Here is a 113,798-nt window from a genome sequence, read left to right as displayed (position 1 = left end):
CAGCGCCGCGCCCGCGCCGCCGGCCCGGTAGATCGTGATGGTCTGGCGGTAGTTGCCGGACGGCACCTCGTCGGCCGGGGCCCCGGCCCGGCGGTACGGCACCGACCGGGCCCGCTGCGCCACCACCCGCTCGTCGCCGGGGCTCGCGCCGCAGAGCGCCGGCAGCACCGGTCCCTCGCCGAAGTAGTTGCCGGTACCCGCGTCGTTCGCGGCCGGCAGGACGAAGAACGCCCGGTCCGGGATGGTGGTCGGGGTGACCGCGGCCGGAGGCGTGGTGGTCACCGCCGGGCTCCGCGAGCCGGGGGTACGGCCGACGGACGGCGATGGCGGGGCCGGCGACGACGGCGCGACCGAGGGCGCGACGGTGGACGGCTGCGGGCTCGGCGTACCCGCGGGCGGCGGAGCCGGGTTCGGAGCCGGCCCGGCGGCGAGCACCAGCTGGCTGCCGGCCACCGTGCCGCCGACCAGCCCGGCCACCGCCAGGACGGTCAGCGCGGCGCGGCGCCGGGTCCAGCGGTCGGCGCTGCGGCGCAGCCGGTCCGGCGCGGGCAGCACCCGCTCGTCGGTGTCGGCGGCGAGGGACCGGTAGTAGCGGTGCAGTTCAGGCGACATCGTTGACCTCCAGCTCCTCGGCGGCGACGCCGGGCAACAGCTCGGCCAGCCGGGCCCGGCCCCGGGACAGCCAGGACTTCACAGTGCCGACGGGGACCCCGGCCTCCCGGGCGATCTCCTCCACCGGCAGGTCGAACAGGTAGTGCAGGGCGAGCGCCTGCCGGTGCCGGGGCGGGAGCTGCCGCAGCGCCCCGACCAGCAGCACGGTGTCCTCGCCCGGCGGTCCGACGTCGGGCGGCGGCCCGGTGCGGCTGGCCGCGAGACGCCACCCGCGCAGCCGCCGGAACCGGTCGGTCGCCAGCCGGCTGATCACCAGCCGCAGCCACGCCTCCGGGGCGGGATGGGCGGCGAGCTTCGCCCACTGCCGCCAGGCCCGCGCGTACGCCTCCTGTACGAGGTCCTGGGCCTCGGCCGGGTCGCCGGCCACCGCGTAGCCGTACCGGATGGCCCGCCCCGACGTGCTGCGGTAGAAGTCGTCGAAGCTGTTCGCGTCACGCATGTGCCATCCCGCCCCCCACACGTCCATCTGCACTGTTGACGGCGCAGTGGGGTGCGGGGTTGCGGGTGGGGAGTCCGGAAGACGACACGAGCCCGGGGTCCGGGTGACCGTTGCGGTCCCGGACCACGGGCTCGTGGTGTCGGCTCGGCGTCAGCCGCTCGGCGTGGGCGCGGGCGACGTGGGCGCCGGCGGTGAGACGCTGCCCGACGGCGCCGGGTTGCCCGAGCCGCCGGCCGCCGCCTGGGCCTGCTGGAACGCGCTCATCGCCTCGTCCAGCGCCTTCAGCGCGCGCCCGTACCGTTCGAAGTCGCCGGACGTCTGCGCGGCCTTGACCTCGGTGATCGCGGTCTGCACCCGGGCGGCCGCCTGGGCCAGCTCCCCGGTCGCCGGCGGCGGCGTGTTGTTGTTGTCGCCGGTCGGCGGCGGCGTCGTCGTGTCGTTGTCGTCGGTGCTGGGCGGCGGGTTGTTGTTCGGCGCCCGCTTGCCCTGCTCGACGAGCTGCTTGATGCCGTCGTTGAGGTTGTTGGCGAGCACCACGTACGAGCCGCCGTCACCGTAGGAGAGCAGCACCTTCTGCAGCAGCGGGTACGCGTCCTGGTTGCTGCTCTTCACGTAGACCGGCTCGACGTAGAGCATGCCGTCGGCGAACGGCAGCGACAGCAGGTTGCCGTACTGCACCTGGGCCTGGTTGGAGGAGAGCAGGTTCAGCTGCTGCCGGATGTCGCCGTTGTTCGTCATCTGCTGGTGCACCTGCGTCGGCCCGGAGATCCGGGTCTGGTCCGGCAGCTCCAGCACCTCCAGCTGGGGCTTGCCGTCGACGTACGAGCCGGAGACCAGCGCGGCGAGGTTCTGCCGCCCGTTCGGAGTGACCGCGGAGGTCAGCTGGAAGCGTGGCCCCTGCTGCCCGGGGAACTGGGTGAAGAGGTAGTACGGCGGCTGCTTCTGCCCGCTGTCCGGCGCGTCCGGCACGTTCGGCACCTGCCAGAAGTCCTGGCCGGAGTAGAAGTCGCCGGGGTCGGTGACGTGGAACTTGGTGAGCAGGTTGCGCTGCACCTTGAACATGTCCGCCGGGTAGCGGAAGTGCTCGGCCAGCTCGGCCGGGATGTCGCCCTTGGGCAGCACCACGTCACCGCCGAACGCCTTGTTCCACGCCTTGAGCACCGGGTCGGTGTCGTCGTACGAGTAGAGCTTGACCGTGCCGTCGTAGGCGTCGACAGTCGCCTTCACCGAGTTGCGGATGTAGTTGACGTTCTCCCGGGCGAGCTGGAACGTGCCCCGGCCGGTCAGCTCGTCGGCGGTCTCCGCCTGGAGGTTGACCCGCTCGGCGTACGGGTAGGTCGCCGCGGTGGTGTAGCCGTCGATGATCCACAGGACCCGGCCGTTGACGACCGCCGGGTACGGGTCGCCGTCGAGCGTGAGGAACGGCGCGACCTTCTCCACCCGGTCACGCGGGTTACGCACGTAGAGCAGCTTCGAGTTCTCGTTGACCGCCTCGGAGAGCAGGAAGTTCGGCTCCTGCTCCTTGATCGAGTAGAGCAGGCGACGGGGGAACGAACCGATCTTGACGCCACCCTCGCCGGTGTAGGTGTAGTACTGCTCGCCACCGGTCGAGGTGGGCCGGTCGAACTCGACGTTGCGGTCGCCGTCCTGCCCGACGATCGCGTAGTCGCCCGGCTCCATCCGCTCGCCGTAGTAGATCCGCGGCTGCTGGGCCGGGATGTCCTCGGCCGGCGAGGAACACGCCTCCTGCGCCTTCTCGCCGAGGAAGCCGGAGACGAAGTACGGCTGACCGCCGCAGACCACCTGGTTCGCCGGGGCGGCCACCAGGCCGTACCCGTGGGTGTAGACGGTGTGGCGGTTGATCCAGTTGCTCTGCTGGTCGGTCAGCTCGCCGTAGTTGATCTCACGGACGCCGACCACGTAGTCGGAGGTCTTGTCCTTGACCGAGTACCTGTCGATGTCCAGCTTCGGGCCGAAGTCGTAGAAGCCGCGGACCTGCTGGAGCTGGGTGTACGTCTCGGAGACCAGCTGCGGGTCGAGCAGCCGGACGTTCTGCACCACCGAGGTGTCGGTGGCCAGGCTGGCGGGTGGAACGAGGTTGCTCGCCGCGTACGGTGTGGTCTTCGTGCCGTCGAGACCGAACGCGGACCGGGTGGCCTTGATGCTGCGTTCGATGTACGGCGCTTCCTTGTCGCGGGCGCTCGGCTTGACCTCGAAGGTCTGCACGGCCCACGGGTAGATGCCGCCGATCGCCACCGCGGAGACGCCGAGCAGGGCGAGCGAGATGCCCGGCCAGACCAGGTTCCGCATGACCGCGTTGGAGAACACGATGATCGCCAGCGCCACCAGGACGGAGATCCAGGCGAGGATCTCCTTCGCCGGCAGCAGCGCGTTCACGTCGGCGTAGCCGGCGCCGTAGAGCTTGGCGCCCTCGTTGTACTCAAGCAGCATGGCCCGCCGGTCCAGCACGTACGCGACGGCCTTGAGCAGCACGAAGACCGCAACCAGCGAGCTGAGGTGGGCGCGGGCGGCGTTCGTCATCCGGTCGCCGATGCCCTGGAGCCGCACCCCGCCGAAGATGTAGTGCACGGCGAGCGCGCCGAGCAGGGCCAGCACGACAGCGGTGAAGCCGACACCGAGCAGGTAGCGCCAGAACGGGAGCTGGAAGACGTAGAAGCCGACGTCGATGCCGAACTCGGGGTCCTTCACGCCGAAGTCGCCGCCGTTGCGGAACAGCAGCCACTGGCTCCACCGGCTCTGCGCGGACAGGCCGGCGAACAGCCCGACGACGGCGGCGGCGAGCGCGATCCAGGTGCCGAGCCGGGGGCTCAGGAGCATCCGGTAGCGCTCCAGGGTGGCCTGCTCGGCCGAGTGCGGGCGCATCCGGGGCCGCAGCCGGTAGGCCAGCCAGAGGTTGCCGGCGACGATCAGCGCCATGCCGACACCGATCACCAGGAACAGCAGCAGCCGGGTGGCGAGGACACCGGTGAAGACCTGGGTGTAGCGGACCTCGTTGAACCAGAGCCAGTCCGTCCACGCGTTGACGCCCCAGCCGAGCAGGGTGAACAAGACGAACACCCCGATCAGGACACCGATGGTGACGCGTCCGCGTCGGCTCATCCTCGGCAAGGGACTGCTACGCATGACCACTGTTGGCTCCGCACGCTCGATGTGATCGGCTCCGACCAGGCACCAAGAGTACGGGGTCTTCCTGAGCACGTCGGGTCAAGGTCACGTCACGATCGGCGCGGTGGACCTGGCCCGGGCCGCTTCAGCAGCGCGTCGGCTGCCCCCCGGCCCGCAGCGCCTCGAGCGCCGTCAATGCGTCGTCCAGCGTGGCGACCTTCAGCATGGGCAGGCCCGGCTGCGGGTTGCGGACGGCCTCGGCGCAGTTGTCGGCGGGCACCAGGAAGGCGCTCGCGCCGGCCTCCTTGGCGCCGACGAGCTTCTGCGCGATGCCGCCGATCGGGCCGACGCGGCCCTCGTCGTCGATGGTGCCGGTACCGGCGATGACCTTGCCGCCGGTCAGGTCGGCCGGCTCCAGCTTGTCGATGATGCCGAGCGAGAACATCAGCCCGGCGCTCGGCCCGCCGATGTCCCCCAGGTCGATCTTGAGGGTGAACGGGTGCGGCTGCTGCTGATCGATCTCCACGCCGATCCGCGGGCGGCCGTCCTGCTCCTGACTGGTCACCGTGGCCGTGCCGGGAGTCTCGCCGCGGGTGTAGCCGATCTTCAGCGCGGTGCCGGCCGGCTTCGACCGGATCAGCTCGGTCAGCTTGGCCGCGCTCGTCACCGGCGTCCCGTCGACCGAGGTCAGCACGTCGTCGGGCCGGAGCACGTCGACCGACGGGCCGCCCGGCGTGACCGCCTTGACCAGCACCTTGATCGGGTAGCCCAGCTCACGCAGGGCAGCCGTCTCGGCGCTGGTCTGCGAGTTCTGGAAGTCCTCCGCGTTGCGCTTCTCGACCTCCTCCTGCGACTGCCCCGGCGGATACACCAGCTCGCGCGGCACCACCGCCTCGTCCGAGGAGAACCACCCGGCCAGCGCCGACCGGAGCCGCACTGTCGGCTGCACACCGACAGTGGTGAGACGGAGCTGACCGGCGGACGTCGACGTCGCGCGGCCGGTCACCTGGATGACCTCCTTGCCGTCCTCGGTGCCCAGCGTGTTCACCGTCGGACCGGGGCCGAGCACCACGTACGGCAGCGGCACGCTCAGCACGCCGACGCTGAGCAGAGCGGTGAGCAGGGCACCGAGAAGGACGGTCACGCCGCGACGTCTCATGCGCCAGAGCGTACCGATCCGCACCCCGCCGCCCGGCGAGGTGACCCGAGGACTTCGCCCTCAGCGCAACGCCGAGTGGCACGACCTGCGGCGGCGCGCGCGTACCGTAGAGGTCGTGCCTGATATTCCGTTCGGTTTCGCGCTCCCGGGTGGTCAACCACCGGACCCCAACGATCCCGCGGCGATGCAGCAGTTCATGTCGCAGTTGCAGCACCTGCTCTCGGCGCCGGGCAGCGGGCCGGTCAACTGGGACCTCGCCCGGCAGGTAGCCGCCAGCCAGCTCGCCGCCGCCGGCGACCCGGCGGTCTCGCCGTTCGAACGCAACGCGGTCGAGGAGGCGCTGCGCATCGCCGACCTCTGGCTGGAGCCGGCGACCTCGTGGCCCTCCGGCATCCGCACCTCGGTCGCCTGGAACCGCAACGAGTGGATCTTCAAGACGCTCGACGTGTGGCGCAAGCTCTGCGACCCGGTCGCCAGCCGGATGGTCGGCGCGATGGGCGACCTGGTGCCGCCGGAGGCCCGCGCCCAGCTCGGCCCGATGCAGTCGATGGTCGCCACCCTCGGCGGCGCGCTCTTCGGCGGCCAGCTCGGCCAGGCGCTCGGCTCACTCGCCGCCGAGGTGCTCTCCGCCGGTGACATCGGCCTGCCGCTCGGCCCCGCCGGCACCGCCGCGCTCGTCCCCGCCAACATCAAGGCGTACGGCCAGGGCCTGGAGCTGCCCGAGGACGAGGTACGCCTCTACGTGGCCCTGCGCGAGGCCGCCCACCAGCGGCTGTTCCAGCACGTGCCGTGGCTGCGCGGGCACGTGCTGACGGCGGTGGAGAACTACGCCGCGGGCATCCGGGTCAACCGGGAGGCGATCGAGGAGGCGATGGGCCGGGTCGACCCGACCGACCCGGAGTCGATGCAGGCGATCGCGCTGGAGGGCATCTTCACGCCCGAGGACACCCCCGCGCAGAAGGCGTCGCTGGCCCGGCTGGAAACCGTCCTCGCCCTGGTCGAGGGCTGGGTCTGCCACGTCGTCGACAGCGCCGCCGGTGACCGCCTCCCCAACGTCGTACGCCTCGGCGAGGCGTTCCGCCGCCGCCGCGCCGCGGGCGGCCCGGCCGAGCAGACGTTCGCCGCGCTCGTCGGTCTCGAACTGCGGCCGCGCCGGCTGCGCGAGGCGACCGTGCTGTGGGCGGCGCTGACCGAGCACCGCGGGATCGCCGGCCGGGACGCGGTCTGGGGCCACCCGGACCTGCTGCCCTCCGACGACGACTTCGCCGCGCCGGAGGCGTTCGCCGCGACCAGCACCGATCTCGACGACGAGCTGGCGAACTTCGACTTCTCCGCGCCGGGCGCGCCCGAGGAGAAGCCCCCCGGCGAGGACGACGACAAGCGCTGACGCGGTACGGCCCGGGCCCGCACGGTTCCACCGTGCGGGCCCGCCCACGTCCCGCCCTCACAGTCCCGGCCCGACCCCGCCTCGTCGATCTTGGAGTTGTGGCGCCCAGGATGCCCGAGTGGCGGCTTTTATGAGGCACCACAACTCCAAGATCGACGGAGTGGCGGGCGGGGTGCACGCCGCGGGCGGGGGTGGGTGGGGGGGCGCGGCAGGGGTCAGGCGGGGCGGCCGGACAGCAGGGCCCGGGTGGCCTCCCAGCCCTCGACGGCCTGGTCGAGCGCGGCCAGGTCGGCGGGGCCGCGCATCCGGCGCCAGCCGGCAGTGACCGCCACGTCCCCCGGGTTCGGGGCGGCCCGGCGCACCTCGGCCGGTTCGGTCGTGTTCAGGTCCAGCGCCGGCAACCACGCCGGTACGGGCAGTCGCGCCGCCACTCCCAGCAGCCCGGTTCCGCTTCCCTCCACCGGGGCCACCGCCACCAGTCGGGTGGTCAGCGGCCGCAGCAGCTTGCCGAGCGTCAGGCCCGGCACGTCCGGCGCGTCGGCCGCCACCACCGCGACCTGGTCATAGACCGCCGCCGGGCCGTCAACCGCCGTCGCACCGGCAACGGCAGCCGAGCCGTCAACCGCCTCCCGGCCATTCGGGCCAGCGAGACCGTCAACCGCCGCCGGGCCGACAGAGGTAGCCGAGCCGTCGGAGGCTTCGACCGTCGCTCTCCCCCGGCCGCGTGCCGGATCCGCCTCCGCCGCCTGCCAAGCGGCGGCGAGCACCGCGAACACGGCGTTCGGCGTCGGTTCCGGCACCTCGTACACGGGAGTGCCGGGCCAGACCACGGCGTCGGCCAGCCATCGGTCCTGCGCGGTGACCGCGACGGCGGTCTCCACCTCGTTCAGCGTGGCCAGCAGGTCCACCACGTCCTCGGCGAGGGCGGTACGCCATCGCGCCGGCTCGATTCCGGGCGGCGTCCAGGTCACCGGGCCGAGCAACGCCACCACCACACGTCGGGACACCCGCCGACCCTAACCCCGGCGCCCCGCCGTCGCGCCGGCCGCCGCCCCCGTCCGCGCGGCACTCCGATCCCCGCACCCGTCGTCGATCATGAGGTTGGCGGTGACGAAACGGACGGATCACCAGGTCAACTTCATGATCAACCGCACAGGGCCCGGTCAGGGGATGGCGGCGGTGGCGGCCACGCCCTCCAGGTAGCCGCGGGCGCGTTCCGACCTCGGGTACCGGGCGACCAGCGCCCAGAACTCGGCGTTGTGACTGGGCACGATGAGGTGCGTCAGCTCGTGCAGGAGGACGTAGTCGATCACCCAGTCGGGCATGTCCTGGATCCGGTGCGAGATCCGGATGGTGCGGTCGGCGGGGGTGCAGGAGCCCCAGCGGCCGTTCTGGTTGGTCACCCAGCGCACGCTCGCGGGCGCGGCGGCCGAGCCGTACTCGGAGAGGTAGCTGTCGATCAGGCGCCCGGCACGGGCGAGCAGTTCGGCGTCCGAGCGGGCGAGCCGGCCCTCGCGGGCGGCGAGCCGGGCCAGCATCCGGTCGACCCACTCGCTCTCCTCGGCCCGGGAGAACTGGTCGGGGATCAGCACGACGACGCGCTCGCCGTCCCGGTACGCGGACACCGTGCGCCGCCGGCGCTGGCTGCGCCGTACCTCGACGACGGGCTTCCGCGTCACGGCCATTACCGGCCCGCGCAGCCTCGGTTGACTGTCACGATGGAAAGCTAATGCGTACTGACCAGGACTCCGCAAGAGTCAACACGACGACACGCGCCCGGAAAATGGCGGTTGGTTGTCAGGAGTCCAGAAAAAATTCTTTGCGATGGTAGATGACCATCACCTAGCACCCCTCCGCAACGTTAAGTGATCTACGGTGAGTGACCGCCGTCAGGGGCGCACGAAGGGGAGTTGGGCTCTTTTACCCGGCGTGTCCGCGCGAAACTGACTTATCCGACGTAACTCGGCATGCACACTCTCGACGTCGACTTGCTCACAGAGTCGGCGTACAGCTGACATGGAACCGCCCAGACCTGGGTAGGGTCCGCCAACCACGGTCAGGTGACTGACCGCGGAGAACCCCCCGGCGCCGACGTCACGTTCGGCAGCAGGGAGACCCGCCGGGACACCTCCGGCGGACGAGACGAGGAGGCTACCGTGGCCGACCAGGCCCAGACCTACAACGGTTACTGCGTCAAGTGCAAGGAGAAGCGGGACTTCGAGGGGCACGTTGAGGTCTCGAAGACCGGCATGAACATGGCCAAGGGCAAGTGCCCGGTGTGCGGCACAACAGTGAACCGCATCCTGGGCAAGGCCAAGGTCTGACCCGTACCGCGCACACGGGGAGGGTGGCCGAGAGCCACCCTCCCCGTCGTGTAACCGACACAGTTACCGGCTAGTTGTGGAAAACCGGCGAGATCCTGTGGACAACGCTGGCCACGGCTCGCCGCACCTGTGGACAACGAGCGACGGAGCGCGTGGAGACGGTCACGATCAGTGGCGTGACCGACCCGACACCGCTCGTCCGTCCGACCCTGCTGCCCGGCCTGACCCGGCTCTGGCGCGACCGCCACACGCTCCAGCTCGGTGAGCCGCCCGGCCGGGCGGTGCTGCTGGAGATGTCCTCGCCGGGGACGGCCCGCCTGCTCGACCTGCTCGACGGCACCCGCAGCGAACGCGCCGTGCTGGCCGAGGCCGGCGCCGCCCGGGTGCCGCCCGACGAGGCACGCGCGCTGCTCGACACGCTCCGGGACGCCGGCCTGGTGGTCCCCGCGCAGGCCCTGTTCCCCCGCGACCTCGCCGGCGCGGCCCGGGCCCGGCTGGCTGCCGAGGCCGCCGCGCTGGCGCTGACGTCCCCCGATCTGCCCGGCACACCGGCCCGGCTGCTGCGCCGCCGCCGTTCCGCCCGGGTGCTGGTCACCGGCACGGGACGACTCGGCGCGGCGGTCGCCGTCGCGCTGGCCCAGGCCGGCGTCGGGCACGTCGTACCCGATCTGGCCGGCCCGGTTGGCCCCGGCGACCTGGTCGGGACCGGCCTGACCGCCGCTGAGCTGGGCCGGCCCCTGGGCCCGGCGGTACGCGCGGCGCTCGACCGGTGCGCGCCCGGCACTGCCACGACCCCGACGCGGGCCGCCCGGCCCGACCTGGTGGTGCAGCTCGGCGTCGACCGGCCGGCCGAGCTGCTGGCCAGCGGGTACGCTCGCCGGCGCCAGCCTCACCTGCTGCTCGACCTGCGCGGCGGCGTACCCGTGATCGGCCCGCTGGTCCGCCCGCCGGTCGGTCCCTGCCTGCGCTGCCTCGACCTGCACCGCGGCGACCGCGACCCGGACTGGCCGGCGCTCGCCGCCCAGCTCGCCGCCGACCGGGGCGAGCGGGCGTGCGCCGCCACCACCCGGCTGGCCGCCGCCGCCTTCGCCACCGCCGAGGCGCTGACCCAGCTCGACGGCGGTCATCCGGAGACGCTCGGCGGTGCCGTGGAGATCGCCGGCCCGGGCCGGGTTCGTCACCGACGGTGGCCGCCGCACCCCTCCTGCGGCTGCTGCCGGCGTCGCCCGATCCGGTCGGCCCCGGCCGCTCCCGGCCGCACGGCAGCAGTGAGGGCCCTGAGTCGGTAACAATGGCCGGGTGACCGACATCCCGCGCCGGGCCGTGTCCCGCACCGCCAAACTCGCCGCCCTGCCGCTCGGATTCGCCGGTCGAACCGTCCTCGGCATGGGCAAGCGGGTGACCGGCCTCGCGTCCGACGTCATTTCCGCCGAGATCCAGCAGCGCACCGCCGAGCAGCTGTTCAGCGTGCTCGGGCAGCTCAAGGGCGGGGCGATGAAGTTCGGCCAGGCCCTGTCGGTGTTCGAGGCGGCGCTGCCCGAGGAGGTGGCCGCGCCGTACCGGCAGGCGCTCACCAAGCTCCAGGAGGCCGCGCCGCCGCTTCCGGCGGCCACCGTGCACAAGGTGCTCGCCGAGCAGCTCGGCCCGGACTGGCGCGACCGGTTCGTCGAGTTCAACGACACCCCGGCTGCCGCGGCCAGCATCGGCCAGGTGCACCGCGCGGTGTGGCGCGACCCCGGGTACGGGCCGAACGGCGGTCCGCTGCACCGGGACGTGGCCGTGAAGATCCAGTACCCGGGGGCCGGTGACGCCCTGCTCGCCGACCTCAAGCAGCTCTCCCGGCTCGGCGGCATGTTCCGGGCCATCCAGCCGGGGCTGGACGTGAAGCCGCTCCTGGCCGAGCTGCGCGAACGCATCACCGAGGAGCTGGACTACGAGCTGGAGGCGGAGTCGCAGCGGGCGTTCGCCGCCGCGTACGCCGACGACCCGGACATCTTCATCCCGGAGGTGCTCGACGCCGCGCCCCGGGTGCTGATCACCGAGTGGGTCGAGGGCATCCCGCTGTCCCAGATCATCCGGGAGGGCACCGAGGAGCAGCGGGACGAGGCCGGCCGGCTGATGGCCGAGCTGCACCTCTCCGCGCCGGAGCGGGCCGGGTTGCTGCACGCCGACCCGCACCCGGGCAACTTCCGGCTGCTGCCGGACGGGCGGCTCGGTGTGATCGACTTCGGTGCGGTGGCCCGGATGCCGCAGGGCACGCCGGAGCCGATCGGCCGCATCGCCGCGCTCGCGCTGCGCGGAGACGCCGACGCCGTGGTGGAAGGGCTGCGCGACGAGGGCTTCGTGAGCCGTACCGAATCGATCGACGCCCCGGCGGTGCTCGACTTCCTCCGCCCCATGCTGGAGCCGATCGCTGCCGACGAGTTCCGCTTCACCCGGGCCTGGCTGCGCGGCGAGGCGACCCGGCTGGCCAGTCCCCGCTCCCCCGCCTACCAGCTCAGCCGGCAGCTCAACCTGCCCCCCTCGTACCTGATGATCCACCGGGTCACGCTGGGTTCGATCGGGGTGCTCTGCCAGTTGGAGGCGAAGGCGTCCTACCGGTCCATCCTGGAACGCTGGCTGCCCGGCTTCGCGCCGGTGCCCTGAGCACCGGCTGCTCACGGGACAGGCGAAGGGGCGGTGACCAGCAGGTCACCGCCCCTTCTTCATGTGATCGTTCTACAGGACGCCCAGGTCGCGCGCCGACTGGCTGCGACTCCGCATGGCGACGGTACGGGCGGAACGGGTTGCCTCAGTGCTCGTGGTGGTGCGACCGGCCTGAGGCCGGCGCATTCGAGCCCGGGACAACGCTTCGTGGAGTAGTTGCATCTCAAATCCGTTCGGCAGGTTCAGCATCGGGTTTCTCTCTCAGCTCGGCCGGTGGAGGGACACCGGCATCGGTCGGTTTCGGAACGTAGGTTTGTCAGGCTGCCAGCCGGACGGCGCTACGCGACTCGGACAGCCCGCTGGCCGCCAGTCGCGCCTCCGCCTCGACCCGGAGCTGGGCGTCACGGGCGAGGTCCTCCTTGCGCGGACGGCCACGGGGCCGCTTGCGCGGGACGACCGCGCCACGCTCGAAGATCTCGCCGCCCCAGACGCCCCAGGGCTCGGCTCGCTCGACTGCCCCGGCCAGGCACTCGACGCGCAGCGGGCAGTCCCCGCAGAGCGACTTGGCCAGCTCGAGCTCGGCGGGCGAGTCGGAGAACCACAGGTCGGGGTCGAACTTCCGGCAGGGCAGGTTCGCCTCCACCTCGACGCTCACGTCGAGTGGGGCCAACGCCAGACTCATCCTCCGGTCACCTCTCTCTCACTTCGATCTCGTGGATCGCATTCCGACGTACTTCGGCGGGGCAAAAAACTGAGGCCGCGGATCCCGGTAGCGGGTTCCGCGGCCTCGAGGTGAGCCGGTGTCTGATGGATCAGACCGGTCTACCTCGAGGTGGAACGCCGCGGACATCCGTGCGCTTCTTGGCGCCATCGATGCCCATGCCCGCGAAGCCACTGGTCCCCTCGACTCCGGCGATCGGCGCAACGGTCAGGTTCAGCTCGGCCTGAACCTGGACCTGGTGCACCTGCGGAGCCGACGGTCGAGCAGCGAGGGCCACCCGGACGGCCGACAGCGGAGCGACGGCAGACGGCATCGCCGCGAGACGCTCATAGTTGAAGATCTTCACTGGTGCCACCTCCCTACTCTCCTCGTGCCGACCACGGACTCATCCCCCTTGAGCAGCCAGAACGGCGCCGCTCGCGAGGTGTGTCCTGAGGCTATTCCTCGTCCTCGGGCGAGGGCAAACGATTTACGGCTAGATTTCGAAAGTTTTCTGCGGGCAGACTTCGTCCACGGTGGCGCCGGCCACCAGGGCCAGCACCGTATCGCCGTAAAGCCCCACTTTTCGGGGCCCGATCCCGGCGATCGCCACCAGTTCCTCGGTGCGCCCCGGCTTCCGCTCGGCCAGCGCGGTGAGCGTGGCGTCGGTGAAGACCACGTACGCCGGCACCTTCTGCGCGCCGGCCACCCGCTGCCGCCACTCGCGCAGTCGCTCGTACAGCTCCTCGTCGATGTCCGACGGGCAGGTCGGGCAGCGGCCCAGCTTGCGGTCCGCGCCCGCGAGCAGCGTGGCGCCGCAGATGCGGCAGGAGACCACCTGCGGCCGGCGCCGCTCGGCCCGCCGCGCCGGGCCGGCGCCGCCGGCCCGCTCACCGCCGCCGGACCTGTCGAGCTGCGGCAGGAAGCGGGAGGGACGGCGGGCCCGCCCACCCGGCGAGCGCGCCGTGGCGTACGACAGCCAGAGCCACTCGCGGGCCCGGGTGATCCCGACGTAGAGCAGCCGCCGTTCCTCCTCGACCTGCTCCATGGTCTTCGCGTACGTGGTGGGCAGCGTGCCCTCGGCCAGCCCGACCAGGAACACCGCGTCCCACTCCAGCCCCTTGGCCGAGTGCAGCGAGGCGAGCGTGACGCCCTCGACGGTGGGCACGTGCTGCTGGGCCGCCCGCCGGGCGAGCTCCTCGGTGAACCCGGTCAGGCCGGGCGCCTCCTCGGCCTGCGCCGCGTACTCGTCGGCGAGCTGGACCAGCGCGGCGAGCGCCTCCCACCGCTCGCGCGCGGCGCCGCCCGGTGGGGGCGCGTCGGGCGCCCAGCCGACAGCGGTGAGCCCGTCGACCACGGCGGCGCGCAGCGGCGTGTCAGCGGGCGCGGACCGGGTGGCGGCGCGCAGCGCGATCATCGCCTGGCGCACCTCGGGCCGTTCGAAGAACCGCTCCGCGCCCTGGAGCACGTACGGCACCCCGGCCTCGGAGAGCGCCTTCTCGTACGCCTCGGACTGCGCGTTCGTGCGGAACAGCACCGCGATCTCCCGCGCCGGCGTGCCGCCCGCCACGAGCGCCCGGCAGCGGGCGGCTACCGCGTTCGCCTCGGCCGGCTCGTCGGTGAAGATCCGCAGTTCCGGCTCCGGACCGGGCCGGCGCTGGCCGTGCAGTTCCAGCCGCAGCCGCGCCTCGGCGCCCCGGGCCTGGGAGATCACCGCGTTGGCGAGCCCGACCACCTGCGGGGTGGAGCGGTAGTCGCGGACCAGCCGGACCACTGTCGCGCCCCGGTGCTGGCGCGGGAAGTCGACCAGGTACGACGAGGTCGCGCCGGTGAACGAGTAGATCGTCTGGCTGGCGTCGCCGACCACCGTGAGGTCGTCCCGGCCGCCCAGCCACGCCTCCAGCAGCCGCTGCTGGAGCGGGTTGACGTCCTGGTACTCGTCGACCACGAAGTGCCGGTACTGGCTGCGCACCTGCTCGGCCACGTCCGGGTGCTCCTCGATGCCCCACACCGCGGCGCGCAGCATGTCCTCGAAGTCGATCACCCCGTTGCCGCGTTTGAGCCGCTCGTACGCGTCGAACACCTCGGCCACCCGGGCCGGCTCGTACGGCGTCTCGCGCAGCGCCTTGGCCGCGGCGACCACGTACTCCCCCGGCTCGACCAGCGACGACTTGGCCCATTCGATCTCGCTGGAGAGGTCACGCGCGGCGGCCCGGTCGGCGCGCAGCCCGACCTTGGCGGCGGCGAGCGTGACCACCCGCACCTTGCTGTCCAGCAGCTCCGGCATGGCGCGCCCGGCCAGCAGCCGGGGCGCGAAGTAGCGGACCTGCCGCAGCGCCGCGGCGTGGAACGTGCGCGCCTGCACACCCTGCACCCCGAGCACGGTGAGGCGGCTGCGCATCTCGGCCGCGGCGCGGGCGGTGAACGTGACCGCCAGCACGTGCCGGCCGGCGATGTCGCCGGTCAGCGCCCGGTACGCGATCCGCGAGGTCACCGCCCGGGTCTTGCCGGTGCCGGCGCCGGCCAGGATGCAGACCGGCCCGGCCGGGGCGGTCACCGCGGACCGCTGCTCCGGATCCAGCCCGGCCAGCACCTGTTCCGCACCTGAGTGAACGCCCACAGCAGGGAATCATCCCAGCATCGTGTGACGTTGCAGCGGTTAGCCTGGCCTGATCGGACCGGGCGCGAGGCCACCCCTTGGAGGACCAGACCATGTTGACGATGTATTCCACCCCGTGGTGCGGCTACTGCCACCGGCTGAAGTCGCAGCTCGACCGGGAGGGCATCGCGTACGAGGTGGTCGACATCGAGCAGGACCCCGCGGCCGCGGACTTCGTGATGAGCGTCAACGGCGGCAACCAGACCGTCCCGACGCTGCGCTTCGCCGACGGCAGCGCCCTGACCAACCCCTCGATCGTCCAGGTCAAGCAGCACCTGGCCGCGCTGCCCGGCTGATCTCCCGCGACGCCACGAGCGGCCGTACCCGATCCGGGTGCGGCCGCTCGTCGCCGTTCAGGAGCCGCTCGCCGTTCAGGAGCCGCCGCGACTGAGCACGCCGTCGTCGGCCGGCTTGCGGGGCCTCGGGATCCGCACCGGTCCGGCGACCGGCGCGCTCAGCCCGCGGCCCCGCCACAGGTAGAGGCCGGCCGCCGTGGTGACCGCCCCGACCACCGCGAACAGCAGCCGATAGTCGAACACGCCGACGAGCAGCGCGCCGGTGCCGATGGAGAGCGCCTGCGGCCCGCTGACCAGGGCTTCCGACGCCGCGGTGACCCGGCCCAGCAGCCTCGGCGGCGTCCGCCGCTGGATCAGCGTGTTCAACCCCACCATGGTCAGCGGCAGCGAGAGGCCGGCCAGCAGCAGCGCCACCACCCCGAGCCAGAGCCGGGGGTACGCCAGCGCCAGCGCGGCCGGTCCGAAGAACGTCACGCCGGCGGCCAGCGCGCCCACCTCGCCGTACCGGCGGACCACTGCGGCCGAGAACAGGCCGCCGACCAGGCCGCCGACGCCCTGCACCATGACGAGCACGCCGACGAACGCGGCCTCGCGGCGCAGGCCCAGATCCACGTACGCGAAGATCAGCGACTCGGTGAAGCCCATCACCAGCGAGCCCAGCCCGTACCCGAGCAGCGCCCGGCGCAGCGCCGGCTCGCCGGTCAGGTGGCGCAGCCCGGCGCCCAGCTCGGACGGCCCTCGGCGGGACCGCGACGGTTCCCGCTCCTGCACCCGCAGCCGGCCGACCACCACCGCGGCCACCAGGAATCCGGTCATGGCCAGGACGGCGAGCAGCCAGCCACCGACGGCGGCGTAGACGCCCGCCCCGGCGAGCGGCCCGATCAGCCGAAGGCCCTGCCGGACCGTCTGCAGCAGACCGTTCGCGTCGGCCAGCGACTCGGCCGGAACCAGATGCCGGATCAGGCCGTTGAGCACGGCGGCGAGGGTGATGTACGACAGGCCGTAGAACGCCGCGACCACGTAGATCACCCAGACGTCGGACCGGTCCCGGACCGTGAGCAGCGGGCTGAGCAGCGCCGCCGCGACCAGGTTGGCGGCGATGAAGAAGGGTTTGCGGCGGTAGCGGTCGACCACCCAGCCGACGAGCGGGGCGAGCGCCATCGGGGCGATGACCGCGAAGATGGTCGCCCCCGCCATGCTGTCCGACCCGGTCAGGTCCTTGACCCAGACGGCCAGGGCGAGCAGCAGCACCGACTCCGCCGCCATGCTCGCCACCAGCGCGGCGAAGAGGAGACGGAAGTCGGGGCGGCGCAGGACGGTGCGCATCGGGTTGCCTCCGGCAGGGGTGCGCCACCAGGGGCGCGTCGGGGGTGGGCGCTGGTGAAGACACCCTCCACAGTCCTCTTTTTGTCTCGTGACACGCCCGTGCCGGAACCTCCGACGCCGGTCGCGCCGTCCATACTGACCGTGGGGGGCGAATTTCATACAGTTACCGTCGCGTCCTGCGACGGTCGACGGGAAAGAGGACACCGTGCCTCCTGCCGTACCAGGCCCGATTCTCCGCCGCCGTCGACTCGGCATCGAGCTGCGTCGGCTCCGCGAACAGGCCGGTCTGACCGGTGACCAGGTCATCGAGCGGATCGGCTGGGCCTCCGCATCCAAGTTGTCCCGCCTGGAGAACGGCCGCAGCCGGCCCGACCCGGACGACGTGGACGTGTTGCTGACGCTCTACGGCGCCGACGAGGAGCAGCGCGCGGAACTGACCGGCATCACCCACGAGGCCGGCGACATGCGCGGGTGGCTGCGCAACTTCCCGGTGATGACGCAGCAGCAGCGCGCCTTCGCCGAGCTGGAGGCCGGCTGCGCGGAGATCTCCGAGTACAACCCGGTGCTGGTCCCGGGGCTGTTGCAGACGCCCGGGTACGCCCGGCACCGGATCATGTCGGCCGCGCAGGTCGCCGCCGAGGCCGGCGACCAGGAGCACGAGGACCCGGAGACCGAGGTACGCGCGCGGCAGGCCCGCCAGTCGCTGCTGACGCGCTCCCCCGACGTCCCCCGGTACACGGCCGTGCTGGAGGAGGCCGCCCTCGGCCGGCGCGCCGGTCCGCCGGAGGTGCTGCACGACCAGCTCGTCCACCTGTGCGAGATGGCCCTGCTCCCGAACGTGACGCTGCTGCTGCTGTTGCGGGACACCCGGGTGGGCGACTGGTACCTTCCGCCGACCGCGTTCTCGGTCTACCGGTTCGCCGATCCGCTCGATCCGGAGACATTGGCCATCGAAGGTGGGTTCACCGACGTCATGTCGACCGAGGTGAACACCCTAAATCGCTATAAAGTGGTGTTCGAGTGGCTATGCTCGTCGGCACTCTCCGCATCGGACACCCTCTCCTGGTTGATCGAGGCGACAGGACGGCTGACCGGCACGGCAGTCGAGTCCACGGCGGTGTACGGGCCGGCAACGGCGCCGACCCAGCGCCGCCGGGACTCGGGGCGCCTCACCACGGAGCGGTGATCCGGTAGGGACACCGTCCGCGCTCCGGCGTCGCTCGGTCCCATCGGAGCACCTCACCAGGAGCAAGCACCATGAACGAGATCCGTACCAGCACGACCGCCCTCTCGGGAGAACTCGCCGGCGCCGCCTGGCGCAAGAGCACCCGCAGCCAGACCTCCAACTGCGTGGAGGTCGCGCCGCTCGGCAACGGGCCGGCGACCGTGGCGCTGCGGGACAGCAAGGATCCGAGCGGACCGGCCCTGCTGTTCAACCGGGCCGGTTGGCTCGGCTTCCTCGCCGGGGCGAAGAACGGTCAGTTCGATCTGGACTGATCCGGCGAACGTACGGGGCCGTCGGCGTCACGCCGGCGGCCCCCTCGCGTGTCCGGCCCCGACAACGGTGCTGACCTGGCATCCCCCGATCGGTCGAGCTGGCGCGTTCCACTTGTCGGGAGTACACATCGGCGTAACATGACGCGGGAGTGACGTGGAAGTTCCAGCGTGTAACCGCCGATTGTCCGGGGGACACCATGCGGTTCCTGATCGTCCGCACCGAGATCCGTACCGCCGCCGACGCCGACATCGCCGCCGCCTGGGCCGGCGGGGGCCGCCTGCGGGACGAGACGAGCACGCCGGAACCCCGCCGCCAGGTCGTCCACGCCGAGGACCGGGACGCCGCGCTCCTGCTCGCCCGGGCGCTGTCCGCGGTCGGGGCGGTACGCGCCGGCCGGCACCGGGTCAAGGTGCTGCCCATCGAGGAGCCCGCACCCGGGCACCCGTACCGCTGGGACGGTGGATGACCGGACGCTGACGTCCGTCGTGGCCGGACCGGCTTCCCCCGCCGACCATCGCCTCACCCGGCCACGACGGCCCGTGTTCCCGGCCCGCGACCGTCGCGGCAACGACGGTCCGGGCCGGGACCGTGTCCACCACCCCGTTCCACCCGCCCGGCCCCGCCCCGCCTCGTGTCCGCCCGGCCCAGGTCCGCCCGGCCCAGGTCCGCCCGGCCCAGGTCCGGCCCGCCTCGCCAGTTCGGGGAGGTGGCTGGATCCCACCGCCCTCGACCACACCACTTCCCCGAGCTGGCGCCACCCACCGGCCGAAACCCGCCAAACCAACCCCGAATCCCGCCTCACGCACCCCGCGGAAACACGACCACCGAAACCGGCTCGCCCACCAGCTCGGCGAAGTGGCGGTATCGCACCCACCCCCACCTCGCCAACTCGGCGAGATGGCGACATCGCACCCAGCCCGACCCCGCCAGCCCGGCGAAGTGGCGGTAACTCACCGGCCTCCACGGCGCTACTTCCCCGATCTGGTGCCACCCACCGGCCGAAACCCGCCAAACCAACCCCGAGTCCCGCCCCTCGCGCCCAGCGGTAGCACGACCGCCGAACCCCAGCGGGCTCGCCAGCTCGGCGAAGTGGCGGTATCGCCCCACCCCGCCTCGCCAGTTCGGGGAGGTGGCTGGATCCCGGTGCACTTGACCACGCCACTCCCCCGAGCTGGCGCCCGCCCGACAGCCAAAACCCGCCAAGCCAACCCTGAATCCCGCCCCACACACCCTGCGGATGCACGACCGCCCAAACCCGGCCGGACCCACCAGCTCGGCGAAGTGGCGGTATCGCACCACCCCGCCTCGCCAGTTCGGGGAGGTGGCTGGATCCCACCGCCCTTGACCACGCCACTTCCCCGAGCTGGCGTCATCCGACAGCCAAAACCCGCCAAGCCAACCCTGAATCCCGCCCCACACACCCTGCGGAAGCACGACCGCCCAAACCCGGCCCGACCCACCAGCTCGGCGAAGTGGCGGTATCGCACCACCCCGCCTCGCCAGTTCGGGGAGGTGGCTGGATCCCACCGCCCTTGACCACGCCACTTCCCCGAGCTGGCGTCATCCGACAGCCAAAACCCGCCAAGCCAACCCTGAATCCCGCCCCACACACCCTGCGGAAGCACGACCGCCCAAACCCGGCCCGACCCACCAGCTCGGCGAAGTGGCGGTATCGCACCACCCCGCCTCGCCAGTTCGGGGAGGTGGCTGCGTCCCACCGCCCTTGACCACACCACTCCCCCGAACTGGCGTCATCCGACAGCCGAAACCCGCCAAGCCAGCCATGAATCCCGCCGCACGCACCCCGCCGGTGACACGACCACCGAAACCGGCTCGCACACCAGCTCGGCGAAGTGGCGATATACCACCCACCCCCGTCCAGCCAGTTCGGGGAGGTGGCGGTGTCCCACCCACCCCCACCCCGCCAGTTCGGGGAGGTGGCTGGATCCCGGCGCCCTTGACCACACCACTTCCCCGAACTGGCGCCGCGGCGCCAGCCGAAACCCGCCAACCCGACGGGCGGACGGGCGGACGGACGGGGGCAGGAGGGTCAGCAGTGGCCGTCGAGCCAGCGGTGCACCAGGAACAACGCGATCGACGACGGTGGCGGCAGCACCAGCCGGTCTCCCCCGCCCACCGGTACCGGCTCACCGGCCAGCGCCGCCCCGATCTCCCGGCGGGTGAACCAGCGAGCGTGCGCGATCTCGGCCAGGTCGACCCGGATCGGCGCCTCTGCGTCGGCGCGGGCGAGGAATCCGAGCATCAGCGAGCCGGGGAACGGCCAGGACTGGCTGCCGACGTACATGATTTCTTCGACCGGGACGCCGACCTCCTCGCGGACCTCGCGGAGCACGGCGGCCTCGGCCGACTCGCCGGGCTCGACATATCCGGCCAGGCAGGAGTAGCGGCGCTGCCCGGGGGTGCGCGGCCAGGCCGCGTTGTTGCCGAGCAGGCAGCGGCCGTCCGCGCCGTCCACGCCGTCGTGCACCAGCACGATCATGGCCGGGTCGGTACGCGGCCAGACCCGGTCGCCGCCCGGGTCGATCCGGGACCAGCCCGCCTCGTCGGCCCGTGTCGCCTTCCCGGTCGTGGACGAGTAGCCGTGCCGCAGGTGCCAGTTGAGCAGCGCCAGCGCGGTGGTGAACAGGCCCGCGTCCCGGTCGGTCATCAGGTGGCCCACCTCGCGCAGGTGCGCCGGGCGGGTCTCCGGCAGCGCCGGCAGCGGTCCGTCCACCGCGAAGACCGGTACGCCGTCCGGCTCGACGCCGAGGAACATCGGCACCGACCGGGGCACCTCCGGCAGGTCGCCGGGGCCGACCAGGACCAGTTCCGGCGGGGCCGCCATGCCCCGGACCAGGGCACGTCCCTCGGCCGCCGAGTCGAGCACCAGCACCCGCGCCCGCTCCCACGCCTCGGCCAGCCAGGCCGGGTCGGTACGTCGGTGGGCGGCCCGGTCGAGCGTGGACCGGGCCAGCGGCGGGGCGGGCTCGCCGCTCATGCGGATTCCGTACGCACCGGTGTGAGCGCGGTGAGCGAGTCGGCCACCCGCTCGGCGTCGCCGAGCACGACGGTGACCGCGCGGGCCGGCGCCAGGTAGCGGGCGGCCACCTCGGCCACGTCGTCCACTGTCGCGGCGGCGAGCCGGGCGGCGTGCTCGGCGAGGAAGTCCAGCCGCAGCCCGTTGCCGGCGTACGCGCTGGTCAGCGACGCGAGCCCAGCCTGGGTCGACATGCCGAGCTGAAGCGTGCCGAGCGCGTACTGGCGGGCCTGCTCCAGTTCGTCGGCCTTCGGCGGGACCGTGGCCAGCCGGCCCAGCTCGTAGTTCGTCTCCACGAGCGCCGCCGCGGTCACCTCGGTGGCCACCTCGGCGCCGGCGATGAGCACCGAACCGGCCACCGAGTGCTCGACGAGCGAGTGCGGCCCGTACGTGTAGCCCTTGTCCTCGCGGATGTTCTCCACCCAGCGGGAGGAGAAGTAGCCGCCGAAGATGAGGTTCGCCAGTTGCAACGCGGCGTGGTCCGGGTGGGTGCGCGGTACCGCGGGCAGCGCGAGGCGCAGCGAGGACTGCACCGAGCCGGGCCGGTCGACCAGCAGCAGCGGCCCGGGTTCCAGCGGCGGCGCGGGCGGCAGTTCGGCGACGTGCCCATCGCCGCGCCAGCCGGCGAGCGCCTGTTCGGCCGCGTCCAGCGCCCGCTCCGGCTGTACGTCCCCGACGACCACGAGCACCGCGCCGGCCGGGTGCACCCGCTCGGCGTGCAGCCGGCGCAGCGCAGCGGGCCGGACCGCCCGGACCTGGTCCGGGTCGGGGGTCTGCACGGCGTACGGGTGGCGGCCGTACATCCGCTTGAGCAGCGCGGTGCGGGCCAGGTGCGACGGCTGGCTCTGGGCGACCTGGATGCGGTCGACCAGCCGGTCCCGTTCGGTCTCCACCCAGTCGGCCGGGTAGGTGGCGCCGGTGAGCACCTCGGCGAGCAGTTCCAGCATCCGGTCCAGCCCGGTGACCAGGCCGGCGCCGGAGAGCATCAGCCGGTCCGGGTCGAGACCGGCGGTCAGCGCGCCGCCGACCTTCTGCAGCTCGGCGGCGATCTCGGTGGCGCTGTGCGCCTGCGTGCCGGCGAGCATGGTCTGTGCCAGCATCGCGCCGCGGGCGAGGTGGGCGCGGCCGAACGGCATCCAGAGCCGCAGTTCCACGAGCGGCACCGCGGAACGGCGTACCGCGATCACGGTGAGGCCGTTGCGCAGCGTGCGCTCGGCCTGCTTGGGCACCTTGAGGCGGCGGTTCGGGCGCAGCGCCGGCAGCGGCCGGACAGTAGTAGCAGTCATCGGGCTCCTCCGGCGACGACCTCGACTGATGCGCGGCGCTCGGGCCGCAGGTTGGCGGCGGCGGCGCGGACCTGGTCCTCGGTCACCGCGCCGACCAGCCGGGGCAGCTCGTTGAGCAGGCCCGGCTCGCCGCGCTGCTGTTCCAGCACCGCCATCCGCAGCGCCCGGCCGAGCACCGCGTCGGTGTCGCGCAGCAGGTGGGTGGCCATCCGGGCCTGGGTACGCGCCAGCTCCCCCTCGGCGAGCCCGTCGGTGGCCAGCCGGTCCAGCTCCTCGTCGATCGTGCGCAGCACCTTGTCGACGTCGCCGCCGGGCGGCAGGTGCGCCTGGAGCAGCAGCGCGGTGGGGTCGCGCACGTCGAACGGGTCGCCCATGAAACCGACGTACCCGCCGAGGCTGGTGACCGACCGGTCGCGCTGCACCAGCCGCTCGACCAGCCGGGACGCGTCGCCGTCGGTGAGCACCTCGGCCAGCACCACGTAGGGCAGGTAGCCGGCGAAGTCGCTGATCGGGTCGGGCACCCGCCACGCGCCGGCCACGGCCGGCAGCGGGGCCAGCGCGTCGGTGTACGTGCTGCGCCGCTCGGTGGTCAGGTCGGGCTCGGCGAAGTCGGGCCGCTCCGGCGCGGGACGGGCCGGCACGTCGCCGAAGTGCCGCTCGATGAGCGTGGTCGCCTCGGCCACGTCGATGTCGCCGCTGACCGCCAGTACGGCGTTGCCGCTGGCGTAGTAGCGGCGGAAGAAGTCGGCGGCGTCGGCCACTGTCGCCGACTCCAGGTCGACGAAGGAGCCGTAGCCGTCGTGCGCGTTGGGGAAGGTGTCGAACATCACCGGGGGCAGCGTCAGCCAGGGGAACCCGCCGTACGGCCGGTTCAGCACGTTGACCCGGATCTCCTCCTTGACCACGTCGACCTGGTTGCGCAGGTTCTCCTCGGTCAGCCGGGGGCCGCGCATCCGGTCGGCCTCCAGGAACAGCGCGCGTTCCAGGGCGTTGGCGGGCAGCGTCTCGAAGTAGTCGGTGTAGTCCAGGTGGGTAGAGCCGTTGAACGTTCCGCCCGCGCCCTGGACGTGCCGGAAGTGGGCCAGCTTCTCCAGGTTCTCCGAGCCCTGGAACATCAGGTGCTCGAAGAGGTGGGCGAACCCGGTGCGTCCCTCCGGCTCGGAGCGGATGCCGACGTCGTAGACCACCGCCACCCCGATGACCGGGGCACTGCGGTCCGGCGTGAGCACCACACGCAGGCCGTTGTCGAGGGTGAGTCGTTCGACCGGGTACTTCGTCGCTGGGATCTTCGCTCTCCGCGTGGGCACGAGATCGACATTAGCGCTTCCGTACCGGCTCTACCGCCGGTGTGCGGCGGCCCGCCGGACGGCGGTGCCGGGGGCTGACCGACCGGCCACCCCTTCTCCACCGAACAGGTGGGAATTATCGGGAAAGCCGAGGTCGCGGTCCCGGCGCTCGGATCGGGTCTTGACGCCGCCCGACCCCTGCCCCAGTCTTCCTACCAACTAAATAGGAATACTGCGGATTGGACATTCGATGAGAGGGCTTCCCCTGCGCCGCCTGGTCACCCTGGCGACCCTGGCCGCCGTCGGCGCGGCCACGCTCGGCACCACCGCCGCCTGCGGCGAGGACAGCGACGCCGCCGGCGGGTCCGGCCCGGTGACGCTGCGCCTGGGCTACTTCCCCAACATCACGCACGCCCCGGCCGTGGTCGGTGTGGAGAAGGGGATCTTCAAGGAGAAGCTCGGCAGCGACGTCGAGCTGGACACGAAGACCTTCAACGCCGGCCCGGCCGCCATCGAGGCCGTCTTCTCCGGCGCGCTCGACGCCACGTACATCGGCCCGAACCCGACGGTGAACGCCTTCTCCAAGTCCAAGGGGGAGGCCGTCCGGGTCATCTCCGGCGCGGCGTCCGGCGGCGTCGCGCTCGTGGTCAAGCCCGGCATCACCTCGGTGGAGCAGCTGCGCGGCAAGAAGATCGCCACCCCGCAGCTCGGCAACACCCAGGACGTGGCGCTGCGCTTCTGGCTCAAGGAGAAGGGCCTGGAGACCACCAAGGAGGGCGGCGGCGACGTCAAGATCGTCCCGCAGGAGAACGCGCAGACGATCGAGACCTTCGGCAGCGGCGCCATCGACGGCGCGTGGGTGCCCGAGCCGTTCGTCTCCCGGCTGGTCAACGCCGGCGGCAAGGTGCTCGTCGACGAGCGTGACCTCTGGCCGGACAAGAAGTTCGTCATCACCAACCTGCTGGTCAGCACCAAGTTCCTCAAGGCGCACCCGGACGTGGTGAAGAAGCTGGTCGAGGGCCAGGTCGCGGCGAACGAGTTCGTCAACACCAAGCCGGACGAGGCGCAGCAGGCCATCTCCACCCACATCGGCAAGATCACCGGCAAGCCGCTGGACCTCAAGCTGATCAAGCAGGCCTGGCCCACGCTGGAGTTCACGAACGACCCGATCCCGGCCTCGCTGAAGACCGGACTGGACCACGCCGTCGCGGTCGGGCTGACCCAGCCGGTCGACCTGAACGGCCTGTACGACCTGAAGTTCCTGAACGAGGTGCTCAAGGCGCAGGGCAAGACCGAGGTCAGCCAGCCGTGACGTCGACGACCACGACCCCGCGCAGCGCGACCGGCTCGGTCGCGCTGCGCGGCGTGACCAAGGTGTACGGCCAGGGCGATCAGGCCGTCCTGGCGCTGGACGGGCTGTCGCTGGACATCGCGCCCGGCGAGTTCGTCTGCATGGTCGGCGCGTCCGGCTGCGGCAAGAGCACGCTGCTCAACCTGGTCGCCGGCCTGGACCGGGCCAGCGGCGGCACGATCGAGCTCGGCGAGGGCATCAACCCGGGACTGATGTTCCAGGAGCCGGCGCTGTTCCCGTGGCTCACCGTCGAGGGCAACGTCGAGGTGCCGCTGAAGCTGCGCGGCCTGCCCCGTGACCAGCGCAAGGAGCGGGTGGCTGAGCTGCTGCGCACGGTCCACCTGTCCGAGTTCGGCCGCAAGCGCCCGCACCAGCTCTCCGGCGGCATGCGGCAGCGCGTCGCGCTGGCCCGCACGCTCGCGCTGGAGACGCCGGTGCTGCTGATGGACGAGCCGTTCGGCGCGCTGGACGCGATGACCCGCGACATCCTGCACGACGAGCTGGAGCGGATCTGGACCGAGCGCAAGCTCACCGTCCTGTTCGTCACGCACAACGTCCGCGAGGCGGCCCGGCTCGCCGACCGCATCGTGCTGCTCTCCAGCCGGCCCGGCCGGATCATCTACTCCACCGAGGTCGCCGTGCCGCGCCCCCGGCGGATCGACTCGCCGGAGGTCTCGGCCATCGCCGCCGACGTCACCGACCGGCTGCGCAAGGAGGTGGGCCGGCATGGCCAGTGACACCCTGTCCGCGTCGGCGCGGGCCGACGCGGAGATCTCCGGGCTCGACGCGCTGGAGATCGCCGGCCGGGAGAAGGGCCCGTCCCGGGTACGCCGCCTGTGGTCGGCCACCTGGCCCAAGTTCGCCGCGCTCGCGCTCGCCGTAGCGATCTGGCAGGCGGTGGTCTGGTCCGGGTGGAAGGAGCCGTGGGCGCTGCCCGGCCCGGCCGTGGTCTTCGGCGACCTCGGGGAGTACCTGCTCAGCTCGGCGCTCTGGGAGGGCCTGGCCACCACGGCCCGGCGGGCGGCGGTCGGCTTCGCCGCCGCGGTGGCGGTCGGTCTGCTGCTCGGGCTGGGCGTGGCCCGGGTCAAGGTGCTCCGGGCCGCGCTCGGCTCGATGATCACCGCGCTGCAGACCATGCCGTCGATCGCCTGGTTCCCGCTGGCCATCCTGCTGTTCCAGCTCAGCGAGCAGGCGATCTTCTTCGTGGTGGTGCTCGGCGCCGCGCCGTCGGTCGCCAACGGCGTCATCCATGGCGTGGACTACGTGCCGCCGCTGCTGGTCCGCGCCGGCCGCAACCTCGGCGCGCGAGGGCTCAACCTCTACCGGTACGTGATCGCGCCGGCCGCGCTGCCAGCCATCGTGGCCGGGCTCAAGCAGGGCTGGGCGTTCGCTTGGCGCAGCCTGATGGCCGGTGAGCTGCTGGTGGTCATCGCCACCCGCACCTCGATCGGCGCACAGCTCACCTACGCACGCGAGCTGAGCGAGGCGCCGCGGCTGATGGCCATCATGATCGTCATCCTGGTGGTGGGTCTGCTGGTGGACACCGCGTTCGGGGCCGCCGACAAGGCGATCCGCCGCCGCTGGGGCGTGCTGGACCAGGCCGGCAACTGACGCCGTGTACATCTCCGCGCGCGCCGACTACGCGCTCCGGGCCATGCTCGCCGTCGCCGACGTCGCCGACACCACAGGCGAATCGGGAATCGGTGGCGGCGAGCTGGTCAAGGCGGCGAGCCTGGCCGAGAGTCAGGACATCCCGCTCAGCTTCCTCCAGGGGATCCTGCTCGACCTGCGGCGGGCCGGACTGCTGCACAGCCACCGCGGCACCGAGGGCGGGTACGCGCTGACCCGCCCGCCGGACGAGATCAGCGTCGGTGACGTGCTGCGCGCGGTGGGTGGCGCGATCACGAGTGTCCGGGGCATTCCCGCCGACCGGGCCGGCTACCACGGCGTGGCCACCGGCCTGCGGGACGTGTGGCTGGCGGTGGACGGCGCGATCGCCCTGGTCGTGGACCGGACCACGCTCGCCGACCTGCTGAGCGACCGGGCCACGGCACCCTGACGCGCGTCCGGCCACGGGGCCGACGGCGCGGGGTCGCAGCCCCGACCGTTCGTCGGCCGGCAGAGGCATGACTCGCGGCCGATATGACTCTCGGGCATAAATATGCCCGAGAGTCATATCGCTTTCCGGGCATCATCCGCCCGGCGCGGCTACTGCGTGTGCGGGGCGCTCATCCCCGGGGTGAAGCTGCGGGCGGCGCCACGGTCCTGCCGGCCGCCGTCGGAGGGCTGCCAGGGCCCGAACGCGGCCACCGCGGCGAGCGCCAGGCCGGCGCCCGCGACCGCGAGCACCAGCAACACTTCCCGTGCTCCGCCTGAGCCGGCGTCCCCCGCCATGACCGCTCCCTCCGCGTCCGGTCGACCCCCCGACCGGCTCCCCGCGGAGCAGCATCACCGCCGGTGTCCGGCCGCACAATCGGGCAGCCGACCGAACATCGGCTGATTCCCGACTCAGGAGCGAAAGGGCGGCCCGATCGGAGACGAGCCGGTCAGGCGCGGGCCGCACAGAACACGGGCCGCCCGGACGCGCGGCCGGTCAGGCGCGGCCCGATCAGGCGCGAGGCCGGTCGGACGCGAGGCCGGTCGGACGCGAGGCCGGTCGGACGACGGGGCGCGGTCAGCGGCGGCGCGGACGCCGGCGAGGACGGGTCGCCGGGGCGGGGTGCGCGGCGGCGGGCGCGGTGATGGTCACCGGCACACCGGACGGCTCGCGGGCGCCGGTGAGCCGGCTCAGCTCGCTGTCGCCGGGGCGTACCCGGGTGGTCTTGGGGTTGATGCCCGCGGTGCTCATCAGCCGGGCGAAGTCCCGGCGCTGCTCCGGCAGCACCAGCGTGACCACGGTGCCCGACTCGCCGGCCCGCGCGGTCCGGCCACCCCGGTGCAGGTAGTCCTTGGCCTCGGCGGGCGGGTCGGCATTGACCACCAGGTCCAGCCCGTCGACGTGGATGCCCCGGGCCGCCACGTCGGTGGCCACCAGCGCGGTGACCTGGCCGGTGCGGAACTGCTCCAGGATGCGGGTGCGCTGCGGCTGCGACTTGCCGCCGTGCAGCGCCGCGGCGCGTACGCCCTTGGCGAGCAACTGCCGGGCCACCCGGTCGGCGCGGTGCTTGGTGGCGATGAAGACGATGGTGCGGCCCTCGCGGGCGGCGATGTGGGCCAGCGCGGCCTGCTTGTCGTCCGCCTCAAGGTGCAGCACGTGGTGGGTCATCGCGGTGACGGTGGCGGTGCCCGGGTCGACGGAGTGCGTCACCGGGTCGGCCAGGAAGCGGCGGACCAGCCGGTCCACGCCCCGGTCCAGGGTGGCCGAGAAGAGCATCCGCTGCCCACCCGGGGCGACCTGCTCCAGCAGCTTCGTCACCTGCGGCAGGAAGCCCATGTCGGCCATCTGGTCGGCCTCGTCCAGGACGGTGATGGTCACCTGGTCCAGCCGGGCGTCCCCGCGGTCGATCAGGTCGTGCAGCCGGCCCGGAGTGGCCACCAGCACCTCGGCGCCGGCCCGCAGCGCGGCCGCCTGCCGGCTCAGCGAGAGCCCGCCGACCACCGTCGCGCAGCGCAGCCCGAGCGTGGCCGCGTACGGGGTGAGCGCGGCGGTGACCTGCGCGGCCAGTTCCCGGGTGGGTACGAGCACCAGCGCGAGCGGGCGGCCGGGGCGGGCCCGGCGACCGGCCGTACGGTGCAGCAGCGGCAGCCCGAACGCGAGCGTCTTGCCGGAACCGGTACGGCCCCGGCCGAGCACGTCCCGGCCGGCCAGCGAGTCCGGCAGCGTGGCCGCCTGGATCGGGAACGGCGCGGAGATGCCCTGCGCGACCAGCTCGGAGATGAGCGCCGGAGCCAGGCCGGTGGCGGCGAACGTGGGCAGGGTCGTGGTCATACGAAAAGCCTTCCTCGAGGCGGCACGTGTCGAGGAAGGGCGCCGGACTGCGGCGCGTCACCGGCGTCGCCGGTGGTCACAAGCACGAACCGAAAGGGACGGGCCGGCCCGGCAGAGGCGGGCCGGCCCGTGCACCGCGCCCGAGAGGACGCGGTGGTGGTGCCGGTTGATCCGAAGATCAGAGCGGGCGGATGTTCTCCGCCTGCGGGCCCTTCTGGCCCTGGGTCACCTCGAACTCGACCCGCTGGTTCTCGTCCAGGCTCCGGTAGCCGGAGGTCTGGATCGCCGAGAAGTGGGCGAAGACGTCGGCGCCGCCGTCGTCCGGGGTGATGAAGCCAAAGCCCTTGTCAGCGTTGAACCACTTGACGGTGCCAATTGCCATGTGTTTCGTCTCCTTGACGGAACGGTCGGCCCGCACGTGTTGCGGGCCGGAGAGGAGCACCCCGCGCGTGGAATACGCGGCGTGCCTGTCGCTGCTGGTCGCCCCGCCCGGAGAACTCCGGACACAACAAAGAGCGCCTGGGGCCACAATCCGCCAGGCGCACACAGAGTCTCTGGAAACCAAAACTGCAACCCGGACAACGTATCACGGGTTCTCGCGCTGCGGAAGATCCCCCGGGATTTCCGGCACGGCGGCCACCAGATCGGCCAGCCCTTCCGCGTCGAGCAGGTCGGCCGGGCGGACGGTGGCGGAGTCCCGGACGTAGTGGAACGCCGCGCCGACCCGCTCCACCGGCACCCCGGCCAGTTCCGCCCAAGCCAGCCGGTAGACCGCCAACTGCACCGCCGCCGCGTCGGCCTCCCGCCCGGTGGGCTGCCGCCCGGTCTTCCAGTCGACCACGTCGTACCGCCCGCCGGGGCGGGCGAAGACGGCGTCCATCCGGCCCCGGACCACCACACCGGCGACGACAGTGGCGAACGGCACCTCCACCTCCACCGGCACCCGGTCGGCCCACTCGCTCGCCAGGAAGCGCTCCTGCAACTCGGCGAGCGCCTCGTCCGGGGCCGCGTCCTCGTCCGCCGCGCCGGGCAGCTCGTCCACGTCGAGCAGCCGGTCGGCGCCGAAGCGCTGCTCCAGCCAGGCGTGGAACGCGGTGCCGCGCCGGGCGTACGGACTCGGCTCGCTCGGCATCGGGCGGCGCAGCGTCCGGGCCAGCGCCTCGGGGTCGCGGCGCAACGCCACGAGCTGGGTCACCGAGAGCTGACCGGGCAGCTCGACCTCGACCGCCTCGGCCTGCCGGGCCAGCTCCGCCCGCTCGGCGAGCAGCAGATCGGCCTCGCGTCGCCAGCGCGCCACCTCGGCGTCCTCCCCCGCGCCGGTCGTGGCGAGCAGCGCCGCCTCGCGGCGGGCCACCTCCGGGTCGGCGAGGTGCCGGCGGACCAGCGCCGCCGCCTCGGTGAGCGCGGGCCGGCGGGCCCCGAGCGGGTCGGCCGGCCACTCGGCCCGCAGCACGGTCTCGGTGGTCGGATTCACCGCGTCGCCGGCCGGCTCGGGCGTCCAGGCGTCGACCACGTGGCCGTCCGGGTCGGCCAGGCAGGCGTCGTGGATTTCGCGCAGGAAGACCGACGGGCCCCGGAACCGCTTGGTCCCCTCCCCCCACCAGTAGCCGGAGCAGAGCAGCAGGCGGCGGGGTCGGGTCACCGCCACGTACGCCAGCCGGCGCTCCTCCCGCTCGTCGTGCGCCCGCCAGTCGTCGGTGAACTCGGTCAGCGCCCGGGCCACCCCGCGCTGGTCCTCGGCCTCCGGCAGAGCCAGCTCGGGCAGCCCGTCCGCGTCGCCGCGCAACGGGAACGGCAGCACGCCCAGCCCGCCCAGCCAGTGGTCGGAGTTGCGGACCGGCCCCGGCCAGACGCCCCGGGTCATCCCGGCGACCGCCACCACGTCCCACTCCAGACCCTTCGCGGCGTGCGCGGTGAGCACCTGCACCGCGCCGGCCACCACCTCGACCTCACCGGGCGCCAGCCCGCGCTCCTCGTCCTCGGCGGCGGCCAGGTAGGCGAGGAAACCGGCGAGCGTCGCGCCGGGCGTCTCACCGCTGAACCGGGCGGCGACGTCGCCGAGCGCGTCCAGGTGCGCGCGGGCCAGCCCGGCGTCGCCCGCGCCGTCCCGGCCGGCCCGGGCCGCCACCTCGACGTCCAGCCCGATGGTCCGCTCGATGTCCGCGATCAGCTCCGGCAGCGACTGGTCCAGCCGGTAACGCAGCAGCGCCAGCTCCATCCCGTACGAGCGCAGCCGCGCGAAGCCCTCGGCCGAGTACGCCTGCGCCGGCCCCAGATCCGCCAGCGCCTCCACGAGCGTCGCCTCGTCCAGCGCGTCCACGGTGATCTCCGGGCCCTCGTCCCCGGTCAGCTCCCGGCGACTGCGGGCAATCGCGCGGGCCCGGCGGTGCAGGGCGACCAGATCGCGCGGGCCGATCCGCCAGCGCGCGCCGGTCAGCAGCCGCAGCAGCGCCGCGCCGTCGGTCGGGTCGGCGAGCACGCGCAGCGTGCACACCACGTCCCGTACCTCCGGGGTGTCCAGCAGCCCGCCCAGGCCGACCACGTCGACCGGCAGCCCGCGGGCACGCAACGCCGCCTCGATCGCCGGGATCTGGCTGCGCAGCCGCACCAGCACCGCCGTGGTCGGGCGGCGGTCGGCGGGGATGTGCTCGGGCAGCGCGCCGGGCATCCCGGCCGCGCCCCGCCACGCCGCCAGCACGCTGTCCGCGATCCAGTCGGCCTCGTCGGCGTACGTCTCCAGCAGCGCGCAGTGCACGGTGCCGGCGGCCTGCCCGCCCGGCGTGCGGTGCGGGATCGGGTCGCGGACGCTGAGCGCGGCGTGAAGTTCCGGCACCCGCGCGCCGGCCGCCCGCAGCGGCACCGACAGCGCGTTGGCGACGCCGAGGATCTCCGGCCGGTTGCGCCAACTCGTGGTCAGGCTGAGCACGTCGGCAGGGCTGCCGTCGGTGCGGGCGAACTCGGCGGGGAACCGGTCGAGCGTGCCGGCGCTGGCGCCGCGCCAGCCGTAGATGGACTGGCACGGGTCGCCTACCGCGGTGACCGGGTGGCCGCCGCCGAAAAGCGCGTTGAGCAGCACCACCTGGGCGTGGCTGGTGTCCTGGTACTCGTCGAGCAGCACCACCCGGAACCGGTCCCGCTCGATCACGCCGACGCCGGGGTGGTCGCGGGCCACCCGGGCGGCGCGGGCCAACTGGTCGGCGAAGTCCATCGCCTCGAAGTCGTCCTTGCGCCGGGCGTACGCGCGCACCAGCGGCAGCAGCTTCAGCCGGGTCCGCTGGAGCTGGAGCGCCTTGCGGACGTCGGCGTACACCCGGCCCGGCCGGGACTGCACCTCGGCGAAGAAGCGGCCCGTCCAGGCGGCCAGCTCGTCCGGGTCGACCAGGTGCTCGTCCAGCTCACCGGCGAGCGCCAGGACGGCGTCGGTGATCGTGGACGGCATCCGGTCCACCTCGGACATGTCGCCGTCGTAGTTGCGCACCAGCAGGTCGACCAGCTGCCAGCGGGACGCCTCGGTGAGCAGCCGGGTGGTCGGCTCGTACCCGGCGCGCAGCCCGTGCTCGGTGACGATCCGCCCCGCGTACGAGTGGTACGTCGACACGGTCGGCTCGCCCGCCAGCGGATCGTCGTGCGGGTCCCGCCCCTGCCGGCCGAGCCGCCGGATGAGCTGGTCGAGGCGGGTCCGGACCCGGTGCGCCAGCTCACCGGCCGCCTTGCGGGTGAAGGTGAGGCCGAGGATGTGCTCGGGGCGTACGTAGGAGTTGGCGACCAGCCAGACCACCCGCGCGGCCATCGTCTCGGTCTTGCCCGAGCCGGCGCCCGCGACCACCAGCAGCGGCTCCACCGGCGCGGCGATGATCGCGGCCTGCTCACGGGTCGGCGCGGGCAGCCGCAGCAGCCGGGCCAGCTCGACAGGCGTGTAGCGGGGCCCGGCGTCGGCGGCGCGCGGCGCGGGCGTGGCGGAGGCGCCGAACAGCGCCGGCTGAACAGTCATGAGTTCTCCGGGGGCGGCTCGACCACCTGGCGGCCCTGGCCGGAGACCGGGCAGCTGGTGCGGACCGGGCAGACCCGGCACTTGGAGTTGGCCACGGCGGCGAACGTCGAGGCGGCCATCGTCTCGGCGGTACGGCGCACCAGCGCGGTGGCCCACCCGGCCTCCGGCCCCTCCCCGGCCGCCGCCTGGGTCTGCTCCTTCGCGTCGCGCGCTCCGGTTCCGAGCTGCACCAGCGCGGCCCCGCCCGGCTCCTCGCCGAACTCGGCGAACCCGCCCGCCTCCACCGCCGCCTGGTACGCCCCGAGCTGCGGATGCTCGGCCACCTCCCGCTCGGTGACCGCAGTCGACTTGCCGGTCTTCAGGTCGATCACCACGAGCCGCCCCTCGGCGTCGACCTCCAGCCGGTCGACCCGGCCGGTCAGCTGGACCGGGCGGGACGGGTCGTCGAGTCGGACCGCGAACTCGTGCTCGATCGCGAGCAGGCGGCGCGGGTTGCCGGCCAGCCAGCGCAGCAGCTTGTCCACCATCGCCTCGGCGCGCTGCCGCTCCGGGCCGGCCATCCACCGGGCGGCCAGCTCGATCGCGTCGAACCGGGCGGCCACATACTCCAGCAGCGCCTCCCGGTCGACGCTGGCGTCCTCGGCCAGCATCGCGGCGGCGTGCACCAGGTTGCCGACGCCCTGCGCGGCGCTGGCCGGCGGGCTGCCGCCGTGCCGTTCCAGCAGCCAACGCAGGCTGCACCGCATCGCGCTCTCCATGGCCGACGGGGTGACCCGCACCGGCTCGCCCTCGTCGACCAACGGCCGGTCGTCGGAGAGACCGCGCAGCCCCCACCAGTCGTCCGGGTGCGCGCCGGGCACCCCGGCGGCGGCCAGCCGCGCCAGCTCACCCGCCGCCGCGTGCCGCCGGGTGACCGGCGCCGCCGGGTCGGTGATCGCGGTACGCAGCTCCGCCACCAGCGCGGACAGGGTGAGCCCACGCGGCGGCAGGGTGACCGGGAGCGCGCTCGGCGGCCCGTCCTGCGGATGCTCGTCCCCATGCGGCACCGGCCCGTCCGCGGTGCCCCCGCGCGTGGCCGTACCTGTCGGGCCGTTTGCGGTCGCGTTCGGTCCGGCCGGGGCCCGGCCGGTGAGGGCCGGGCCGGTCGGCGCGGCGTGCTCCGGACCGGACGGGTCCGGGTCCGGGCCGTTCCTGGTCGATCCGTTCCCGGTCGGCCCGTTCCCGATCGGGTTTGGGCCGGTCGGGGCGGGGCCGGTTCCGCCGGTGGCGGGCGGGTCGGCGGCGGCCAGTTCGTGCAGGAACCGGCTCGGCTGCTCCTCGTGGTCGTCCCCGCCGACCGCCGCGGACGCGACAGCGGTGACCAGCAGCCGTCGCCGCGCCCGGCTGATCGCCACGTGGAACAGCCGCCGCTCCTCGTCCAGCAGCGCCGACGTCTGCCCGACCAGGCTGGCGCGCAGACCGGCGCCGTCGGCCCGGCCGGCCAGCACGTCGACCAGGCGCTCCGAGCCGAGCAGGCTGCCGCGCAGGCGCAGGTCCGGCCAGACGCCCTCCTGCACCCCGGCCACCGCGACCAGGTCCCATTCCAGGCCCTTCGCGGCGTGCGCGGTGAGCAGACGTACCGCGTCGCCCCGGTCGGCGGCGGCGGCGAGCGTGTCGGCGGGCAACTCCTGCCCGAGGACGTGGTCGAGGAACACCTCGGTACGCGCGCCGGGCAACCGGTCGGTGAACCGGGCCGCCGCGTCGAAGAGCACGAGTACGGCGTCCAGGTCCCGGTCGGCGGCCTCGGCCCGCCAGCGCTGGGCGGTCTCGTGTTCGCCGGTCGCCGCCCGTCCCCGGGTGATCGCCCCGGCCCAGCGCTCGGCCAGCCCGCTCTCCCGCCACACCGCCCAGAGCACGTCCTCGACTGTCGCGCCCGGGGTGGCGGCGGACTGCCGGGCGGTCTCCAGCAGATGCGCCACGGCCTGTGCGGGTGCCGCCCAGCGGCGCTCGATGGTGGACAGCTCGGCCGGGTCGCGCAGCGCCTCCACCAGCAGCTCACCGGAGGGACGGCGGTCGCCGCCGGCCAGCGCCAGCGCCCGCAGCCCCTGACGCAGCCGCCGCTCGGCCAGCGGGTCGGCCCCGCCCAGCGGCGAGTGCAGCAGCGCGACCGCCGCCTCCTCGTCCAGCCGGTCCGGTTCGAGCGCGCAGCGCAGCAGGAGCAGCAGCGGGGCCACCGCCGGCTGGAGGTGCAGCGGAAGGTCCTCACCGTGTACGACTGTCGGCACGCCGGCCGTGTGCAGCGCGCGCCGCAGCGACGGCAGTTGCCGGCCGGTGGAGCGGACCAGCACCGCCATCCGGGACCACGGCACGCCGTCGAGCAGGTGCGCCTCGCGCAGCGCGTGCGCCAGCCAGGCCGACTCGCTCGTGGCCGATCGGAACGTCCGCACCTCCACCGCTCCGGCTGGCGCGCCGGGCAGCGGGCGCAGTCGCCGGTGCGCCGCCGGGCCGCGCAGCCGGCGGGCCAGCCGTGCGGTGGCCGCCAGCAGTTCCGGCCCGGCCCGGTACGAGGTGGTGAGCGTGACCTGGGCCGCGGGTGCGCCGGAGGCGGTGCGGAAGCGGTGCGGGAACGTGGCGACGCCCGCCGGATCGGCGCCCCGGAACGCGTACGTGGACGAGTCCGGGTCGGCGAACGCCACCAAGGACCGGCCGCCCCCGGCCACCACGGCGAGCAGGTCGAGCTGGGCCGGGTCGGTGTCGGCCAGCTCGTCGACGTAGATGTGGGTCAGGCGGCGGCGCTCGGCGGCGAGCAGCTCGGGATCGTCGAGCAGCATGCCGGTGGCGGCACGCACCAGCTCCGCCGGGTCGTACGCCACCGAACCCCGGTTGCTCACGTCACGCAGCGCGAGCACGGCCACGTACTCCCGGAGGAAGCGCGCGGCGGCCGGCCAGTCGGCGCGGCCCAGCTTCTCGCCCAGCCGGGCCAGCTCCATTGGGCCGACACCGCGCTCCGCGGCCCGCATCAGCAGGTCACGGAGCTGCTGGGCGAAAGCCCGGGTACGCAGCGCGGGGCGCAGGTCCTCCGGCCAGCCGACCGGGTCGTCGCCGGGCTCCTCCCCCACCACGTCGAGCAGCTCACGGATGATCAGGTCCTGCTCCGGGCCGGTGAGCAGCCGGGGCGAGGGCTCGCCCCGTTCGGCCGCGGCGCGGCGGAGCAAACCGAAGGCGTACGCCGGGAACGTGCGCACCAGCGGCTCGCGGATCACGCGGTGCCCGCCCCCGGCGATCCGCGCCTCGATCCGGTGGCGCAGATCGGTGGCGCCCCGCCGGCCGAAGGTGAGCACCAGGATGCGTTCCGGGTCGACGCCCTCGGCCACCCGGGCGGCGACCGCCTCGACGAGTGTGGACGTCTTGCCGGTGCCGGGACCACCCACCACGAGCATCGGCCCGTCGGTGTGCGCGACCACTTCGGCCTGCACCGGATCGACCCGGCGCGAATTGTTCGTGCCCTCCCCGGCCCCGATCCCCGGCGAGGCGCCCGACGCTGCCGACGCCCCAGCCTCGGTCCGCGGCGTGCCGCTCCCGCTTGACGGCCGGGGTGTTCCGGCCTCGGTCTGCGGCGTGCCGCTCCCGGGTGGCGGGGGCGATGCTCCGGTCTCGGTCTGCGGCGAAGTGCTTCCGGGCGGCGTGGCGGTCTGCGGGTGCGCGGCATCGCCCGCCGACCCCCCGGATCGCGGCTCCGCATCGGCCGGCCCACCGGGCCGACCCACCCCCTGCCCCGCCCCGGCGCCGTGGGTGACCCCCGCCCCCGCGCCGCCGGGCCGGCGCACCAACCGGTACGCCTGCATCACCGACATCCCACCACGCCGGTACGACACCCGGAAACCGACCGCCGTGCCGCCCGTCACCAGCTCACCTGCCCGCAGCGCGCACCACTGCCGGCTTTGCCACACGCCCGGCTCCAGCCCGTTCACGCCACTTCGGCGAAGTGGCCGCATCCCGGCCTTAGATCAACACCAGCACGGCGAGATGGCCACATCCGACAGGTCCGGACACCACCACCTCCCCGAGATGGTGTTGATCAAGCGAGGGCCGACCGGCCGAGCACAGCCCGAACCCGGCCACGTCAGCGAACGAACACACCACACGCCCAGCCCCAGGCGCTCACGCCACTTCGGCGAGGTGGCGGGATCCCGACCCTAGATCAACACCACCACGGAGAAATGGTCACATCCCACGGGCCCGGATACCACCACCTCCCCGAGGTGGGGTCGATCAAGCTCCCGAGATGGTGGTGAACAAGCCTGACCGGCCGGCGCACACGCACCGAACCCGGCAACGTCAGCAACGGCACACCCACACGCCCGGCTCCAGGGGCTCACGCCACATCGGCGAAGTGGCTGCATCCCATCCCTAGATCAACGCCACCTCGGGGAAATGGCCATATCCCACAGGCCCGGACACCACCACCTCCCCGAGATGGTGTCGATCAAGCTCTCGAGACGGTGGTGAACAAGCCTGACCGGCCGGGCACACACGAACCGAACCCGCCACGCCACGCCACGCCACGCCACGCCACGCCACGCCAGCAAACGAGACCCCACACGCCCAGCCCGGGCGCTCACGCCACATCGGCGAAGTGGCCGCATCCCACCCCTAGATCAACACCACCACGGGGAAATGGCCATATCCCACAGGCCCGGACACCACCACCTCCCCGAGGTGGTGTCGATCAAGCACGAGCTGACCGGGCGCGCGTCAAGTGAGGCGGGCGTCGATCAGGTCGAGGGCGGCGGGCACGCTGTCCGCGACCATCAGCAGGTCCAGCGCGGCCGGCTTGAGGAAGCGCTGCTCGCCGAGCCCGCGGATCCAGTCGAGCAGCGGGCGGTAGAAGCCGTCGACGTCCACGATCACCATCGGCTTGGCGTGCAGGGCCAGGGTGGCGGTGGTCCACACCTCGAACAGCTCGTCCAGCGTGCCCAGGCCGCCGGGCAGCGCGACGAACGCGTCGGACTTCTCGTCCATCAGCGTCTTGCGGTCGGCCAGGCTGTCGGTGACGAGCAGTTCGTCGGAGGCCAGGTCGGCGACCTCCAGGTCGACCAGGGACTGCGGGATGACGCCGATTGTGCGGCCGCCGGCCGCCCGTGCGCCCTCCACCACGGCGCCCATCATTCCGACGCAGCCGCCGCCGCTGACCAGCGTGTGACCGCGCCGGGCCAGTTCCTCGCCGGTCTCGGTGGCCAGCGCGAGCCAGCGGGCGTCGAGGGTGCGGGAGGACGCGCAGAAGACGCAGACGTTCGCCATGTTCAGCTCCGTCCGGCCGGGCCCTCGGGGGCGGCCTCGGCGGCGGCGCGCTGGTCGGCGGCGACCCGGGCGACCGCCTCCTCGCGTACGGCCTCCTGTTCGGCGGAGAGCACGGCCTCGGCTTCCACGATGTGCCGGACCGCCTCGTTGACGTCGTCGGTGAGGCGGATCAGGTCGAGGTCGGCCGGGCCGATCTTGCCTTCGGCGGCCATGGTCGTGCGCAGCCAGTCGAGCAGTCCGCGCCAGTAGTCGGTGCCCATCAGCACGACCGGGAACCGGGTCACCTTGCCGGTCTGCACCAGGGTGAGCGCCTCGAACAGCTCGTCCAGCGTGCCGAAGCCGCCGGGCAGCACCACGAACGCCTGGGCGTACTTGACGAACATGGTCTTGCGGGCGAAGAAGTAGCGGAAGTCGATGGCCAGGTCGACCCAGTCGTTGAGGCCCTGCTCGAACGGCAGCTCGATGCCGAGTCCGACGGAGAGGCCGCCGGCTTCGCCGGCGCCGCGGTTGGCCGCCTCCATCACGCCGGGGCCGCCGCCGGTGATCACCGCGTAGCCGGCCCGGGCCAGTGCCGCGCCCAGTTCCTCGGCCAGCCGGCACTCCGGGCTGTCCGGCTTGCTGCGGGCGGAGCCGAAGACGCTCACCGCCGGTGGCAGGTCGGCGAGGGTGTCGAAGCCTTCGACGAACTCGGACAGGATCCGCAGGGCCCGCCAGGCGTCCTTGGTCTTCCAGTCGCTGCGTCCCCGGGAGTCCAGCAGCCGCTGATCGGCAGTACTCGTCGGAAGCGCCCGGTTGCGCAGCGTCACCGCACCGCGGTGCCGTTCTCCCCGCCGCTGCTCCCCCCGCTGCCCCTGCCCGGCCGACTTCTCGCTGCTCTCGCCCATGTGGTCACCGTAATGGAGCGCGTCCGGCGCGACGCGCTGGCCCGGGAGCCGAAGAAAATCTGGGATACGGGCAACTAAATCGCTGGCTCGTACGTCTTACTATTCACATACCCGGTATACCCCGGGCGACGCGCCTTCGGGGGAGGAGCCAGCGTTGATCAGTAACAGCGAGATGATCCGGATTCGCCGTCAGATGCAGCGGCGGATCCGCGACGTGGTGGCCGAGCGCCGCCGCGCCCGGATGATGGAGAGCCACCGCACCGACCTCACCGGCGAGACCGGCGAGGCGGATGCGCCCCTGACGACGAGCGTCTGACGATCCGGGGCCCGCCGGGCGGGTGCGGGCCCCGGGTCGCGGCGCGTCAGGCCGGGGCGAGCCAGCGGTGCAGGGTGGCCGCACCGTCCCGGATCTTGGTCAGTTCGACGTGCTCGTCCTTGTGGTGCGCCAGGTTCGGGTCGCCGGGGCCGAAGTTCAGCGCCGGGATGCCCATGGCCGCGAACCGCGCCACGTCCGTCCAGCCCAGCTTGCCGATCGGAGCGGCGCCGACCGCCGCCAGGAACTCCTGCGCCGCCGGGTTGTCCAGCCCGGGGGGCGCGCCGGCCGCCGCGTCGGTGACCGCCAGGTCGAAGCCGGCGAAGACCTCGCGCAGGTGCGCCTCGGCGCCCGCCGGGTCGCGGTCCGGGGCGTACCGGTAGTTGATCTCGATCTCGCACCGGTCGGGGATGACGTTGCCGGCCACCCCACCGGTGATCCGTACCGCGTTGAGGCCCTCGCGGTAGTCGCAGCCCTCGATCGTCACCCGGCGCGCCTCGTACGTGGTCAGCCGCCGCAGCACCTCGCTCGCGCCGTGGATGGCGTTCACCCCGTGCCAGGAACGCGCCGCGTGGGCCCGCTCCCCGTGCGTCGTGACCACCGCCCGCATGGTGCCCTGGCAGCCGGCCTCGACGATCCCGTACGTCGGCTCCAGCAGCACCGCGAAGTCGGCCTCCAGCCACTCCGGGTGGCTCTGCGCGACCAGGGTGAGGCCGTTGTACTTCGACTCGATCTCCTCGGCCTCGTAGAAGAAGTACGTGATGTCGTAGCGCGGGTCGGGCAGCGTGACCGCCAGGTGCAGCGCGAACGCCACGCCGGACTTCATGTCGGAGGTGCCGCAGCCGTACATCAGGTCGCCGCGCATGGTCGAGGGGAAGTTGCCGTTGAGCGGGACGGTGTCCAGGTGACCGGCGAGCACCACGCGCTGTGCCCGGCCCAGGTCGGTGCGGGCCATGACGGTGTTCTGGTGCCGGTAGGTGGTCAGGTGCGGCACACGGCGCAGCACCTCCTCGACGCAGTCGGCGATCGCCTTCTCGTTGAGGGAGACCGACTCGATGTCGACCAGGGCGCGGGTCAGCGCCACCGGATCGGCCAGGACCTCGGGGGTCAACGGGTTCTGCATGTCTCGCACGGTACCGTCAACCTCGGCGGGCCAGGGAACACGTTCGGCGAGGCCCGCGGCCGCGAGCAGCGGCGGACGCCGTTGCCGGAACGAAAGGTGACATCGTGACGTCCGCACCATCCGCCTGGGGCATCGGCCTGGCCACCGTCACCGCCGAGGACCAGGTGCTCGACACCTGGTACCCGACCGGCAAGCTGGGCCTGGGCGAGCTGCCGCTGGTGCCCGGCGAGGACCAGGCCGACGTGCTCGACCTGCCGCCGGGCGCGATCGGCGCGCGTGCGCTGCCCGGCCTGCGCACGGTCGAGGTGACCACGGTGATCGGTTCGCTGGACGACCCGATCAAGGACGCGGCCGACGCGTACCTGCGGTTGCACCTGCTCTCCCACCGCCTGGTGCGGCCGAACGAGCTGAACCTCGACGGCATCTTCGGCAAGCTGGCGAACGTCGCCTGGACGTCGGCCGGGCCGTGCCCGCCGGAGCGGGTGGACGAGTTGCGCGTCATCGAGCGGGCCGCCGGCCGCCACCTGGCCGTGTACGGGGTCGACAAGTTCCCCCGGATGACCGACTACGTGGTGCCGTCCGGGGTGCGGATCGCCGACGCGGACCGGGTCCGGCTGGGCGCGTACCTGTCCTCCGGCACCACTGTGATGCACGAGGGCTTCGTCAACTACAACGCCGGCACGCTCGGCACCTCGATGGTCGAGGGCCGGATCGTGCAGGGCGTGGTGGTCGGCGACGGCTCCGACATCGGCGGCGGCGCCTCGATCATGGGCACGCTCTCCGGGGGCGGCACGGAGAAGGTGCGCATCGGGGAGCGCAGCCTGGTGGGCGCGAACGCCGGTGTCGGCATCACGCTCGGCGACGACTGCGTGGTGGAGGCCGGCTGCTACATCACCGCCGCCTCGAAGATCACGCTGCCGGACGGCCGGACGGTGAAGGCCCGCGAGCTGTCCGGCGTCGACGGGCTGCTGTTCTGGCGCAACTCGGTGACCGGCGCGCTGGAGGCGAAGCCCCGCACCGGCCAGGGCATCACGCTCAACGCGGCGCTGCACGCCAACGACTGAGCCGTACCCCCGTCCGGGTCCGCGACGGCAGTCGCCGCGCGGACCCGGACGGCCGGCTCACCGCAGGCGGTACGCCTGGATGATCCGCTGGGTCACGGTGTTGCCGGCGTCGTCGCGGGCGGTGGCCCGCAGCGACGCGTACCCCGGGCCGGCCGGGTGCCGGACGGTGGCCGTCCACGCCCCGCCCTGCTTCTTCACTGTCGCCTTGCGCCAGGTCTTCCCGCCGTCGTAGGAGACGTCGACGGTGAGCGCGACGACCCGGCCGGACGGCGCGCCGGGCTGGCGCTGGACCGCCACCGGCACGGTGAACGTCCGGCCCGCCGGTGCCGAGCTGTCCACCGCCAGCGGCGGGGTGAACCGGACCGCCATGGCCGGCAGCCGGGCCGGCACGTCGCCCGGAACCCGCTTGGAGCGGAACGTCCAGCTCGCCGAGACCTCGGTGCTCAGGTCGGTGAAGCCGCGCTTCGCCACGGTCTCCAGCCGGTAGTTCGCCGCGCCCGGCGGCACTGTGAACTCGCCGTACCCCGGGTAGGGCGACTCCGCGAGCAGCTTGCCGTTGCGGAACAGCCGCGTCTGCTCGGTGTCGTTGAGCGAACCGCCCGGGTGGCCGGCCGCGTCGCTGTGCATCGGCACGCTGACCACGATGGTGTCGCCGGTACGGGTGATGCTCTGCTCCGGCCAGCGCGGCTGCGGGAACGACGGGCCGAAGGGGCCCTTGTTCCACTCCTCGCTGTAGGTGTGCCCGGCCCGGTAGCGGGTGGGCACGGACTGCAGCACCGCCCGCGGCTCCAGCCAGCCGTCCTCGTCCCGCTCACCGAAGTCCAGCTCGGCGCTCCAGCGGGTCTTGGCGGTGGAGAGGTGCTCGATCCGCTTGCCGGGCACCTGGACCGGCAGGACGATCGCCGAGCCGCCGATGTCGTAGTCGGACTCCGGGTACACGACCCGTTCGTTGTCCATCCCGGTGTAGCCGGCGGCGAACCGGCTCGTGACGGTGGCCAGGTCGGCGGGCCGGTAGTGCCGGACGAAACCGGTCGGGAACCGGCCCGGGAACTGATCGTTCAGGCCGTAGAAGTACGGGCTGCGCTCGGGCGCCTTCGCCTCGGTCCACTGGCTCGCGACCGCGCCGACGAAGAGGTTGCCGGAGGCGTTGCGGCCGACCTGGGCCGAGTAGAGACCGTCGAACGTGTCGGCCCAGAGCCCGAAGCTGGCCTGGAAGTCGTCGAGCTTCCAGGCCGCTGTGACGTCGATCAGCAACGGCACCGCGCCGCGCTGCGGCACCGTGGTGCGGATCGGCTTCCCCGCCCGCGCGTCCAGCACGAGCCGCTGGTTCCCGGTGACCACCAGCTCCGGCTGGGCGAGGAAGGAGACCTCCGACCAGCCCTGCTCGCCGGATACGAAGATCAGGCTCTGCACGCCGTACCGGCCCTTGGGCACGCGCAGCCGGGCCTCACCGTCGGCGTCGTACACGTCGCGGTAGCTGGCGTCGTCGAGCCCGAGCAGGCTCGTGTAGTAGTCGCCGGTCAGAGCGCCGGAGCGGTTGCGGTGCGTCACGGTCAGGTCGTAGCTCTCCACCTCGCGGTCGACAGCGAGCGGGGTCACCGCCACCGCGTCGCCGGCGCGGGCGACCAGGCGGCCGGTCCAGTAGCCGTCGGCGCCGCCGAGCCGGGTGTCCACCACCACTGTCACCTGGGCGCTGCCGCCCGCCGGGACGGTGAGCCGGGAGGCGCTGAGGGTGAGCATGCCGGCCGGCGCGACCCGTCCGCCCGGCCCGGTGAACTCGGTGCTCAGGTCCACCGTGACGGGCGCGGTGCCACCGTTGCGGTAGGTGACGGTCCGGCTGATCGGCTGGTCGTCGGTGTGCGGCCAGGTCGCCAGGCCGAACGAGACGGACGGCGGGTCGCTGGTCACCTGCTGGGTGATCGCGCGAGCGAGGTCGACCCGGCCCGCGCCCTGCTGGTACGCGGTCTGCTCCGGGTGCGGCTTCGCCGAGGCCATCAGCGTCGCCTTGTAGCGGGCGGGCGTCCAGCCGGGGTGCTGCTGGGCGAGGAGCGCGACCGCGCCGGCCACGTGCGGGGTGGCCATCGACGTGCCGGACAGCGAGGCGTACTTGTCGCCCACCGGGTCGCCGATCTCGCCGTGCGCCGCCCGGGCGGCCACGATCTCCACGCCGGGCGCGGTGATGTCCGGCTTGATCGCCCCGTCGCCGACCCGGGGGCCGCGGCTGGAGAAGTCGGCGAGCGCGTCGTCGCGGTCCACCGCGCCGACCGCGAGCGCGGCGTCGGCGGTGCCCGGCGAGCCGACCGAGCCGTCGGCGCCGTCGTTGCCGGCGGCGATCACGAAGAGCGTTCCGTGCTGCTCGGTGAGCGTCCCGATCGCCTCCTCCAGCGGGTCCACCTCGGGGGTGTCGCCGCCGCTGAGGCTCATGTTGACCACCGTGGCGTGCTGCTCGGCGGCGGCCCACTGCATGCCGGCCAGGATGGCCGAGTCGGTGCAGCCGTAGACCTCGCACACCTTCCCGGACAGCAGCGTGGCGTCGGGCGCGACGCCCCGGTACTTCCCGCCGGAGGCGGCCCCGCTGCCGGCGATGGTCGAGGCCACGTGGGTGCCGTGCCCGACGATGTCGTCCGGGTTGGTCTCCTCGGTGAAGTTGCGCGACTCGGCGACCTTGCCCGCCAGGTCCGGGTGGGTGAGGTCGACGCCGGTGTCGAGCACCGCGACCCGGACGCCCTTACCCGTGTATCCGGCGGCCCAGGCGGTCGGCGCGCCGATCTGCGGCACGCTGTGGTCGAGCGTCACCCGCCGCCGGCCGTCGAGCCAGATCCGCTCGACACCCCCCGCCGCGTCGAGCCGGGCGCCGGAACGGTCGGCGCTGACCGCGTTCCAGAGCGCGCCGGTGTCGCTCTTGGGCGCGACGACCGCCGCGCCGCTGATCGCCGGCAGGTCGCGGGTCACCCGCGCGCCGGCGAGCGGAGCCGCCGTCCGCCGGTTCACCCCCGGCCGGTACGACACGAGCAGCGGTACGCTGTCGCGCCGCGCGTCGTCGTAGCCGGCCTCGATGAGCCCGGTGACGTCGAACAGCCGCCGGTCGAGCTTGCCGGCGCGGACCAACGGCAGCGCGTCCTGAGGCAGCACGGTGAGGCGGTCGCGCTCGCGGCGGACCATGAACTCGATGCCGGTACGGCCGGCGCCGGGGCGTACCGCGGCGCGGCCTCCGGCTGCGACGGTGACCCGGTCCCCGGTGATCAGGGTGACGGTGGCCGCGCGGCTGCCGGCCCGGTCGGACGGGCCGGTGGGCGCGGACGGGCCGGTGGGCGCGGCGGCCCGTGCGGGCACGGGCAGACCGAACGCCAGTGCCAGGGCCATGCCCAGCGCGGCGAGTTTTCTGCGATTCCGGAGCAACCTTCCTCCTTCGTCGAACGTTTCATCGATGAGAGACACATCGATGCGGGCATCAGCATTGCATACCGCGTATGCATCGGGAAGTCGCCGATCCGACGGAACCGCCACCACGCTCCCGGACGGGCCGGGACGATCGGGCGATGACCTCCATGAAGGACCGGATGCTGGCCGGCGAGCAGTACATCGCCGACGATCCCGCGATCATCGCCGACCTGGAGCGCGCGGCCCGGCTCAGCGAACGCTTCAACCGCAGCTCCGCCGACGACCCGGCGGGCCGCCTCGCCGCGCTGCGCGAACTGCTCGGCTCGCTCGGCGAGGACGCCTGGGTCCGGCCGCCGCTGTACTGCGACTACGGATACCAGACACACATCGGCCCGCGTACGTTCGTCAACTTCAACGCGGTCCTGCTCGACGTCGCCCGCATCACCATCGGCGCCGACGTCCAGATCGGACCGAACGTGCAGTTGCTCACCGCCACCCACCCGGTCGAGCCGGAGGCGCGCCGGGCCAAGTGGGAGTCGGCACAACCGATCACCATCGGTGACAACGTCTGGCTCGGCGGCGGCGTGATCGTCCTGGCCGGCGTGGCCATCGGCGAGAACACGGTGGTGGGCGCCGGCGCGGTGGTGACCCGTGACCTGCCGGCCAATGTCGTGGCGGTGGGTAACCCCGCTCGTCCGATCAGGAGCCTGAACCAACCATCCTGAGCTGCGGAAATGACCGTTCCAGCGGATGCGGATCCGGAAACCGGCATGCACTCTGAGTAGTAGAGCGTTTACCGGGAGGCACTATGGAACGCGTCCTCGAACTGCGGGTGCACGGAGTCTCCAACACCCCGCCGGATCAGCTGCTCGGCCTGAGAGCCGGCGCGAACGGTGACGGTGGGCAACCAGCACTCGTCGCCGGCGGTCAGGTGACCGGCTTCTACCGGTCCACCGCGGCCGGCCGGGACGACCCGATCACCGTCGAGGCGTACAGCTGGGGGCAGCTGACCTCCGGCGCGCGGACCCGGCGGGACGTGGAACGGGCGCTGTGGACGCTGATGCTCCCTTTCGCGCTGGCGAACGTCGCGCTGCACGCCCGCGCGGGCATCCCGCCCGACCCGGACCAGGAACGCTGGGCCAGCCGGTCCGGCATCACCGCCTGGCTCATCCGCCTGTTCTGCCTGAGCCTGACCTGCACGCTCGTCATGACCGTCACCGGCGTCGGCGTGGACCTGATCGGCTGGCAGTGCGTGGAGGCGGCCTGCCTCGGCCGCCTGCCCGGGCCGTGGAATTTCCTCGGCGACCCCTGGTGGCGGCAGGGCACCCGGACGCTCGCGCTCGGGCTGCTGCTGCCGCTGCTCGTGCTCGCCGCGATCGGCCTCGTCGCCTTCCGCACCTACCAGTACGAGGCGCAGATGCCCGCCGATCCGCACCACCACGCGCCCGTCCGCGAGAACGGTGAGCCGGTCGACCGCCCCGAACCGCGCGAACCGCGCGAACCGCCGGAGAACCCGCTCCAGGACCCGACGTTCTGGAACGGGGAAGGGCAACTACGCCGCGCCGCGGTGTTGCACCTGTGCACCGGGGCGGTCACCGCCGCCGCCGTACCCGTCACCGCGGTCCTGATCATGGATCCGCCGCGCGGTCTGCGGGCCGCCGTCGCCTGGCCGACCGTCGCGCTGCTCGCCGCCGTGGTGGCGATCGCCGTGGTCGCGGTGGCCCGGCCCTGGTTGAGCCGGCGCCAGGGCGCCACCCCGCTCGGCCGGTGGAGCGCCGCCGTCGCGGCGCTCACCGCGCTCGGCCTGGTCGGCACGTTCGTCCTGCTGCTGCTGCCCGAGGGCCCGGCCGGCGAGCCGCTGTCGACGTACCGGCCGCCGGTCGGGTGCGCGGCGCAGCCGGAAGCCGCCGGCTGCCGCGCCGACCGGTCACTGCCCGGGTACGACACCGCGACCGCCTGGCTCGTCGCCTACCAGGTGCTGCTGCTGGTGGCCGTCGCCGCGGCGAACCGTTCCGGCCGGCGGGCACTGGCCGGTCCCGCCGCCGGAGCGCTGCTGCTGCCGCTGGGCGCGACCTGGATCGAACGCGGACTGCCCGGCCTGCCCGGCGCGCCGGACGCGCTGCACACCTGGATGCTCGTCGGCCCGGTAGCCGTGCTGGCCGGCGCCGGACTGCTCCTGCCCCGGCTGCGCCCGGCGGTGCCGACCCAGCCGCTCGGCGCGTACACCGATCTCGCCTGGCGGGGCTGCGCCCCGGCGGTCATCGCCGGTTTCGGCTGGATGATGGCGGTGGCCTACTGCGCCGGACTGCTCTACTGGGTCAGCGACCGGCTGGACGCGTCCGCCGAGCCCAGCGGCCCGAGCCGGGTGGTGCCGCCGCTCGCCGTCTTCTGGGCCGGGCTGGCCTGCGCGGTCGGCCTGCTCGCGCTGCTCGGGCTGCTGATCCGGGTCGCGGTCCTGCTGCACCGCCTGCGCCGGGTGGAGTACGCCCGCCTCACGGCAAATCCCCGCCTGTCCGCGCACGACCGGCGACGCTGCCGCGACGTCAGCACATACCGGGCGCTGCACCGGCTGGTCGGCGAGCACGCGGTCCGGCTGATGGGCTGCTACGCCGCGTTCTGCGCGGTCCTGGTCACGCTCTGCTGCGCCGCCGCGCTCTCCGGCGAACGGCCGAGCCCGCTGTCCCCGTCCGGCTGGCAGACCGCCATCCACTGGACCGCCGAACGGGGGGACGCCATCCTCGGCTGGCTGCCGGTGGTGATGGCGGCGCTCGGGCTGCTGGTCTACCGCACCGACTCGGTACGCCGCTCGGTCGGCGTGATCTGGGACGTGTGCACGTTCTGGCCCCGGGCCGCGCACCCGCTCGCCCCGCCCAGCTACGCCGAACGCGCCGTACCGGAACTCCAGACCCGGGTCGCGGGCCTGCTGGCGCTGCCGCCGCACCACAGCGACCGGATGGACGGCGTCATCCTCTCCGGGCACAGCCAGGGCACCGTCATCTGCGCCGCGGTGCTGCTGCAACTGCCCCGCCGGTGGCGGATGCGCACCTGGTTCTTCTCCTACGGCTGCCAGCTCACCCGGCTCTACGGACGCGTCTTCCCGTCCTACTTCGGCCCGGAGCGGCTGCGTACGCTCGCCGGCGCGCTCACCTGGCCCGGCGGCCACGTGGCCTGGACGAACTTCTGGCGGGACACGGACCCGCTCGGCTGGCAGGTCAGTGCCGGGCAGCGGGACGTGCCGGTGGTGGACCCGGAGGCGCTGCACCCCACCGGCGGCGAGGTGGCCGACCCGCCCATCCGCAGCCACAGCGGCTACCCGGAAGCGGCGGAGTTCACCCGCGAACGCGCCGTGGTGGCCCGGCTGCTGCGCCGCACCGTCCCGTCGCCCCGGCAGCGGGCCGGCTGACGCGCGTCACTGCGGTGGCGGGTCGGCCAGGCGTACCACCAGGTCGGCGTGCACCGCAGTGCCCGCTACCCGCCGGGCGTTCTCCTCGTCGCTGCCCAGCGCCCAGGCGCGGGCCTGCTCCGGCGACTTCCCGTACGCCTCGTGCCGCGCGGTGAGCCGGCGCACGCGTTCCTCCGCGTCCAGGTCGAGGAACCACACCTCGTGCAGGAGCGTCCGCACCTCCTCCCACGGGTCGTCCCGCAGCAGCAGGTAGTTGCCCTCGGTGACCACCAGGCGCACCTCGGGCGGGACCTCGATCGCCCCGGCGACCGGCTCCTCCAGGTCACGGCGGAACTCCGGCGCCCACACCGACGTCGGTTCGAGCCGGCGCAACCGGCGCAGCATCGAGGCGAAGCCGTTGACGTCGAACGTGTCCGGCGCGCCCTTGCGCTCCACCCGGCCGAGCCGCTGAAGCGCCGCCCCGGCCAGGTGGAACCCGTCCATCGGGACCAGCCGGGCGACCGGGCCGAGCGCGGCCACCACCCGTTCGGCCAGCGTCGACTTGCCCGCGCCCGGCGCGCCCGCGATGCCGAGCAACTGCCGCGGGCCGGCCTCGGCCAGCGTCCGCGCCCGGCTGACCAGCTCGTCGAACGCGAGCACCTGCGCCGGGGGCATCAGCCCAGCACCGGCTCGCTGATGGTGAACCGCGCCTCGACCGCCGCGTGCACCGGCTGCGGCGCCGGGTCCAGCTCCAGCTCCAGCTCCGGTTGCTCCCCGGAACGCGCGTACGCCGCCTTGACCATCATCGGCGGGGACGCGCTCATCCCGGTGTCGGACAGCTCCCGCAGCGCGGTCACCCGGGCGCCCAGTGCCTCGGCGTACTCCCGGGCGCGGACCAGCGCGTCCGCGATGGCGGCCTGCCGCGCCTCCCGGTAGGCCGGACTGTCCGGCCGCAGCGACCACACCGGGCCGGCCACCTCGACCTGCTCCTGGTCGGCCAGGCGGAGCATCAGCTCGCCGAGCGCGGTGAAGTCGCTCGTCGTGACGGTGGTGCTCACGCTGCCCTGATAGGCCACCACCCTGTCGCCGGAGCGCCTCGTCACCGGCCAGACATGGACCTGGCCGGTCTCCCGGCGCTCCACCGCCGGATCGGCCGCGTCGAGCAGCGCCCGCACCGCGGCGGCCCGTTCGGCCAGCCGGGTCAGCGTGGTCTCGCGATCCCGGTCCCGGGCCGTCGCCGTCACCGTGAACCGCGCCAGCTCGGGCGCCACCTCCCGGTACGCCTCACCGCGTACCGCCACGACCGGTGCGTCCGCCATGCCGATCAGCCTAACGGCGGGGTGGCCGGCAGGTGCCCCGTGTAGGTGACCGCGCCGCCCGCCTCGCGTACCCCGGTCAGGTGGCCCCCCGCGGCACCCAGCTCCCGCAGGTACGCCAGCTCGCCGACGTGGTCGGCGGCGCGCGGGAACTCCCGCCGGTGCGCGGCGAACTCGCGCGCCCGCAGCGTGGACCGGGTCTGCCGCCCCTCGGCGAGCCGGTCGGCCAGCGCGCCGGCGTCGCCGGCGCGCAGCGCCTCGGTCAGCTCGTCCAGGAAGACGCCGAGCGCGGCCAGCTCGGCGAGCACCCGCTCCCGGTTGCCGAGCAGCATATTCGCGGTGCGCTCGGGCGGCCCGCCGGCGACGCGGGTGCCGTCGGAGAAGCTCCCGGCGGCGAGCGTCAGCACCGCGTCCCGCAGCGCCGAGCGGTGCACCGTGCCGGCCAGCGCGCCGGCGAGCACGTGCGGCACGTGCGAGGCGAGCGCCGCCGCCCCGTCGTGCTCCGGGGCGGACATGGGCACCACCCGGGCGTGGAAGACGTCCACGAGCAGCCCGGCCAGCCGCCGGAAGGCGTCCAGCCCGGTGGGCCCCGGACAGAGCACCCAGGCGGCGCCGTCGAGCAGATCCGGGTCGGCCGCGTCCGGCCCGGCCCGGTCGGCCCCGGCCATCGGGTGGCCCGGCACGAACCGGTGCCCGAGCCCCGCCACCGTGGCGGCAGTGCTCACCTCGGCCTTGACGCTGCCCACGTCGGTGAGCACGCAGCTGTCGTCGGTTACGGCGGCGACCCGGGCCAGCATCGCCGGCAGCGTCGGCAGCGGGCCGCAGAGAAACACCACGTCCCGGCCGGCCACCGCGTCCTCGACCGTGTCGGCCACCACGACGCCCCGCTCGCGCACCCGCCCGCGGGTCGCCGGATCCGGGTCCCAGGCGGTGACGTCGAGCCCGGCGTCGCGCAACCGGAGCAGCACCGAACCGCCGATCAGCCCGGTGCCCACCACCGCCGCCCGCGCCAGCTCGCCCGCCATGTCAGGACCCGGCGAGCCGCCCGGCCACCGCGTCGACACGCTCGTCGGACTCGGTGAGCGCCACCCGGACGTGCCGCGCGCCGGCCGGACCGTAGAAGACCCCGGCCGCGACCAGGATGCCCCGGCGGGCCAGCCAGTCGACGGTGTCCCAGCAGTCCTCGTCGCGGGTCAGCCAGAGGTAGAGCCCGGCCTCCGAGTGCTCGACGGTGAACCCGGCGCCGGTGAACGCGGCCCGCAGCTTCTCCCGCCGGACCCGGTAGCGCTCCCGCTGGGCGTCGGCGTGCTCCTGATCACCGAGCGCGGCCACCATCGCGGCCTGCACCGGCGCCGGCACGATCATGCCCGCGTGCTTGCGGATCTTCAGCAGCTCGGCCACCAGCGCCGGATCACCGGCGACGAAACCGGCCCGGTACCCGGCCAGGTTCGAACGCTTGGACAGCGAGTGCACCGCCAGCACACCGTCGTACGAGCCGCCGCACACCTCGGGCGAGAGCACCGAGACGGGCTCGGCGTCCCAGCCCAGCGGCAGGTAGCACTCGTCGCTGGCGACCACGGCCCCGCGCTCGCGCGCCCACTCGACCACCTTGCGCAGGTGGGCGGCGGGCAGCACCCGGCCCGTCGGGTTACCCGGCGAGTTGACCCAGACCAGCCGGACCCGAGGATCCGGGCCGAGCGCGGTCAGCGAGTCGGTGCGTACGGTGGTCGCGCCGACCAGCCGCGCCCCGTCCTCGTACGTCGGGTAGGCCACCGCCGGCACCACGACCACGTCACCGGGGCCGAGCCCGAGCAGCGTGGGCAGCCACGCCACCAGCTCCTTCGAGCCGATCGTGGGCAGCACGCCGAGCCCGTCGACGCCCGCGCCGCAGGCCCGCGCGACCCAGGCCGCGATCGCGTCCCGCAGCACGGCGGTGCCGGCGGTCAGCGGGTAACCCGGCGCGTTCGACCCGTCGGCCAGCGCCTGCCGGATCAGCTGTGGCACCGGGTCGACCGGCGTGCCCATCGACAGGTTGATCAGACCACCCGGGTGCGCCGCGGCCGTGGTGGCCGCGGCGTCCAAGGTGTCCCAGGTGAAGTCGGGCAGCCGCGCCGAGACCGGCGTGGGCCGGCTCAGTGGCCCTCGCCGCGCGGCGGCTGCGCGGCGACGAAGGTGGCGTCCTTCTCCACCTTGCCGACCTTCGAGGCGCCACCGGGCGAGCCCAGGTCCTCGAAGAACTCGTAGTTGGCCCCGGTGTAGTCCTTCCACTGCTCCGGGACGTCGTCCTCGTAGAAGATTGCCTCCACCGGGCAGACCGGCTCACAGGCACCACAGTCGACGCACTCGTCGGGGTGGATGTAGAGCATCCGGTTGCCCTCGTAGATGCAGTCGACCGGGCACTCCTCGATGCAAGCCTTGTCGAGCACATCCACGCACGGCTCGGCGATGATGTAGGTCACCGGTCTTCTCCTCCGCAGACTCGTCGCGATCACCCGCAACGGTAAGAGCCTAGTATCTCGCCGGGGAGGGGGTCGATCGTGCTCCGACAGCAGGACGTAGGACACCGGATCGTGGTCCGCCGGATTGTGGGGATTCGTGAGGGCCGCACGCTGTTCTCCGACGCGCTCGGCGAGCTCGTCGAGCTGAGCGAGACCCACATCACCCTTTCCACCGACGCCGGTCCGCTGCGCGTACCGGTCGCCGAGGTGCACCGGGCCAAGCGGGTGCCGCCGGCCCGCCGGCCCACCGCCGCCGCCGTGGTCGCGCTGGAGCTGGCCGCCGACGAGGCGTGGCCCGCACCGGTACGCGGACAGCTCGGCGACTGGCGGCTGCGCTGGGCCGACGGCTGGACCGGCCGGGCGAACAGCGCGCTGCCGGTCGGCGACCCGGACCGTCCCCTGCCTGCCGCGCTGGACGCCGTGCAGCGCTGGTACGCCGAGCGCGGCGGCACCGCCCTGGTGAACACCCCGCTGCCGCTGGCCGCCCCGGTCGGCGCCGAGCTGGACGCGCGCGGCTGGACGGCCCGGCCACCGGTGCTGGTGCAGACCGTCCCGCTGCGCGCCCTGGCCGCGCCGCCGGACGCCGCCCCCGCCGACGCGCCGCCACCGGACGCCGACGCGCCGCCGCCCGCCGGTCCGGACGGCACGCCGCCGGTGACGCTCGCCGACGCGCCCGCCGACGACTGGCTGGCGATCGCCGCCGGCCGCAAGGGCGGCCTGCCGGACGCCGCGCGGCACGTGCTCACTGCCGTCGACCGGGTCCGCTTCGCGGAGCTGCGGATCGACGGGCGGCTGCTCGCGGTCGGCCGGGGCACGGTGACCGGCGAGGGCCGCTGGCTCGGCGTCAGCCTGCTCGAAGTGCTGCCCGAGGCGCGTCGGCGGGGATTCGCCGCAGCTGTCGTCCGCGCTCTGGCCGGCTGGGGCGCGGCCGAAGGCGCCACGCGCGCGTTCCTCCAGGTGGAGCAGAGCAACACGAGCGCTGTCGAGCTCTACCGCCGGCTCGGGTTCACCACCCACCACACCTACCTGACCCGGGTCGCCCCGGCCGCCTGAGCGCCGGGGCGGACGGTCAGCGGCGGACGATCCGGCGCGGCCGGGAACGCCGCATCTCCGCGTACCGCTTGAGCTGGCGGGACCGGTAGTCCCGGCCGAGCGCGGTGAGGATCAGGTAACCGACGAGCACACCGGCCGCGGTGGCGGCGAGATACAGCCAGATCTGGGCGAAGAAGAGGCCGGCGCCCCCACCGAACGGGTTCTCCCCGACCACCAGCGGACCGACGAACACGGTGAACGCCAGCGCCACCGCCACCGCGGCGGCCAGGTCACCGGCCAGGCGGCCGAGCGGCCGGTCGGCCCCCCACCGGAACGCGACGCCGGCCAGGATCAGCCCGATCACCAGGAACATCACCAGCGACACCCGGTCGGACGCGGCGTCGTCGTCCGGGAACGCGAATCTCGTGACCAGCCGGGCCACCACGTTCACCACGAACAACGCGGCCGCCAGCACGCCGACCGCACGCCACCGCTGACCCATCGCACGCCTCCCGCCGTACCGCCCGCCCTCTCGGCGAGCCTCTGGCAGGAATGTCTACCACCGTCGGCTGTGTGGCGTCAGCACCTCACCGGCCAGGCGGCGGCGTCACCAGGTGCCGGAAGCCGACCACCGCGAACGTGACCGCGCCGGCCACGATCAGCGCCAGGCCGAGCACGTTGTCACCGACCAGCGCGAGATCACCCTCGACGGTCCGGACACCGCCCGCCACGATCACCACGAACCACGGCAGCGCGGCCAGCACCACCGCCCAGCGGCCGCCGGTCGACCGGTGTCCGAACGAGCCCAGCAGCACCGTCGCCGCCACCACCACCGGCACACCGACGACCACCGCGCCCACCCCGACCAGCGCCTGCGCCGCGCCGGAGCGGCCCTGCACCAGCTCCCAGGCCCAGGTCGAGAAGATCAGTTCGAGCAGCGCGAGCAGCACGCCGCCCCAGACCGTCAGCACGCCGCCGGTCACCCGCAACGCGCGGTCGAGTCCCCGCTCCGCCCGGCTCGGCGGCGCGGCCTCCGGCGGCTGCTCGGCAACTGTCGACACGGGTACGGCCGGCAGCGTCACCGGGCACCGGCCGCCGCGACCGGGGACCGGTCCGGGGCGTCCAGGGCGATCCCGGCGAAGAGGTCGTCCTCCCAGCCGTACGGGCCGTGGCCCGGCCCCTTCTCGCCCACCGCGAGCGTGAAGTACTCGACGCCCATGAACTCGCCGCCGAAGTTCCCGGCGATCGAGTAGAGCCAGGAGTTCGCCGGGATCTGCGTGGCGTGGGCGCGCATCGCCGCCTCCTTGGCGGCGTGCTGGTCGGTGCCGTCGATCCGGGCGGCGATCTCCGCGTCCGGCGTGCCGAACGGCAGCTCGTCGGCGCTCTCGATGCCGGCGAACGGATTGTCCGAGGACTCGGTGAACGTCTCCAGCCCGGCGTCGAGCACGCTGCGCGGCATGGCCGTCCAGTACACCTTCGCCGGGGCGATCCCCTCGGCCGCGGCCAGCTCGACCGCCCGCATCGCCACCCGGTGCGCCTGGATGTGATCCGGGTGGCCGTAGAAGCCGTTCGGGTCGTACGTGACGAGCACCTGGGGACGGACCTCGCGGACGACCTCCAGCAGGTGACCGGCGGCGACGTCCAGGTCGGCCTGCCAGAACGCCCGCGGGTGCTCGTTGGTGGCCATGCCCATCATGCCCGAGTCGCGGTAGCGGCCCGCGCCGCCGAGGAACCGGTGGTCGGTGACGCCGAGCGCGGCGCAGGCGCCGGCCAGCTCGCCGATCCGGTAGCCGCCGAGCTGGTCCGCCTCGGCCGCGCAGAGCTGCGCCAGCTCCGGTACGTGGATCTCGCCCTCCTCGCCCAGCGTGCAGGTGACAAGCGTGACGTGGGCGCCGGTGGCGGCGTAGTGCGCCATCGTCGCGCCGGTCCCGATCGACTCGTCGTCGGGATGCGCGTGGACCAGCAGAAGGCGTCGGTCGGGCAGCGTCGTCACGCCCGTCACTCTAACCGGCGGTCCTGCCCGCTCGACGGTGATGCGTCCGCCCAGGTCGGCCACATCACCTCCGGCGCGCGCCTACGCTGCAGGCGTGGACTTTCCCGAGCTGGCCGCCCGTACCCGTCGGTTCAGCCACGGGGCGCCGCGCGCCGTCACCGTCTCCGGCGACGGCTCCCGGGTCGTCTTCCTGCGCTCCGCGGGACCACAGGACCCGGCCGACGCGCTCTGGCTGCTCGACATCGACAGCGGCGAGGAACGCCTTGTTGCCGATCCGGCGGTGCTGCTGGGCGCGGACGCCGATCCGGCCCGCCTGGCCCCCGGTGAGCGGGCGCTACGCGAGCGGCTGCGGCTCAGCTCCGGCGGCATCGGCTCGTACGCCCTGGACGCGGCCGGCCGGGTGGCCGCGTTCGCGCTGGCCGGGCGGCTGTTCCGGGCCGACCTGGTGCACGGCGACGTGGTCGAGGTGGCCGCCGGCGGGCCGGTGATCGACCCCCGGCCCGACCCGACCGGCGAGCGGCTGGCCTACGTCACCGACGCCGCCGAGGGCGTACGCCGGGGCCAGCTGCGGGTGGTGGAGCCGGACGGTACGGACAACCTGCTCGCCGGTGAGGACAGCGGCGTGACCTGGGGGCTGGCCGAGCACATCGCCGCCGAGGAGTTCCACCGCTACCGCGGCTACTGGTGGGCCCCGGACGGGCGCAGCGTGCTGGCCGCCCGGGTCGACGACTCCCGGCTGGAACGCTGGTACCTGCACGACCCGGCCGACCCGGCGAGCCCGCCGACGTCGCTGGCGTACCCCGTGGCGGGTGGCCCGAACGCGGAGGTCAGCCTGCACCTGCTCGACCTCGACGGCGGCTGGGTCGACGTGCACTGGGACCGGGAGACCTACCCCTACCTGAGCTCGGCGGACTGGGCCGACGGCGGGCCGCTGATCACCGTGCTGCGCCGCTCGCAGCAGCACGGCCTGGTGCTCGCGGTGGACCCGCGGACCGGGGAGACGCAGGTGCACGCGGAGCTGGCCGACCCGCGCTGGGTGGAACCCATCCCCGGCACCCCCGCCCACCTACCCGACGGGCGGGTGCTGGTCGGCGGCGAACTGGCTCACGACGGGTACGACGCGCGCTGCCTGTTCGCCGACGGCACGCTGCTCACCCCACCCTCGCTGTACGTGCGGCGGGTGGTCGGGCGGCTGCCGAACGGGCCGAACGCGACCGCCGACCTGCTGGTGGAGGCGAGCGAGGGCGAGCCGAGCCAGCGCCACCTCTACCGGGTGCGCACCACGATCGGCGGCGGCATGGACGCCCGCCGGATGGGCAGCGACCCCGGCTGGCACACGGCCGCGATCGGCGGCTCCACGCTGGCGGTGGGCATCGCGTCGCTGGAGCACCCCGGCGTCCGCTGGCGGGTCTGGCACGGCGACCGCGAGGTGGGTGAGCTGCGCTCGCTGGCCGCCACCTGCTCGTACGCGCCGCGGCCGACGATGGTCCGGGTCACCGACCGGCGGCTGCCCAGCGCGGTGCTCTACCCGGCCGAGCACGTCAAGGGCACCCGGCTTCCGGTGCTGCTGGACGTCTACGGCGGCCCTGGCCACCAGGAGGTCGTCGCGGCCCGCGGCGTCTGGCTGGAACGGCAGTGGTGGGCCGAGCAGGGCTTCGCGGTGGTCACCATCGACAACCGGGGTACCCCCGGCATCGCGCCGTCGTTCGAGAAGGCGATCCACCGCCGGGTCGCCGACGTGATCCTCACCGACCAGGTGGACGCGCTCACCGCGCTCGCCGACAAGCACCCCGACCTGGACCTGGAACGGGTGGCGGTGCGCGGCTGGTCGTTCGGCGGCTGGCTGGCCGGGCTGGCGGTGCTGCGCCATCCGGAGTTGTTCAAGTGCGCGATCGTCGGCGCGCCGGTCACCGACTGGGCGCTGTACGACACCGCGTACAGCGAGCGCTACCTGGGCATGCCCGACGACGGCATGGACATCTACGCCCACCACTCGCTGGTCGAGCTGGCCGCCGAGCCGCTCGGCGACCCGGCGCAGGCCCGGCCGATGCTGCTGGTGCACGGCCTGGCCGACGACAACGTGCTGGCCGCGCACACGCTGCGGCTGTCCGCGGCGCTGCTGTCCACCGGCCGGCCGCACGCGGTGCTGCCGCTGACCGGGGCGAGCCACCTGGCCGCGGGCGGGGTGTCCGAGCGCCTGCTCCGGCTGGAGCTGGACTTCCTCCGCCGCTACTTGTAAGGAAGGGCCCCCTTTTAACGCCTGCGGTAGAGGAAGGGCCCCTTCTTAACGCCTGGCGTTAAGAAGGGGCCCTTCCTTACGGCTCAGCCCGGAGGGCTACTGCTTGACGTACGCGTTGACGAAGCTGGGCCAGCCGAAGATGCTGCCGATGAAGATGCCACCGGCCTTCTCGCCGTGCGCCACGGAGACCACCTCGTTGTAGAGCGGCACCGCTGGCGCGGACTCCTTCATCAGCTTCTCGTCCAGCTTGCTCCACTCCTCGGCCTGCTTGGCCGGGTCGAGTGCCAGCACCCGGTCGAACTCGGCGTTGATCGCCTCGTTGTTGAGCTGGGACGTGTTGCTGTTGCCCTCGGCCTTGAGGCTGCGGCCGTCGAAGAGCACCGGCAGGATCGAGGCGCCGCTGGGCCAGTCGGCCGCCCACGAGTCGACCCACAGGTCCCACGGGTTGGTCTTCTTCTTCACGAAGTCGAGGTAGCCGTCCTCGGGGATCGGCTTGACGGTGACCGTGAAGCCGGCCTTCTCCAGCGCGTTCTTGACCTGGGTGGCGGTCTCCTGCGAGGCGGTGTCGTCCGCGGTGCCGAGCACCAGGTTCACCGACTTGCCGCCCAGCGTCTCCTTGGCCTTCGCCGGGTCGCCGCTCTCACCGGCCGGGTACGCGTCGAACTTCTTGTACCCGAGCGTGGTCGGGGGCAGCAGCGTGGTCAGCGGCACCGCGCCGTACGGGCCGCCGAGGTTCTTGGTGATGCTGCTGCGGTCGATCGCGTAGTTGATCGCCTGCCGCACGGACAGGTCGGTGACCCGGGTGGTGTTGATGCTCAGCCGGTACGCGTTGGGCGTCGCCGCGACGATCATCCGCTCCTTGAGCGCCGGGTCGCCGGTCACCTTCGCGATCAGCTCGGGCGGAACGCCGCCGGTGGCGACCGCCGCCGCGTCGTTGCCGGTGCCGGCGAGGACCCGGTTGGTCTGGGTGGTGTTGTCCGAGCCGAGCGCCCAGACGAACTTGTCCGGGTACGCGTGCCGCACCGGGTCGGTGGCCGGGTCCCAGTTCGTGTTGCGCTCCAGCACCATCTCCACGCCGGGCTGGATCTTGGTGAACCGGTACGGCCCGGACGAGAACGGCATGTTGTCCAGGTTGACGCCGGTGTCCTTGTCCGGCGGCAGCGGCGCGGTGGCCGGGAGCGACACCGCGAACGGCAGGTCGCAGCGGGGCTTGTTGAACTCGAAGCGCAGCGTGCGCGGGTCCGGCGTGGTCAGGCCGGGCGGCAGCGAGGTCTTGTTCTTCTTGAAGTCCCACCTGGTGTCGTACTGCGGGCTGTCGGCCAGCCACTCCTGCAGGTAGGTGGGGCCGCCGGTCAGGTCCGGGTCGAACGAGCGGGCGATGCCGTACGCGATCTCCTTGGAGGTGATCGGACGGCCGTCCTCGAACTTGACGCCCTCCTTGATCGTGAACTCCCAGACCTTGCAGTCGTTGTTCACGTTCTTGCCGGGCGTCTCGGCGAGGTCGCCGACGAGCGTGACGTTGCCCTTGCCGTCGTCCTTGAACGTGGTGAGGAACCGGGCGTAGAGCTGGCTGCCCATCAGGCCGGCGAACGAGTAGACCCGCTGCGGGTCCAGGTGCGAGATCTTGCTCTCTCGCAGGATGTAGAAGGTTCCGCCCTTGGCCGCGCCGGGCACGTCGGCCGCCGGGCCGAGCGAGTCCTTCGGGTCGGTCGCGATGGCGCCGCTGCGGGGCTTGTTCGTGTCCGCGGTGTCGCCGTTGTCGCCGGTGTTCTTGCTGCACGCACTGAGTGCGACCACCAGTGCCATCGCACCGCCCACGGCGGTGGCGAGTCTTGCTCGCATACTCAACTCCTCGGGTCGATGAAGGAAAGCTTCGCCTAGCTTTCACTTGCGGTAAATTTCGAGCAGATAACGGGGGCACAACGATCGACCACCGGCGAAGCCCGGATCAGCCGAGACGCACCCGCGGATCGATGAACGCGTACAGCAGGTCGACCACGATGTTCGCCACCACCACGAACAACGCCGACACCAGGACGGTGGCCATGATGGTCGGCAGGTCGCCCTGGCGCACCGCCTCCACCGCCGTACGCCCGAGCCCCTGGATGCCGAACGTCGTCTCGGTGATGACGGTGCCGCCCAGCGCCGCGCCGACGTCGATGCCGGCGATCGTCACGATCGGCGTGATCGCCGCGCGCAGCGCGTGCCGTCCGTACACATTGCGTTTCGCCACGCCCTTGGCCCGCGCGGTCCGCACGAAGTCCTCGGAGAGCGTCTCCAGCATCTGCGCCCGCGACAGCCGGGCGTAGATCGCGGAGAAGAGCAGCGCGAGCGTCACCCACGCCAGCACCAGGCCGCGCGCCCATTCGATCGGGTTCTCCAGGAACGGCACGTAGCGGGGTGTCGGCAGGATCTTCAGCGAGTACACGAAGACCAGCAGCAGCACGGCGCCGACGAAGTAGAGCTGCAGCGAGGCGAACGTGAGCGTCAAGCCGATCGAGATGCGGTCGAGCAGCGACCCCCGCCGCAGCGCGGAGATCATCCCGAGTCCGACGCCGAGCGCCAGCCAGAGCACCGCCGCCGGGAGCACGATGTTCAGCGTCACCGGCAGCACCCGGGCGAACGTGTCGGTGACCGACTCGCTGTTGACGTAGGAGTAGCCGAGGCAGGGCGCCTCGCACTTGCCGCCCTGCGCGCTGCCCAGGTCACGGCCGACGAAGATGCCCTTCATGTAGTTGACGTACTGCGTCGGCTTCGGGTCGTTGAGCCCCAGCTCCGTGCGGACCCGCTCCAGCCGCTCGGCGTTGCAGTTCTTCGGGCACATGCCGGTCACCGGGTCGCGGGGCAACGCGAAGAACATGAGGAAGCTGACGATGCTCACCGCGAGCAGCACCGAGACCGCGAGCAGCAGCCGCTTCAGCAGAAACCGCATCATGGCGTCGAACCCCCTACCGTGACGACTTCGGGTCGAGCGCGTCGCGCAGCGCGTCGCCGAAGAGGTTGAACGCCAGCACGAGCGCGAAGATGGTGATGCCGGGGAAGAAGACGTACGCCGGGTCGGTCTGCAGGTAGTCGATGCTGCGGTAGATCATCCGGCCGAAGCTCGGCACCGACTCGGGCAGGCCGACGCCGAGGAAGGACAGCGCCGCCTCACCTGTGACGTACGACGGCACGGCGAGCGAGAACGCCACCAGGATCGGGGCCCAGATGTTCGGCAGCAGCTGCCGGAACAGCATGTGCCCGAGCCCGGCGCCGCTGGCCCGCGCCGCCTCCACGAACTCCCGTTCGCGCAGCGAGACCACCTGGCCCCGGACGAGCCGGGCCGTTCCGGTCCAGCCGAACGCGGCGAAGACCACGATCAGCGTGGTCACCGCGAACCACGTCGGCACCGCGTCCCGCGGGCCGTAGAAGCGCAGCGAGAACGTCGGCACCACGGCGAGCGCGAAGATGAGGAACGGCAGCGCCAGCGCGACGTCGGTGATCCAGCTGATCACCGAGTCGACCACGCCGCCCAGGAAGCCGGCGACGATGCCGAGCACCACGCCGATGGTCGTGGTGACCAGCGCAGCGCCGAGCGCGATCAGCAGCGAGGTCCGGATGCCGTAGATCATCCGGATGAAGATGTCCCGGCCCAGGCCCGGTTCCAGCCCGAACCAGTGGTCGCCGCTGACGCCGCCGACGTAGCCCAGCGGCATGCCGGTGGCGTCCAGCAGGTCACCGAACTGCTGGCTCGGCGACACGCCGTAGAGCCGCTGGATGAGCGGCGCGGCCACCGCCGCCAGGATGAACAGGGCCAGCACGACACCGCTGACCATGGCGGTACGGTCGCGCCGCAGCCGGGCCCAGACGAGCTGACCCGGTGAGCGGCCGACGAGCCGCTTCTTCTCGTCCGGCTCCTGATCGGAGGACTCGATCTCGGCGAGCGCCACGCCCTCGACCGGCGACAGGCTCATTTCGACACCTCCACGGGTTCGCCGGTCGGCACGCCGACCGGTCCGCTCTCCGGGTAGTGGCACGCGGTGAGTTGCCCGCCGCCGTGCCGGCTGACCAGTGCGGGTTCTTCGGTGGCGCAGTGGTCGGTGGCTTTCCAGCAGCGGGTGCGGAAGCGGCAGCCCGACGGTGGGTTGAGTGGGGTGGGGACGTCGCCGGTGAGGCGGATGCGGCCGGCGGGGCCGAGCGTGGTGACGTCGGGGATCGCGGACAGCAGCGCTCGGGTGTAGGGGTGCTGCGGCCGGGTGTAGATGGTGTCGCGGTCGCCGATCTCGACGATTTTGCCGAGGTACATGACGGCGACGCGGTGGCAGAAGTGGCGGATGATGGCGAGGTCGTGGGCGATGAACACGAACGCCAGGTCGAGGTCGCGTTGCAGATCGCGCAGCAGGTTGATGACCTGCGCCTGGATGGAGACGTCGAGGGCGGAGACGGGTTCGTCGGCGACGATGAGTTTGGGTTTGAGGGCGAGGGCGCGGGCGATGCCGATGCGCTGGCGTTGTCCGCCGGAGAATTCGTGCGGGTACCTGTTGTAGTGCTCCGGATTCAACCCGACCAGTTCGAGGAGTTCCTGCACCCGTTTTTTGACGCCGCCGGGTGGGGTGATGTTGTTGACCTGCAACGGCATCGCCACGATCCGCCCGACCGTGTGGCGGGGGTTCAGTGACGCGTAGGGGTCCTGGAAGATGATCTGCAGGTCCTGCCGCAGCGCGCGCAGCTCACGGCGTCCGCCGTGGGTGATGTCCCGCCCCGCGAACGTGATGCTGCCGGCGGTGGGCTCCAGCAGGCGGACCAGCATCCGCCCCGTCGTGGTCTTCCCGCACCCGGACTCCCCGACCAGGCCGAGCGTTTCGCCGGGGCGCACGTCGAAGTCCAGGCCGTCGACCGCCCGCACGGCGCCTCTGGCGCGCAGGCCCTGCCGCACCGGGAAGTGCTTGGTCAGCCCTCGTACCCGCAGCAAGGGCTCGGTTTCGTCGCTCATCGGGCCACCCCCACCTGTGCGACCTCGTCGCGGTAGATCCGCTCCCTGTCGGCCGCCGACAGGTGGCAGGCCACCAGGTGACCGGGTGCTCCGGCCGGCCCCAGCTCGGGCACGTCGGTGCGGGAGCGGTCGCCGTTGACGTCGGCGTACCGGCATCGCGGATGGAACGCGCACCCGGACGGCAGATTGATCAACGACGGCGGGTTGCCGGGGATCGGCACCAGGTCCGCGTCGGCGTCACCGTGCAACGACGGCACGCTCGACAACAACCCCCACGTGTACGGATGCTGCGGCGCCCGCAACACCCGCTGCACACTGCCGTGCTCCACCGCCCGACCGCCGTACATCACCAACACGTCATCAGCCACCTGGCTGACCACACCCAGGTCATGGGTGATCAGGATGATCGCCGACCGGAACTCCTCCTGCAAATCCGCGAGCAGGTCCAGGATCTGCGCCTGCACCGTCACATCCAACGCCGTCGTCGGCTCATCGGCGATCAACAGATCCGGATCGTTGACCAGCGCCATCGCGATCATCGCCCGCTGCCGCATCCCACCCGAGAACTCATGCGGGAACTGGTCGAACCGCTTGGCCGGCTGCGGAATTCCGACCCGGTCCAGCATGTCCACCGCCCGCGACCGCGCCTCCCGCTTCCCGGCCCTCGGGTGGTGCACCCGGTACGCCTCAGCGATCTGCTTGCCCACCGAGTAGTACGGATGCAACGCCGACAACGGATCCTGAAAGATCATCGCCATGTCCCGGCCCCGCAACCGACGAATCTCCTCCTCACCCAGCCCCACCAGCTGACGCCCACCCACCGAGATCTCCCCCGAGATGGTCGTCCGCTTCGCGTTGTGCAAGCCGAGGATCGCCAGCGACGTCACGCTCTTACCGGAACCGGACTCCCCCACGATCCCGAGCGTGCGGCCCCGCTCGACGGCGAACGACACCCCGTCCACGGCCTTGACCACGCCGTCCTCGGTGTCGAACCGCACCCGCAGGTCCCGGACCTGGAGATAGGGCCCGTCGCCGGAGCGCTGCTCCGGCACCTCCGGGCGGTCCGGCTCCCCGGACGGCACCGCCTCCGACCTGCCCATTGACCGCCTCCCCTTCGGTGATGAAGAGAACCTACAGGAAAACCCAGGAGGCGAAAATAAGCTACATCGAGCGGTCTGTCAGCGGCCTGAGCGTAACGACTGGGTTTCCGTCTCGCACGCCCGTCACCTGGGACATCCACACCCGCGACTGGCCGTCGTCGCCTCGTCGCCGCACCCGGGGTGCGACGATGGTCCCGGCGACGAAGGAATGATTCCGGTCGGCACGAGGTGGAGGCGACGGTGACCGCGGCGGTGTTCGGCCACGACGGCCCGTGGACCGAAGAGGAGTACCTCACCCTCGGCGAGACGCGGCAACGCGTCGAACTCTTCGACGGCAGCCTGCACGTGACACCGGCACCCACTCCGCGGCACCAACGAATCCAGCGGAACCTCGGCAACCTGCTGGAGGCCGCGGCCCGGCACGCCGGCCTGGAACTGCTGGAGACGGTGAACGTCCGGCTCCGGCCAGGCCGCGTACCGATTCCCGACCTCGTCGTCACCGAGCCGATCGACTTCGACCAGCCGATGATCGAGGCGCGGGAGGTGCGGCTCGTGTGCGAGGTGATCTCACCGGGCAACGCGGCGACCGACAAGGTGCTCAAGATGCACTACTACGCCGCCGCGGGCATCGAGTGGTACCTGCTGGGTGGAGCAGGAGACCGGCACGCTGCACCTGCACCGGCGGCAGGGCCGGCACTACCGGGAGGTGTCGGTGACCAAGCCCGGTTCCGTGCTGGACCTGACCGAGCCCGTCCGGGCCTCGATCCGGCCGGAGGATCTCGTCCCCTGACGGATGTCGGCCCGCTCGCCTAGGGTCGGGCCCATGAGCGAGCGTCAGCGAGCGAATCATCGGGGCGGCGCGAAGGTGCCTCATGCCGACACACAGCGCAGCGGAGCGCCGGCATGAGCGAGTTCGACGCGGCGACCGCCGCCGTCCAGGCCGCGCTCGACGCGGGCGCCCGGTACGCCGACGCCCGGGTCATGCACCGCCGCTACGAGTCGATGTCCGCGCGCAACGGCGACATCGAGGAGCTGAGCCAGGACGAGAGCATCGGGCTGGGCGTACGCGCGCTCGTCGGATCGGGGTGGGGCTTCCACGCCGTACCCGATCTGTCCGACGCGGCGGCTCGCGACGCCGGCCGGCGCGCCGCGGCGATCGCCACCGCGAGCGCGCAGGTTCCCGGCCCGCCGATCGACCTGGTGCCGGCCGAGGCGGCGGTGGCGAGCTGGGCCTCGGAGTGCGCCGTCGACCCGCTCGGGGTGCCGCTGTCGGACAAGGGCGACCTGCTGGCCCGCGCCACCGCCACGATGCGTGAGCACGGCGCCGACCTGGCCGAGGGGCTCTACCAGATCTGGGACACCACGAAGTGGTTCGTGTCCAGCGAGGGCCACCGGATCGACCAGCACATCCGGGAGTGCGGCGGCGGCATTTCCGCCACGTCGATCGGCGACGGCGAGACGCAGCGCCGGTCCTACCCGAGCTACCGCGGGCAGTACGGCACGACCGGCTGGGAGCTGGTCACCTCGCTCGACCTGGCCGCGCACGCCGCCCGGATCGCCGAGGAGTCCCGCGAGCTGCTCACGGCGCCGCTCTGCCCGGCCGGCGAGACCGACCTGATCCTCGGCGGCGAGCAGCTCGCGCTGCAGATCCACGAGTCGGTCGGGCACGCCATCGAGTTGGACCGCATTCTCGGCTGGGAGGCGGCGTTCGCCGGCACCTCCTGGCTCGACCTCGCCCGGCTCGGGTCGCTGCGCTACGGCTCGGAGCTGATGAACGTGACCATCGACCCGACCATCCCCGGCGCGCTGGGCAGCTTCGGCTACGACGACGAGGGCTCCCCGGCGGTCGCCCGGGACGCGGTCCGCGAGGGGCGGTGGGTCGGGGTGCTCGCCGGCCGGGACTCGGCCGCCGTCGCCGGCCTGGACTACGGCGGCAGCGTACGGGCCGACGGCTGGGCGCGGCTGCCGATGGTGCGGATGACGAACGTGGGCCTGGAACCCGGCCCGCACACGCTGGACGAGATCATCGCGGCCACCGACGACGGGGTGCTGATGGACATCAACAGGTCCTGGTCGATCGACGACAAGCGGCTCAACTTCCAGTTCGGCTGCGAGGTCGGCTGGGAGGTGAAGAACGGCCGGCGGGGGCGGATGCTGCGCAACCCGACGTACACCGGCATCGGGCCGGTCTTCTGGCGCTCGATGGACATGCTCTCCTCGGAGACCGTTGCCTGGGGCACGCCCAACTGCGGCAAGGGGCAGCCGGGCCAGATCGGGCACACCGGCCACCCGGCCGCGCCGGCCCGGTTCCGCGGCGTCCGGGTGGGGGTGCGGGCATGAGCGAGCGCAGCGAGCGAACCGGCAGGCTCAGTGCGAAGGTGCCTCATGACGGCACGGAGCGAAGCGGAGTGCCGTCATGAGCGCCGAACTTGGGATCGCGGCGGGAGTGGTGGACCTGGTGCGGCGTACCGCCGGGGCGGATGCCGAGGTCGAGGTGCTGGTGACCCGCTCCGATCTGGCGCTGACCCGGTTCGCCAACTCGTTCATCCACCAGAACGTGGCCGAGACCGGCGTCGCCGTACACCTGCGGTTGCACGTGGACGGGCGGACCGCGACCGGCAGCGGCAGCCGGGCCGACGCCGACGGGCTGGCCGCGCTCGTCGAGCGGACCCGGGCGGCGGCCCGGCTCGCGCCGCCCGACCCGGCCTGGCCGGGGCTGACCGTGCCGACCGCGACGCCGTCCGGTCCGGCCGTCGACGAGGCCACCGCGTTCGCCTCGCCCGACGAGCGGGCCGAGCGGGTACGCGCGTTCGTGGACGCGGTCGACGGGCTGGAGGCGGCCGGCTACTGCCGCACCGCGTACCGGTCGGGGGCGTTCGCCAACTCGGCCGGGCACACGGCTGCCGGAAGCGCGGCCGAGGCGGCGATGGACGGCATCGCCCGCGCCGGCGCGGCGGACGGGGTGGCGCGGCTGTGCGCCGACCGGCTCGCGGACCTCGACGGCGCGGCGCTGGGCGCGCACGCGGCGGCGAAGGCCCGGGCCGCTGCCGACCCGGTCGAGCTGCCGCCCGGGCACTACGAGGTGGTGCTCGAACCGGCCGCCGTCGCCGATCTGCTGCAGAACCTCGCCTGGTACGGCTTCAACGGCAAGCGGTACGCCGAACGGCAGTCCTTCGCCGAGCCGGGCGCCGCCCAGTTCGACCCGCTGGTGACGCTGGTGGACGACCCGCTGCACGCCGGCGCGCTGCCGTTCGACCTGGAGGGCACGCCCCGGCGCGCGCTGCCGCTGGTGGAGGCGGGCACCACCCGGGCGGTGGCGTACGACAGGCGCGGCGGCGCGGAGGCGGGCGCCGGGTCCACCGGCCACGGCATGCCGGGTAGCGCGACCTTCGGGCCGATCCCGCACAACATCCGCCTGCTGGCGGGCCCGGGCGTCGCCGACGCGGCCGTCGCGGCCGGGCCGGTGAGCGCGGGCGTCACCGGGGCGGTGGGCGACCCGGACACCGCCGCGCTGGTGGCCGGGATGCGGCACGGGCTGCTGGTGAGCGACTTCTGGTACACGCGGGTGCTGGACCCGAAGCAGCTGGTGGTCACCGGGCTGACCCGCAACGGGGTGTGGCTGGTCGAGGACGGCGTGCCGACCCGGGCGGTACGCGACTTCCGGTTCACCGAGTCGTACCCGCGGGCCCTGGGGCCGGGGCGGGTGCTGGGCCTGGGCCGGGCGCCGGTCCGGCAGCCGGGCCGGGCCGACGGGTCCTGGTACGAGGCGCCGGCGCTGCGGCTGTCCTCCTGGCACTTCACCGGCGGCGCGTCCGGGTGATCCGGCGTGCCGCCGGGCGCACCGCGGCGTCGGGTCGGCGCACCGTTCGACCGACCCGCCACATTGATCATGAAGTGACTCTTTCCAAGCTGCGGGACACACGGGACACTGCGTTGCGCGGCCGGGCCGTGAAGATCGGCGTAACGTGTGTCACTTAGCCGCACCGGTTCGCCGGTGTGGCCTCGTGCGTGCGCAAGACGTGACAGTGACGTCAGGGAGATGACTCGAATGACAACTACGTCGGCCAAGACGCCGAGATCAGGGCCGCGGGGAGGGCGGGCGCGCGCCGCCATCGCGGCGAAGACGTTGCGGACCGACCGGTGGTGGCTCGCTCCGCTGATCACTGTGGTCGGGCTCAGCGCCTGGGTCATCTACGCGACGGTCCGGGTCTTCATGCACAAGTGGTACTGGGTGGAGCAGTACCACTACCTGACACCGTTCTACTCCCCCTGTGTCACCGACCGCTGCGTCGAGGGCTCCTCGCACTTCGGCCAGTTCCTGCCCGGCTGGTGGATCATCCCGGACGCGGCGCTCACCCTGCCGTTCCTGCTGCTGTTCCGGCTGACCTGCTACTACTACCGCAAGGCGTACTACCGGTCGTTCTGGCTGTCGCCGCCGGCCTGCGCGGTGCCGGACGGGCACCAGTCGTACAGCGGCGAGACGCGGTTCCCGCTGCTCGGGCAGAACCTGCACCGCTACTTCTTCTACGCCGCCGCGATCATCTCGCTGATCAACACCTGGGACGCGATCCTGGCCTTCCACTCCCCCGAGGGCTTCGGCTTCGGCCTGGGCAACATCATCCTGATCGGCAACGTGGTGATGCTGTGGGCGTACACGATCTCCTGCCACTCCTGCCGGCACATCATCGGCGGGCGGCTCAAGCACTTCTCCAAGCACCCGATGCGCTACAAGGCATGGACCGGGGTGTCGTGGTTGAACGTCCGGCACATGCAGCTCGCCTGGATCACCCTGGGCACCCTGGCGCTCACCGACTTCTACGTGATGGCGGTCGCCGCCGGCTGGATCAACGACCTGCGGTTCATCAACTGAGAGCCTGGACATGACTGAGACGCGAATCGAACGACACCACTACGACGTCGTCGTGATCGGGGCCGGTGGCGCCGGCCTGCGCGCGGCGATCGAGGCCCGGCTGGCCGGCAAGAAGACCGCGATCATCTCGAAGTCGCTGTTCGGCAAGGCGCACACGGTGATGGCCGAGGGCGGCGCCGCCGCCGCGATGGGCAACGTGAACTCGCGGGACAACTGGCAGGTGCACTTCCGGGACACCATGCGCGGCGGCAAGTTCCTCAACAACTTCCGGATGGCCGAGCTGCACGCCAAGGAGGCGCCGCAGCGGATCTGGGAGCTGGAGACGTACGGCGCGCTGTTCGACCGCACCAAGGACGGGAAGATCTCGCAGCGCAACTTCGGCGGCCACGAGTACCCGCGCCTGGCGCACGTCGGCGACCGGACCGGCCTGGAGCTGATCCGTACGCTCCAGCAGAAGATCGTCTCGCTCCAGCAGGAGGACAAGCAGGAGTTCGGCAGCTACGACGCGCGGATCCGGGTCTTCTCCGAGACCACGATCACCGAGCTGCTGCTCGACGGCGACCGCGTGGCCGGCGCGTTCGGCTACTACCGCGAGTCCGGCGAGTTCGTGCTGTTCGAGGCGCCCGCCGTGGTGCTCGCCACCGGCGGCGTCGGACGCTCCTACAAGGTCACCTCGAACTCCTGGGAGTACACCGGGGACGGTCACGCGCTGGCGCTGCGCGCCGGGGCGACGCTGATCAACATGGAGTTCCTCCAGTTCCACCCGACCGGCATGGTCTGGCCGCCCTCGGTGAAGGGCATCCTGGTCACCGAGTCGGTGCGCGGCGACGGCGGGGTGCTGAAGAACTCCGAGGGCAAGCGGTTCATGTTCGACTACGTCCCCGACGTGTTCCGCAAGCAGTACGCGGAGACCGAGGAGGAGGCGGACCGCTGGTACACCGACCCGGACAACAACCGGCGTCCGCCGGAGCTGCTGCCCCGCGACGAGGTCGCCCGCGCGATCAACAGCGAGGTCAAGGAAGGCCGGGGTACGCCGGCCGGCGGCGTCTACCTGGACATCGCCTCCCGCAAGTCGGCCGAGGAGATCCGCCGCCGCCTCCCGTCGATGTACCACCAGTTCAAGGAGCTGGCCGACGTCGACATCACCAAGGAGCCGATGGAGGTCGGCCCGACCTGTCACTACGTGATGGGCGGCGTCGAGGTGGACCCGGACTCCGGCGCGGCCTTCGGCACGGTGCGCGGGCTCTACGCCGCCGGTGAGGTGTCCGGCGGCATGCACGGCTCCAACCGGCTCGGCGGCAACTCCCTGTCCGACCTGCTGGTCTTCGGCAAGCGCGCGGGCGGGCACGCGGCCACGTACACCGATCAGCTCACCAGCCGCCCGGCGGTGTCGGTGGCGGCGGTGGAGGCCGCTGTGGAAACGGCGCTGGCGCCGTTGCAGCGGGACACCGGCGAGAGCCCGTACCAGCTCCAGCAGGACCTCCAGGTGGTCATGGGCGACCTGGTCGGCATCATCCGGCGTGAGGGTGAGCTGGCCGACGCGATCGGCCGGCTGGCCGAGCTGCGTGAGCGGGTGGCGAAGGTGAGCGCGGTCGGCGGCCGGCGCTACAACCCGGGCTGGCACCTGGCGCTGGACCTGCGCAACATGCTCGTGGTCTCGGAGTGCACCGCGAAGGCGGCGCTGGAGCGGCAGGAGTCGCGCGGCGGGCACACCCGGGAGGACTACCCGGCGATGGACCCGAAGTGGCGGGGCGTCAACCTGGTCTGCTCGCTGGACGGGGACGCGGTCCGGCTGACCCACAAGCCGCTGCCGAAGATGCGGCCGGAGCTGATCGGGCTGTTCGACCGGGCCGAGCTGGCCAAGTACCTGACCGACGAGGAACTCGCCGAGTTCGACGCCCTCACCGAGGAGGCGAACAACTGATGGGAAGTAAGCGCCAGTTCCGCATCTGGCGGGGCGACGAGACCGGCGGCGACCTGAAGGACTACACGGTCGAGGTCAACGAGGGCGAGGTGGTCCTCGACGTGATCCACCGGCTCCAGGCCACCGAGGCGCCCGACCTGGCGTGCCGGTGGAACTGCAAGGCCGGCAAGTGCGGCTCCTGCTCCATGGAGATCAACGGCAAGCCGCGGCTGGGCTGCATGACCCGGATGTCGACGTTCGAGGAGTCCGAGACCGTCACGGTCACCCCGCTGCGCACGTTCCCGGTGATCCGGGACCTGGTCACCGACGTCTCGTTCAACTACGAGAAGGCCCGGGAGACCCCGGCGTTCGCGCCGCCGGCCGACGTGGCGCCCGGCGACTACCGGATGCAGCAGGTCGACGTGGAGCGCTCGCAGGAGTTCCGCAAGTGCATCGAGTGCTTCCTGTGCCAGAACGTCTGCCACGTGATCCGTGACCACGACGAGAACAAGCCGGCGTTCTCCGGTCCCCGGTACTTCATCCGCGCGGCCGAGCTGGACATGCACCCGCTCGACGCGCGTACCGACCGCCGGGAGTACGCGCAGTCCGACATGGGACTCGGCTTCTGCAACATCACCAAGTGCTGCACCGAGGTCTGCCCCGAGCACATCAAGATCACCGACAATGGGATCATCCCCATGAAGGAACGGGTCGTCGACCGCAGGTACGATCCCCTTGTGTGGCTCGGTAACAAGATCTTCCGGAGGGGTCAGGTGCCTCAGACCAGCGCGACCAGCGGGCATGCCAGCGGTGCCGTCACGTCCGGAGGGACGCACGGCGGGGCGCACGCGCACTCCGGCGGAACGCACTCGCACGGCGGGGTGCACTCGCACGCGGGCGGCTCGCACGACAGCGACGCCGAGCGTCAGGCCCAGCAGGGCGTCAACTGGCACCGCGAGGTGCCGCACCCGACCGCCCCGGCGGTGGACGCCAACGGCAGGCTGCCGCTGACCGAACTGACGTTCAACCGGGCCGCCGCGCCGTCGCCGTTCGGCGACGACGTGACGTTCCCGCTGCCCCCGGAGCATCTCAACTTCGCTCACCCGCAGCAGGACGAGCCGAAGCACTGATCAGCAGCGCGACGACGGGGGCCAGCGGCACACGCCGCCGGCCCCCGTCCCGTTTCGGCCCGGCTCTCCCGGCCGGCGTCCCGCCCGGCCGGGGGCGGTCAGCCGGGGGCGGTCAGCCGGTGGCGAGCAGCGGGCGCAGCGCGGCCACGATCGGCACGTCGGCCGGCAGCCAGTCGACGCTGTCCAGCTCGGCGGCGGAGAGCCAGCGCAGCTCCGCGTGTTCCAGGGCCTTCGGCTGGTCGCCGTGCAGCAGCCGGGCGGCGTAGACGCGCAGCACGGACCGGCCGTGCGCCATCCGTACGTCGCGGCCGACGCGGGCGCCGACAGCCACCCGTACGCCCAACTCCTCGGCGCACTCGCGGGCCAGCGCGTCGGTCTCGGCCTCACCCGGCTCGACCTTTCCGCCGGGGAACTCCCACCGGCCCGCCACCTCGGGGGGCGCGGAGCGCTCGCACGCCAACACCCGGCCGCCCTCGATGATCGCGGCCCCGACGACCACCCTCGGCTCCCGCCGGTCGGCCTGCCCGCTCCCGCTAATCCGTTCGGTCCGCACGGGCCACCAGCGTGCCAGATCAATCGGCGGTTTGGGTAGCTGCGTCGGCCGTCAGGTCAGCAGAACACGGAAGTGTGGGCGTGGACACACCATCTGAGTGGCGAGAGACTAGAGGGCGTCGACTGGGACACGGGATGGCGACGATTTGGCCACAAGCCGGCAACGACGCCTGGGAGGTGCGGTGATGCGCGTGCTGTTCAGCGGCCGTGCCAAGCACGACTACCTCAGCGACGCACTGGCCCTGCTGTCCGGCTGGACGCGCGAGGGCGAACAGATCCGCCGCACGATCGTCCTCGACGACACCCAGCACGCCGCGCTCACCGAGCGGGTCGCGGTGGTGGCCGACGCGCTGCGGCTGCGCCCGGAGATCAGCCGCCGGGCCGATCGTACCCAGATCCGGCTGGGCCACGGCGACGGCGAGCCGCTCACCGAGGGTGAGGTGCTGCTCGCGGCGCGCATCGAGGACGCGGTCCGCGCGGTCACCGAACCCTAGGCGCTCGCTGAAAGATCGCTGGACGTTGTGGATTAGGAAACATCCCTGAGGGTAGGACATCCGGCATTGGGAGATAGAACTCCCGAAAGAGACGGAATGTGCGATAACCCCTTTAGGAGCTGACCATGACGACGCCCACCGCGGCCACCGACCGGACCACCGACCACGGCCACACCGGCCACCTCGAACGCGAGGTCCGGCACCCGCGCCGGCACGGCGACGAGACCAAGCCGGCATGGAAGACCACCGAGCTGGCGGTCTACCTGCTCGCCGTGATCGGTGTCCTGATCGCCTCGAACGCCGTCGGCGACGGCGCGGCAGACAACGGCGCCGACTACTTCGCCGCCGACAAGGCGTGGTGGTACATCACCCTGCTGACCATCGGTTACCTCGTCAGCCGCGGCTTGGCCAAGGCCGGCAGCCGCAGCCGGGACCACGACCCGCGCGCCGACCACTGACCCAGGTACGTGAACGCGGCCCCGTCCGGTGGACGGGGCCGCGACCGTGTGCGGGGCGGTGAGAGCTGGCGCACCCCGCCTAGCCTGGGCACATGTCTGGCCCCACGTACGACCGCAAGGAACAGTTCCAGCAGATCCAGAGCGGGCTGCTGCCCGGTGAGCAGATCATCGCCGTCTACGACGCGGTGGGCACCGGCACCGGCTTCATCGGCCTGACCGACCGGCGGGTGATCATCCAGGACCGCTCCTTCGTCGGCAAGCGGTACGCCATCACCAGCATCCCGTACTCGAAGATCACCAGCGTGAGCGTGGTGAGCAACAAGTCCTGGGGCGGCTCGTTCTTCTCCACCGGGTCGATCGCCGTGCACGTCGGCACGCACACCTACGAGGTGGAGTTCCGGGGCGCGGAGAAGAGCCACCACGTGCACAACGTGATCCTGCACCACATCTCCTGACCCGCGCTGGCACAATCGCCGCCATGCGAGGGCTGACGGCGCGATGGCGGGCCTGGCGGGGCGACCACCGGCGGGCCGTACGCCTGATCCGCCGTCTCCTGGTGCTCGCCACGGCCGCCGTGGTGCTGCTGGGCGCCGCCACGGTCGCCAGCGTGACCTGGGTCCGCGGCGCCGCCGAGGGTCGCCTGTTCGACGCCGCGGACGTGCCGGAGACGCCGGTCGCGCTGGTGCTGGGCACCAAGGTGGAGCCGGACGGCGCCCCGGCGCCGTTCCTCGCCGGCCGGCTGGAGATCGCCCGCCAGCTGTACGCCGCCGGCAAGGTCCAGGTGCTCCTGCTCTCCGGCGACCATATGGACTGGGACTACGACGAGCCGGACGCGATGCGGCGCTGGCTCGTCGACCGGGGCGTCCCGGCGGAGAAGACGGTGCTGGACCACGCCGGCTTCGACACGTACGACTCGTGCGTCCGCGCGCACCGCGTCTTCGGGGTCCGGCGGGCCACAGTGGTCACCCAGTCGTTCCACCTGCCGCGCGCGGTGGCGCTCTGCCGGGACGCCGGCATCGAGGCCGTCGGCGTCGGCGACGACACCGCCCGCCGGTACGCCGGCCAGTGGCGGATCAGCTCCACCCGGGAGTACGCCGCCTGCGTCAAGGCCGCGGTGGACGTGCTCAGCGGGCGTGACCCGGTGCACCTCGGCCGCCGGGAGGCCGGTGTGGACGACGCGCTGCGGGCGTAATCCGGTTGTCGCCCCCGGCGGCTGCTGCTCTGCTGGACCTCTCGAAGCCGACCGGAGGGAGCACCGCCATGCCACACGCTACGAAGCCCAGCCGACCCGTCGTCACCCTTGCTGAAACGAGGCTTCGTGTATCCGTACCCCATTCCGGTGGGGGTCGCTGACCCCGCGCCGCGTCCTGTCCCTTCCGCCCGGCGGGAGGGCGTGTGATGTCCGTCTTCGACGATCCCGGCCTGTTCGGCCGGCTCTGGGCTGACACCTACGACGGCCCCGGCAATCCCGACCCGGCCCCGGCCGTCGACTTCCTCGCGCCGCTGGCCGACGGCGGCCCGGTGCTCGAACTGGCGGTCGGCACCGGCCGGATGGCCCTGCCGCTGGCCGCCCGCAGCCTGACCGTGGAGGGCGTCGAGGCGTCCCCGGAGATGGTCGCGCAACTGCGCGCCAAGCCGGGCGGCGCGGACATGCCCGTGACCATCGGCGACATGGCGGACGTCCCGGTCGCCGGGCCGTACCGTCTGGTCTACCTGGTGTTCAACACGCTGTTCAACCTGGTGTCCGAGGAACGCCAGGCGGACTGCTTCCGCAACGTCGCCCGGGTGCTCGCGCCCGGCGGCGCGTTCGTCATCGAGACGTTCGTGCCCGACCCGGCGGACTTCGACCGGGACGAGCAGGTCCAGGTGCGGGAGGTGACCGAGGACTCGGCCACCATCCGCCTGCACCGGTACGACCGGGCGGCGCAGACGTTCGTGCGGCAGACCGTCACGTTCGACGCCTCCGGCGTGCACCTGAAGCCGTTCGCGATGCGCTACGCCTGGCCGGAGCAGGTCGACGAGCTGGCGGAGCGGGCCGGGCTGCGGCTCGCCGAGCGGTACGCCGACTGGGACCGGTCGCCGTTCGACGCGGACAGCCGCTCGCACATCTCCGTCTACCGGCCCCGGTAGCGGTCGCGCCGAGGGCCGGGGCGTCCCGTCCCGGCCCTCGGCCGGCGCCGATTACGCTGACGCCGCCGGGGTCTGCGCGGTCCCCGGCAGGAGGGGCCGATGACAGTCACCGTCGCCGCGATGGACGACTCGCACGCCGACGCCGTGCTGGAGATCTACCGCCTGGGCATCGCCGAGGGCAACGCCACGTTCGAGACCGAGCCGCCGGACTGGACGCGGTTCACCGCCGGGCGGCTGCCCGGCCACCGCTGGGTGGCGCTGGACGAGAACGGCGACGTGCTCGGCTGGGTGGCCTGCTCGGCGGTCTCCGACCGCTGCGTCTACGCCGGGGTGGTCGAGCACTCCGTCTACGTGCACCCGCGCGGGCGTGGGCGCGGGGTCGGCCGGGCGCTGCTGGAGGCGCTGATCGCCTCCACCGAGGCGGCCGGGATCTGGACCATCCAGTCCGGCGTGTTCCCGGAGAACACCGCGAGCCTCGCGCTGCACGCGACGTGCGGCTTCCGCGTCGTCGGCACCCGGGAACGGGTCGGCCGCCACCACGGCCTCTGGCGCGACGTGACCCTGATCGAGCGCCGCAGCCCGCACGTCATCTGACGTTTCCCCGTCCCGCCCCGGCCCGCCTCACCCTCGGCCCACCCGGTGATCAAGGAGTTTGTGTCCGGTCGGCACAGTCCTGGAGACGTAAACCCCTTGATCACCGGATGAGGTCGCGGCGGGACACGGGCTAGGCGCCGACCAGGTGGCGGCGTACCAGGGTGTCCCGCTCCAGGATCAGGTCGACCATCTGCCAGAACTCGGGGAGCCGGGGATGGGTCAGGACCTCCTCGCGGCTGAGCTTGCGGCCGAAGATCGGGCTGTCCCCCGCCACCTCGCCGCCGTTGACGAGCGTCGCGGCCGGCCCCGGCGAGCCGGCCACCGGCCCGACCCGGCAGCCGAAGGTGATGTGGTCGTCGGTGTCGTCGCGGCCCCAGCTGCCCAGGATCGCGTCGATCCAGACCTCGTGCACGCCGTCGTGGTGGTAGCAGCTCGCGAAGTAGACGGCCGACGTCGCGTCGTCGGTGCGGATGTCGGCCCAGGTCCGCTCCGCGGCGGTGTCGCAGCAGCCGCAGACGAACTGCCGTACCTGGCGGGTGCTCTCGTCGATCGTCAGTGTCACGGCGCGAACCCTAGCGAGCCGTGAGCGGCCGCGCGTACCCGAAGAAGACTTGACGCCTCACCCGGCGAGGTGCCATGGTTAGTTACATGAGTAATGAACCAATGAGGCGGGATGGATGACGGGCGGCCGATCTTCGTCCAGATCGCGGAGCTGATCGAAAACTCGATCATCGACGGGACGCTCGCGGAAGAAACCCAGGTGCCGTCCACCAACGAGCTTGCGGCGTTCCACCGGATCAACCCGGCGACCGCCGCCAAGGGCATCAACCGCCTGGTCGATGACGGGCTCCTCTACAAGAGACGGGGAATCGGAATGTTCGTGGCAACGGGGGCCGTCGAAACACTCCGGGAGCGCCGCCGGCGCGAGTTCTCCGACCAGTACGTGCGGCCCCTCATCGAGGAGGCGCGCAAGTTGGGCATCGGCACCGAGGAGCTGAAGAAGCTCATCGACACAGGGGAGGAAGAGCGATGAGCGTCGTAGCGGCAGCCGGCCTCACGAAGCGGTTCGGCGAGGTGACCGCTCTCGACGACGTCACCTTCACGTTGACGGGTGACAAGATCTACGGCCTCCTCGGCCGCAACGGCGCCGGCAAGACGACGCTGATGCAGCTGATCACCGGCCAGAACAGCGGCACCAGCGGCGACCTCACGCTCTTCGGTGAACGCCCGTACGAGAACGAGCGGGTGCTGTCGCGGGTGGTCTTCATCAAGGAGAGCCAGACGTACCCGACCGCGTACCAGGTCCGGCACGTGCTGAGCCTGGCGAAGCGGCTGTTCCCGAACTGGGACGAGGACTTCGCGCAGTCCCTGGTGGACGACTTCGACCTGCCGCGCAAGCGCAACGTGCGCAAGCTGTCCCGCGGCATGCTGTCCGCGCTGGGCGTGACGATCGGCCTGGCCGCACGCGCGCCGCTGACCTTCTTCGACGAGCCGTACCTCGGTCTCGACGCGGTCGCCCGGCAACTGTTCTACGACCGGCTGCTCGCCGACTACGCCGAGAACCCGCGCACCGTAGTGCTCTCCACGCACCTCATCGACGAGGTGGCCGACCTGATCGAGCACGTGCTGCTGCTCGACCGCGGCAGGCTGCTGCTCGACGCGCCCAGCGACGAGCTGCGCGGCGAGGTGATGGAGGCGTCCGGCCCGGCCGCGGCGGTGGACGAGTTCGGCGCCGCGTACCGGGTGCTGCACCGTGAGCAGCTCGGCGGCGCGGCCCGCGCGACGCTGCGCGGGTCGTTCGACGACGCCGAACGGACGCGCGCCAAGAAGCTCGGCATCGACCTGGCGCCGGTGTCGCTCCAGCAGGCCGTGGTGCGCCTGACGACGGAAAGGACGAACACGCGATGACTCGTATCCTCGACGTCGCCCGGATGCACACCATCGCCTGGATCGGCCAGCTGGCCTGGCCGTGGGGCATCATGGCCATCTCGCTCGGCGTCAACCTGCTGATCTTCGCCTCGATCGACGAGGCCGCGCCGGGCAAGAACACCACAGGCGGTCTGGCCAGCCTCTACATCGTCTGCTCGATCGTCGCCGCCGCCTCGATCAGCCAGGTGTTCCCGTTCGCGCTCGGCATGGGCGTCACCCGGCGCACCTTCTACCTCGCGACCGTGCTCGTCAACGTGGTGCAGGCGGTCGTCTACGGCGTCGTGCTCTACCTGCTCAACCTGATCGAGGGCGCCACCGGCGGCTTCGGGATCCAGCTGCGGTTCTTCCGGATCCCGTACATCGACGTCGACAACGGGCTGCTCCAGATCGCCGTCTACGCGGTGCCGTTCCTGTTCCTGAACTTCCTCGCCGTCTTCGCCGCCGTCTGGTACGTCCGGTTCGGCATGAACGGCCTGCTCGGGGCCGGCGCCGCCCTGATCCTGGTGACCGGCCTGCTCGTCGCGTTGATCACCTGGCAGGGATGGTTCGGTGACATCTGGCAGTGGCTGAGCAGCCAGCACCAGGTCAGCCTGCTGGTGGGGTGGCCCGCCCTGATCGCCGCGGTGGCCGCCCTCGGGGGGATGGCGGCCATCCGCCGGGCGAACGCCTGACGGCAGGCACGGGTGGCGGTCGCCGGTCCGCGCGATGCGGGCCGGCGACCGCCACCCGCATGTTCCGGCGGCCGACACTTCGTCCGGTCGCGCCGGCAGTCGTTGTCGGACCCCCTCGCTAGCATGGCCGCGAATCGCCGACGGGAGGGTTGCGCCGTGGACCAGAGCGACCGCACGACGTTCGTGGACAGGGACCTGCAAGGCGCGCGCTTCACCAGGTCGACGCTGGCCGGCGCGGTGATGCGCGGCGTCGACGTGCGCGGGCTCGACATCGACGCGCCGTGGCTCACCGACGGCGCGCTGCTGGTCAACGGTGTCGACGTCGTGCCGCTCGTCGAGGCCGAACTCAACCGGCGGTTCCCCGGGCGCGAGCTGAGACATGCCGAGGATCCCGATGGCCTGCGCGCGGCGTGGGCGGCGCTCGAACGAGCCTGGGCGGCCGCGGTCGACCGGGTCGTGTCCATGCCCGAGGGCGCCGCCGACATCTCGATCGACGGCGAGTGGTCGTTCGCGCAGACCCTGCGCCACCTCGCGTTCGCCACCGACGCCTGGCTCGGCAAGGCGATCCTGCGCCTGCCGCAGCCCTTCCATCCGCTCGGGCAGCCACACGCCGAGTACGAGACGGACGGACTCGACATGTCGATCTTTCCCGCGGCGCGGCCGAGTCTCGCCCAGGTGCTCGATATGCGGGCCGAGCGGCAGGCCATGGTGCGGGAGTTCCTCACGGGCGTCACACCAGAGCTGCTCGCCGAGCCTCGACCGACAGCGTGGTCACCCGAACGCGAGGCGCCGGTCCTGCGCTGCATCCACGTCATCTTCGACGAGGAGTGGGAACACCTCCGCTTCGCAGTGCGCGACCTGGACGCGCAGGAGTAGCAGGGTTCTTGCGGAGCATCGCGCCTGACCACGACCGACACGTTTCTCGACACGAGGGCGCGCAGGGGCAGCCTGCGGCTCGGTCGATCATTCGCCCGGGCTAAGACCAAAGGTTGAGGCAGCCTCCAGACCTGCTGCCCCACCAGAACGGCGGCCTACACCTGCTCACACGGCCCTTCGGCCGCTTACGCAAGCGTCGTCGCCCGGAGGGTGCGCGCCTACAGGTACGGCTCGAAGGTGGTCGGCAGGATCTCACGGAGATAGTCCAGGGAGCTGACCCGTCCGGTGCCGCCCAGGACGTCCAGCAGCAGGTCAACCATGCCGCCGGGATAGCGTTCCCCGGTCCGGCAGCGGATGTCGGCCACCACGCACGTCCACGAGTCGGGCGGCCCATCGGTCAGCTCCCAGCAGAGCTCGAACTCACCGTTCACGGTGCCCCAGGAGAACAGCTCCCCCGGAACATTGCCGAACCGGTACCAGTCCTTGAGGTCGTTGGCCGGGTCGGTCCGGGCCAGAAGCTGCTCGACGTAGACGGCCGGATCCCCGTGGTAGTCCGGTTCGTACGGGTGGAACACCTGCACGAGGTCGACGGCGCCCGGAGGGAACCGCTCCACGTACTGCCGGAAGTCCGTGGGAAACCAGTGGCCGAACGCGGCCTGCAACGACGACCAGTCCGGGCGGTGAGGGGACCTGCCGTTCCAGCCGACCAGCGCCGCCAGACTGTCCACCGCCGTGCCCGACACGCCCGCATCGTTGCCCGGTCCGGCGGCTACCGAGCGCCGGTGCTCAGCCACGTCGTAGCCAGTCCGGCGTCGGCGGCGACGAGACCCGCAACGGTCCGCGACGGTCACGAATGTACGTTTCGTAGTCCGCGAAATGGCGGCGGCGGCTCAGGTAGTGCGGGTAGTGGTCGAAATGCCACCGGCACTCCTCGATGAACCCGGTGTGGTCTCCGAGCCCGAGGCGGGCACAGGTGCGAGCGAACTCGTCCAGACCGTCCAGCATCTCGGCGCACTGTGCGGGTGTCGCGCCGTCGGCGCCCCACAGCACCCCGGCCGGAAGCTCGTGCACCGCGTGTTCGAGCCACCGGCGGTCGTGCCGGTAACAGTCCTGGTCAGCGCTCACGCCGCTCCTCGCGCCACAACTCGTGCCCACGCATCAGCCAGCCGACCCAGAACACCGCGAACAAGATCAGGAAGCACGCGAACAGCACCACGGCGAGCACCGCCGCGATCGGCTGGAACCGCCCTGCGTCGCCGTTCCATCCGCTCGCCGCGAGGGTCCCGAGGCCGCCGCAGGCGATCATGGAGATGAGCAGGACCGGCCGGTCTACCGGGTGAGGCTCACGGGGCAGACGCAACATCGGCTCCTCGGTAGGTGGCACACGAGGCGTCCGCACACGGCCGCCTCCGACGGCCTGCATCGTCGCAGTGCCGGCCCTGAGATCAAAGACCCGAAATCCGGCGCACGGGCACCTGACAGGTGGGACGGTCGTGCGCTCCTGGTCAGATCTGGTTCATGGTGGCAGTGTCCTGCCGTGATGCAACGAGACCTGGTGACCTGGCGAGATGACCTGCGGAAGGCGGTCGCGTCCGCGGTGCTCGACTTCGAGGACCGCTACGGATACCCGCCCGGTGAGAACGCCGTCAGTGAGCCCTCGACGACCTCTGCCGCGCTGATCGCCGCCGCCCGTCCCGCCATCCCCGCTGCCCTTGCCGACCTGTACGCGGTGGTTGACGCCGTCGACCTGGCCGACATCGACAACGGGTTCTTCCTGCACAGCGCCTCCCACGTGGTCCACGTCCACGAGGCACGGGACCTCTGGCACGTACGTGGCAGCCACGACGCCGACGTCGTCGTATTCGCCAGCGACGGCGGCGGCACGCAGTACGCGCTGGCGACGCCGGGCGGCTCGCCCGTCTACCGGCTCCCTCCCGACCTCGTCCTCGACGGCGTCTACACCTCGGAGGACCCGCGCTTCGACGTAGTTGCCCCGGACCTGGCCACCTTCCTCGACCGCCTGCTCCAGGACGTGAAGAGGTTCGCCGCGTCGGGCACGCGTCGGTAGCCTCGCGCGGTGACGTCTGCTGATCGGGAAGGCTGGTCGTTCGCCACCGCACGGGTCCCGGCCGATTTCGGCGCTGCGATCCACCCGCTCACACCCGGCGTGCAGCACGCCTGGAGCGGCGAGGAGACCCTGTGCGGCCTCGTCGAGGATCAGATCGAGTTGTACCGGCACCTCTTCGGCGGCGAGGACGACGCGGCCTGCCCGACCTGCCGGCAGCAGGCCGCCGCCGCCCCGACCCGGCCTTGCGCACAGGAACGCCTGCACGACCGGGTGCTGGTGACTGCGGCGGGGCCGATGCGCGAGGAGCTGCTCGACGCTCTGCGCCGAGGCGCCCGGATCAAGCTGTGGATCAACGGTCCTGCCGTCACCCTGGCCAGGCACTACGCCCGGCTGGACCAGATCGTCGAGGGTGGCCCCGCCGTGGTCGCGGCACTTGGCGTCGACGGATCGGTCGGGCTTGCCCGGGTTGAGCACGGGCCGTGGCAGTTCATCGTCGTCCTGCCCGACCACGGGCCGCCCCGGATCGCTCGCGCAACGGCCGACCGGTAGGCACCTGCCTCCACCACCGGGCACGTGGCCTCGCACGACGCATGGCATGAGCGCGAGGAAATGCCGGACTCGGAGGAGCGCACCGGGCCGTACTCAGACGTTGAAGCGGGCTGCTGTCACCAACTCCGCTCGCCGCCTGACAAGTCCTCAGCCCAAGAAAGCACCTGGAGGACTGCGGCTTGAGTCAGCCCCTCTGCCGGATCGACATCGACCAACAGCGTCGGTGCCTTGCGACCCTCGGCCCAGGCACGCGCCTCCGGCGTCAACGCATCGTCGATCCACACCGCAGGTCGTGCGCCGACATAGCTGGCGATGGCAGGCACCTTCTCCCGTGGCTCGAACGGGATCGGAGGAAAGCCGATCACGGGTAGCTGTGGAAGCTGTAGCACCGGCGCGAGAAGTCGGTTCGCCTCGGCGCCCCACCCGGTTGCCCACGCCATCTCGAACCGGTCACCCAGTTCCCGAAGCCAGGCCACGTGAGCGCGGCACAGTCGTACCGGCTCCTCGTCAGGGAAGAAGTCGAACTCCTCGTAGCCAGATGGACACCGGTCGGCCCCGAACGGGTTCAGAACCCCGTCGACGTCCAGCAGGAGAAGAGGCAGACCGCGTGACATGGCTGCCACGATACGATCCGGAGCACACGCCGACTCGTCCGTCGGTGTGCCCCAGAGCGCGAGACCAACGTGCTGACCTGCGGGAACAGGCTGGATTCAGACGTTGAAGCGGAACTCCACCACGTCGCCGTCCTGCATGACGTACTCCTTGCCCTCGATCCGGACCTTGCCGGCGGCCTTGGCCGCCGCCATCGATCCGGCCTCGACCAGGTCGTTGTAGGAGACCACCTCGGCCTTGATGAAGCCGCGCTGGAAGTCGCTGTGGATCACCCCGGCGGCCTCCGGCGCGGTCGCGCCGACCGGGACGGTCCAGGCCCGCGCCTCCTTGGGGCCGGCCGTCAGGTACGTCTGGAGCCCGAGCGTCCGGAAGCCCACCCGGACGAGCTGGTCCAGGCCCGGCTCGGACTGCCCGATCGACTCCAGCAGCTCGCGGGCCTCGTCCTCGGGCAGGTCCACCAGCTCGGACTCGATCTTGGCGTCCATGAAGACCGCCTCGGCGGGCGCGACCAGGCCACGCAGCTCGTCGAGGAACTCGGCGTTGCCCAGCTCGGCCTCGTCGACGTTGAAGACGTAGAGGAACGGCTTGGTGGTGAGCAGGTGCAGCTCACGCAGGTGTTCCAGCTCGACCTTGGCGGCGGCGGCGCCCGCGTACAGGGTCACGCCGTTGTCGAGGACCTCGACCGCCTTCTTGGCTGCCTCGACGGCGGCGGCCCGGTCCTTGCGGAGCTTGGCCTCCTTCTCCAGCCGGGGCAGCGCCTTCTCCAGCGTCTGGATGTCGGCCAGGATCAGCTCGGTGTTGATCGTCTCGATGTCGTCGGCCGGGGAGACCTTGCCGTCGACGTGCACCACGTTCGGGTCGGAGAAGGCGCGCACCACCTGGCAGATCGCCGAGGCGTCGCGGATGTTGGCGAGGAACGCGTTGCCCCGGCCCTGCCCCTTGGACGCGCCGCGGACCAGGCCGGCGATGTCGACGAAGGAGACGGGCGCCGGCAGCACCTTCTGCGAGGAGAAGATCTCGGCCAGCTTGGCCAGCCGCTCGTCGGGCAGCCCGACCACGCCGACGTTCGGCTCGATGGTGGCGAACGGGTAGTTCGCGGCGAGCACGTCGTTCTTGGTCAGCGCGTTGAACAGGGTGCTCTTGCCCACGTTGGGCAGGCCGACGATGCCGATGGTGAGACTCACGACGACCCAGCTTACGCGCCTCGCCGGCACCGCCGGGCAGGCAGGTACGCGAAGCCGGTCACTGCGGCGCGGCGGACAGCAGGCGCGGCTCGATCCGCGTCTCCCGGGCGGTGCCGTCCTCGGCGCGGACCAGCTCGTACGCGGCCACGCCCGGCCGGTCGGCCACCGCCTCGGCCAGCCGGGTCCCCCGGTAGATCAGCCCGACGCCGTCGTCGGTGCAGTGGCTCGCCGGCAGCGTGCCGTCGGCGACCAGCCGGTGCATCAGCGGCCGCCGCTGCTCCTCGCTGTCGTAGTGCACGCCGTTGCCGTACGGCAGCCAGCCCAGCCCTTCGGTGAAGGGCCGCAGCGTCGGGCCGTAGCTGTCGGTGGCGCCGCCGGTGTGCCAGCAGATCGAGCCCGCAGAGACCCCGCCGAGCACCACACCTGCCTGCCAGCACTCGTGCAGGATCTCCGGCAGGCCGTGCACCCGCCAGACCGCGCACAGGTTCGCCACGCTGCCGCCGCCGACCCAGATGACGTCCTGCGCGAGCAGGTGGGCGCGGATGTCATCGACGTTCGGCATCGGGTAGAGCGCCAGGTGGGAGGCGCGGAACCGGGTGCCGGCGAAGGCGCCGTAGAAGACGGTGAACCCGGTCGGCTGGTCCCCGGTGGCCTGGCCGAGGTAGCAGACGCGGGGCGCGTCACCGGCCCCGGCCAGCTCGGCCATCAGGTCGAACAGGGCGCTGGGCCGGGCGTCCCACGGGCCGCGGCGCCGGCCGGCGAAACCCATGCTGGTGGCGACGATCGTCGGTTCAGTGGCGGGCACTGGCGTCCTTCCTGCCGATGACAGTGACGATCATTGTGCCGGATCAGAGGCGTCGGCCGCGGCGAGCAGCGTACGCAGCAGGTCGGCCAGCCGGTCCTGGTCGGCCGGGGGCAGCGCGTCGAGGATGCGCCGCTGCACCGCGAGCCCGGCCTCGGCGGACTCCTCGACCACCCGGCGACCGGCGTCGGTGAGTGTGACCCGCAGCGCCCGCCGGTCGGCCGGGTCCGGCGAGCGGCGTACCAGGCCGGCTCGTTCGAGGCGGTCGAGCCGCCCGGTCATGCCGCCGGAGGTGAGCATCAGCGAGGCGGTGAGCGACTTCGGCGCCAGCGTGTACGGCTGGCCGGAGCGGCGCAGCGCGGCGAGCACGTCGAACTCGCCCCGGCCGATGCCCCAGGCCGCGTACACCTTCTCCTGCCGGTCGCCGACCAGCCGGGCCAGCCGGTAGATGCGGCCGAACACGGCCATCGGCTCGGGCCGCATGCCGGGCCGCTCCCGTTGCCACTGCTCGACGATCGCGTCCACCTCGTCGCCTGTCACGGCTGCCGATTGTGCCCCACGTCCCACTTCCGCTTTTCGCTCGGGCCTGATTAGCTTAGCGCTAAGATACTTAGAGACAAGGAAGAGGCTTCTATGAACCCTCGTTGGACCGACGTCGCGCTCACCGCCGCCGCCCCCGTCACCTGGGGCACCACCTACCTGGTGACCGCCGAACTCCTGCCCCCGGACCGGCCGCTCTGGGCCGGCGCGATTCGGGCTCTCCCGGCCGGGCTGCTGCTGCTCGCGTTGACCCGGAGACGACCACACGGCGTCTGGTGGGGACGCGCCGCCCTGCTCGGCGCGCTCAACATCGGGGTGTTCTTCCCGCTGCTCTTCCTCGCCGCGTACCGGCTGCCCGGCGGCACCGCCGCCGTGCTCGGCGCCGCGCAGCCACTGCTCGTCGCGGTGCTCACGGTGGCCCTGCTCCGCGACCGTCCCACCCGGCCGGCGCTGGTCGCCGCCGTGGCCGCCCCGCTCGGCGTCGCCCTCGTGGTGCTGCGTCCCGGCGCCGGCCTCGACCCGCTCGGCGTCGCCGCCGGCCTCGCCGGGGCCGTGGCGATGGCGGCCGGGCTGGTGCTCACCCGCCGCTGGGGCCGGCCGCCCGGCGTGGGCGTCCTGGCCGCGACGAGCTGGCAGCTCGTCGCCGGTGGCCTGATGATCGTGCCGGTCGCCGCCACCGTCGAAGGCGCGCCGCCCGTGCCCGACGGGCCGGCACTGCTCGGGTACGCGTGGCTCGGGCTGGCCGGCACCGCGCTGGCGTACGTGCTGTGGTTCCGTGGCGCCGCGCGGCTGCCGGTGGCCCGGGTGTCGGTGCTCGGCGCGTTGAGCCCGCTCACCGCGGCGACCATCGGCTGGGCGGTGCTCGGCGAGGCGCTGGATCCGGTCCAGCTCGCCGGGTTCGCGGTGGCAGTGGCGGCGATGGTGCTCGCCCAGCTGCCGGACCGGAGGGCGGCCGCACTCAGCCGTCAGCCGGCCCGCAGCCGGCGCCAGTCCTCCGGCCACGGGTCGGCGGCCACGCCCTCGGGCAGCGCACCGGCCGGCAGTTGCGCCGCGGCGGCCAGCGGCAGCGTGAACCGGTGCGCGGCGGCGGGCCCCGCCTCGTACGACCGGTCGAGCAGCCACCGCACCTCGTCGGCGGTCCAGCCCAGGCCGGAGCGGGCGGCGATCTCCCGGACCAGCCGCAGGCCGACGCGGGTGTCGTCGTCGTAGAAACGCATGCACCAGTGGTGCGCCCACATGCCGAGCGCGCGCAGCCCTTCGGGGTCGAGCGAGCCGGCCAGCCGGCCGCAGGCGGTGTCGGGGAACGGGCGACCGGGGTCACCGGCCCGGTCGCGCTCGATCGCGCCGTACGCGGCCGGCGCCACCATCCTCATCCGCTCGTAGAAGCCCTGCACCACCGCGGCGTCCAACGGTGCTCGCCCCGATCGCATCAGCGGACACCCCGCCCGGCCACGCTCGCCATGCCCCGCACCTTTTCTTGAGTTGGTGGCGGGACCGTACCGACCACTTACGACACTTTCTCGGGTCCGCCGATCATGATCCACGCCATCTCGCCGAGGTGGCGGCATCCGGGAACCGGGGATACCGCCACCTCCCCGAGCCGGCGCGACTGCCACCTGTCATGTCCGAATCCCGCCAGCCGCGCCGGGGGTTCGCGAGGCAGGATCGAGGGCATGGAGCTGGACTTTGAACGGTGTTACCGGGCCGTCGACAGCCGCGACCCGCGGTTCGACGGCTGGTTCTACACCGGCGTGACGTCGACCGGGATCTACTGCCGGCCGTCCTGTCCGGCGATGACGCCGAAGCGGCAGAATGTCCGCTTCTTCCCGTCGGCCGCCGCCGCGCAGGGAGCCGGGCTGCGGGCGTGCCGCCGGTGCCGGCCGGACGCGGCACCCGGCTCCCCGCAGTGGGACGTCCGGGCCGACCTGGTCGGCCGGGCCATGCGGTTGATCGCCGACGGCGTGGTCGACCGCGACGGGGTGCCCGGGCTGGCCGGCCGGCTGGGCTACACCGAGCGGCACCTGCACCGGATGCTCCAGGCCGAGCTGGGCGCAGGCCCGCTGGCGCTGGCCCGGGCACAGCGCGCACAGACCGCCCGGATCCTCATCGAGACCACCGGTCTCGGCCTGGCCGAGGTGGCCTTCGCCGCCGGGTTCGGCAGCGTCCGGCAGTTCAACGAGACGGTCCGTGAGGTCTACGGCGGCACCCCGTCCGAGCTGCGCGCCGGGCGACGCGGCCCGGCCTCGGCCACCGGCGCGGGCACGCTCTCGCTGCGGCTGGCATACCGGCCGCCCCTGCACGCGGGCGCGCTGCTGGACTTCCTCACGCTGCGCGCGCTGCCCGGCGTCGAGGTGGTCCGCGACGGCACGTACCACCGGGCGCTGCGCCTGCCGCACGGTCCCGGCACGGTGGCGCTGACCCCGTCCGACGGGCACGTGGCCGCCACGCTGAGGCTGGCCGACATGCGTGACCTGGCCCCCGCGGTGGCCCGGTGCCGCCGCCTGCTCGACCTGGACGCCGACCCGGTCGCGGTGGACGCCACACTGGCCGCCGACCCGGCGCTGGCCCCGGCGGTCGCGGCCGAGCCGGGCGTCCGGCTCCCGCACGCGGTCGACGGCTTCGAGCTGGCCGTCCGCGCCGTCGTGACCCAGCAGGTCTCGCTGAGTTCGGCGCGGACCACGCTCACCCGCCTGCTCTCCGCCACCCGGGCCGCGAGCGGCGCGGGCACCGACGATCCGGCGGACGGCCTGGTGGCGTTCCCGGGTCCGGCCGACGTGCTCGCGGCGCCGGACCCGGCGTTCCGGATGCCGGCGGCCCGCCGGGAGACGATCCGGGCGCTGGCCCGCGCCGTCACCGACGGAAAGCTGGACCTGGAACCCGGGGGCGACCGGGAGGAGACGGTCCGGCTCCTGGCCGAGGTGCCCGGCGTCGGCCCGTGGACCACCGGCTACCTGGCCATGCGCGCACTCGGCGACCCCGACGTCGCCCTCACCACCGACCTGGGCGTACGCCGCGGCGCAACCGCGCTCGGCCTGCCCGACACCCCGAAGACCCTGCTCGCGTACGCCGACCGCTGGCGCCCCTGGCGGTCCTACGCGACGATCCGACTCTGGAGAGCAGCATGAACACTGTGGACAGCACCGTCATCGACACACCCGTCGGCCCGTTGAGCGTGCTCGCCGGCCCCGACGGCGCGGTACGCGCGGCCGGCTTCACGCCCGACCCGGCGGCCCTGGCGCCGTTGACCCACCTCAGCCTGCGCGGCGACCTGCGGGAGCGGGCCGACCTCGGGCCGGTGACCGCCGCCGTCCGGGCCTACCTGGACGGAGACCTCGCCGCGATCGACGCGATCCCGGTGGAGCAGCACAGCGGCGGGCTCTTCCTGACGCACGCCTGGCAGGTGCTGCGCGACGTCAAGCCCGGCGATCCGGTCACCTACACCGGGTTCGCCGCGCTGGCCGGGCGGCCCGCCGCGGTCCGCGCCGCCGCGGCGGCCTGCGCGCGCAACGCGGCAGCGCTCTTCGTGCCCTGTCACCGGGTGCTGCGCACCGACGGCACGCTCGGCGGCTACCGCTGGGGCCTGCCCGTGAAGAAGTGGCTTCTCGGGCATGAGGGACGGGTGACGGCTAGCTGACAGCGGAAACGTCACCCCTGGCCGCTACCGTCGGGTAGTGCCCGCGCCCAGCGACGGCAACCCCGCGGCGCATATCGACGCCCGGTCCCAGCCCCTGCGCAACCTCTGGCGGCTGCGGCCCTACCTGCGCCCGTACGCGACGGAGTTCGCCTGGCTGCTGGTGGCGGCGCTCGCGGCCACCGCGGCGAGCCTGGCCGTTCCGCTCGTGGTGCAGCGGGTGGTCGACGGGCCGGTGGCCCGGCACGACGAGGCCGGGCTGCTGCGGCTCGGCGGCCTCGCGCTGCTGCTCGGGCTCGCCGAGGCGGTCCTCATCTTCATCCGCCGCTGGACCCAGTCGTCGTCCTCGGTGGGTATGGAGGCGGCCATCCGCGCCGACATCTACGCCCACCTGCAACGGCTCCCCGCCGGCTTCCACGACCGCTGGCAGTCCGGCCAGCTGCTGTCCCGGATCACCAGCGACCTCTCGGTGATCCGGCGGTTCCTCTCCTTCGGGCTGCTGTTCCTCGTCCTCAACCTGATCACCTACGTCGCGGTGGTGGTGCTGCTGATCCGGCTGCACCCCTGGCTGGGGTCGCTGGTCGCGGCCAGCGCCGTACCGCTGTTCCTGATCAGCCGCCGCTTCGCCCGGCACTACCACGCGGCGTCACGCCGGATGCAGGACCAGCAGGGCGACGTCGCCACGCTCGTCGAGGAGACCGCGCAAGGGCTGCGCACCATGCGGGCGTACGGGCGGGGGCCGGAACTGGCGGCCCGGTTCACAGTTGGCGCGCGCCGACTGCACGACACCGGGATCGGCAAGGCGCGGCTGCTGGCCCGTACCTCGGCGCTGTTCGACCTGGTGCCCAACCTGACCCTCGGGGCGGTCCTGGTCACCGGCGCGGCCGCGGTCGCCGAGGGCGCGCTGTCCATGGGAGAGCTGGTCGCGTTCGTCAGCCTTCAACTCATGCTGATCTGGCCGGTGCAGTCGCTCGGCTGGATCATCGCCAACGGTCAGGAGGCCGCCACCGCCGCCGACCGGATCCAGGAGGTGCTCGACACCCGGCCCACGATCGTGGACGCGCCGCACGCCCGGTCGCTGGAGCGCGCCGACGTACGCGGCCGGCTCCGCTTCGAGGGCGTCACCTTTCGCTATCCGGGCACCCCGGCGCCGGTGCTGCACGACCTGGACCTGACCGTCGAGCCGGGCGAGACGATGGCGCTCGTCGGCGTCACCGGCTGCGGCAAGAGCACGCTGCTGTCGCTCGTCCCCCGGCTGCACGAGGTGACCGGCGGCCGGGTCACCGTCGACGGGCGTGACGTGCGTGACCTGCGGCTCGGCTCGCTGCGCCGGCTGGTCGGGGTGGCGTTCGAGGAGCCGACCCTGTTCTCCATGTCGGTCTGGGAGAACCTGACGCTGGGGCGGCCGGACGCGGGCGAGGAGGAGGTTCGGGCGGCGCTGGCGCTGGCGCAGGCGGACTTCGCGTACGAGCTGCCCTGGGGGCTTGCCACCCGGGTCGGTGAACAGGGGCTGTCGCTGTCCGGCGGGCAGCGGCAGCGACTCGCGCTGGCCCGCGCGGTGCTCGGGCGGCCCGCCCTGCTGGTGCTCGACGATCCGCTCTCCGCGCTCGACGTGCACACCGAGGCGCTGGTGGAGACGGCGCTGCGCCGGGTGCTGCGGGAGAGCCGCACCACTGCGCTGCTGGTGGCGCACCGCCCGTCGACGGTGGCGCTGGCGGACCGGGTGGCGCTGCTGGACGGCGGCCGGATCGTCGCCGTCGGCACCCACTCGGAGCTGCTGGCCCGGGTACCGGCGTACCGGGCGGTGCTCTCCGCCGAACCGGAGCGCCATTCCGGCGGCGTCGGTCTGGTGCGCTCGTGACCGGCGGCGCGCCGCGGGTGCCCCGGCCCCGCGACGCGCCGCGCGACACCGGCGTGCGCGCCGCCGGGCACCGGACGGCGCAGGGCGCGACCGGCGCACGTCATGACGACGCGAACGGCGCCGGCAGCACCGGCGGACGCGACGACCTGTCCCGCTGGCGCGGCCGGGCCACCGACCCGGACGCCGACCGCAGCCGCGCCGAGGACTCCTCCCCCGCGGCGGTGACCCGGCTCCGCGCCCGCAGCCGGCTGCTGCTGCGGCAACTGCTGCGCCCGCACCGGCGCGCGCTGGGGCTGGCGGTGGCGCTGCTGCTGGCCCAGAACGCCGCCGCGATGTCCGGGCCGTACCTGGTGATGCTCGGCATCGACCGGTGCATCGGGCCGCTGCGCGCCGGTGATCCCGGCCCGCTGATCGCGGTCGCCGCCGCGTTCGTCGTCGCCACCGCCGTCGAGTACGCGGCCCGGCGCGCGTTCCTCACCCTGGCCGCCCGGATCGGCCAGGCCGTCCTGCTGGACCTGCGACGCCGGGTGTACGGGCATTTCCTCCGCCTCGACGTCGGGTTCCACGAGCGCTACACCTCCGGCCGGATGGTGTCCCGGTTGACGAGCGACCTGGAGTCGATCGCCGAGCTGGTCGACGGGGGCATCGACAAGCTGGTGATGGCTGGGCTGTCGGTGCTGTCCGTGGCGGGCATCCTGCTCTGGCTGGACCCGCCGCTGGCGGCGGTGACGCTGCTCGCCTTCCCGTTCCTGTTCGTGCTGTCGCGCTGGTTCGCTCGCGCCTCGGCGGGCGCGTACCGGCGTACCCGGGAAGCGGTGGCGCTGGTCATCGTGCACTTCGTCGAGTCGCTGCGCGGGATCCGGGCGGTGCAGGCGTACCGGCGGGAGCCCCGTAACGAGCGCATCTTCGCGGCTGTGAACGACGACTACCGGCGCTCCAGCCTGCGGGCGTTCCGGCTGATCGCGATCTACTCGCCGGGCATCCGGCTGATCGGCAACCTGACCACGGCGGTGGTGCTCGGGTACGGCGGGTGGCGGGTGCTGGGCGGCGGCGTGGAGGTGGGCGTGCTCGCCGCGTTCCTGCTCTACCTGCGCCGGTTCTTCGAGCCGATGGAGGAGCTGAGCCAGTTCTACAACGCGCTCCAGTCGGCGACAGCGGCGCTGGAGAAGCTGGCCGGGGTGCTGGACGAGCGGCCGGCGGTGGCCGAGCCGGCGGACCCGGTGCCGCTGCCGGCCGGGCCGCCGCGCGGGGCGGTGACGTTCCGCGCCGTCGACTTCGGCTACCGCCGGCAGACGCCGATCCTGTCCGGCCTGGACCTGACCGTGCCGCCCGGGCAGACCGTGGCGCTGATCGGGCCGACCGGCGCCGGGAAGTCCACTGTCGCGAAGCTGCTGGCCCGGTTCCACGACCCGGACGCGGGCACTGTCGACCTGGACGGGGTGGACCTGCGCGACCTGGCCGACGCCGAGCTGCGCCGGGCGGTGGTGCTGGTGACCCAGGAGACCCACCTGTTCAGCGGGTCCGTGGCCGACAACATCCGGTTCGGGCGGCCGGACGCCGACGACGAGGCGGTGGTCGCGGCCGCGCGGGCGATCGGCGCGCACGACTTCATCGCCGCGCTGCCCGACGGGTACGCCACCGACGTGCACCGGCGCGGCGGCCGGCTCTCCGCCGGGCAGCGGCAGCTCGTCGCGTTCGCCCGGGCGTTCCTCGCCGACCCCCGGGTGCTGATCCTGGACGAGGCGACCTCGTCGCTGGACGTGCCGACCGAACGGCTGGTGCAGCGGGCCCTGCACAGCGTGCTGCGCGACCGCACCGCGCTGGTCATCGCCCACCGGCTCTCCACCGTGGAGACCGCCGACCGGGTGCTGGTGCTCGACGGCGGCCGGATCGTGGAGGACGGACCGCCGGCCGAGCTGATCGCGGCCGACGGCCGCTACGCCGCGCTGCACCGCCAGTGGCGCGACTCGCTGCTGTGACTCTCCCCTGCGCGGGGTGGGGAAAGTCGTGGAGCGGCCCGGCCCGGCTGCCTACCATCGGCTGATGACCGACACGACGAGGAGCGCCCGCGACGGCGTCCCCGAGCGTCCGAGCCTGGACGGACTCGAGGAGACCTGGGCCCGCCGCTGGCAGTCCGACGGCACGTACGCGTTCGACCGCACGAAGGAGCGGTCGGACGTATACGCGATCGACACTCCCCCGCCGACCGTGTCGGGCGAGCTGCACATGGGGCACGTCTTCTCGTACACGCACACCGACACGGTGGCCCGGTTCCAGCGGATGCGCGGGCGTACCGTCTTCTACCCGATGGGCTGGGACGACAACGGGCTGCCCACCGAACGTCGGGTGCAGAACGTGTACGGCGTGCGCCCCGACCCGGCGCTGCCGTACGACAGCGGCTGGCGCCCGCCGACCGCGCCGGTGGGCGACGCGGCCCGGAAGAACCCGACAGCGATCTCCCGGCGCAACTTCATCGAGCTGTGCGAACTGCTCACTGTCGAGGACGAGAAGGCGTTCGAGGCGCTGTGGCGGCGGCTCGGGCTGTCCGTGGACTGGTCGCTGACGTACACCACGATCGGGTCGGCGGCCCGCGCGGCCAGCCAGCGCGCGTTCCTGCGCAACCTCGCGCGGGGTGAGGCGTACCAGGCCGAGGCGCCGACGCTGTGGGACGTCGGGTTCGGCACCGCCGTCGCGCAGGCGGAACTGGAGGACCGGGAGCGGCCCGGCGCGTATCACCGGCTGCGGTTCACCGGCCCGGACGGCCGCGAGGTGCTGATCGACACCACCCGGCCGGAGTTGCTGCCGGCCTGCGTGGCGCTGGTCTGCCACCCCGACGACGAGCGCTACGCGGACCTGGTCGGCGCGGCTGCGCGTACCCCGGTGTTCGGGGTCGAGGTGCCGGTGCGCGCGCACCCGCTGGCGGACCCGGCCAAGGGCACGGGCATCGCGATGGTCTGCACGTTCGGTGACCTGACCGACGTGACCTGGTGGCGTGAGCTGCGGCTGGACACCCGGGTGGTGATCGGCCGGGACGGGCGGCTGCTGCCGGAGCCGCCGGCCGGCGTGCCGGCGGAGCCCTACGCGGCGCTGGCCGGGCAGACCGTCAACGGCGCCCGGCGGACGCTGGTGGAACTGCTGGCCGACGCGGGCGACCTGGTCGGCGAGCCGCGCCCGATCACCCACCCGGTGAAGTTCTACGAGCGCGGCGACCGGCCGCTGGAGATCGTCTCGACCCGGCAGTGGTATCTGCGCAACGGCGGCCGGGACGCCGACCTGCGCGAGGAGCTGCTGGCCCGGGGACGGGAGCTGCGCTGGGTGCCGGAGCACATGCGGCACCGGTACGAGCACTGGGTGGGCGGTCTCACCGGTGACTGGCTGGTCAGCCGGCAGCGGTTCTTCGGCGTGCCGGTGCCGGTGTGGTACCGGCTCGACGACACTGGCGAGCCGGACTGGTCCCACCCTCTCACACCGGACGAGGCGACGCTCCCGATCGACCCGAGCAGCGAGTCGCCGCCCGGATACGAGGAGTCGCAGCGTGGCGTGCCCGGCGGTTTCACCGGCGACCCGGACGTGCTGGACACCTGGGCCACCTCGTCGCTGACCCCGCAGATCGTCGGCGGCTGGGAGACCGACCCGGACCTGTTCGCCCGGGTCTTCCCGATGGACCTGCGCCCGCAGGGGCACGACATCATCCGCACCTGGCTGTTCGCCACAGTGGCCCGCGCCCACCTGGAGCACGGCGCGCTGCCCTGGCACACGGCTGTGCTCTCCGGCTGGATCCTCGACCCGGACCGCAAGAAGATGTCGAAGTCCAAGGGGAACGTGGTCACGCCGATGGCGCTGCTGGAGCAGCACGGCTCGGACGCGGTGCGCTACTGGGCCGCCAACGGCAAGCCGGGCACGGATCTCGCCTTCGACCCGGCCCAGGTCAAGGTGGGCCGCCGGCTGGCCACCAAGCTGCTCAACGCGTCGCGGTTCGCGCTCGGGCTGGGCGCCGCCGACGCGCTGCGGGCCGCGGCGACCCAACCGCTGGACACCGCGATGCTCGCCGAACTGTCCGGCGTGGTCGCGACCGCGACCACCGCCTTCGACGGGTACGACCACACGGCCGCCCTGATGGCCACGGAGGCGTTCTTCTGGCGGTTCTGCGACGACTACATCGAGTTGGTGAAGGAGCGCGCCTACGGCACCGGGCCGGCGGCCGACTCGGCCCGGGCGGCGCTGGCGACCGCGCTGTCGGTGCAGTTGCGCCTGTTCGCGCCGGTGCTGCCGTTCGTCACCGAGGAGGTCTGGTCGTGGTGGCGGTACGGCTCGGTGCACCGCGCGCCGTGGCCGACCACGTACGAGGTGGGCCGCGCGACGCAGGCGCCGGGCGACCCGGAGCTGCTGCGGCTGGCCGCGGACGCGCTGGGTCAGGTGCGCCGCGCCAAGTCGGAGCGGAAGCTGTCGATGAAGGCGGACGTGCCGCTGGCCGAGGCGCTCGGACCGGCGGCGGTGCTCGACCAGCTCGGCACGGTCGCCGACGACCTGCGCGCGGCGGGCCGGATCGCGAAGCTGGACCTGCTGCCCGACCGCACCACCGAACTGGTCATCGCCTGCGCGTTCTGACCACCGCCGGCGATGTAAGGAAGGGCCCCTTCTACAACGCCTGGCGTTGTAGAAGGGGCCCTTCTTAACACCCCGGAGGGCCAGCCGGGCCGGCCCTTCGGGGTGCATGCCTCAGTCGGCGGCGCAGGCCGCCTTGAGCTTGTCCCGGGCGGCGGTGAGATCCGCCCTGCCCGGCGCCTTGCCCGGCGCCTTGGCCCAGGCGTCGGCGAGGTCGGTCATCTCGGTCGCGACGCCCTTCACCGCGCTGTTCACCTCGTCGCTGTTGGTGAAGGCGTGCGTGTAGAGCATCGCCGCGCCCGCCGAGTACTGCGCGCTGACCGCGGAGTGGCCGGCCGGCGGGCCGATCTTCTCCGCCTCGGCCACCTCCTTCAGCGCGGCCGTGATGTCCTTCTCCGCCGTCGCGCAGGTGGTTTTGGTGGCGGCGTCGAGACCCGCCGGAGCCGGCGTCACCGGCGGCACGGACGTGGCGGCCGGCGCGGAGGGCGCCGCCGACCCGGCCGAGGGCGTGTCGTCGCCGTCGCCGCAGCCGGACATGACGATCATCGCCACCGCGGCCGGAGCGAGCAGGGCGAGTCGAGCTGAACGCAAGGTGTTCTCCCCGTGTCGGTGTCGTGGCCGCCGCAAACTAGCAGACCGGACACGGCAGGGCGGAACCCGTTTTCCGGCGTTCGTGCCGGAAAACGGGTCCCGCGCCGGGCTCAGCTCGTCTCGCCGGCCACGCTGAACGAGCGCAGGCGGTCGATCGCCAGCACCGTGAAGCCGACCGCCACCAGCGCGGTGAGCACCGCCGCGACCGGCACCGAGACACTGGTGCCGAGCAGCGGCGTCGGCGCCATCCGGTCGGCCAGGGCGATCACCCACTGCTGGATCGACAACACCCGGGTGCCGCCGACGAACCGGCCGAGCAGGCCCTCCCAGATCAGCACGTAGACCAGGCCGAGCAGCACCGGCCGCCGGGTCACCAGGCTCAGCGCCAGGAACAACGCCGAGTACGCCAGCGCGCCCGCCGCCGAGGCGACGACCAGCGCGAGTCCGAGGCGTACCGAATCGGCGAGCACGCCCGCGACGTAAATCGGGACGCCGACGGTGACCGCCGTGACGCCGGCCGCGACCGCCAGCTTCGGCAGCACGATCTGCCAGCGCGGCAGCGGCTTGGTGAGGATGTGCACGACGGTGCCGTCATCGATCTCCGCGCCGAGCACGCCGGTGCCCACGATCAGCGCCACCACCGGCAGCACCACCGCCAGGCCGAGGCCGACGAGAACCGGCGGGCCCCACTGGCCCGGGTCGACGCCGAGCGACCGGCAGAGCACCGCCAGGCCGATCAGGACCAGCGGCAACGGCAGCAGCATGAGGAACCGGCTCCGGCCGAACAGGCCGCGCGCGGTGATCCAGGTGACTGTCGACATCATGCCTCCACCAGATACGAGAAGACGCTCTCCAGCGACTCGTCCTCCGGCAGCAACTGCCGGACCCGGATGCCGTGCCGGAGCGCGATCCGGGGCAGGGCCCGGGTGAACGCGCCGTAGTCGCCGGCCTTGACGGTCAGGCCGGTACGGCCCAGCTCGACACCGGAGACCGACGCCTCGGCCATCAGCGCCACCGCCAGCGCCCGGTCGTCGGTGGAGCGGACCGCGAACACGTGCGGCCGGTTGGTCATCAGGCGGCGGATGGTCCGGTAGTCGCCGGAGGCGGCCAGCCGGCCGGCGACCATCACCTGGACGGTGCCGGAGACCTGCTCGACCTCCTCCAGGATGTGCGAGCTGAACAGGATGGTCCGACCCGCGTCGCCGAGTCGGTGCAGCAGCGCCATCATGTGCAGCCGCTGGCGCGGGTCCATCCCGTTGAACGGCTCGTCAAGCAGCAGCACCTGCGGGTCGTGCACCAGCGCGGCGGCGACCCGGGTGCGCTGCCGCATGCCCTTGGAGTAGGTGCCGATGCGGCGCGTCTGCGCGTCCTCCATCTCGACCAGCTCGATCGCCCGCTTCGTGGCGGCCTCCGGGTCGGGCAGCCGGTGCAGCTTGGCGCTGGCGAGCACGAACTCGTACGCGCTGAGGAACGTGTGCACCGCCTCGCGCTCGCTGACCAGGCCGAGCCGCCGGTAGACGGCGGGGTTGCGCCAGGTCGGCTCCCCGTCCAGCGTCACCGTGCCGCGCGACGGCGACAGGAAGCCGGCCATCATGTGCAGCAGCGTCGTCTTCCCGGCGCCGTTGGGTCCGAGCAGGCCGGTCACGCCGGGGCCGAGCCGCATGGTGACGTCGTTGACCGCCACCACGTTGCCGTACCAGCGGGAAACACCGGCCAGGTCGAGCGTGCTCGTCGCGGTGGCGGGCGCGCCGGCCGTCGACTGGGTGCTGATCGCCGTCATCGGGCGGCCACCTTCCGGTATCGCAGGAGCAGCAGGCTGACGCAGGCGGCGACCAGCAGCACGGCGACCGCGGCGTAGACCGGCCCGAAGTCGCCGATCGGCATGCCGCCGCCCCGGCCCTGGGTCAGCGCGTCGCCGAGCGCCCAGTTGCCCACGCCGGCGACGAGCGTCGGCGGCGAGGCGAGGAACGCCAGCTCGTTGACGGTTGTCGACGGCAGGATGTTCAGCACGCCGACCACCGGCGTGGTCATCAGGAAGACCGCCACGATGCCGCCGGCGGCGAACGCGCGCTTGCCGGTCAGCGAGGCGACGAGCAGCGCGATCGAGGCGAACACCACCGCCCAGAGCCCGGCGTAGAGCAGCCCGGGCAGCAGGTCGAGCAGCTCGTCCCACACCCCGCGTACGCCCCGGTTCGTGGTGAACGCGGCGCCGAGGAACATCACCAGCTGCGGGCCGCCGAGCAGCAGCCACAGCGAGGTCACCAGCGCCAGCAGCTTGGACAGCGCGTAGTCGCCGCGCGGCAGCGGCCGGGAGAAGTACAGCGGCAGCACGCCGCTGCGCAGGTCGCGGGAGACCAGCTCGGGCGCGGCCACCGCGGCGAAGAAGATGACCAGCCAGCTCATCGCGTCGGCGAACTGGGCGTACGTCATCACCACCTCGCCGATCTGGCTGCGTACCGCGGTGAGCCCGGCGGCCACGACGGTGACCACGGCGACCACCAGCCAGGGGAAGATCTTCGCCTTGGCGCTGCGGCCGAACCCGAAGACGGTACGCACACCGTGCGCGTAGAGCGCGCCGAAGACCTGCCGGCGGCCGAGCCGCGGACCGGTGTAGCGCTGGTAGCCGATGTCGTGGATGACCCCGGTCGCGTCAGACATGGCTGGGCTCCCTCGTGGCGAAGAGCTCGGCCACCCGGTGCCGCCGCTGGTCCAGCCGGTGCAGCGGCAGGTCCAGCTCGGCGACCGCGCCGAGGATCTGGTCGTAGGTGGCGTCGTCGGCGAGCGGGACGAGCAGCAGCCGCCCGTCCCGGGTCACCGGCAGGTCGAGCGCGGCCAGCCGGGCGGCCAGCTCGTCGGTGCCCTCGCTCACCTCGACGGCAAGCACGTCGGTGGCGGTGGTCATGGCGGACACCCGGTCCGCGCGCAGCAGCCGGCCGCCGTCGATGGCGACGAGCGTGTCGCAGATCCGCTCCACCTCGCCGAGCAGGTGCGAGCAGACCACCACCGAGATGCCGAACTCGGTGCCGATCCGGTGGATCAGCGCGAGCATGGCGTCCCGGCCGGCCGGGTCGAGGCCGTTGGTCGGCTCGTCGAGCAGCAGCAGATCGGGATCGTGTACGAGCGCCTGGGCGAGCTTGACCCGCTGCTTCATGCCGGTGGAGTAGCCACCGACGGCCCGGTGCCGCTCCTCGTGCAGACCGACGTGGCGCAGCGCCTCGGAGGCCCGCTCACGGGCGGCGGTGCGCGGCAGGCCGCTGATCCGCCCCAGGTGGGTGACCAACTCGGCGGCGGACAGGTCGGGCGGGAGGGCGTCGTGCTCGGGCATGTAGCCGACCCGGGCGCGGACCGCGGCCGGATCGGTGGTCGGGTCGAGGCCGAGCACCTGCACCCGGCCGCTGGTCGGCGGGAGCAGACCCAGCAGGATCTTGATCAGAGTGGACTTGCCGGCGCCGTTCGCGCCCACCAGCCCGATGATCCCCGGCTCGACCGACACGGTGAGGTCGGCCAGCGCGGTGACCCGGCCTCCGTACGTCTTGGTCAGCGACTCGGTCGCGAGCAGTGTCACGCCGTTCAGCGTAGGACTCCGGCGCCGCGCCGGAGCCCGTCCTGACCCGGGCGATCCCCTGATCCCTCGACTCCGGACCCCCTAGGTGACCGGGGACGGGGTAGCGGCGGCGTGAGGAAACTGCCACCGTGTGTGGCGGAACGGACCGGGCGCCCCGGTCCGATCGGGCCGTAGGGGGCGGTATGAGCGGGGGAACGGACCGGCCGGCGGTGAGCGTCGTGGTGCCCACGTACAACTGCGGGGCCCACCTCGATCCGCTCGTCGCGTCGCTGTCGCGGCAGGGCCTGCCGCCCGGCGGATACGAGGTGATCTTCGCCGACGACGGGTCGACCGACGACACGCCGCGCCGACTGGACGAGCTGGCCGCCGCCGACCCGCAGGTGCGGGTGCTGCACCTGGAGCACTCGGGCTGGCCGTCGCACCCGCGCAACCAGGGGCTGGAGCAGGCGCGCGGCGAGTACGTCTTCTTCGCCGACGACGACGACTGGTTCGGCGACGAGGCGCTGGCCCGCCTGCACGCCTGCGCCCACGACCACGACGCGGACATCGTCATCGGGCGGATGATCGGGCACCGGCGAGGCGTACCGCGGGAGCTGTTCCGGGAGAACCGGTTCGACGCCACGCTGGCGAACGCGCCGCTGGCCGACAGCATGACCTGCCACAAGCTGTTCCGGCGGTCCTTCCTCGACCGGCACGGGCTGCGGTTCCCGGAGGGCCACCCGCGACGTCTGGAGGACCACCGGCTGATGGCGGCGGCCTACCTGCTCGCCGAACGGGTCTGCGTGCTGGCCGACCATCCCTGCTACCACCACGCCCGCCGGGAGGACGCGGGCAACGTCACCGCCACCCGGATGGACCCGGCGGAGTACTACGCGGCGCTGCGGGAGGCGCTGGACATCGTGGACGCCCACCGGCCGCCGGCCGCGGCCCGCCTCCGGCTGCACCGGCGCTGGCTGCGCAAGGAAATGCTGAACCGGTTGCGCGGGCAGGCCCTGCTGAGCGCGCCGGAGCCCTGGGTCGAGCAGGTGGCCGGCGAGGTGGGGCAGCTCGTGAAGGAGCGCATCGCGCCGGAGGCGGTCGCCGGGGTGCCGCCGATGTACCAGGTGATCGCCCATCTCGCCGCGCAGGGGCGTATGGCGGACCTGCGCCGGCTGGCGGAGTGGGAGGTGAGCGTCCGGGCGCACGCCGCTGTCGAGCGGTGGCAGGTGGAGGGACGGACGCTGACCGTCGCCGTCTCCGCCCACCTGCGCGCCGGTGACGAGCCGCTGCGCTTCGACGACCGAGGGCTGCCGGTGCTGCCGGTGGCCGAGGCGACGCCGGACGGTGTCGTGATGCGGGCCGGCGGGGCGAGGACCGACGTGGTGATCCGCCGCCGGGAGACCCGGGAGGAGTTCTTCCTGCCGGTCGACGCCACCACCGAGCCGGCCGCCGACGGCCAGGTCTGCCACCGCAGCACCGCCACCGTCGACTTCGCAACACTCGACGGCGGCCGGGCCCGGGGCACCTGGGAGGTTCGGGCCCGGGTGATCCAGGCCGGGTGGGCCCTGGACGCGAACCTGCCGCTCGTGGTGCGCTGCGCGGCCGACGGCGGTCCGCCCCGGGTGGAGGACCCGCGCCGGCTCCGGGCCCGGATCCGGCGGGCGGTCCGGCGGATCCGTGATCGCACGCTCGGCCGGACGGCGCGCGCCGGCAGCCGTTCGCACGATCGACCGGCGGCGGCCGGCCGGTAAGGATTCGGTGACCCCGGTTCGTCCTCGGCACTCTCGCCGGAACGCGCGATTACCGGGAGGCCGGGTGGCGCTCTCGACCGATCGCCGGTGGGCTGCGAAACTGTGTGCCGGCCGGTGAGTTGGGGGTTCGATGAGCAACGGGTGGCTGCTGCCCGAGGACGTTCTGCGGGATGCGCCGTCGTACGCGCCCAGACCCGCTGAGCTGGCCGATCTCCAGTTGTTGCTGAGTGGGGCGTACGCGCCGCTCACCGGTTTCATGAGCCGGGCCGACCTGACCTCGCTGAGCCGGCGCGGCCGGCTGGCTGACGGCACGCCGTGGCCGGTGCCGGTGACGCTCCAGGTGCCGGCCGCGCTCGCCGACGGGCTCGACCCCGCTGACCCGGCCCGCCGGGCGGTGGTGCTCACCGACGGCGAGGGCGCGCCGGTGGCGGCGATGGACGTGACAGACGTCTGGCCGGGCCGCGAGGGCATGGTGGGCGTCGGTGGCGCCGTACGCCGCCTGGGCGACGGCGGCCACGGGCCGTTCCAGCGCCTGCGGCGCGGCCCCGAGGAGGTACGCGGCCTGCTGCCGCCGGGCCGGGTGCTCGGCGTCTTCGCCGACCGTCCGCTGCACCGCCCGCAACTGGCGCAGATCGCGCACGCGGCGCGCACGCTCGGCGCGCACCTGCTGGTGCTGATCCCGGTGGGCGAGGGATCGAGCGGTGGCCTGCCGTCCGAGGCGCTGGTGCGTACCGTGTTCGCCGCCCGCGACCGGATGCCCCCGGCGACGCTGGTGGCGGTGCCGCTGGCCCGCCGGCGCGACGAGATCAGCGACGCGCTGCTGCGCGCACGGGTCGCCGCCGCGTACGGCGTGACCCACCTGCTGTCCACCGAGGGCATGCTCTCCGGCGCCGGCCTGCGCGTGCTGGTGCCCCGCGAGCTGGCCTACGACAACCGGGACGGGCAGTGGCGCTGGCGCGAGGACATCCCGCCGCGCAACCGCCGGCTGGCGCTGAGCGCGGCGGAGATCGACGACCTGCTGGACCGGGGCTTCCCGCTGCCCGAGTGGCACACCCCGCCGGCGGTGGCGAAGGAACTGGTCCGGGCCCGCCCGCCGCGGCGGTACCGGGGTCTGGTGATCTTCCTGACCGGGCTGTCCGGCTCGGGCAAGTCGACAATCGCCCGGGGCCTGGCCGACGTGCTGCGCGAGCAGGGCGACCGCACCGTCACGCTGCTCGACGGCGACGTGGTACGGCGGGAACTCTCCGCCGGGCTCGGGTTCAGCAAGGCCGACCGGGACCTCAACGTACGCCGGATCGGCTGGGTGGCCGCCGAGATCGCCCGGCACCGCGGGGTCGGCATCTGCTGCCCGATCGCGCCGTACGCGGCGGCCCGCGCCACCGCGCGGGAGATGGCCGACGCGGCCGGCGCGGGCTTCCTGCTGGTGCACGTGGCGACGCCGCTGGAGGTCTGTGAGCAGCGCGACCGCAAGGGCCTGTACGCCCGCGCCCGGGCCGGCCTGCTCACCGGGATGACCGGCATCGACGACCCGTACGAGGAGCCCACCGACGCCGATCTCGTGGTGGACACCTCCGACCTGTCCGTCGAGGAGGCCATCGGCCGGGTGATGGAACACCTCACCGAGACCGGCTGGGTGGAGCCCCGCCTCCAGCCCGCCTGACCGCCCGCCGCGTACCGGCACGTCAGCACCTCCGACCGCCGCCGTCCAGCCTCTGGACGGCGGCGGTGTCGCGTCCCCCCTCATTGCGCGGTAGTGTTCGTCTTTGTTGGAACACGTTCGACCGCGTGGCATCGCGCGGTCGGTGACGCGCGGAGGTGTGCCCGGGATGCTGGCGCGGCAGCGGCAGACGGCGATCCTGGAACGACTGCGTCTCGCCGGTGGCGTCCGGGTCACCGAGCTGGCCGCCGAGTTCGGCGTGTCCGACATGACCATCCGCCGCGACCTGGACACGCTGCACGAGCAGGGCCTGCTCGCCAAGGTGCACGGCGGCGCGACGCCGGCCGGCCCCGGTTCCACCGACGAGCCCGGCTTCCGCGCCAAGGCCGACCGCCAGGCCGCCGAGAAGGCAGCGATCGCCGACCACGCCGCCCGGCTGGTCCGCCCCGGCGCCGCGATCGCGCTCTCCGCCGGCACCACCACCGCCGAGCTGGCCCGGCGGCTCGTCGACGTGCCCGGCCTCACGGTGGTCACCAACTCGCTGCCGGTGGCGGAGGCGCTGCACGTCGGCGGCCGGCCCGACCAGACAGTGGTGCTCACCGGCGGGGTACGCACACCGTCCGACGCGCTCGTCGGCCCGCTCGCCGTGGCCGCGATCGCCGCGCTCCACCTGGACGTGCTCTTTCTCGGCGTGCACGGAATCAGCGAACGGGCCGGGTTCACCACGCCCAATCTGATGGAGGCGGACACGAACCGGGCGCTCGTGGCCGCCGCCGACCGGCTCGTGGTGCTGGCCGACCACACCAAGTGGGGCACCGTCGGCATCTCGTCGATCGTGCCGCTGGACGCGGCAGACGTGCTGGTCACCGACGACCGGTTGGCGCCCGAGGCACGACGGGTACTCGAGGACAGGGTGGGCGAGCTGGTGACGGTGCCCGCGAAGAGGGGGGCGGAGTGAAGCGTACGCAGATCGCGCTGGCCGACGGCCGCGAGCTGATCTACTTCGACGAGCGGGACGACGCGGTCCGCGACCAGCCGGACCGGCGGGACCTGCCCCCTCCCCCGCCCGCCTCACAGCTGCGGTACGACCCGCTGACCGACGAGTGGGTGGCCGTCGCTGTGCACCGGCAGACCCGCACGTTCCTGCCCCCCGCCGACCAGTGCCCGCTGTGCCCGTCCCGGGGTGACCGGCACAGCGAGATCCCGGCGCCCGACTACGACGTGGTCGTGTTCGAGAACCGGTTCCCGTCGCTGAGCCAGCGGGTGGCCGACGAACCGGCCGAGATCACCCCGTTCGCCCCGGTACGGCCCGGGCGCGGCAAGTGCGAGGTGGTCTGCTTCACCGACGACCACAACGCCTCGTTCGCCCGCCTCTCGCCGCAGCGGGTACGCACGGTGCTGGACGCGCTCGCCGACCGCACGACCGCGCTGAGCGCGCTGCCCGGCGTCGAGCAGGTCTTCCCGTTCGAGAACCGGGGCGTGGAGATCGGCGTGACGCTGCACCACCCGCACGGGCAGATCTACGCGTACCCGTTCGTCACGCCGCGCACCCGCGACATGCTGGCCGCCGCCCGGCGGCACGCCGAACGCACCGGGGGCAACCTGTACGCCGACGTGCTGGCCGCCGAGCGCGCCGCCGGGGAGCGGGTGGTGGCGAGCAACGAGCACTGGACCGCGTACGTCCCGGCGGCGGCGCGCTGGCCGTTCGAGGTACACGTGGCGCCGCACCGGCCGGTGCCGGACATCCCGGCGCTCGACGACGCCGAGCGGGACGCGTTCGGGCCGCTCTACCTGGACCTGCTGCGCCGCTTCGACGGGCTGTTCGACATGCCCATGCCGTACATCGCGGCCTGGCACCAGGCGCCGGTCCGGATCGACAGGGAACTGGGCCACCTGCACCTGCAGCTGTTCAGCATCCGGCGGGCCAAGGACAAGCTGAAGTATCTGGCCGGGTCGGAGTCCGGCATGGGCGTGTTCATCAACGACATCGCCCCCGAGCGAGCCGCCGAGCTGCTCCGCGCCGCATGAAAGGAAGGGCCCCCTGTTAACGCCTGCGGTAGAGGAAGGGCCCCTTGTTAACAACCGCGGCCCGGGCATGGGGGCGCGGGGGGCCCGGGACAGGACCCCCCGCAGGGAAGGGACGGCTGGCTGCGCTCAGCAGCCTTGAAGGTCGGCCGGCCGGCGCGCGACCGTGATCCACCTTCCTGGACGCGACTGGCATCTCGTCCACCCTGTCAACGAGAGCGCACCGAGCGAGGTCACGCAGTCCCGTCGGCCCTGAGGTGTTAAGAAGGGCCCCTTCTACAACGCGAGGCGTTAAGAAGGGGCCCTTCCTTGCACGTCAGGCGGCGAGGCGGCGAGCCAGGTTCTCGTCGAGCGCGTTCATGAACTCGTCGGTGGTCAGCCACGGGGCGTCCCGCGAGATGAGCAGCGCGAGGTCCTTGGTCATCTGGCCGCCCTCGACGGTGTCCACGATGACCTTCTCCAGCGTGTTCGCGAACTCGGTGACCGCCGGGGTGCCGTCCAGCTTGCCCCGGTGCGCGAGGCCCCGGGTCCAGGCGTAGATCGAGGCGATCGGGTTGGTCGAGGTCTTCTCGCCCTTCTGGTACTGCCGGTAGTGCCGGGTGACGGTGCCGTGGGCGGCCTCGGCCTCGACGGTGCGGCCGTCCGGGGAGAGCAGCACCGAGGTCATCAGGCCGAGCGAGCCGAAGCCCTGCGCCACGGTGTCGGACTGCACGTCACCGTCGTAGTTCTTGCAGGCCCAGACGTACCCGCCCTCCCACTTGAGCGCGGCGGCGACCATGTCGTCGATCAGCCGGTGCTCGTAGGTGAGGCCGGCGGCCTCGAACTCGGCCTTGAACTCGTTCTCGAACACCTCGGCGAAGATGTCCTTGAACCGGCCGTCGTACGCCTTGAGGATGGTGTTCTTGGTGGACATGTAGACCGGGTAGTTGCGGTCCAGGCCGTACCGGAACGAGGCGCGGGCGAAGTCCCGGATCGACTCGTCGTAGTTGTACATGCCCATGGCGATGCCGCCGCCGGGGAAGTTGGCGACCTCCATCTCCATCGGGGTGCCGCCGTCGGCCGGGGTGTAGGTGATGGTCACCGTGCCCGGGCCGGGGACGACGAAGTCGGTGGCCTTGTACTGGTCGCCGTGCGCGTGCCGGCCGATGATGATCGGCTTGGTCCAGCCCGGGACGAGCCGCGGCACGTTCGACATGATGATCGGCTCGCGGAAGACCACGCCGCCGAGGATGTTGCGGATGGTGCCGTTCGGCGACCGCCACATCTTCTTCAGGCCGAACTCCTCCACCCGGGCCTCGTCCGGGGTGATGGTGGCGCACTTGACGCCGACGCCGTGCTCCTTGATGGCGTTGGCGGCGTCGACCGTGACCTGGTCGTCGGTGGCGTCACGGTGCTGGATCGACAGGTCGTAGTAGTGCAGGTCGACGTCGAGGTAGGGCAGGATTAGCTGCTCCCGGATCTGCTTCCAGATGATCCGGGTCATCTCGTCGCCGTCGATTTCCACGACCGGGTTGTTTACCTTGATCTTCGCCATCGGCCGGCGCTCCTCTCGGGGGACACGTGCTCAAGCAGTACGAGCGTACTGGAAACTGGCCGGCAGTCCCCAGGCGGCCCGGGGTGGACCGCCGGAAAGCGGGCTGCGCCGCACCGCGACCCGCTGGCATCATCGTCCGATGCCGCGCAGCCGCACCCTCGGGTCTATCACGGTCACCGCGCTCTCCGACGGCGAGGGGCCCTTCTTCCAGCCCCGCGACGAGGCGTTCCCCGGCGCCACCGAGGCGCACTGGCGGGCCGCCGATCGGCTCGATCCGGGCGCGGTGACCGCCGACGGCCGGTGGTGGCTGCGGTTCCGCGCGTTCGCCGTGCGGGCCGGCGACGGCCCGGTCACGCTTGTCGACGCGGGCATCGGCCCGGCCGACTCGCTCGCCGCGAGCTGGGCACCGGTCCCGGGCCGGCTGCCCGCCGAGCTGGCGGCCGCCGGGATCGAACCGGCCGACGTCCGCACCGTGGTCCTCACCCATCTGCACACGGACCACGTGGGCTGGGCCGGCCCGCTCTTCCCGAACGCGGATCACCTGGTCCAGCGCGCCGAGCTGGACGCGCTGGAGCTGTTCCACCCGGAGCTGCCGGCCCGGCTGCTGGGGCCGTTGCGCGCCGCCGGCCGGCTGCGGGTGGTCGACGGCGACACGCCCCTCACCCCGGGGGTACGCCTGCTGCACACGCCCGGGCACACGCCGGGCCACCAGTCGGTGCTGATCGAGGCGGACGACGACCGCCTCCTGGTCACCGGTGACCTGCTGGTCCACGCGATCCAGCTGGTCGACCCGGCCCTCGCCTACGCCCATGAGGAGGACCCGGAGACGGCCCGCCACTCCCGGCAGAACCTGCTCGCGACCATCTCCCCCGGGGTCCTGGCGACACCCCATCTGACCGCGCCCTTCACCCCCCACCCGCCTCCACCCCGTTGATCACGAAGTTGACCGCCTTGTCGATCTCCATTTCCGCCGCCAACTTCATGATCAACAGAGCGGGCCGGCGGGACGAGTGAGGGCGGGGACGAGGAAGGGCCCGCCGGCGGCGTGCCGGCGGGCCCTTCGACGCGGTGGTACGGGCGTCACATGCTGGCGACGTCGCCCTGCTTGGCGCGGACCGCCTCGGCGGCCTCCTTCAGCGCGGCCAGCTCGTCGGCGTCCAGGTCGGTCTCGACGACCCGCTTCACGCCCTCGGCGCCGATCTCGGCCTCGACGCCCAGGTAGACGCCGGCGATGCCGTACTCGCCGTCGACCCAGGCGCAGACCGGCATGACGTCGCCGGAGTCCTCGGCCACGGCCTTCGCCATCCGGGCCGCGGCGGCCGACGGGGCGTAGTACGCGGAACCGGTCTTGAGCAGCGCGACGACCTCGGCGCCACCGTTGCGGGTCTTGACGACCAGCTCCTCGATCTGCTCGGCCGGCATGACGTCACGCAGCGGCTTGCCGTTGACGGTGCTCTTGGACGGCACCGGGACCATGGTGTCGCCGTGCGAGCCGAGCGTCAGGGTCCGTACCGACTTCACCGGTACGCTCAGCGCCTCGGCGACGAAGTTGGTGAAGCGGGCGGTGTCGAGCATGCCGGCCTGGCCGAGCACCCGGTTCTTGGGGAACTGGGTGGCGAGCTGGGCCAGCGCGGTCATCTCGTCGAGCGGGTTGGACACCACGATGACGACGGCGTTCGGGGCGTACTTGGCGACGTTCTCGGAGACCTGACGGACGATCTTGGCGTTGGTCTCCAGCAGGTCCATCCGGCTCATGCCCGGCTTGCGAGGCAGGCCGGCGGTGATGACGACCACGTCCGAGCCCTCGATGGCGTCGTAGCCCTCGCCGTTCGGGCCGGTGGTGACGCCGACGACCTTGGTCTCGAAGCCCTCGACCGCGCGGGACTGGTTGAGGTCGAGCGCGAGACCCGCCGGCTTGCCCTCCACGATGTCGGTGATCACGACGGTGTCGAAGACGTCGTACTCGGCCAGGCGCTGTGCGGTGGTCGAGCCGTAGAAGCCGGCGCCGACGACAGTGACCTTCTTACCCATGGTCGTCCCACTCCCTGATACCAGTCGGTTTTCCGGACCGTATCAGCCATCCTGGCACCGATCGGGCCAGGGGCGGACGGTTATGACCTGCGTGGGTGTCAGCCCGCCCGTTCGGCCCGTTCGACCACGTTGGTCAGGAGCATCGCGCGGGTCATCGGGCCGACGCCGCCGGGCATCGGCACCACCTTGCCGGCGACCTCGGCCACCTCCGGGTCGACGTCGCCGGTGTAGCGGCCCTTGCCGTCCTCGCTGATGACCCGCGTGATGCCGACGTCCACCACCGTCGCACCCGGGTTGACCATGTCGGCGGTGAGCAGGCCCGGCACCCCGGCGGCGACGATGACGACGTCGGCGGCGCGGGTGTGCGCGGCGAGGTCGAGCGTGCCGGTGTGGCAGAGCGTCACTGTGGCGTTCTCGCTGCGCCGGGTCAGCAGCAGGCCCAGCGGGCGGCCGACGGTGTTGCCCCGGCCGACGACGGCCACGTTCGCGCCGCGCAGCGGCACGTCGTGCCGGCGCAGCAGCTCCACGATGCCGCGCGGGGTGCAGGGCAGCGGCGCGTCGTACCCGAGGACGAGCCGGCCGAGGTTGACCGGGTGCAGCCCGTCGGCGTCCTTGTCGGGGTCGATCGACTCCAGCGCGCGCTGGGTGTCGAGGTGCCCGGGGAGCGGGAGCTGGACGATGTAGCCGTGGCAGGCCGGGTCGGCGTTCAGCTCGGCGAGCGCCGCGTCGAGCTGCTCCTGGGTGGCGTCGGCCGGCAGCGTGACCCGCAGCGAGGCGATGCCGACCTCGGCGCAGTCGCGGTGCTTGCCGTTGACGTACGCCTGGGATCCGGGGTCCTCCCCGACCAGCACCGTGCCGAGGCCGGGGGTGATGCCGCGTTCCGCGAGCGCCTTGACCCGGGCTCGTAGCTCGTCCTTGATCTCCGCCGCGGTGGCCTTGCCGTCCAGGATCGTCGCCGTCACGTCGTGATCGTCTCACGGCTGCGGACGGACCCGGACGACGACGGCCGACGATCACGCTGCGCAACGTGCCCTAAATCACGGAGAGTGACCAGTCACGGTGACGCCCTCGCCCGATCGCACCCGCGCGGGCAGGGACCGGACAGCGGGAACGGGTGCCCCACAACTTCCCCGACAGACCCGGACGGAACAGGGACGGCCAAGAAAAGACCAGGAAGAGGCGGGGCCTAGCACGCCCGAGCGGCAGCGCCAAGGCAGGGCGAACACAATCCGTCATCGATCCACCACGTGCCAGTTGTCGATGGGCCGGATCGCGACCTACCGTTACCGCTCGTTGCGCAGAGTCACCCAACGTCGGGACGACCGCGCAGCGTGAGGAGATGAGGAGACCCCATGCGTGTTCGTAGGCTCGCGGCCTGGGCCGCGCTCCCGCTCGCGGTGACGCTCGGCCTGACGGCCTGCGGCTCGGGCGGCGGCAGCGGCGGTGCCAGCAACCCCGACGCGGCCGTGCGGATCGAGATCGCCGAGCCGCAGCACCTGGTGCCCACAAACACCAACGAGACGAGCGGCTCCCAGGTCCTGTCGGCCCTGTTCAGCCCGCTCGTCGACTACGACGAGGCGAACAAGCCGCACGAGGTGGCGGCGGACTCGGTGACGACGTCGGACAACAAGGTCTGGACGATCAAGCTGAAGCCCGGCTTCACCTTCCACAACGGCGAGCAGGTCACCGCCGACAACTACATCGACGCCTGGAACTACGGCGCGTACGCCCCGAACGGTCAGAACTCCAGCTACTTCTTCGAGAAGGTGGCCGGCTACGACGACCTCCAGGGCGAGACGCCGAAGGCGAAGACGCTCAGCGGCCTGAAGAAGGTCGACGACCTGACCTTCACGGTGACGCTCGCCGAGCCGTACGTGGACTTCAAGGCCATGCTCGGCTACACCGCCTTCTACCCGCTGCCCAAGGCGGCCTTCTCCGCGCCGGGCGTGCTGGCCGAGGGCTACGAGCAGGCCCCGATCGGTCAGGGCCCGTTCAAGATGAAGGGCAGCTGGCAGCACGACGCCAAGGTCGAGGTGGAGCGCTACGACGCCTTCCCGGGCCAGCAGCCCAAGGTCGGAGGCGTCGAGTTCCGCATCTACCAGCAGCCGACCGCCGCGTACGCGGACGTGCTGTCGGACAACCTCGACGTGATCAAGACGATCCCGACCGAGAACCTGTCCACCGCCGCGACCGACCTGGGCGACCGCTACCAGGAGAGCCCGGCCTCGTCGCTGCAGGTGCTGGCATTCCCGACGTTCCAGGAGGAGTTCAGCAAGCCCGAGGTGCGCAAGGCCATCTCGATGGCGATCGACCGGGACGAGATCACCAAGTCGATCTTCAAGGACTCGCAGCGCCCGGCCCGCTCGTTCGTCTCGCCGGTGGTCGCCGGCTACCGGGAGAACACCATCGGCACCGCCGGCGCGTTCGACCCGGTCAAGGCCAAGGCCATGTACGAGGCCGCGGGTGGCCCGAAGAAGATCGAGCTGTCCTACAACGGCGACGGCGGCCACAAGGACTGGGTCGACGCGACCTGCAACCAGCTGAAGGCCAACCTGGGCGTGGACTGCGTCGGCACCGCCGAGCCGAAGTTCGCGGACCTGCTGACCAAGGTCAAGAAGAAGCAGCCGGTCGGCCTGTTCCGGATGGGCTGGGTCATGGACTACCCGTCCATGGAGAACTACCTCGGCCCGCTGTACAGCAGCACCGGCTCGTCGAACTACTACGGCTACAGCAACCCGGAGTTCGACAAGCTGCTCGCCGAGGGCGCCCGCGCGGCGTCGGAGGACGAGGCGATCAAGAAGTACCAGGCGGCGGAGGACCTGCTCGCGCAGGACATGCCGGTGATCCCGCTGCGGTACGGGCAGAACAACTTCGGCCACTCGACCAAGGTCAAGAACGTCCACGTGGACCTCTTCGACCGGGTGGACCTGCTGAAGATCGAACTCGCCTGACACCCTGCTGACGGGCCGGGCCACCCCCACCGGGTGGCCCGGCCCTGGCATTGGCCCGCATTTGAACCATTTTCGGCAGACTTGCCAGCATGCTCCGGTTCATCCTGCGGCGACTCCTGCAGATGGTCCTCGCCTTCTTCGGGACCACTCTGATCGTCTACGCGCTGATGTTCGCCGGGCAGGGCGACCCGATCCAGGCCCTCGCCGGGGAGCGGCCGGTCACCCCCGCGCAGCGGGCCTACCTGACCGAGAAGTACCACCTGGACGCGACAGGGGTCGGCGGCTTCTTCTACCGCTACTTCGACTACCTCGGCGGCCTGGTCCGCGGTGACCTCGGGCAGTCGCTGACCGGGCGGCAGATCAGCGACATCCTCGCCGCCGCCTGGCCGGTCACCCTCAAGCTGGCGGTGATCGCGATGGCGGTCACCGTGCTCTTCGGGGTCACCGCCGGCGTGCTCGCGGCCATCCGCCGCTCCGGCGTGTTCGACCACGCCACGCTCGTGCTCACGCTGCTGGTGCTCGGCATACCCACAATCGTGCTCGCGCCCCTGGCGCAGTACTTCCTCGGCGTACGGTGGCCGGTCTTCCCGCCCACCGCCGGAGCGCAACCCTCCTTCTACGCGCTGCTGCTACCCGGCATCGTGCTCGGCTCGCTGTCCCTGGCCACCGCGCTGCGGCTGACCCGTACCTCGGTGACCGAGAACCTGCGCGCCGACTACGTCCGCACCGCCCGCTCGAAGGGCCTGCGGCGACGCCGCATCGTCGGCGTGCACGTGCTGCGCAACTCGCTCATCCCGGTGATCACCTTCCTCGGCGTCGAGCTGGGCAACCTGATGGGCGGCGCAATCATCACCGAGGGCGTGTTCAACGTCCCCGGTGTCGGCTTCAACCTGTTCCGCGGCATCCGCACCGAGGACGGCCCGCTCGTGGTCGGCATCGTCAGCGTGCTCGTCGTGGTCTACCTGCTCTCCAACCTGGTGGTGGACGTGCTCTACGCCGTCCTCGACCCGAGGATCCGCTATGAGTGAGCGCAGCGAGGTGCGGCCGTGAGTGACTTCGAGACGGTGGCGGCGACGGAGAACCAGGCCGCGCGGCGCGGCGTCTCCGGCGAACCGGGCACACCCGGCCGGGCCGGGCGGCCGGACCGGGCCCGCAGCCTGGCCGGCGACGCCTGGCGGGACCTGCGCCGCAACCCGGTCTTCTGGATCAGCCTGCTCCTGGTGGTGCTCGTCGCCACGATGGCTGTCGCACCCGGGCTGTTCGCCGCGAACGACCCGCGCGACTGCGTGCTCTCCCGCCAGCACGCCGGGCCGTCCGGCGGGGCCATCTTCGGGTACGACTTCCAGGGCTGCGACACGTTCGCCCGCGCGGTCTACGGCGCCCGCGCCTCGCTGCTCGTGGGCGCTCTCTCCGCGCTGATCACCGGCGTGATCGCGCTCGTCGTCGGGATGCTCGCCGGCTACTTCGGCGGGTGGGTCGACGCGGTGCTCTCCCGGGTGATCGACATCGTGCTCGGCATTCCCCTGCTGCTGGCCGCCATCGTGCTGCTCAAGCGGGTCAGCACCAGCGGCGACACGGTACGGCTGTTCGCGGTGATCTTCGTGCTGGCGCTGCTCGGGTGGACCACGGCGGCCCGGGTGGTCCGCTCCTCGGTGATCACCGCCCGGGAGCAGGACTACGTGGCGGCGGCCCGGATGCTCGGGGCCGGCAACGGCCGGATCATGTGGCGGCACATCCTGCCGAACGCGCTCGCCCCGGCCATCGTGGTGCTCACCATCGCGCTCGGCTCGTTCATCGCGGCCGAGGCGACGCTGAGCTTCCTCGGCATCGGCCTGAAGGCGCCGACCATCTCCTGGGGCATCGACATCGACGCCGGGCGGGTGCACATGCGCGAGTCGGCGACGCCGCTGATCGTGCCGTCGGCCTTCCTCGCCCTGACCGTGCTCGCCTTCATCATGCTCGGCGACGCGATCCGCGACGCCTTCGACCCGAAGCTCCGGTGACCCTCTCATGACGCAGAACGCGGTCCGGCCCACGCCGGCCTCACCCACCCCGCCGGGCGGGCACCTGCTGGAGGTACGGGACCTGCACGTCGAGTTCCGCACCCGCGAGGGCGTCGCGCGGGTGATCAACGGGGTGTCGTACCACCTGGACGCCGGTGAGACGCTCGCCGTGCTCGGCGAGTCCGGCTCCGGCAAGTCCGTCACGGCGCAGGCGATCATGGGCATCCTGGACACCCCGCCCGCGTACGTGCGCGGCGGGCAGATCCTCTACCAGGGGCGGGACCTGCTCACCCGCACGGAGGAGGAACGCCGGCAGATCCGCGGCACGGAGATCGCGATGATCTTCCAGGACGCGCTGTCGGCGCTGAACCCGGTCTTCCCGGTCGGCTGGCAGATCGGCGAGTCGCTGCGCGAGCGGGCCGGAATGTCCCGGGCCGACGCGCGCCGGCGCACCGTCGAGCTGATGGACCTGGTCCGGATCCCGGCGGCGGCGAAGCGGCTCGGCGACTACCCGCACCAGTTCTCCGGCGGCATGCGCCAGCGGGTCATGATCGCCATGGCGCT

101 protein-coding genes and 3 pseudogenes (2 of these 104 running past the window's edge) are annotated in these 113,798 nt (G+C 72.7%); 51 read left to right on the top strand and 53 right to left on the bottom strand.

The window, feature by feature from the left end; genetic code table 11:
- From ACSDG8_RS22100 to ACSDG8_RS22085, 4 genes are all read right to left on the bottom strand, one after another.
- Positions 1-612, bottom strand: partial view of a hypothetical protein gene (locus tag ACSDG8_RS22100; protein ID WP_439427205.1) — the 5' portion only. The gene continues 318 nt to the left of window position 1, outside the view; 612 of the gene's 930 nt are visible here — the first part of the coding sequence; the start codon lies at positions 610-612; its stop codon lies off the left edge, out of view.
- Positions 602-1,111, bottom strand: coding sequence for an RNA polymerase sigma factor (locus ACSDG8_RS22095; RefSeq protein WP_210900124.1), 510 nt, complete (start codon positions 1,109-1,111; stop codon positions 602-604). Before ACSDG8_RS22095 ends, ACSDG8_RS22100 begins: the two co-directional genes overlap by 11 nt.
- Before the next feature lie 150 nt (positions 1,112-1,261).
- Positions 1,262-4,255, bottom strand: coding sequence for a UPF0182 family membrane protein (locus tag ACSDG8_RS22090; RefSeq protein ID WP_247679690.1), 2,994 nt, complete (start codon positions 4,253-4,255; stop codon positions 1,262-1,264).
- A 127-nt stretch (positions 4,256-4,382) separates the two neighbouring features.
- Positions 4,383-5,396 (bottom strand): YlbL family protein, encoded by a 1,014-nt coding sequence (locus ACSDG8_RS22085; RefSeq protein ID WP_210900130.1) that lies wholly within the window; start codon positions 5,394-5,396, stop codon positions 4,383-4,385.
- 115 nt (positions 5,397-5,511) lie between these two features.
- On the opposite strand from ACSDG8_RS22085, the gene ACSDG8_RS22080 reads away from it, so the two are divergent.
- The gene (locus ACSDG8_RS22080; protein WP_210900133.1) at positions 5,512-6,783 is read left to right on the top strand and encodes a zinc-dependent metalloprotease; all 1,272 of its coding nucleotides are present in this window, start codon (positions 5,512-5,514) and stop codon (positions 6,781-6,783) included.
- Between the two features lie 215 nt (positions 6,784-6,998).
- Here ACSDG8_RS22080 and ACSDG8_RS22075 read toward each other — a convergent pair whose 3' ends face one another.
- On the bottom strand, positions 6,999-7,790 hold the full coding sequence (locus tag ACSDG8_RS22075) for a hypothetical protein (RefSeq protein WP_307871190.1): 792 nt from the start codon (positions 7,788-7,790) through the stop codon (positions 6,999-7,001).
- A gap of 156 nt (positions 7,791-7,946) precedes the next feature.
- Complete coding sequence (locus tag ACSDG8_RS22070; RefSeq protein ID WP_210896172.1) at positions 7,947-8,468, bottom strand: M48 metallopeptidase family protein; 522 nt, start codon at positions 8,466-8,468, stop codon at positions 7,947-7,949.
- A gap of 471 nt (positions 8,469-8,939) precedes the next feature.
- Here ACSDG8_RS22070 and ACSDG8_RS22065 point away from each other — a divergent pair, with 471 nt between their 5' ends.
- From ACSDG8_RS22065 to ACSDG8_RS22055, 3 genes are all read left to right on the top strand, one after another.
- Entirely contained in the window at positions 8,940-9,107 is a 168-nt protein-coding gene (locus ACSDG8_RS22065) for a DUF5679 domain-containing protein (RefSeq protein WP_007464795.1), read from the top strand.
- 176 nt (positions 9,108-9,283) lie between these two features.
- The gene (locus ACSDG8_RS22060; RefSeq protein WP_210896173.1) at positions 9,284-10,396 is read left to right on the top strand and encodes a TOMM precursor leader peptide-binding protein; all 1,113 of its coding nucleotides are present in this window, start codon (positions 9,284-9,286) and stop codon (positions 10,394-10,396) included.
- A 10-nt stretch (positions 10,397-10,406) separates the two neighbouring features.
- Positions 10,407-11,753 (top strand): ABC1 kinase family protein, encoded by a 1,347-nt coding sequence (locus ACSDG8_RS22055; protein WP_210896174.1) that lies wholly within the window; start codon positions 10,407-10,409, stop codon positions 11,751-11,753.
- 316 nt (positions 11,754-12,069) lie between these two features.
- Here ACSDG8_RS22055 and ACSDG8_RS22050 read toward each other — a convergent pair whose 3' ends face one another.
- The 3 genes from ACSDG8_RS22050 to ACSDG8_RS22040 form a co-directional block, all read right to left on the bottom strand.
- Positions 12,070-12,435, bottom strand: coding sequence for a WhiB family transcriptional regulator (locus tag ACSDG8_RS22050; RefSeq protein WP_073828771.1), 366 nt, complete (start codon positions 12,433-12,435; stop codon positions 12,070-12,072).
- A gap of 130 nt (positions 12,436-12,565) precedes the next feature.
- Positions 12,566-12,820, bottom strand: coding sequence for a hypothetical protein (locus ACSDG8_RS22045; protein WP_030503669.1), 255 nt, complete (start codon positions 12,818-12,820; stop codon positions 12,566-12,568).
- A 129-nt stretch (positions 12,821-12,949) separates the two neighbouring features.
- On the bottom strand, positions 12,950-15,073 hold the full coding sequence (locus ACSDG8_RS22040) for an ATP-dependent DNA helicase UvrD2 (RefSeq protein ID WP_210896175.1): 2,124 nt from the start codon (positions 15,071-15,073) through the stop codon (positions 12,950-12,952).
- A 92-nt stretch (positions 15,074-15,165) separates the two neighbouring features.
- On the opposite strand from ACSDG8_RS22040, the gene ACSDG8_RS22035 reads away from it, so the two are divergent.
- On the top strand, positions 15,166-15,408 hold the full coding sequence (locus ACSDG8_RS22035; RefSeq protein WP_120573252.1) for a mycoredoxin: 243 nt from the start codon (positions 15,166-15,168) through the stop codon (positions 15,406-15,408).
- A gap of 75 nt (positions 15,409-15,483) precedes the next feature.
- On the opposite strand, the gene ACSDG8_RS22030 is transcribed toward ACSDG8_RS22035, so the two are convergent.
- Positions 15,484-16,734, bottom strand: a complete 1,251-nt coding sequence (locus ACSDG8_RS22030) for an MFS transporter (RefSeq protein ID WP_210896176.1) — start codon at positions 16,732-16,734, stop codon at positions 15,484-15,486.
- Positions 16,735-16,939: 205 nt separating this feature from the next.
- Between ACSDG8_RS22030 and ACSDG8_RS22025 the strand changes: the two genes are divergently transcribed.
- The 3 genes from ACSDG8_RS22025 to ACSDG8_RS22015 all read left to right on the top strand — a co-directional run bounded on the left by ACSDG8_RS22025 (position 16,940) and on the right by ACSDG8_RS22015 (position 18,698).
- On the top strand, positions 16,940-17,920 hold the full coding sequence (locus tag ACSDG8_RS22025) for a helix-turn-helix domain-containing protein (RefSeq protein WP_210896178.1): 981 nt from the start codon (positions 16,940-16,942) through the stop codon (positions 17,918-17,920).
- Between the two features lie 71 nt (positions 17,921-17,991).
- The gene (locus tag ACSDG8_RS22020) at positions 17,992-18,231 is read left to right on the top strand and encodes a DUF397 domain-containing protein (RefSeq protein WP_210896180.1); all 240 of its coding nucleotides are present in this window, start codon (positions 17,992-17,994) and stop codon (positions 18,229-18,231) included.
- A gap of 197 nt (positions 18,232-18,428) precedes the next feature.
- Positions 18,429-18,698 carry a hypothetical protein gene (locus ACSDG8_RS22015; RefSeq protein WP_210896182.1) on the top strand — a complete coding sequence of 90 codons (270 nt, stop codon included), beginning with the start codon at positions 18,429-18,431 and terminating at the stop codon, positions 18,696-18,698.
- Positions 18,699-20,282: 1,584 nt separating this feature from the next.
- On the opposite strand, the gene nudC is transcribed toward ACSDG8_RS22015, so the two are convergent.
- Genes nudC through ACSDG8_RS22000 form a run of 3 tightly spaced genes read right to left on the bottom strand, consistent with a single transcriptional unit; the run spans position 20,283 to position 23,862 of the window.
- Complete coding sequence (gene nudC / locus ACSDG8_RS22010; protein ID WP_210896184.1) at positions 20,283-21,230, bottom strand: NAD(+) diphosphatase; 948 nt, start codon at positions 21,228-21,230, stop codon at positions 20,283-20,285.
- A complete protein-coding gene (locus tag ACSDG8_RS22005; RefSeq protein ID WP_210896187.1) occupies positions 21,227-22,555 on the bottom strand; it encodes a M16 family metallopeptidase in 1,329 nt (442 codons plus the stop codon). Before ACSDG8_RS22005 ends, nudC begins: the two co-directional genes overlap by 4 nt.
- Positions 22,552-23,862, bottom strand: a complete 1,311-nt coding sequence (locus ACSDG8_RS22000; RefSeq protein ID WP_210896189.1) for a M16 family metallopeptidase — start codon at positions 23,860-23,862, stop codon at positions 22,552-22,554. Before ACSDG8_RS22000 ends, ACSDG8_RS22005 begins: the two co-directional genes overlap by 4 nt.
- A gap of 229 nt (positions 23,863-24,091) precedes the next feature.
- On the opposite strand from ACSDG8_RS22000, the gene ACSDG8_RS21995 reads away from it, so the two are divergent.
- Genes ACSDG8_RS21995 through ACSDG8_RS21980 form a run of 4 tightly spaced genes read left to right on the top strand, consistent with a single transcriptional unit; the run spans position 24,092 to position 27,251 of the window.
- Positions 24,092-25,153, top strand: a complete 1,062-nt coding sequence (locus ACSDG8_RS21995) for an ABC transporter substrate-binding protein (protein ID WP_210896191.1) — start codon at positions 24,092-24,094, stop codon at positions 25,151-25,153.
- Entirely contained in the window at positions 25,150-25,929 is a 780-nt protein-coding gene (locus ACSDG8_RS21990) for an ABC transporter ATP-binding protein (protein WP_210896193.1), read from the top strand. Before ACSDG8_RS21995 ends, ACSDG8_RS21990 begins: the two co-directional genes overlap by 4 nt.
- A complete protein-coding gene (locus tag ACSDG8_RS21985) occupies positions 25,919-26,803 on the top strand; it encodes an ABC transporter permease (protein ID WP_120573242.1) in 885 nt (294 codons plus the stop codon). Before ACSDG8_RS21990 ends, ACSDG8_RS21985 begins: the two co-directional genes overlap by 11 nt.
- A gap of 4 nt (positions 26,804-26,807) precedes the next feature.
- Positions 26,808-27,251: an RrF2 family transcriptional regulator gene (locus ACSDG8_RS21980; RefSeq protein WP_439427204.1), complete on the top strand. Its 444-nt coding sequence runs from the start codon at positions 26,808-26,810 to the stop codon at positions 27,249-27,251.
- Between the two features lie 149 nt (positions 27,252-27,400).
- Here the strand turns inward: ACSDG8_RS21980 and ACSDG8_RS21975 are convergent, their stop codons facing one another.
- The 7 genes and pseudogenes from ACSDG8_RS21975 to ACSDG8_RS21945 form a co-directional block, all read right to left on the bottom strand.
- Positions 27,401-27,586 (bottom strand): hypothetical protein, encoded by a 186-nt coding sequence (locus ACSDG8_RS21975; RefSeq protein WP_210896197.1) that lies wholly within the window; start codon positions 27,584-27,586, stop codon positions 27,401-27,403.
- A 280-nt stretch (positions 27,587-27,866) separates the two neighbouring features.
- Positions 27,867-29,120: a DEAD/DEAH box helicase gene (locus tag ACSDG8_RS21970; RefSeq protein WP_210896199.1), complete on the bottom strand. Its 1,254-nt coding sequence runs from the start codon at positions 29,118-29,120 to the stop codon at positions 27,867-27,869.
- Between the two features lie 178 nt (positions 29,121-29,298).
- A complete protein-coding gene (cspE, locus tag ACSDG8_RS21965; protein WP_013288421.1) occupies positions 29,299-29,502 on the bottom strand; it encodes a transcription antiterminator/RNA stability regulator CspE in 204 nt (67 codons plus the stop codon).
- Between the two features lie 234 nt (positions 29,503-29,736).
- Positions 29,737-33,111, bottom strand: a pseudogene (locus ACSDG8_RS21960) (ATP-dependent helicase); the annotation flags it as partial.
- Positions 33,108-36,935, bottom strand: coding sequence for an ATP-dependent helicase (locus tag ACSDG8_RS21955; protein WP_439428069.1), 3,828 nt, complete (start codon positions 36,933-36,935; stop codon positions 33,108-33,110). The pseudogene ACSDG8_RS21960 and the gene ACSDG8_RS21955, both read right to left, overlap by 4 nt.
- Before the next feature lie 910 nt (positions 36,936-37,845).
- Positions 37,846-38,391 (bottom strand): TIGR00730 family Rossman fold protein, encoded by a 546-nt coding sequence (locus ACSDG8_RS21950; protein ID WP_073828787.1) that lies wholly within the window; start codon positions 38,389-38,391, stop codon positions 37,846-37,848.
- A 2-nt stretch (positions 38,392-38,393) separates the two neighbouring features.
- Positions 38,394-39,275, bottom strand: a complete 882-nt coding sequence (locus tag ACSDG8_RS21945; RefSeq protein WP_439427203.1) for a TIGR00730 family Rossman fold protein — start codon at positions 39,273-39,275, stop codon at positions 38,394-38,396.
- Positions 39,276-39,429: 154 nt separating this feature from the next.
- Here ACSDG8_RS21945 and ACSDG8_RS21940 point away from each other — a divergent pair, with 154 nt between their 5' ends.
- Positions 39,430-39,591: a hypothetical protein gene (locus ACSDG8_RS21940; RefSeq protein WP_210896207.1), complete on the top strand. Its 162-nt coding sequence runs from the start codon at positions 39,430-39,432 to the stop codon at positions 39,589-39,591.
- Between the two features lie 46 nt (positions 39,592-39,637).
- Here ACSDG8_RS21940 and dapE read toward each other — a convergent pair whose 3' ends face one another.
- Positions 39,638-40,711 (bottom strand): succinyl-diaminopimelate desuccinylase, encoded by a 1,074-nt coding sequence (dapE, locus tag ACSDG8_RS21935; protein ID WP_210942507.1) that lies wholly within the window; start codon positions 40,709-40,711, stop codon positions 39,638-39,640.
- A gap of 104 nt (positions 40,712-40,815) precedes the next feature.
- On the opposite strand from dapE, the gene dapD reads away from it, so the two are divergent.
- Complete coding sequence (gene dapD / locus ACSDG8_RS21930; protein ID WP_210896209.1) at positions 40,816-41,775, top strand: 2,3,4,5-tetrahydropyridine-2,6-dicarboxylate N-succinyltransferase; 960 nt, start codon at positions 40,816-40,818, stop codon at positions 41,773-41,775.
- A gap of 57 nt (positions 41,776-41,832) precedes the next feature.
- Here dapD and ACSDG8_RS21925 read toward each other — a convergent pair whose 3' ends face one another.
- Positions 41,833-45,174 (bottom strand): S8 family serine peptidase, encoded by a 3,342-nt coding sequence (locus tag ACSDG8_RS21925; protein ID WP_439427202.1) that lies wholly within the window; start codon positions 45,172-45,174, stop codon positions 41,833-41,835.
- Between the two features lie 140 nt (positions 45,175-45,314).
- Here ACSDG8_RS21925 and ACSDG8_RS21920 point away from each other — a divergent pair, with 140 nt between their 5' ends.
- Positions 45,315-45,881 carry a sugar O-acetyltransferase gene (locus ACSDG8_RS21920; protein ID WP_210896214.1) on the top strand — a complete coding sequence of 189 codons (567 nt, stop codon included), beginning with the start codon at positions 45,315-45,317 and terminating at the stop codon, positions 45,879-45,881.
- Between the two features lie 83 nt (positions 45,882-45,964).
- Entirely contained in the window at positions 45,965-48,559 is a 2,595-nt protein-coding gene (locus tag ACSDG8_RS21915) for a hypothetical protein (RefSeq protein ID WP_210896216.1), read from the top strand.
- A gap of 6 nt (positions 48,560-48,565) precedes the next feature.
- On the opposite strand, the gene ACSDG8_RS21910 is transcribed toward ACSDG8_RS21915, so the two are convergent.
- The 5 genes from ACSDG8_RS21910 to fdxA are packed head-to-tail and all read right to left on the bottom strand — an operon-like array spanning position 48,566 to position 52,313.
- On the bottom strand, positions 48,566-49,213 hold the full coding sequence (locus tag ACSDG8_RS21910) for a nucleoside/nucleotide kinase family protein (RefSeq protein ID WP_210896217.1): 648 nt from the start codon (positions 49,211-49,213) through the stop codon (positions 48,566-48,568).
- Entirely contained in the window at positions 49,213-49,857 is a 645-nt protein-coding gene (locus ACSDG8_RS21905) for an SIMPL domain-containing protein (protein ID WP_210896219.1), read from the bottom strand. The genes ACSDG8_RS21910 and ACSDG8_RS21905 overlap by 1 nt, the downstream gene beginning before the upstream one ends.
- Before the next feature lie 5 nt (positions 49,858-49,862).
- Positions 49,863-50,879, bottom strand: coding sequence for a prephenate dehydrogenase (locus tag ACSDG8_RS21900; RefSeq protein WP_210896221.1), 1,017 nt, complete (start codon positions 50,877-50,879; stop codon positions 49,863-49,865).
- 1 nt (position 50,880) lies between these two features.
- Positions 50,881-51,990, bottom strand: coding sequence for a succinyldiaminopimelate transaminase (gene dapC / locus ACSDG8_RS21895; protein ID WP_282100714.1), 1,110 nt, complete (start codon positions 51,988-51,990; stop codon positions 50,881-50,883).
- Complete coding sequence (fdxA, locus tag ACSDG8_RS21890) at positions 51,987-52,313, bottom strand: ferredoxin (RefSeq protein ID WP_030490464.1); 327 nt, start codon at positions 52,311-52,313, stop codon at positions 51,987-51,989. The genes dapC and fdxA overlap by 4 nt, the downstream gene beginning before the upstream one ends.
- 78 nt (positions 52,314-52,391) lie before the next feature.
- Here fdxA and ACSDG8_RS21885 point away from each other — a divergent pair, with 78 nt between their 5' ends.
- Complete coding sequence (locus tag ACSDG8_RS21885) at positions 52,392-53,405, top strand: GNAT family N-acetyltransferase (RefSeq protein WP_210896225.1); 1,014 nt, start codon at positions 52,392-52,394, stop codon at positions 53,403-53,405.
- Between the two features lie 16 nt (positions 53,406-53,421).
- Here the strand turns inward: ACSDG8_RS21885 and ACSDG8_RS21880 are convergent, their stop codons facing one another.
- The 3 genes from ACSDG8_RS21880 to mshB all read right to left on the bottom strand — a co-directional run bounded on the left by ACSDG8_RS21880 (position 53,422) and on the right by mshB (position 55,386).
- A complete protein-coding gene (locus ACSDG8_RS21880) occupies positions 53,422-53,886 on the bottom strand; it encodes a hypothetical protein (RefSeq protein ID WP_210896227.1) in 465 nt (154 codons plus the stop codon).
- 85 nt (positions 53,887-53,971) lie between these two features.
- Positions 53,972-54,466, bottom strand: coding sequence for a hypothetical protein (locus ACSDG8_RS21875; protein ID WP_210896230.1), 495 nt, complete (start codon positions 54,464-54,466; stop codon positions 53,972-53,974).
- The gene (mshB, locus tag ACSDG8_RS21870) at positions 54,463-55,386 is read right to left on the bottom strand and encodes an N-acetyl-1-D-myo-inositol-2-amino-2-deoxy-alpha-D-glucopyranoside deacetylase (protein ID WP_210896232.1); all 924 of its coding nucleotides are present in this window, start codon (positions 55,384-55,386) and stop codon (positions 54,463-54,465) included. Before mshB ends, ACSDG8_RS21875 begins: the two co-directional genes overlap by 4 nt.
- Before the next feature lie 85 nt (positions 55,387-55,471).
- On the opposite strand from mshB, the gene ACSDG8_RS21865 reads away from it, so the two are divergent.
- Positions 55,472-57,616: a prolyl oligopeptidase family serine peptidase gene (locus ACSDG8_RS21865; RefSeq protein ID WP_210896234.1), complete on the top strand. Its 2,145-nt coding sequence runs from the start codon at positions 55,472-55,474 to the stop codon at positions 57,614-57,616.
- Positions 57,617-57,712: 96 nt separating this feature from the next.
- Here ACSDG8_RS21865 and ACSDG8_RS21860 read toward each other — a convergent pair whose 3' ends face one another.
- From ACSDG8_RS21860 to ACSDG8_RS21840, 5 genes are all read right to left on the bottom strand, one after another.
- Positions 57,713-59,458, bottom strand: a complete 1,746-nt coding sequence (locus tag ACSDG8_RS21860; RefSeq protein WP_210896236.1) for an ABC transporter substrate-binding protein — start codon at positions 59,456-59,458, stop codon at positions 57,713-57,715.
- A 106-nt stretch (positions 59,459-59,564) separates the two neighbouring features.
- Positions 59,565-60,551 carry an ABC transporter permease gene (locus ACSDG8_RS21855; protein WP_210896238.1) on the bottom strand — a complete coding sequence of 329 codons (987 nt, stop codon included), beginning with the start codon at positions 60,549-60,551 and terminating at the stop codon, positions 59,565-59,567.
- Between the two features lie 13 nt (positions 60,552-60,564).
- On the bottom strand, positions 60,565-61,569 hold the full coding sequence (locus ACSDG8_RS21850; RefSeq protein WP_030504638.1) for an ABC transporter permease: 1,005 nt from the start codon (positions 61,567-61,569) through the stop codon (positions 60,565-60,567).
- Positions 61,566-62,588, bottom strand: coding sequence for an ABC transporter ATP-binding protein (locus tag ACSDG8_RS21845; protein ID WP_210942508.1), 1,023 nt, complete (start codon positions 62,586-62,588; stop codon positions 61,566-61,568). The genes ACSDG8_RS21850 and ACSDG8_RS21845 overlap by 4 nt, the downstream gene beginning before the upstream one ends.
- Complete coding sequence (locus ACSDG8_RS21840; RefSeq protein WP_210942509.1) at positions 62,585-63,688, bottom strand: ABC transporter ATP-binding protein; 1,104 nt, start codon at positions 63,686-63,688, stop codon at positions 62,585-62,587. Before ACSDG8_RS21840 ends, ACSDG8_RS21845 begins: the two co-directional genes overlap by 4 nt.
- Before the next feature lie 240 nt (positions 63,689-63,928).
- Here ACSDG8_RS21840 and ACSDG8_RS21835 point away from each other — a divergent pair.
- From ACSDG8_RS21835 to ACSDG8_RS21810, 6 genes and pseudogenes are all read left to right on the top strand, one after another.
- Positions 63,929-64,478: pseudogene (locus ACSDG8_RS21835) on the top strand (Uma2 family endonuclease).
- A 113-nt stretch (positions 64,479-64,591) separates the two neighbouring features.
- On the top strand, positions 64,592-66,028 hold the full coding sequence (locus ACSDG8_RS21830) for a TldD/PmbA family protein (protein ID WP_210896243.1): 1,437 nt from the start codon (positions 64,592-64,594) through the stop codon (positions 66,026-66,028).
- A gap of 76 nt (positions 66,029-66,104) precedes the next feature.
- Entirely contained in the window at positions 66,105-67,508 is a 1,404-nt protein-coding gene (locus ACSDG8_RS21825) for a TldD/PmbA family protein (protein ID WP_210896245.1), read from the top strand.
- Between the two features lie 228 nt (positions 67,509-67,736).
- Positions 67,737-68,558, top strand: a complete 822-nt coding sequence (locus tag ACSDG8_RS21820) for a hypothetical protein (protein WP_210896247.1) — start codon at positions 67,737-67,739, stop codon at positions 68,556-68,558.
- 10 nt (positions 68,559-68,568) lie between these two features.
- Positions 68,569-70,482, top strand: a complete 1,914-nt coding sequence (locus tag ACSDG8_RS21815; protein WP_210896249.1) for a fumarate reductase/succinate dehydrogenase flavoprotein subunit — start codon at positions 68,569-68,571, stop codon at positions 70,480-70,482.
- Positions 70,482-71,591, top strand: a complete 1,110-nt coding sequence (locus tag ACSDG8_RS21810) for a succinate dehydrogenase/fumarate reductase iron-sulfur subunit (RefSeq protein ID WP_210896251.1) — start codon at positions 70,482-70,484, stop codon at positions 71,589-71,591. Before ACSDG8_RS21815 ends, ACSDG8_RS21810 begins: the two co-directional genes overlap by 1 nt.
- 112 nt (positions 71,592-71,703) lie before the next feature.
- Here the strand turns inward: ACSDG8_RS21810 and ACSDG8_RS21805 are convergent, their stop codons facing one another.
- A complete protein-coding gene (locus ACSDG8_RS21805; protein ID WP_307856117.1) occupies positions 71,704-72,090 on the bottom strand; it encodes a (deoxy)nucleoside triphosphate pyrophosphohydrolase in 387 nt (128 codons plus the stop codon).
- A 238-nt stretch (positions 72,091-72,328) separates the two neighbouring features.
- On the opposite strand from ACSDG8_RS21805, the gene ACSDG8_RS21800 reads away from it, so the two are divergent.
- The 6 genes from ACSDG8_RS21800 to ACSDG8_RS21775 all read left to right on the top strand — a co-directional run bounded on the left by ACSDG8_RS21800 (position 72,329) and on the right by ACSDG8_RS21775 (position 75,819).
- Positions 72,329-72,637: a 4a-hydroxytetrahydrobiopterin dehydratase gene (locus ACSDG8_RS21800; protein ID WP_018784696.1), complete on the top strand. Its 309-nt coding sequence runs from the start codon at positions 72,329-72,331 to the stop codon at positions 72,635-72,637.
- Between the two features lie 125 nt (positions 72,638-72,762).
- Positions 72,763-73,095, top strand: coding sequence for a hypothetical protein (locus tag ACSDG8_RS21795; protein WP_210896255.1), 333 nt, complete (start codon positions 72,763-72,765; stop codon positions 73,093-73,095).
- A gap of 92 nt (positions 73,096-73,187) precedes the next feature.
- Positions 73,188-73,550: a PH domain-containing protein gene (locus ACSDG8_RS21790; protein WP_018784695.1), complete on the top strand. Its 363-nt coding sequence runs from the start codon at positions 73,188-73,190 to the stop codon at positions 73,548-73,550.
- A 23-nt stretch (positions 73,551-73,573) separates the two neighbouring features.
- Positions 73,574-74,287 carry a SanA/YdcF family protein gene (locus ACSDG8_RS21785; protein ID WP_210896257.1) on the top strand — a complete coding sequence of 238 codons (714 nt, stop codon included), beginning with the start codon at positions 73,574-73,576 and terminating at the stop codon, positions 74,285-74,287.
- 206 nt (positions 74,288-74,493) lie between these two features.
- Positions 74,494-75,225, top strand: coding sequence for a class I SAM-dependent methyltransferase (locus tag ACSDG8_RS21780; protein ID WP_210896259.1), 732 nt, complete (start codon positions 74,494-74,496; stop codon positions 75,223-75,225).
- Positions 75,226-75,324: 99 nt separating this feature from the next.
- Positions 75,325-75,819, top strand: coding sequence for a GNAT family N-acetyltransferase (locus tag ACSDG8_RS21775; RefSeq protein WP_210896261.1), 495 nt, complete (start codon positions 75,325-75,327; stop codon positions 75,817-75,819).
- A 130-nt stretch (positions 75,820-75,949) separates the two neighbouring features.
- Here the strand turns inward: ACSDG8_RS21775 and ACSDG8_RS21770 are convergent, their stop codons facing one another.
- A complete protein-coding gene (locus ACSDG8_RS21770) occupies positions 75,950-76,381 on the bottom strand; it encodes a hypothetical protein (RefSeq protein WP_210896263.1) in 432 nt (143 codons plus the stop codon).
- Positions 76,382-76,492: 111 nt separating this feature from the next.
- On the opposite strand from ACSDG8_RS21770, the gene ACSDG8_RS21765 reads away from it, so the two are divergent.
- The 4 genes from ACSDG8_RS21765 to ACSDG8_RS21750 all read left to right on the top strand — a co-directional run bounded on the left by ACSDG8_RS21765 (position 76,493) and on the right by ACSDG8_RS21750 (position 79,295).
- A complete protein-coding gene (locus ACSDG8_RS21765) occupies positions 76,493-76,852 on the top strand; it encodes a GntR family transcriptional regulator (protein WP_210896265.1) in 360 nt (119 codons plus the stop codon).
- Complete coding sequence (locus ACSDG8_RS21760) at positions 76,849-77,727, top strand: ATP-binding cassette domain-containing protein (protein WP_210896267.1); 879 nt, start codon at positions 76,849-76,851, stop codon at positions 77,725-77,727. Before ACSDG8_RS21765 ends, ACSDG8_RS21760 begins: the two co-directional genes overlap by 4 nt.
- Positions 77,724-78,419, top strand: a complete 696-nt coding sequence (locus tag ACSDG8_RS21755) for an ABC transporter permease (RefSeq protein WP_210896269.1) — start codon at positions 77,724-77,726, stop codon at positions 78,417-78,419. The genes ACSDG8_RS21760 and ACSDG8_RS21755 overlap by 4 nt, the downstream gene beginning before the upstream one ends.
- 156 nt (positions 78,420-78,575) lie before the next feature.
- Positions 78,576-79,295, top strand: a complete 720-nt coding sequence (locus tag ACSDG8_RS21750) for a DinB family protein (protein ID WP_210896271.1) — start codon at positions 78,576-78,578, stop codon at positions 79,293-79,295.
- A 218-nt stretch (positions 79,296-79,513) separates the two neighbouring features.
- Here the strand turns inward: ACSDG8_RS21750 and ACSDG8_RS21745 are convergent, their stop codons facing one another.
- The 3 genes from ACSDG8_RS21745 to ACSDG8_RS21735 are packed head-to-tail and all read right to left on the bottom strand — an operon-like array spanning position 79,514 to position 80,658.
- Positions 79,514-80,038 (bottom strand): hypothetical protein, encoded by a 525-nt coding sequence (locus ACSDG8_RS21745; protein ID WP_210896273.1) that lies wholly within the window; start codon positions 80,036-80,038, stop codon positions 79,514-79,516.
- A 43-nt stretch (positions 80,039-80,081) separates the two neighbouring features.
- Entirely contained in the window at positions 80,082-80,420 is a 339-nt protein-coding gene (locus ACSDG8_RS21740; RefSeq protein ID WP_210896275.1) for a hypothetical protein, read from the bottom strand.
- The gene (locus tag ACSDG8_RS21735; RefSeq protein WP_210896277.1) at positions 80,410-80,658 is read right to left on the bottom strand and encodes a hypothetical protein; all 249 of its coding nucleotides are present in this window, start codon (positions 80,656-80,658) and stop codon (positions 80,410-80,412) included. Before ACSDG8_RS21735 ends, ACSDG8_RS21740 begins: the two co-directional genes overlap by 11 nt.
- A 192-nt stretch (positions 80,659-80,850) precedes the next feature.
- Between ACSDG8_RS21735 and ACSDG8_RS21730 the strand changes: the two genes are divergently transcribed.
- A complete protein-coding gene (locus ACSDG8_RS21730) occupies positions 80,851-81,363 on the top strand; it encodes a hypothetical protein (protein WP_210896279.1) in 513 nt (170 codons plus the stop codon).
- A gap of 9 nt (positions 81,364-81,372) precedes the next feature.
- Positions 81,373-81,912 carry a hypothetical protein gene (locus ACSDG8_RS21725; protein WP_210896281.1) on the top strand — a complete coding sequence of 180 codons (540 nt, stop codon included), beginning with the start codon at positions 81,373-81,375 and terminating at the stop codon, positions 81,910-81,912.
- A gap of 116 nt (positions 81,913-82,028) precedes the next feature.
- On the opposite strand, the gene ACSDG8_RS21720 is transcribed toward ACSDG8_RS21725, so the two are convergent.
- From ACSDG8_RS21720 to ACSDG8_RS21705, 4 genes are all read right to left on the bottom strand, one after another.
- Positions 82,029-82,526 (bottom strand): HAD domain-containing protein, encoded by a 498-nt coding sequence (locus ACSDG8_RS21720; protein WP_210896283.1) that lies wholly within the window; start codon positions 82,524-82,526, stop codon positions 82,029-82,031.
- Positions 82,527-82,622: 96 nt separating this feature from the next.
- Positions 82,623-83,708 (bottom strand): redox-regulated ATPase YchF, encoded by a 1,086-nt coding sequence (gene ychF / locus ACSDG8_RS21715; RefSeq protein ID WP_210896285.1) that lies wholly within the window; start codon positions 83,706-83,708, stop codon positions 82,623-82,625.
- Between the two features lie 58 nt (positions 83,709-83,766).
- Positions 83,767-84,513, bottom strand: a complete 747-nt coding sequence (locus ACSDG8_RS21710) for a peptidase E (RefSeq protein WP_210896287.1) — start codon at positions 84,511-84,513, stop codon at positions 83,767-83,769.
- 30 nt (positions 84,514-84,543) lie between these two features.
- Complete coding sequence (locus ACSDG8_RS21705) at positions 84,544-85,050, bottom strand: MarR family winged helix-turn-helix transcriptional regulator (protein ID WP_210896289.1); 507 nt, start codon at positions 85,048-85,050, stop codon at positions 84,544-84,546.
- Positions 85,051-85,143: 93 nt separating this feature from the next.
- On the opposite strand from ACSDG8_RS21705, the pseudogene ACSDG8_RS21700 reads away from it, so the two are divergent.
- Positions 85,144-85,917, top strand: a pseudogene (locus ACSDG8_RS21700) (EamA family transporter); the annotation flags it as partial.
- A gap of 98 nt (positions 85,918-86,015) precedes the next feature.
- Here the strand turns inward: ACSDG8_RS21700 and ACSDG8_RS21695 are convergent.
- Positions 86,016-86,480, bottom strand: a complete 465-nt coding sequence (locus tag ACSDG8_RS21695) for a hypothetical protein (RefSeq protein WP_247678976.1) — start codon at positions 86,478-86,480, stop codon at positions 86,016-86,018.
- Between the two features lie 243 nt (positions 86,481-86,723).
- Here ACSDG8_RS21695 and ACSDG8_RS21690 point away from each other — a divergent pair, with 243 nt between their 5' ends.
- From ACSDG8_RS21690 to valS, 5 genes are all read left to right on the top strand, one after another.
- Positions 86,724-88,175: an AlkA N-terminal domain-containing protein gene (locus ACSDG8_RS21690; RefSeq protein ID WP_439427201.1), complete on the top strand. Its 1,452-nt coding sequence runs from the start codon at positions 86,724-86,726 to the stop codon at positions 88,173-88,175.
- Complete coding sequence (locus tag ACSDG8_RS21685; protein WP_210942517.1) at positions 88,172-88,684, top strand: methylated-DNA--[protein]-cysteine S-methyltransferase; 513 nt, start codon at positions 88,172-88,174, stop codon at positions 88,682-88,684. The genes ACSDG8_RS21690 and ACSDG8_RS21685 overlap by 4 nt, the downstream gene beginning before the upstream one ends.
- A 37-nt stretch (positions 88,685-88,721) precedes the next feature.
- Positions 88,722-90,542: an ABC transporter ATP-binding protein gene (locus tag ACSDG8_RS21680; protein ID WP_210942518.1), complete on the top strand. Its 1,821-nt coding sequence runs from the start codon at positions 88,722-88,724 to the stop codon at positions 90,540-90,542.
- 146 nt (positions 90,543-90,688) lie between these two features.
- The gene (locus tag ACSDG8_RS21675; protein ID WP_247688069.1) at positions 90,689-92,521 is read left to right on the top strand and encodes an ABC transporter ATP-binding protein; all 1,833 of its coding nucleotides are present in this window, start codon (positions 90,689-90,691) and stop codon (positions 92,519-92,521) included.
- Positions 92,522-92,585: 64 nt separating this feature from the next.
- Entirely contained in the window at positions 92,586-95,150 is a 2,565-nt protein-coding gene (valS, locus tag ACSDG8_RS21670; RefSeq protein ID WP_439427200.1) for a valine--tRNA ligase, read from the top strand.
- Positions 95,151-95,261: 111 nt separating this feature from the next.
- Here valS and ACSDG8_RS21665 read toward each other — a convergent pair whose 3' ends face one another.
- The 5 genes from ACSDG8_RS21665 to ACSDG8_RS21645 form a co-directional block, all read right to left on the bottom strand.
- On the bottom strand, positions 95,262-95,699 hold the full coding sequence (locus tag ACSDG8_RS21665) for a hypothetical protein (RefSeq protein ID WP_210896454.1): 438 nt from the start codon (positions 95,697-95,699) through the stop codon (positions 95,262-95,264).
- A gap of 149 nt (positions 95,700-95,848) precedes the next feature.
- On the bottom strand, positions 95,849-96,559 hold the full coding sequence (locus ACSDG8_RS21660; RefSeq protein ID WP_030501487.1) for an ABC transporter permease: 711 nt from the start codon (positions 96,557-96,559) through the stop codon (positions 95,849-95,851).
- On the bottom strand, positions 96,559-97,518 hold the full coding sequence (locus ACSDG8_RS21655; RefSeq protein WP_210896304.1) for an ABC transporter ATP-binding protein: 960 nt from the start codon (positions 97,516-97,518) through the stop codon (positions 96,559-96,561). Before ACSDG8_RS21655 ends, ACSDG8_RS21660 begins: the two co-directional genes overlap by 1 nt.
- Positions 97,515-98,396 carry an ABC transporter permease gene (locus ACSDG8_RS21650; RefSeq protein ID WP_210896306.1) on the bottom strand — a complete coding sequence of 294 codons (882 nt, stop codon included), beginning with the start codon at positions 98,394-98,396 and terminating at the stop codon, positions 97,515-97,517. The genes ACSDG8_RS21655 and ACSDG8_RS21650 overlap by 4 nt, the downstream gene beginning before the upstream one ends.
- Positions 98,389-99,303 carry an ABC transporter ATP-binding protein gene (locus tag ACSDG8_RS21645; RefSeq protein WP_210896308.1) on the bottom strand — a complete coding sequence of 305 codons (915 nt, stop codon included), beginning with the start codon at positions 99,301-99,303 and terminating at the stop codon, positions 98,389-98,391. The genes ACSDG8_RS21650 and ACSDG8_RS21645 overlap by 8 nt, the downstream gene beginning before the upstream one ends.
- 182 nt (positions 99,304-99,485) lie before the next feature.
- Between ACSDG8_RS21645 and ACSDG8_RS21640 the strand changes: the two genes are divergently transcribed.
- From ACSDG8_RS21640 to galT, 4 genes are all read left to right on the top strand, one after another.
- Positions 99,486-101,033 (top strand): glycosyltransferase family 2 protein, encoded by a 1,548-nt coding sequence (locus tag ACSDG8_RS21640; protein ID WP_210896310.1) that lies wholly within the window; start codon positions 99,486-99,488, stop codon positions 101,031-101,033.
- Between the two features lie 130 nt (positions 101,034-101,163).
- Positions 101,164-102,693 carry an adenylyl-sulfate kinase gene (gene cysC / locus ACSDG8_RS21635; RefSeq protein WP_210896313.1) on the top strand — a complete coding sequence of 510 codons (1,530 nt, stop codon included), beginning with the start codon at positions 101,164-101,166 and terminating at the stop codon, positions 102,691-102,693.
- Between the two features lie 166 nt (positions 102,694-102,859).
- Positions 102,860-103,648: a DeoR/GlpR family DNA-binding transcription regulator gene (locus ACSDG8_RS21630; protein WP_210896315.1), complete on the top strand. Its 789-nt coding sequence runs from the start codon at positions 102,860-102,862 to the stop codon at positions 103,646-103,648.
- Positions 103,645-104,718, top strand: a complete 1,074-nt coding sequence (gene galT / locus ACSDG8_RS21625; RefSeq protein ID WP_210896317.1) for a galactose-1-phosphate uridylyltransferase — start codon at positions 103,645-103,647, stop codon at positions 104,716-104,718. The genes ACSDG8_RS21630 and galT overlap by 4 nt, the downstream gene beginning before the upstream one ends.
- Positions 104,719-105,031: 313 nt before the next feature.
- Here the strand turns inward: galT and ACSDG8_RS21620 are convergent, their stop codons facing one another.
- Positions 105,032-106,249 (bottom strand): NADP-dependent isocitrate dehydrogenase, encoded by a 1,218-nt coding sequence (locus ACSDG8_RS21620; RefSeq protein ID WP_043328372.1) that lies wholly within the window; start codon positions 106,247-106,249, stop codon positions 105,032-105,034.
- Between the two features lie 139 nt (positions 106,250-106,388).
- Here ACSDG8_RS21620 and ACSDG8_RS21615 point away from each other — a divergent pair, with 139 nt between their 5' ends.
- Positions 106,389-107,183 (top strand): MBL fold metallo-hydrolase, encoded by a 795-nt coding sequence (locus ACSDG8_RS21615; protein WP_210896319.1) that lies wholly within the window; start codon positions 106,389-106,391, stop codon positions 107,181-107,183.
- A 146-nt stretch (positions 107,184-107,329) separates the two neighbouring features.
- Here the strand turns inward: ACSDG8_RS21615 and ACSDG8_RS21610 are convergent, their stop codons facing one another.
- Together ACSDG8_RS21610 and ACSDG8_RS21605 are read right to left on the bottom strand one after the other, a co-directional pair.
- On the bottom strand, positions 107,330-108,280 hold the full coding sequence (locus ACSDG8_RS21610; RefSeq protein ID WP_210896321.1) for a malate dehydrogenase: 951 nt from the start codon (positions 108,278-108,280) through the stop codon (positions 107,330-107,332).
- 98 nt (positions 108,281-108,378) lie between these two features.
- Positions 108,379-109,242 carry a bifunctional methylenetetrahydrofolate dehydrogenase/methenyltetrahydrofolate cyclohydrolase gene (locus tag ACSDG8_RS21605; RefSeq protein ID WP_210896324.1) on the bottom strand — a complete coding sequence of 288 codons (864 nt, stop codon included), beginning with the start codon at positions 109,240-109,242 and terminating at the stop codon, positions 108,379-108,381.
- 390 nt (positions 109,243-109,632) lie between these two features.
- Here ACSDG8_RS21605 and ACSDG8_RS21600 point away from each other — a divergent pair, with 390 nt between their 5' ends.
- The 4 genes from ACSDG8_RS21600 to ACSDG8_RS21585 all read left to right on the top strand — a co-directional run.
- Positions 109,633-111,231, top strand: coding sequence for a peptide ABC transporter substrate-binding protein (locus ACSDG8_RS21600; protein WP_210896326.1), 1,599 nt, complete (start codon positions 109,633-109,635; stop codon positions 111,229-111,231).
- Positions 111,232-111,320: 89 nt separating this feature from the next.
- Entirely contained in the window at positions 111,321-112,259 is a 939-nt protein-coding gene (locus ACSDG8_RS21595) for an ABC transporter permease (protein WP_210896329.1), read from the top strand.
- A gap of 18 nt (positions 112,260-112,277) precedes the next feature.
- Entirely contained in the window at positions 112,278-113,234 is a 957-nt protein-coding gene (locus tag ACSDG8_RS21590) for an ABC transporter permease (protein WP_210896331.1), read from the top strand.
- Positions 113,235-113,241: 7 nt separating this feature from the next.
- Positions 113,242-113,798: the 5' portion of an ABC transporter ATP-binding protein gene (locus ACSDG8_RS21585; RefSeq protein WP_210896333.1), read on the top strand. The gene runs 481 nt beyond the window's last position; only the first 557 of its 1,038 coding nucleotides appear in the window; the start codon lies at positions 113,242-113,244; the stop codon falls past the right edge of the window.

Source organism: Micromonospora sp. LA-10 (genome assembly GCF_051853095.1).
GTDB lineage: Bacteria > Actinomycetota > Actinomycetes > Mycobacteriales > Micromonosporaceae > Micromonospora > Micromonospora echinospora_A.
The sequence above is the reverse complement of the archived record's forward strand: the minus strand, read 5'-3'. Positions and strand labels throughout refer to the sequence as shown.

Excerpts from the sequence above, each read along its gene's own strand:
- ACSDG8_RS22095 (WP_210900124.1), bottom strand. The coding sequence starts at position 1,111 with ATGCGTGACGCGAACAGCTTCGACGACTTCTACCGCAGCACGTCGGGG.
- ACSDG8_RS22090 (WP_247679690.1), bottom strand. The coding sequence starts at position 4,255 with ATGCGTAGCAGTCCCTTGCCGAGGATGAGCCGACGCGGACGCGTCACC.
- ACSDG8_RS22085 (WP_210900130.1), bottom strand. The coding sequence starts at position 5,396 with ATGAGACGTCGCGGCGTGACCGTCCTTCTCGGTGCCCTGCTCACCGCT.
- ACSDG8_RS22070 (WP_210896172.1), bottom strand. The coding sequence starts at position 8,468 with ATGGCCGTGACGCGGAAGCCCGTCGTCGAGGTACGGCGCAGCCAGCGC.
- ACSDG8_RS22050 (WP_073828771.1), bottom strand. The coding sequence starts at position 12,435 with ATGAGTCTGGCGTTGGCCCCACTCGACGTGAGCGTCGAGGTGGAGGCG.
- ACSDG8_RS22035 (WP_120573252.1), top strand. The coding sequence starts at position 15,166 with ATGTTGACGATGTATTCCACCCCGTGGTGCGGCTACTGCCACCGGCTG.
- ACSDG8_RS22030 (WP_210896176.1), bottom strand. The coding sequence starts at position 16,734 with ATGCGCACCGTCCTGCGCCGCCCCGACTTCCGTCTCCTCTTCGCCGCG.
- ACSDG8_RS22020 (WP_210896180.1), top strand. The coding sequence starts at position 17,992 with ATGAACGAGATCCGTACCAGCACGACCGCCCTCTCGGGAGAACTCGCC.
- ACSDG8_RS22015 (WP_210896182.1), top strand. The coding sequence starts at position 18,429 with ATGCGGTTCCTGATCGTCCGCACCGAGATCCGTACCGCCGCCGACGCC.
- nudC (WP_210896184.1), bottom strand. The coding sequence starts at position 21,230 with ATGAGCGGCGAGCCCGCCCCGCCGCTGGCCCGGTCCACGCTCGACCGG.
- ACSDG8_RS22005 (WP_210896187.1), bottom strand. The coding sequence starts at position 22,555 with ATGACTGCTACTACTGTCCGGCCGCTGCCGGCGCTGCGCCCGAACCGC.
- ACSDG8_RS21995 (WP_210896191.1), top strand. The coding sequence starts at position 24,092 with ATGAGAGGGCTTCCCCTGCGCCGCCTGGTCACCCTGGCGACCCTGGCC.
- ACSDG8_RS21985 (WP_120573242.1), top strand. The coding sequence starts at position 25,919 with ATGGCCAGTGACACCCTGTCCGCGTCGGCGCGGGCCGACGCGGAGATC.
- ACSDG8_RS21975 (WP_210896197.1), bottom strand. The coding sequence starts at position 27,586 with ATGGCGGGGGACGCCGGCTCAGGCGGAGCACGGGAAGTGTTGCTGGTG.
- ACSDG8_RS21970 (WP_210896199.1), bottom strand. The coding sequence starts at position 29,120 with ATGACCACGACCCTGCCCACGTTCGCCGCCACCGGCCTGGCTCCGGCG.
- cspE (WP_013288421.1), bottom strand. The coding sequence starts at position 29,502 with ATGGCAATTGGCACCGTCAAGTGGTTCAACGCTGACAAGGGCTTTGGC.
- ACSDG8_RS21955 (WP_439428069.1), bottom strand. The coding sequence starts at position 36,935 with ATGCAGGCGTACCGGTTGGTGCGCCGGCCCGGCGGCGCGGGGGCGGGG.
- ACSDG8_RS21950 (WP_073828787.1), bottom strand. The coding sequence starts at position 38,391 with ATGGCGAACGTCTGCGTCTTCTGCGCGTCCTCCCGCACCCTCGACGCC.
- ACSDG8_RS21945 (WP_439427203.1), bottom strand. The coding sequence starts at position 39,275 with ATGGGCGAGAGCAGCGAGAAGTCGGCCGGGCAGGGGCAGCGGGGGGAG.
- dapE (WP_210942507.1), bottom strand. The coding sequence starts at position 40,711 with ATGCAGAACCCGTTGACCCCCGAGGTCCTGGCCGATCCGGTGGCGCTG.
- ACSDG8_RS21920 (WP_210896214.1), top strand. The coding sequence starts at position 45,315 with ATGACCTCCATGAAGGACCGGATGCTGGCCGGCGAGCAGTACATCGCC.
- ACSDG8_RS21915 (WP_210896216.1), top strand. The coding sequence starts at position 45,965 with ATGGAACGCGTCCTCGAACTGCGGGTGCACGGAGTCTCCAACACCCCG.
- ACSDG8_RS21910 (WP_210896217.1), bottom strand. The coding sequence starts at position 49,213 with ATGCCCCCGGCGCAGGTGCTCGCGTTCGACGAGCTGGTCAGCCGGGCG.
- ACSDG8_RS21905 (WP_210896219.1), bottom strand. The coding sequence starts at position 49,857 with ATGGCGGACGCACCGGTCGTGGCGGTACGCGGTGAGGCGTACCGGGAG.
- ACSDG8_RS21900 (WP_210896221.1), bottom strand. The coding sequence starts at position 50,879 with ATGGCGGGCGAGCTGGCGCGGGCGGCGGTGGTGGGCACCGGGCTGATC.
- ACSDG8_RS21880 (WP_210896227.1), bottom strand. The coding sequence starts at position 53,886 with ATGGGTCAGCGGTGGCGTGCGGTCGGCGTGCTGGCGGCCGCGTTGTTC.
- ACSDG8_RS21860 (WP_210896236.1), bottom strand. The coding sequence starts at position 59,458 with ATGCGAGCAAGACTCGCCACCGCCGTGGGCGGTGCGATGGCACTGGTG.
- ACSDG8_RS21855 (WP_210896238.1), bottom strand. The coding sequence starts at position 60,551 with ATGATGCGGTTTCTGCTGAAGCGGCTGCTGCTCGCGGTCTCGGTGCTG.
- ACSDG8_RS21850 (WP_030504638.1), bottom strand. The coding sequence starts at position 61,569 with ATGAGCCTGTCGCCGGTCGAGGGCGTGGCGCTCGCCGAGATCGAGTCC.
- ACSDG8_RS21845 (WP_210942508.1), bottom strand. The coding sequence starts at position 62,588 with ATGAGCGACGAAACCGAGCCCTTGCTGCGGGTACGAGGGCTGACCAAG.
- ACSDG8_RS21840 (WP_210942509.1), bottom strand. The coding sequence starts at position 63,688 with ATGGGCAGGTCGGAGGCGGTGCCGTCCGGGGAGCCGGACCGCCCGGAG.
- ACSDG8_RS21830 (WP_210896243.1), top strand. The coding sequence starts at position 64,592 with ATGAGCGAGTTCGACGCGGCGACCGCCGCCGTCCAGGCCGCGCTCGAC.
- ACSDG8_RS21825 (WP_210896245.1), top strand. The coding sequence starts at position 66,105 with ATGAGCGCCGAACTTGGGATCGCGGCGGGAGTGGTGGACCTGGTGCGG.
- ACSDG8_RS21820 (WP_210896247.1), top strand. The coding sequence starts at position 67,737 with ATGACAACTACGTCGGCCAAGACGCCGAGATCAGGGCCGCGGGGAGGG.
- ACSDG8_RS21815 (WP_210896249.1), top strand. The coding sequence starts at position 68,569 with ATGACTGAGACGCGAATCGAACGACACCACTACGACGTCGTCGTGATC.
- ACSDG8_RS21810 (WP_210896251.1), top strand. The coding sequence starts at position 70,482 with ATGGGAAGTAAGCGCCAGTTCCGCATCTGGCGGGGCGACGAGACCGGC.
- ACSDG8_RS21800 (WP_018784696.1), top strand. The coding sequence starts at position 72,329 with ATGCGCGTGCTGTTCAGCGGCCGTGCCAAGCACGACTACCTCAGCGAC.
- ACSDG8_RS21795 (WP_210896255.1), top strand. The coding sequence starts at position 72,763 with ATGACGACGCCCACCGCGGCCACCGACCGGACCACCGACCACGGCCAC.
- ACSDG8_RS21790 (WP_018784695.1), top strand. The coding sequence starts at position 73,188 with ATGTCTGGCCCCACGTACGACCGCAAGGAACAGTTCCAGCAGATCCAG.
- ACSDG8_RS21785 (WP_210896257.1), top strand. The coding sequence starts at position 73,574 with ATGCGAGGGCTGACGGCGCGATGGCGGGCCTGGCGGGGCGACCACCGG.
- ACSDG8_RS21780 (WP_210896259.1), top strand. The coding sequence starts at position 74,494 with ATGTCCGTCTTCGACGATCCCGGCCTGTTCGGCCGGCTCTGGGCTGAC.
- ACSDG8_RS21775 (WP_210896261.1), top strand. The coding sequence starts at position 75,325 with ATGACAGTCACCGTCGCCGCGATGGACGACTCGCACGCCGACGCCGTG.
- ACSDG8_RS21765 (WP_210896265.1), top strand. The coding sequence starts at position 76,493 with ATGGATGACGGGCGGCCGATCTTCGTCCAGATCGCGGAGCTGATCGAA.
- ACSDG8_RS21760 (WP_210896267.1), top strand. The coding sequence starts at position 76,849 with ATGAGCGTCGTAGCGGCAGCCGGCCTCACGAAGCGGTTCGGCGAGGTG.
- ACSDG8_RS21755 (WP_210896269.1), top strand. The coding sequence starts at position 77,724 with ATGACTCGTATCCTCGACGTCGCCCGGATGCACACCATCGCCTGGATC.
- ACSDG8_RS21735 (WP_210896277.1), bottom strand. The coding sequence starts at position 80,658 with ATGTTGCGTCTGCCCCGTGAGCCTCACCCGGTAGACCGGCCGGTCCTG.
- ACSDG8_RS21720 (WP_210896283.1), bottom strand. The coding sequence starts at position 82,526 with ATGTCACGCGGTCTGCCTCTTCTCCTGCTGGACGTCGACGGGGTTCTG.
- ACSDG8_RS21695 (WP_247678976.1), bottom strand. The coding sequence starts at position 86,480 with ATGCGATCGGGGCGAGCACCGTTGGACGCCGCGGTGGTGCAGGGCTTC.
- ACSDG8_RS21690 (WP_439427201.1), top strand. The coding sequence starts at position 86,724 with ATGGAGCTGGACTTTGAACGGTGTTACCGGGCCGTCGACAGCCGCGAC.
- ACSDG8_RS21685 (WP_210942517.1), top strand. The coding sequence starts at position 88,172 with ATGAACACTGTGGACAGCACCGTCATCGACACACCCGTCGGCCCGTTG.
- valS (WP_439427200.1), top strand. The coding sequence starts at position 92,586 with ATGACCGACACGACGAGGAGCGCCCGCGACGGCGTCCCCGAGCGTCCG.
- ACSDG8_RS21660 (WP_030501487.1), bottom strand. The coding sequence starts at position 96,559 with ATGTCGACAGTCACCTGGATCACCGCGCGCGGCCTGTTCGGCCGGAGC.
- ACSDG8_RS21655 (WP_210896304.1), bottom strand. The coding sequence starts at position 97,518 with ATGACGGCGATCAGCACCCAGTCGACGGCCGGCGCGCCCGCCACCGCG.
- ACSDG8_RS21650 (WP_210896306.1), bottom strand. The coding sequence starts at position 98,396 with ATGTCTGACGCGACCGGGGTCATCCACGACATCGGCTACCAGCGCTAC.
- ACSDG8_RS21640 (WP_210896310.1), top strand. The coding sequence starts at position 99,486 with ATGAGCGGGGGAACGGACCGGCCGGCGGTGAGCGTCGTGGTGCCCACG.
- cysC (WP_210896313.1), top strand. The coding sequence starts at position 101,164 with ATGAGCAACGGGTGGCTGCTGCCCGAGGACGTTCTGCGGGATGCGCCG.
- ACSDG8_RS21630 (WP_210896315.1), top strand. The coding sequence starts at position 102,860 with ATGCTGGCGCGGCAGCGGCAGACGGCGATCCTGGAACGACTGCGTCTC.
- ACSDG8_RS21620 (WP_043328372.1), bottom strand. The coding sequence starts at position 106,249 with ATGGCGAAGATCAAGGTAAACAACCCGGTCGTGGAAATCGACGGCGAC.
- ACSDG8_RS21615 (WP_210896319.1), top strand. The coding sequence starts at position 106,389 with ATGCCGCGCAGCCGCACCCTCGGGTCTATCACGGTCACCGCGCTCTCC.
- ACSDG8_RS21610 (WP_210896321.1), bottom strand. The coding sequence starts at position 108,280 with ATGGGTAAGAAGGTCACTGTCGTCGGCGCCGGCTTCTACGGCTCGACC.
- ACSDG8_RS21600 (WP_210896326.1), top strand. The coding sequence starts at position 109,633 with ATGCGTGTTCGTAGGCTCGCGGCCTGGGCCGCGCTCCCGCTCGCGGTG.
- ACSDG8_RS21595 (WP_210896329.1), top strand. The coding sequence starts at position 111,321 with ATGCTCCGGTTCATCCTGCGGCGACTCCTGCAGATGGTCCTCGCCTTC.